64 protein-coding genes (2 of these 64 cut by a window edge) are annotated in these 115343 nt (G+C 46.2%); 34 read left to right on the top strand and 30 right to left on the bottom strand.

Annotation, left to right across the window (positions count from 1 at the left end):
* The 9 genes from NQ546_RS17135 to NQ546_RS17095 form a co-directional block, all read left to right on the top strand.
* Positions 1-4036, top strand: the 3' portion of a protein-coding gene (locus tag NQ546_RS17135) for a hybrid sensor histidine kinase/response regulator transcription factor (protein ID WP_004288506.1). 11 nt of this gene lie to the left of the window's left edge; the window shows 4036 of its 4047 coding nt (coding positions 12-4047); the start codon falls outside the window, past its left edge; it ends in the stop codon at positions 4034-4036.
* A 5-nt stretch (positions 4037-4041) separates the two neighbouring features.
* Positions 4042-5157 carry an aldose epimerase family protein gene (locus NQ546_RS17130; protein ID WP_004288507.1) on the top strand — a complete coding sequence of 372 codons (1116 nt, stop codon included), beginning with the start codon at positions 4042-4044 and terminating at the stop codon, positions 5155-5157.
* A 32-nt stretch (positions 5158-5189) separates the two neighbouring features.
* Positions 5190-5642, top strand: coding sequence for a cupin domain-containing protein (locus tag NQ546_RS17125; RefSeq protein WP_004288509.1), 453 nt, complete (start codon positions 5190-5192; stop codon positions 5640-5642).
* Between the two features lie 266 nt (positions 5643-5908).
* Positions 5909-9121 carry a SusC/RagA family TonB-linked outer membrane protein gene (locus NQ546_RS17120; protein ID WP_004288510.1) on the top strand — a complete coding sequence of 1071 codons (3213 nt, stop codon included), beginning with the start codon at positions 5909-5911 and terminating at the stop codon, positions 9119-9121.
* 24 nt (positions 9122-9145) lie between these two features.
* Complete coding sequence (locus NQ546_RS17115) at positions 9146-10816, top strand: RagB/SusD family nutrient uptake outer membrane protein (protein WP_004288512.1); 1671 nt, start codon at positions 9146-9148, stop codon at positions 10814-10816.
* A gap of 212 nt (positions 10817-11028) precedes the next feature.
* The gene (locus tag NQ546_RS17110) at positions 11029-12324 is read left to right on the top strand and encodes a DUF4995 domain-containing protein (RefSeq protein ID WP_004288513.1); all 1296 of its coding nucleotides are present in this window, start codon (positions 11029-11031) and stop codon (positions 12322-12324) included.
* A gap of 17 nt (positions 12325-12341) precedes the next feature.
* Positions 12342-14342: a heparin-sulfate lyase HepC gene (gene hepC / locus NQ546_RS17105; protein WP_004288514.1), complete on the top strand. Its 2001-nt coding sequence runs from the start codon at positions 12342-12344 to the stop codon at positions 14340-14342.
* 11 nt (positions 14343-14353) lie between these two features.
* Positions 14354-15958: a sulfatase family protein gene (locus NQ546_RS17100; RefSeq protein WP_004288515.1), complete on the top strand. Its 1605-nt coding sequence runs from the start codon at positions 14354-14356 to the stop codon at positions 15956-15958.
* A gap of 86 nt (positions 15959-16044) precedes the next feature.
* On the top strand, positions 16045-16674 hold the full coding sequence (locus NQ546_RS17095; protein ID WP_004288517.1) for a cytidylate kinase-like family protein: 630 nt from the start codon (positions 16045-16047) through the stop codon (positions 16672-16674).
* A gap of 105 nt (positions 16675-16779) precedes the next feature.
* Here NQ546_RS17095 and NQ546_RS17090 read toward each other — a convergent pair whose 3' ends face one another.
* A complete protein-coding gene (locus NQ546_RS17090) occupies positions 16780-18441 on the bottom strand; it encodes a putative transporter (protein ID WP_004288518.1) in 1662 nt (553 codons plus the stop codon).
* A gap of 270 nt (positions 18442-18711) precedes the next feature.
* Here NQ546_RS17090 and mutA point away from each other — a divergent pair, with 270 nt between their 5' ends.
* The 9 genes from mutA (at position 18712) to NQ546_RS17045 (ending at position 39040) form a co-directional block, all read left to right on the top strand.
* The gene (gene mutA, locus NQ546_RS17085; RefSeq protein WP_004288520.1) at positions 18712-20610 is read left to right on the top strand and encodes a methylmalonyl-CoA mutase small subunit; all 1899 of its coding nucleotides are present in this window, start codon (positions 18712-18714) and stop codon (positions 20608-20610) included.
* Between the two features lies 1 nt (position 20611).
* Positions 20612-22759 carry a methylmalonyl-CoA mutase gene (gene scpA / locus NQ546_RS17080; RefSeq protein WP_004288521.1) on the top strand — a complete coding sequence of 716 codons (2148 nt, stop codon included), beginning with the start codon at positions 20612-20614 and terminating at the stop codon, positions 22757-22759.
* A gap of 478 nt (positions 22760-23237) precedes the next feature.
* Positions 23238-26504, top strand: a complete 3267-nt coding sequence (locus NQ546_RS17075; RefSeq protein WP_081446742.1) for a SusC/RagA family TonB-linked outer membrane protein — start codon at positions 23238-23240, stop codon at positions 26502-26504.
* A gap of 17 nt (positions 26505-26521) precedes the next feature.
* On the top strand, positions 26522-28285 hold the full coding sequence (locus tag NQ546_RS17070; RefSeq protein WP_004288524.1) for a RagB/SusD family nutrient uptake outer membrane protein: 1764 nt from the start codon (positions 26522-26524) through the stop codon (positions 28283-28285).
* A 24-nt stretch (positions 28286-28309) separates the two neighbouring features.
* On the top strand, positions 28310-31291 hold the full coding sequence (locus tag NQ546_RS17065) for a SusC/RagA family TonB-linked outer membrane protein (protein ID WP_004288525.1): 2982 nt from the start codon (positions 28310-28312) through the stop codon (positions 31289-31291).
* Between the two features lie 13 nt (positions 31292-31304).
* Positions 31305-32987, top strand: coding sequence for a RagB/SusD family nutrient uptake outer membrane protein (locus NQ546_RS17060; RefSeq protein WP_004288526.1), 1683 nt, complete (start codon positions 31305-31307; stop codon positions 32985-32987).
* 12 nt (positions 32988-32999) lie between these two features.
* Positions 33000-35555 carry a DUF4962 domain-containing protein gene (locus tag NQ546_RS17055; RefSeq protein ID WP_004288527.1) on the top strand — a complete coding sequence of 852 codons (2556 nt, stop codon included), beginning with the start codon at positions 33000-33002 and terminating at the stop codon, positions 35553-35555.
* A 17-nt stretch (positions 35556-35572) separates the two neighbouring features.
* Positions 35573-37285 carry a DUF6562 domain-containing protein gene (locus NQ546_RS17050; protein ID WP_004288528.1) on the top strand — a complete coding sequence of 571 codons (1713 nt, stop codon included), beginning with the start codon at positions 35573-35575 and terminating at the stop codon, positions 37283-37285.
* A gap of 24 nt (positions 37286-37309) precedes the next feature.
* Entirely contained in the window at positions 37310-39040 is a 1731-nt protein-coding gene (locus NQ546_RS17045) for a DUF6562 domain-containing protein (RefSeq protein WP_147293912.1), read from the top strand.
* Between the two features lie 539 nt (positions 39041-39579).
* Here the strand turns inward: NQ546_RS17045 and NQ546_RS17040 are convergent.
* The 19 genes from NQ546_RS17040 to NQ546_RS16950 form a co-directional block, all read right to left on the bottom strand.
* Entirely contained in the window at positions 39580-40299 is a 720-nt protein-coding gene (locus NQ546_RS17040) for a DUF6250 domain-containing protein (protein ID WP_004288531.1), read from the bottom strand.
* A gap of 179 nt (positions 40300-40478) precedes the next feature.
* The gene (locus tag NQ546_RS17035; RefSeq protein ID WP_004288532.1) at positions 40479-41741 is read right to left on the bottom strand and encodes a DUF4995 domain-containing protein; all 1263 of its coding nucleotides are present in this window, start codon (positions 41739-41741) and stop codon (positions 40479-40481) included.
* Between the two features lie 156 nt (positions 41742-41897).
* Positions 41898-44117: a glycosyl hydrolase family 95 catalytic domain-containing protein gene (locus NQ546_RS17030; protein ID WP_172556407.1), complete on the bottom strand. Its 2220-nt coding sequence runs from the start codon at positions 44115-44117 to the stop codon at positions 41898-41900.
* Between the two features lie 326 nt (positions 44118-44443).
* A complete protein-coding gene (locus tag NQ546_RS17025) occupies positions 44444-45889 on the bottom strand; it encodes an alpha-L-fucosidase (protein ID WP_004288534.1) in 1446 nt (481 codons plus the stop codon).
* Between the two features lie 282 nt (positions 45890-46171).
* Entirely contained in the window at positions 46172-47836 is a 1665-nt protein-coding gene (locus NQ546_RS17020; RefSeq protein WP_004288536.1) for an alpha-L-fucosidase, read from the bottom strand.
* Between the two features lie 111 nt (positions 47837-47947).
* Positions 47948-49549 carry a SusD/RagB family nutrient-binding outer membrane lipoprotein gene (locus NQ546_RS17015; RefSeq protein ID WP_004288537.1) on the bottom strand — a complete coding sequence of 534 codons (1602 nt, stop codon included), beginning with the start codon at positions 49547-49549 and terminating at the stop codon, positions 47948-47950.
* Positions 49550-49562: 13 nt separating this feature from the next.
* Complete coding sequence (locus tag NQ546_RS17010; protein ID WP_004288538.1) at positions 49563-52682, bottom strand: SusC/RagA family TonB-linked outer membrane protein; 3120 nt, start codon at positions 52680-52682, stop codon at positions 49563-49565.
* Positions 52683-52734: 52 nt separating this feature from the next.
* A complete protein-coding gene (locus tag NQ546_RS17005; RefSeq protein ID WP_004288539.1) occupies positions 52735-55239 on the bottom strand; it encodes a DUF4962 domain-containing protein in 2505 nt (834 codons plus the stop codon).
* Positions 55240-55460: 221 nt separating this feature from the next.
* The gene (locus tag NQ546_RS17000; RefSeq protein ID WP_039952997.1) at positions 55461-59507 is read right to left on the bottom strand and encodes a hybrid sensor histidine kinase/response regulator transcription factor; all 4047 of its coding nucleotides are present in this window, start codon (positions 59505-59507) and stop codon (positions 55461-55463) included.
* Between the two features lie 37 nt (positions 59508-59544).
* Positions 59545-63588 (bottom strand): hybrid sensor histidine kinase/response regulator transcription factor, encoded by a 4044-nt coding sequence (locus NQ546_RS16995; protein ID WP_004288541.1) that lies wholly within the window; start codon positions 63586-63588, stop codon positions 59545-59547.
* Positions 63589-63684: 96 nt separating this feature from the next.
* Complete coding sequence (locus NQ546_RS16990) at positions 63685-66246, bottom strand: DUF4962 domain-containing protein (protein WP_458692660.1); 2562 nt, start codon at positions 66244-66246, stop codon at positions 63685-63687.
* Positions 66247-66539: 293 nt separating this feature from the next.
* A complete protein-coding gene (locus NQ546_RS16985; RefSeq protein WP_004288543.1) occupies positions 66540-68159 on the bottom strand; it encodes a DUF6562 domain-containing protein in 1620 nt (539 codons plus the stop codon).
* A gap of 52 nt (positions 68160-68211) precedes the next feature.
* Complete coding sequence (locus tag NQ546_RS16980; RefSeq protein ID WP_004293959.1) at positions 68212-69219, bottom strand: DUF6562 domain-containing protein; 1008 nt, start codon at positions 69217-69219, stop codon at positions 68212-68214.
* A gap of 13 nt (positions 69220-69232) precedes the next feature.
* Positions 69233-69991 carry a DUF3575 domain-containing protein gene (locus tag NQ546_RS16975; RefSeq protein ID WP_004288545.1) on the bottom strand — a complete coding sequence of 253 codons (759 nt, stop codon included), beginning with the start codon at positions 69989-69991 and terminating at the stop codon, positions 69233-69235.
* Positions 69992-70007: 16 nt separating this feature from the next.
* Positions 70008-72629 carry a DUF4962 domain-containing protein gene (locus tag NQ546_RS16970; RefSeq protein ID WP_004288546.1) on the bottom strand — a complete coding sequence of 874 codons (2622 nt, stop codon included), beginning with the start codon at positions 72627-72629 and terminating at the stop codon, positions 70008-70010.
* Positions 72630-72794: 165 nt separating this feature from the next.
* Complete coding sequence (locus tag NQ546_RS16965) at positions 72795-74480, bottom strand: RagB/SusD family nutrient uptake outer membrane protein (protein ID WP_039952998.1); 1686 nt, start codon at positions 74478-74480, stop codon at positions 72795-72797.
* A gap of 13 nt (positions 74481-74493) precedes the next feature.
* Positions 74494-77679 carry a SusC/RagA family TonB-linked outer membrane protein gene (locus tag NQ546_RS16960; RefSeq protein ID WP_004288549.1) on the bottom strand — a complete coding sequence of 1062 codons (3186 nt, stop codon included), beginning with the start codon at positions 77677-77679 and terminating at the stop codon, positions 74494-74496.
* A 248-nt stretch (positions 77680-77927) separates the two neighbouring features.
* Positions 77928-80558, bottom strand: coding sequence for a DUF4962 domain-containing protein (locus tag NQ546_RS16955; protein ID WP_004288550.1), 2631 nt, complete (start codon positions 80556-80558; stop codon positions 77928-77930).
* Positions 80559-80579: 21 nt separating this feature from the next.
* A complete protein-coding gene (locus NQ546_RS16950; protein WP_050764418.1) occupies positions 80580-81980 on the bottom strand; it encodes a sulfatase family protein in 1401 nt (466 codons plus the stop codon).
* 274 nt (positions 81981-82254) lie between these two features.
* On the opposite strand from NQ546_RS16950, the gene NQ546_RS16945 reads away from it, so the two are divergent.
* Positions 82255-84444 carry a DNA topoisomerase 3 gene (locus NQ546_RS16945; protein WP_004288554.1) on the top strand — a complete coding sequence of 730 codons (2190 nt, stop codon included), beginning with the start codon at positions 82255-82257 and terminating at the stop codon, positions 84442-84444.
* A 6-nt stretch (positions 84445-84450) separates the two neighbouring features.
* Here NQ546_RS16945 and NQ546_RS16940 read toward each other — a convergent pair whose 3' ends face one another.
* The 3 genes from NQ546_RS16940 to aroC are packed head-to-tail and all read right to left on the bottom strand — an operon-like array spanning position 84451 to position 87485.
* Positions 84451-85014: an NUDIX hydrolase gene (locus NQ546_RS16940; RefSeq protein ID WP_004288555.1), complete on the bottom strand. Its 564-nt coding sequence runs from the start codon at positions 85012-85014 to the stop codon at positions 84451-84453.
* Between the two features lie 23 nt (positions 85015-85037).
* Entirely contained in the window at positions 85038-86390 is a 1353-nt protein-coding gene (locus NQ546_RS16935) for a dipeptidase (protein ID WP_004288556.1), read from the bottom strand.
* Positions 86391-86408: 18 nt separating this feature from the next.
* Positions 86409-87485: a chorismate synthase gene (aroC, locus tag NQ546_RS16930; protein WP_004288557.1), complete on the bottom strand. Its 1077-nt coding sequence runs from the start codon at positions 87483-87485 to the stop codon at positions 86409-86411.
* A 362-nt stretch (positions 87486-87847) separates the two neighbouring features.
* On the opposite strand from aroC, the gene NQ546_RS16925 reads away from it, so the two are divergent.
* Positions 87848-89371 carry a PCMD domain-containing protein gene (locus tag NQ546_RS16925; protein ID WP_004288558.1) on the top strand — a complete coding sequence of 508 codons (1524 nt, stop codon included), beginning with the start codon at positions 87848-87850 and terminating at the stop codon, positions 89369-89371.
* A gap of 678 nt (positions 89372-90049) precedes the next feature.
* Here the strand turns inward: NQ546_RS16925 and NQ546_RS16920 are convergent.
* Together NQ546_RS16920 and NQ546_RS16915 are read right to left on the bottom strand one after the other, a co-directional pair.
* Positions 90050-90835 carry a porin family protein gene (locus tag NQ546_RS16920; RefSeq protein ID WP_004288559.1) on the bottom strand — a complete coding sequence of 262 codons (786 nt, stop codon included), beginning with the start codon at positions 90833-90835 and terminating at the stop codon, positions 90050-90052.
* 8 nt (positions 90836-90843) lie between these two features.
* Complete coding sequence (locus NQ546_RS16915; RefSeq protein ID WP_039952910.1) at positions 90844-91983, bottom strand: PCMD domain-containing protein; 1140 nt, start codon at positions 91981-91983, stop codon at positions 90844-90846.
* A 170-nt stretch (positions 91984-92153) separates the two neighbouring features.
* On the opposite strand from NQ546_RS16915, the gene NQ546_RS16910 reads away from it, so the two are divergent.
* Positions 92154-93437 carry an L-cysteine desulfidase family protein gene (locus NQ546_RS16910; RefSeq protein WP_004288561.1) on the top strand — a complete coding sequence of 428 codons (1284 nt, stop codon included), beginning with the start codon at positions 92154-92156 and terminating at the stop codon, positions 93435-93437.
* Between the two features lie 85 nt (positions 93438-93522).
* On the opposite strand, the gene NQ546_RS16905 is transcribed toward NQ546_RS16910, so the two are convergent.
* Positions 93523-94086, bottom strand: a complete 564-nt coding sequence (locus NQ546_RS16905; protein ID WP_004288562.1) for an FKBP-type peptidyl-prolyl cis-trans isomerase — start codon at positions 94084-94086, stop codon at positions 93523-93525.
* A 557-nt stretch (positions 94087-94643) separates the two neighbouring features.
* Here NQ546_RS16905 and ilvD point away from each other — a divergent pair.
* Genes ilvD through ilvC form a run of 5 tightly spaced genes read left to right on the top strand, consistent with a single transcriptional unit; the run spans position 94644 to position 100629 of the window.
* Positions 94644-96446 carry a dihydroxy-acid dehydratase gene (gene ilvD, locus NQ546_RS16900; protein WP_039952913.1) on the top strand — a complete coding sequence of 601 codons (1803 nt, stop codon included), beginning with the start codon at positions 94644-94646 and terminating at the stop codon, positions 96444-96446.
* Between the two features lie 31 nt (positions 96447-96477).
* Entirely contained in the window at positions 96478-98172 is a 1695-nt protein-coding gene (gene ilvB / locus NQ546_RS16895; protein ID WP_004288565.1) for a biosynthetic-type acetolactate synthase large subunit, read from the top strand.
* A 52-nt stretch (positions 98173-98224) separates the two neighbouring features.
* Positions 98225-98788, top strand: coding sequence for an acetolactate synthase small subunit (gene ilvN / locus NQ546_RS16890; RefSeq protein ID WP_004288566.1), 564 nt, complete (start codon positions 98225-98227; stop codon positions 98786-98788).
* Positions 98785-99534, top strand: a complete 750-nt coding sequence (locus NQ546_RS16885; RefSeq protein WP_004288567.1) for an acyl-[acyl-carrier-protein] thioesterase — start codon at positions 98785-98787, stop codon at positions 99532-99534. The genes ilvN and NQ546_RS16885 overlap by 4 nt, the downstream gene beginning before the upstream one ends.
* A gap of 51 nt (positions 99535-99585) precedes the next feature.
* A complete protein-coding gene (gene ilvC / locus NQ546_RS16880) occupies positions 99586-100629 on the top strand; it encodes a ketol-acid reductoisomerase (RefSeq protein ID WP_004288568.1) in 1044 nt (347 codons plus the stop codon).
* A 106-nt stretch (positions 100630-100735) separates the two neighbouring features.
* Here the strand turns inward: ilvC and NQ546_RS16875 are convergent, their stop codons facing one another.
* Positions 100736-102637 (bottom strand): AAA domain-containing protein, encoded by a 1902-nt coding sequence (locus NQ546_RS16875; RefSeq protein WP_039952915.1) that lies wholly within the window; start codon positions 102635-102637, stop codon positions 100736-100738.
* 186 nt (positions 102638-102823) lie between these two features.
* Between NQ546_RS16875 and NQ546_RS16870 the strand changes: the two genes are divergently transcribed.
* The 6 genes from NQ546_RS16870 to NQ546_RS16845 all read left to right on the top strand — a co-directional run bounded on the left by NQ546_RS16870 (position 102824) and on the right by NQ546_RS16845 (position 110779).
* Positions 102824-105067, top strand: a complete 2244-nt coding sequence (locus NQ546_RS16870; protein WP_004288570.1) for an aconitate hydratase — start codon at positions 102824-102826, stop codon at positions 105065-105067.
* A 3-nt stretch (positions 105068-105070) separates the two neighbouring features.
* A complete protein-coding gene (gene icd, locus NQ546_RS16865; RefSeq protein ID WP_004288571.1) occupies positions 105071-106228 on the top strand; it encodes an NADP-dependent isocitrate dehydrogenase in 1158 nt (385 codons plus the stop codon).
* Positions 106229-106259: 31 nt separating this feature from the next.
* Positions 106260-107603, top strand: a complete 1344-nt coding sequence (locus NQ546_RS16860; protein ID WP_004288572.1) for a citrate/2-methylcitrate synthase — start codon at positions 106260-106262, stop codon at positions 107601-107603.
* Positions 107604-107844: 241 nt separating this feature from the next.
* Positions 107845-108615: a DUF1295 domain-containing protein gene (locus NQ546_RS16855; RefSeq protein WP_004288573.1), complete on the top strand. Its 771-nt coding sequence runs from the start codon at positions 107845-107847 to the stop codon at positions 108613-108615.
* Between the two features lie 62 nt (positions 108616-108677).
* A complete protein-coding gene (locus NQ546_RS16850) occupies positions 108678-109901 on the top strand; it encodes an NADH:flavin oxidoreductase (RefSeq protein ID WP_004288574.1) in 1224 nt (407 codons plus the stop codon).
* Between the two features lie 38 nt (positions 109902-109939).
* On the top strand, positions 109940-110779 hold the full coding sequence (locus NQ546_RS16845; RefSeq protein WP_004288575.1) for an SDR family oxidoreductase: 840 nt from the start codon (positions 109940-109942) through the stop codon (positions 110777-110779).
* Between the two features lie 60 nt (positions 110780-110839).
* Here NQ546_RS16845 and pfkA read toward each other — a convergent pair whose 3' ends face one another.
* From pfkA to cmk, 3 genes are all read right to left on the bottom strand, one after another.
* A complete protein-coding gene (pfkA, locus tag NQ546_RS16840) occupies positions 110840-111820 on the bottom strand; it encodes a 6-phosphofructokinase (RefSeq protein WP_004288576.1) in 981 nt (326 codons plus the stop codon).
* A gap of 66 nt (positions 111821-111886) precedes the next feature.
* Positions 111887-112750, bottom strand: coding sequence for a 4-hydroxy-3-methylbut-2-enyl diphosphate reductase (locus NQ546_RS16835; protein ID WP_004288577.1), 864 nt, complete (start codon positions 112748-112750; stop codon positions 111887-111889).
* A gap of 17 nt (positions 112751-112767) precedes the next feature.
* Complete coding sequence (gene cmk / locus NQ546_RS16830) at positions 112768-113457, bottom strand: (d)CMP kinase (protein WP_004288578.1); 690 nt, start codon at positions 113455-113457, stop codon at positions 112768-112770.
* Positions 113458-113726: 269 nt separating this feature from the next.
* Here cmk and NQ546_RS16825 point away from each other — a divergent pair, with 269 nt between their 5' ends.
* Positions 113727-114416 (top strand): energy transducer TonB, encoded by a 690-nt coding sequence (locus NQ546_RS16825; protein WP_004288579.1) that lies wholly within the window; start codon positions 113727-113729, stop codon positions 114414-114416.
* Positions 114417-114493: 77 nt separating this feature from the next.
* Positions 114494-115343 carry the 5' portion of a polyprenyl synthetase family protein gene (locus NQ546_RS16820; protein WP_004288580.1) on the top strand. It continues 125 nt past the right edge of the window, so only the first 850 of its 975 coding nucleotides appear in the window; the start codon lies at positions 114494-114496; its stop codon lies beyond the right edge, outside the window.

The raw sequence follows: 115343 nt of genomic DNA, 5'->3' as shown, positions 1-115343 counted from the left end.
TCGGCCTTTGTTAACATTCTTTGGAGTATTATTTACATGTATCGGGTATGCCAATAATCTGGACGGTATACGTTTTACGCATATCGGATTGGAAGAAGGCCTGTCACATTGCACGATATTTGGTATTAATCAGGACAAAGAAGGAAATTTGTGGTTTGCGACTTACGATGGAGTCAATAAATACGATGGCTACAATTTTACAGTCTATCGTCATCAATATGCGAATCCTCAAAGCATAGCTTGCGACATTAGTCGTTGTGTAACAGTTGATGATTCCGGTAGAGTATGGATTGGTACCAGAGAGGGTTTTTCTCTTTATAATCGGGACCAAGATACTTTCTCGAATTATTTTTATAAAGAAAATGGTTATAAAGCTACTGTCACATGCATAGCACCGATGAATAAGGACTATCTGATGTTGGGTACAACCAGTGGAGTATTGCTTTTTGATATAGGGAAGGAACGTATTCTGAATGATACGTTACCTCATCCGCTACATTTGTTGAGACCTACTGCTATGGTTCGTCAAAGTGATAAGATTTACATAGGAGTGGAGAAAGGACTTTATGTCTATTCTTTGGCAAATGGAACTTTGGAAAAGTTGGTGGATATGCCGAAAGCAACCCGTATACATTCTGTCTTTTGTCAGATGTTCACCCGGATATGGATAGCGACGGAAGGTGAAGGGCTATACATGTATGATACTAAATCCAAGGAACTGAAGAATTATAGACATGAGGACGGATATTCCGGTCTGAATTCAAACTATGTGCGTTCTTTGGCCGTAGATCAGGAAAACAGATTGTGGGTTGGCACTTATGGGGGCTTGAATATTTACGAAGGAGGTAAAGATCGCTTTTTGTCGGTGAGAAATTCTGCAATACAGGAGGGGAGTCTGTCACAGAATTCTGTACGTAGTATTTTTATGGATTCGCAAGGAGGAATGTGGTTGGGCACTTATTGGGGAGGATTGAACTATTATCATCCTTTGTGCAATCGTTTTCAGCATATTAAGCATGTTCCATTTGCCAATTCCATCAGTGATAATGTAGTCAGCTGTATAGTGGAGGATAATGCAAAGAATCTGTGGATCGGCACTAATGGAGGTGGCCTGAATTTTTACGACAGCGCTTCAAAAACATACAAATACTATTTGCAGAATTCCGACTTGTCAAAAGAGGTATCTTTTAAAGATATAAAGGCGGTGTATGTTGATGAACTGCATGATAATATATATGTTGGAATTCATGCGGGTGGAATGATAGTACTGAATCGTAGGACAGGAAACCAACGTTTTTTCAATACTCAAAACAGTGATTTGCCTAGTAATAATATTTATTCTATTTTATCGGATGGGCATGGAGGGCTTTGGATTGCATCATTGGGTACTCTAATTCATTATGATATAGCTGGTAACCATTTTCAGACGGTTGATAAAGATAGCAAAGGAAAGCGTTTGCAAGAATCCAACAGTGTATTGTTCCGGGATTCTAAGAAACGTATTTGGGCAGGAGGGGAAATGGGACTTACTATTTATAATCAAACAGGCACTTCTTTGACAATTAATACGGAATATGATATCGCTCCTATATTGAAGCAATCGTTTATAAACTGTTTCTGTGAATCTACATCCGGATATATATGGGTTGGAACACGTAATGGACTTTTTGGCTTGAAGGAGAATGCTAAAGAATTATTGCAGTACACAACGGTTGATGGACTGCCCAGTAATGTTATTTATGGCATTCTGGAAGATAGTTACGGGCGTTTGTGGATAAGTACAAACCAAGGATTGAGCTGTTTGACCCCCGGAAGCAGAAAATTACGTAATTTTACTATCGTGGACGGTTTGCAGAGTAATCAGTTCAATGCCGGTTCTTATTGTCGAATTAATAATGGGAACATGCTTTTTGGAGGGATTAATGGAATTACTTCGTTTCGGCCTGAAACGCTTATTGATAATCCGTATTCTCCGAGACCATTTATAAATAAATTATATGTATCCAATAAGGAAGTATTGCCTGGTGATGAAACAAGAATTTTGAAAAAATGTATAGAAAACGAGGATCATATAACATTGACCTCCTCCCAAAACTCTTTTTCTATCTCATTCGTGGTTTCAAACTATATTGCTGGAAAGCATAACACTTTTGCGTATAAGCTGGAAGGATACAACGACTCGTGGTACAGCCAAGATAATATAAATTTAGTTTCCTACTCAAATTTACCGGCAGGAGATTATACATTTTTTTTGAAAGCTGCCAATAATGATGGAAAATGGAGTGAAGAGCCTGCAATTCTTCATATACGGGTACTTCCGGTTTGGTATTGTACTTGGTGGGCTATTTCTATTTTCATTATTTTGTGCGCGGGGCTATTGTTTGGTGTCTTGCGCTTCTTTTGGTTGCGCAAGAATATGCAGGCTGAGATTCTGATGGAGCGCTTGGATAAAGAGAAACAAGAGGAAATCAGCCAGATGAAAATCCGCTTTTACATTGACATCTCTCATGAGCTTCGTACTCCTCTTACTTTGATTGTTGCCCCATTGCAGGAACTTATTGAACGTATTAAAGGCCATTGGGAACATGAAAAATTGTCATATATTCAGCGTAATACGAACCGCCTGTTGCATTTGGTCAATCAGTTAATGGATTATCGTCGCGCTGAATTGGGTATTTTTGAATTGAGACCGGTATATGCTAATGCTTATAAGAAAGTCTTGAACTGTTTCTTGAATTATGAGAACTTGTCGAAAAGGAAGGATATAGATTATAATTTATATACGGAATTGCAAGATGAAGAGTTGCTCTTTGATGAGACCTATTTGGACTTGATTGTAAATAATTTGCTTTCAAACGCTTTTAAATATACGGAAAAAGGAGAGTGCATTACCGTACGTCTTTATAAAGAAGATAATAATCTTGTTTTGCAAGTGATTGATACGGGTGTCGGTATTCCGGCGGAAAAGCAGAAAAAAATATTTGAGCGTTTTTATCAGGCGGAAAGTGGACATGAAGGAAGCGGTATAGGCTTGTCGCTGGTTCAACGTCTGGTAGAACTGCATCATGGGCATATCACTCTGGAAAGCAAAGTGGGCGAAGGCTCTACGTTTTCCATTTATATACCGCAGGATAAGTCTATGTATACTTCTGAGGAACTGCTTGCGCAAGAAAAGGGGGCCAAAGAGCAGCGTGCATATTATACAAATGCACATGATGTTTATATTGATGATGAAGAACTGCTGGAAACAAGCGCGTTGGCAGACGGAGAAAAAGAAAAACGGGGAAAGATTTTAGTAGTGGATGATAACCAGGAACTTCGGCAATATTTGGTGAGTGGTTTGTCAAGCGACTTTAATTTATTGGAAGCAGACAATGGGCAGAAAGCCTTGGATATATTGAAAGGCCAAGAGGTTGATTTAGTCATTACTGATGTTATGATGCCCGTAATGGATGGAGTCAAATTGTGTAAAGCGATTAAGCAAAATATACGAACTTGCCATATTCCTGTATATATGCTGTCGGCAAAGGCTGATACAAAATATCAGTTGGAAGGGCTTCAAGTTGGAGCAGATGACTATATTCCTAAGCCTTTCTCTATGCCGATCTTGAAAACAAAGATTCAGAATGTGTTACGTACGCGTTATCGTGTTTTTGAACGCTATTCTAATACTACCGAAGTAGAACCGGAGAAATTGGCAAATAATACAATGGACGAGGAACTGTTGAGAAGAGCCATATCAGTGATTGAGAAAAACATGGATAATGTAGAGTTTTCAACGGAACAATTTGCCAGGGAAATGAATATGAGCCGTTCTAATCTCCATTTGAAGTTGAAAGCGATTACCGGTAAGTCGGCGATAGACTTTATTCATAAAATCAGGTTTAATCGTGCATGCCAGTTGCTGAAAGAAGGCAGATATTCTGTTTCGGAAATTAGTTTTATGGTGGGATATAATACTCCTTCTTATTTTGCCGCGCGTTTTAAGAAGTATATGGGATGCCTGCCTACGGAATATGGAAAGAATAATGCATAACTGTCATGGATAAGCGGATTGTTTTGTTTATAATGCAGGTTTGGATTTCACTCGCTTTGTGGGGACAAACAAGTATGTGCGGATTCTCCATAACAAAGGAGGATAGTTTGCGATATGAGGGTAAGCCCGTAGAACTGATTAAAATAGTGAATAAGAATGGAATGACTATTAAAGTGACAAATTATGCAGCTTCTTTAGCGTATGTTTCTGCACCGGATAGAAACGGGGTGTTTGAACCGGTCGTTTTGGGGCTCGACAGTTTGCGCTATTATTGGGGCAGGCAACCTAAACTTGGTGCTACGGTAGGACGTTTTGCCAACAGAATTAAAAATGCGGAGTTCAGGCTGGATGATAAAATTTACTATTTAGATAGAAATAATAAGGGACATTCCATTCATGGGGGTATAAAAGGATTTAATCTGCAAGTTTTTGAAACAGATACATGCTATATAGCGGAAGATACCGCGGTGGTTGTTTTTAAGTATCTCAGTCCCGATATGGAAGGCGGGTTTCCCGGCAATCTCAACTTGTCATTAGCCTATAAATTCACTAATGACAATGAGGTAATTTTGGACTATATTGCATCGACAGACAAACCTACTGTAATAAATCTGACTAATCACAGCTATTTTAATTTGACCGGATGTAAAGAGTCGGTCTTAAATCATTGTTATATGATTATGGGAGATTCTATCACACCGGTAGATTCTACGGGAGTGCCAACAGGTGAACTTATGCCGGTAGCAGGAACAGAATACGATTTTAGTACTCTGCGAACTATAAAACACCATGTTGAACAGCTAGGAAAAGGATATGACATCAATTATAAACTCAACAAAGCATTGGATACTTTAGCGCTTGCTGCCAAAGTGGTTGATCCGGTTTCTGGTCGAGTATTGAAAGCATATACCACAGAACCGGGAATGCAGTTTTATACTCCTGCTTCTGATTTGAGTTATTTGAAAGCTGCTGACAGTTTGTGTTATAGAAAATATTTTGGATTTTGTCTCGAAATGCAACATTTCCCAGATTCCCCTCATCATGCCCAATTCCCTACTACTGTGTTGCTGCCGGGAGAAACTTATCGTCAAACGACTATATATAAATTTGAAACATTATAAACTTAAATAATTATCAAACTAAAGACTTGATTATGAAAGCAAAAGATTGGAAAATGTATGTGTGTTTAATTGTTTTTTCTTTATTTATGTTCCCTGGAATATATGCTGCACAAGAAGGGAACGGCAAGACAGCCTGTGAACCGGTAAGAAAAACGCGCAGTGAAACTTTTATTAGTGGAGAAAAGGCATGGGAACCGGCAGGTACGGGTGTTACTCGTCAGATTATGGGATACGACGGACAAGTGATGTTGGTGAAAGTGAAGTTTGAAAAAGGAGCTATAGGAACTCCTCATACTCATTATCATACACAAACAACTTATGTGGCAAGTGGAAAATTCGAATTTACGGTAGGAAATGAGAAGAAGATAGTGAAAGCTGGTGACGGCATTTATATTGAGCCTGATATTTTGCATAGCTGTGTTTGTTTGGAACCTGGTGTACTTATAGATTGTTTTGCTCCTATGAGAGCTGATTTTTTGAAATAAAACAGGGGTAGGCTTAGTCGTTAAATTTGTTTTATTAACAAAAAATGGGTAACTCTGGCGCTGGTCGCTTGATATTTAGAATCGGCTTTATACATGTTCGTAGGCCGTTTTTTTATACAAAAATGTCCTTTTCTATACAAAAATAGCATTTGAAAAGTGTAAAAGTGTGATGAATAAAAACAATACTTTTACACTTTTTTTTGCATTTGCAGTATGTTTGCTGCCGAAAAAATTATTTCTAACGTAGAACCTTAGATTTATTTATTATGTACAAATTAAAAGAATTATTTTTAATGTTTATCCTCGTCTTTGTGAGTATGTCTGCATATGCACAAAGTTTGACTGTAACTGGAAAAGTCATTGATAGCGAAGGATATGAAGTAATCGGTGGTAGTGTGACTATTAAAGGTGCCGCCGGTGTAGGAACGGTTACGGATGTGAATGGTAACTATTCTTTGAAAGTAAATGATGCATCGAAAGATGTATTGGTGTTTTCGTATGTAGGTATGACTTCCCAAGAAGTAAAAGTTGATGGTAGAAGTGTAATTGATGTAACCTTGAAGGCTGATGCCGTAATGTTGGAAGAAGTGGTTGCAATTGGCTATGCTACCGTTAAACGTAAAGACTTAACGGGATCAGTAGCCTCTGTGAACAGTAAAGAACTTTCTAAAGTTCCGACAAGTGATATAACTCAAGCGTTGGCCGGACGTATGGCCGGTGTTCAGGTTATGCAGAGTGAAGGGGCGCCGGGAGCTTCTATTTCAATTCGTGTTCGTGGAGGTATTTCCATTACTCAAAGCAATGAACCTCTTTATATCATTGATGGTTTTCCGAGTGAAGACGGAATGTCCACCCTTGATCCGGCAGAAATTGAAACTATCGACATTTTGAAGGATGCTTCTGCTACGGCTATTTATGGTGCTCGTGGTGCCAATGGTGTTGTGGTTATAACAACTAAGAGTGGAGGCAAAGAAGGCAAGGCTACCGTGACTTTCGATAGTTATGTGGGCTTCAAGAAAGTGGCAAAGAAGCTGGATGTACTTTCTACAAGGGAATTTGCGTTGCTTGATTATGAACGTCGTTATTATAGCGCCTTTACGGCCAAGAACAGTACGCAAGAAGATTTGGACAAAGCTGTCGCAAACTTCGAAGCACTGTATGGTAAGTATGCCGATATTGATGCCAATTATGCCAATCGTGCAGGTATAGACTGGCAAGATCAAACTTTAGGACGTACGGCCTTGACACAGAATTATCGTGTGGGTGTCTCAGGAGGAACAGATAAATTGAACTATAATTTGGCATATTCTTATTACGATGAAGAAGGAGCTATGGTATATAGCGGTAATAAGAAGCACAATATCTCATTCAACATGAACCATAAGCTGAATGATCGTTTGAGTATTACTGCTCGTATTAGCTATGACCAGATGAAAATTTATGGAATGGGTACTTCCGAAGGTGGTGACCGTTTCAACAAGATGCAACATATCTTGCAGTATCGTCCGATGGTAGGTATCAATGGTACTGATGATTTGTTATTGGGTGATGAAGACCCGCTATTGGTAGATGATACCGGTAATGTGATGCAGAACCCTCTGCTCTCTGCTGCCGAAGAGACTAAAGATCGTGAATATCGCACATTCCAGGCTAACGGAGGCTTTACTTTGAAGTTGATTAAAGGGCTTTCATTCCGTAACACGACGGGTATGCGCTATCAGACACGCCGCAACGATACTTTCTATGGCGACAAGTCTATAACGGCTAAACGTTCAAGCATCAATGGTAGCATTCAGAATATAGAAAACAGTAGTTTCCAAACTTCAAATGTTTTGAATTATAACTGGGCCGGCAAGGGGCACGATATAACTGCCATGCTTGGTCAAGAATATGTTAACCGTTGGAATCGTAGCTTCTCGGCTGCTGCTGCCAACTTCCCGAATGATGATATCGGTTTGGGAGACCTTTCACTTGGTTTGCCGACTGCTGTTTCATCTTCCGAGAATTATGATGATAAGCTTCTCTCTTTCTTTGCACGTTTCAATTACGGTTTCAAAGACAAATACTTGTTTACAGCGTCATTCCGCGCCGATGGCTCTTCTAAGTTCGGTAAGAATAATAAGTGGGGGTACTTCCCGGCATTCTCTGCTGCATGGCGTTTGGGCGAAGAAGAGTTCATTAAGAACCTGAATATATTTTCCGACTTGAAAGTTCGTTTGGGATATGGTATGGCTGGTAATAACCGTATTGACAGCTATGTGAGTCTGCCTATGTTGACTTCTGTTACTTATCCTAATGGCGACTCTACACAACCTGGCTATGTTTCTAAGCAGATACCTAATCCCAACCTGAAATGGGAAGCTAACAAAACATTTAACTTCGGTTTGGACTTTGGTTTCTTTAACCAGCGCTTGACTATCTCTCCGGAATTTTATATAAACCGCAGTAGCAACCTGTTGCTGAATGCTAAGTTGCCCACATCCTCCGGTTATGACAGCATGGTTATTAATGCCGGTGAAACGGAAAATAAGGGTATTGACCTTACTATCAATTCTACCAACATTATGACTAAAGATTTCACTTGGAATACAGCTGTCACTTTGTCGCACAACAAAAACTCAGTGAAGAAGCTGACAGGTGAAGATGTACAACTTTGGGAAGCCAGCTTCGGCTATAATCAAAATACACACATTATCGGTGTTAATCAGCCGTTAGGACAAATGTACGGATATGTAACAGACGGGCTGTATCAGGTATCTGATTTTGATTATGATGAGGCTACAAAGACTTATACTTTGAAAGACGGCGTACCTTATTCCGGTAAAAAGACGGATGTAAAACCGGGTATGTGGAAATTCAAGAATGTAGACGGCAGCGAGGACAATAAAATTACAGAGAATGACAAAACGGTGATCGGTAATGCTTATCCGAAGTTTTACGGTGGTATTAACAATACTTTCACTTACAAAGATTTTGATTTGAGCATATTCCTGACTTACAGCTTTGGCAACGATGTGTTCAATGCTACCAAGCTGACCAATACCAAGACTGCTTTGCAGAATAAGAATGTGTTGGACATTGCCAATTCCAGCAATCGTTGGGTAGTGGTGAACAAGAAAGGCGAATTGATCACAGATCCGCAGGAAATGGCCGACATAAATAAGGGTAAGACTGTTGCCGCCGTATATGATAATGAGATCGGTGATACTTATATTCACTCATGGGCTGTGGAAGATGGTTCTTATCTGAAGCTGAGCAATATCACTTTAGGTTATACATTCCCCAGAAAGATGCTTAGCAAGATTGGTATAAGCAAATTGCGCTTGTATGCAACAGGTTCCAACCTGCTTACTTGGACTAAATATACAGGTTTCGACCCTGAAGTTTCTACAATGGGCAGTGGCTTGACGCCGGGTGTGGACTTTGGTGCTTATCCTAAGAGCCGCTCGTTCGTTTTCGGTATTAATTTAGCTTTCTAATGAACCTTAAAAAGAGAATATAATATGATGAAAAAATATAAAATGATTACTTTCTGCGCGCTGATTGCAGCAGGAGTTACCTCATGCGAATTGGACGAAAAGCCCACTTCCTACTATGAGAAGGATGCTTATTTCCAGACTTACAACCATGCAAAGATGGCGGTGGTAGGTATTTATGACTGTCTGGCGATTGATAAGCACTATGGACAGTTTGAAATGGCAACTCCGGCTTCGGATGATACCTATTATATACAGGGAACGGGGACAGACAATACGCGTCGTGATATTGCCCACTACATGGTAAAGACAACCAATACATGGATTGCAGACTTATGGAAGTACAAATATATGGGAATAGATCGTGCTAACTATGCCATTGCAAACATCAAGAACATGGAAGGCTATGAAGAAGATGTTGAATTGCAGGAGTTGGTTGCACAAGCCTGTTTCTTGCGTGCATTCCTGGCATTCGATTTGATAAAATATTGGGGAGATGTTCCATTTAAAACAGAATACACCTTTTCTTACGGCGACATTGCTAACGGTCGTGTGAGCCGTGAAGAGATTTATAAGAGTATTATCGATGACTTGAACTTTGCAAAGAATAACTTGCAACAAGGAGATGCCGAACTTTCTCCTGAAGTGCCTTCGCAGGGAGCAGCCCATGCCTTACTGATGCGTGTTTATCTGCAACGCGCCGGTTATAGCTTACAGCAAGACGGTACTTTGACCCGTCCGGCTGATGATAAGAGAAAGGAATACTTTGATGCTGTAATTACCGAGTGGACTGCTTTCCAAAATAAAGGTTATCATGGTTTTTATGATGGCGGTTATGTGGAATTGTTCAAGGGTTATTCGGGAGGTGTTTTGAACTCTAAAGAAAGTTTGTGGGAAATAGCTTTCAATCCTACGGGTAGTGGTTATAAGGATAACTCCGGTACTTGGGCTACTTACAACGGACCGTTGGTGGAAGCTCCGGGGGCAGGCGCTTCGGCAGAGGTCATGGGACGTGCAAATGCTTTCTTTCGTGTAATGCCGGCTTGGAAAGATTTCTTTGAAGCAGGCGATGAACGTCGTGATGTGATGGTTTGTGACTATCAATACAAGTGGGATGCGACTGAAAAGAAACATAAAAAGACTGTGAATAGGAAAGTGGCGGATTGGTATCCCGGAAAGTGGCGTAGAGAATGGATGCCGTTGGGCTTCCTCGATCCCAACAATACGGGTGTAAACTATTGCCCGTTACGCTATGCCGATGTTGTATTAATGGCAGCAGAAGCCTATAATGAAACGGGTAATACTCCGAAAGCCTGGGAATTATTGAACGATGTAAGAGAACGTGCCAAAGCCACCAAGGTCAATTCATTGCAGGAATATAAGAATGTACATAAGAAATTGTATGATTTGCCATTCTTCAACGGTGGTGATGCTGCCGACAATTTCCGTACTGCACTCTATTGGGAACGCGGTTTCGAACTGGCTTTTGAAGGGCAGCGTAAATACGATTTGTTACGTTGGGGCATTTTGGCTGAGACATTGCAGTTGTTCCAAAGCAAAATGGATAAATCATTGAAAGGTAAATACGTTGCCGGTGATAATTTTGTGAAGGGAAAACATGAGTTATTCCCTATACCATTGGGAGAATTGCAAGCTAATCCCGCTTTAAATAATCAGAATAATCCTGGTTATGAATAAGATATTATTGCTATAAATAGCAGGATGTCATTCTGTTTGAAATGTTGAAAGATGTTTCAGAGCTGAAAAGGTTAACTCATTCCATTTTCAGTTCTGTTAAACATCTTTCTGCTTTTCAAGGCTATTGCAGCGATGATTAATATAAATGAATTATTGATTGTTTTCAAAAAACGCATTTTGTAAGAAATTTGTTACGTAAAGTCCTATAAAAAATGAAGAAAGTATCATTGTCCTATTTCGTTATTGGTATTGCATTATACACTTTGTCGGGATGTTCCTCCAAGCACGCAGAGAAAGCGGATTATACTTGGCTGAAATATGCGATAGAAACATCTGCTGCACAATTGGAATACACAGTCTCGGAAATTGGCGACTCTGTATTATTGCCCCGTTCCATTTGGACGGGCTATGATGTGAACTCCTTGTGTCAGCAGTTGGAAAAGAAACAGTTGATAGGCAAGGATTCTGCCCGGTTGAAACCTATACATGATAATTTAGGGAGTCGTCGTTATTGTTTCTCAATCTATGATTGGACGAGTGGCTTTTTCCCCGGTAATCTGTGGTATGCCTATCAACTGACAGGCAATGAGGATTTTAAAAAGGAAGCTGTCAAGTTTACGAACTACTTATATCCGTTGCGTGAATATAAAGGTACACACGATATAGGGTTTATGATGAATTGTAGTTTTGGGAATTCTTACCGTCTATGCCCCGTTGACAGTGTTCGTCAGGCATTGATACAAACAGCCGATAACCTGTGCGGTCGTTTTAATCCGGAAATTGGCTGCATCCGTTCATGGGACTTCGGTAAATGGAATTTTCCTGTTATCATTGACAATATGATGAATTTGGATCTGCTGTTTTATGTAAGTCATCTTACCGGGGATGATAAGTATAAGGAGCTGGCTCTAAAACATGCCGAAACAACAATGAAAAACCATTTTAGAGATGATTACTCATCTTATCATGTAGTTAGTTATAATAATGACGGAACGGTAGAAAAGAAATGCACACATCAGGGGCAGAAAGATGATTCTTCGTGGGCGCGCGGACAGGCATGGGGCTTATATGGTTACACTTCTTGCTATCGTGAATCAAAAAATGCGGAATTTTTGCGACAGGCTGAGAATATAGCTGCATTGATTATGCGGCGTGTGAAAACGGAAGATGCGATACCTTTGTGGGACTATGATGCTCCTGATATGCCGCAGACCCCTCGTGATGCATCAGCTGCTTCTATAACGGCTTCTGCTTTAATAGAACTGAGCACGTTGGTTGAGGATGGACAAATTTATTTTGACTATGCCGAGAGACTGCTCAAAAACCTTTCATCGGAGGCTTATCTGGCAAAGGTCGGTACGAATCAAGGGTTTATCCTGATGCATTCTACGGGGTCATTGCCCAACGGTTCTGAAATAAATACGCCGATTAACTATGCTGACTATTATTATTTGGAAGCACTGCTTCGTTATATGAAAGTAAAGGGGCTTAACTATAAGAATATTTAATCTTATTATTATATATCATGAAAATAATGAAATTCATTTTAAGTGTTTTCTTGCTGACCATCGCCATTATTGCAGATGCACAGCAACTCCGAAAAGAGGCTTTTGACTTATTGAATCTGGATTATCCGGGTTTGGAGAAAGTAAAAACTGCATGCTCCCGGCAGCAATGGGAGGAGGCTGCACAGGAATTACTGGCCTATTATCGCAACCGTACCGACATTGCACATCCGGATATCGATTTAAAGAATCTCGCCATATCCAAAGAGGAACAGAAGTGGGCGGATGATGCCATGGATCACACCTTTTTTGTACATAAAGGTTATCAGCCTTCGTACAACTATGGTAAGGATATTAACTGGGAGTATTGGCCTGTGAAAGACAACGAACTGCGCTGGCAACTACACCGTCACAAATGGTTTACTCCTATGGGCAAAGCCTATCGTATATCCGGCGATGAAAAATATGCAAAGGAATGGGTTTTCCAGTATATAGATTGGATAAAGAAGAATCCATTGGTAAAAATGGAAAAAGAGAATTTTGAACTTGTCAGTGCCGGCGAGGTAAAAGAGGATGCTGATAATGTGCATTTTGCATGGCGTCAGTTGGAAGTCAGCAACCGCTTGCAAGATCAAACCTGCCAGTTTCTCCTGTTTTGCCCCGCGGAGGCTTTTACTCCTGAGTTCCTGACAGAGTTCTTGGTGAATTATCATCGTCATGGTGCATATCTTTTTAAGAATTATTCTGCGGAGGGTAATCACCTGTTGTTTGAAGCCCAGCGTATGGTATATGCAGGTGTTTTCTTTCCGGAGTTTAAGGATGCCGCTACTTGGAGAGAAAGTGGAATCAATATTCTGAATCGCGAAATCAAGAAGCAAGTATACGATGACGGCGGTCAATATGAGTTGGATCCCCACTATCATCTGGCTGCAATCAATATATTCTGCAAGGCTCTGCGCATGGCGGATTGCAATGGTTTCCGCAATGAGTTCCCGGCAGAATATCTGGATACCGTAAAGAAGATGATTGAGTTCTATACCAATATTTGTTTTCCCGACTATACCAATCCTTGTTTCAGTGATGCCAAGTTAGGCGATTATAAGTCTGAGCTTGCTAATTATCGTGATTGGGTTACGCTTTTCCCGGATAGTGAATGGATACGTTATTATGCCACAGAAGGTCGTGAAGGAGCTCCGTTGCCTTATCTGTCTCATGGTTCATTGGCTTCCGGTTTCTTCACTTTTAGAAGCGGTTGGAAGAAAGATGCGGCCGTAATGGTAGTCAAGGCTGGTCCTAAAGGTGAATGGCACTGCCAGCCGGATAACGGCACCTTTGAATTCTGGTTTAATGGAAAGAACCTCTTTCCGGATTCCGGTGCGTATGTTTATGCCGGGAGCGACGAAGTGATGAAGCTGCGTAACTGGTTCCGTCAGACACGCGTACACAATACATTGACGTTGGATGGCCGTAACTTCGAAACTACGCAGTCTGTAACTAAATTGTGGCAACCGGAGGGTAGGGAACAGATTCTGGTTACTGAAAATCCAAGTTACCAAGGGTTGAAACATCGCCGTACGGTGTTCTTTGTCGATCAGACTTATTATGTTATCGTAGATGAAGCGGTTGGTGATGCCAAGGGAACGGTGAATTTGAATTATCACTTTTGTGAAGGAACGGTAAATGTTGATGTAAAAAAGAATATGGCAACTACGGCTTATGCGGGTCCGAGTAACGTGAAGCTGCAATGTTTCCCGGAAAAGAAGGCGTCTTTAAAGAAAGAAGAGGGCTGGCGTTCTATCGCTTATCGCCAACGTGTTCCCCGTACTTCATTGTCTTTCGATATACATAAGGACGATGCGGAAGCCGTACGTTATATAACCGTTATCTATCCGGTGAAAGATACCGCCTCTTATCCGGTATTGAAAGCAAAATTCTTGAACAAAGATTTTGATGAAAAAGGTGTCAAAGTGGAAGTTTCCGTAAACGGTGTGGCACGTCAATTAATGTCTCAGCTTAAATAAGCTAATAATCTATGAATCGATTATCATACATATTACTGCCTCTTGCTGCTACCGGGATTTCGGCTTGCACATCCCGGAAAGCGGAAGTAAAGCGGCCTAATATCATCTTTATGATGACAGATGACCATACCACGCAGGCAATGTCGTGTTACGGAGGACGCCTTATCCAGACCCCGAACATGGATAGGATAGCCAATGAGGGGCTCCGTATGGATAATTGTTATGCGGTTAATGCGCTTTCCGGTCCTTCACGAGCTTGTATCCTGACGGGCAAATTCAGCCATCTCAATGGTTTTACCGATAATGCAAGCACTTTCGACGGCAGTCAGCAAACCTTTCCCAAGCTATTGCAAACGGCCGGCTATCAGACTTCAATAATCGGTAAGTGGCACTTGATAACCGAGCCGCAAGGCTTTGATTACTGGTGTATCTTGAGTGGTCAGCATGAGCAGGGCGATTACTATAATCCCGATTTTATTGAAAATGGTAAGCATGTGGTAGAGCAAGGCTATGTAACCGATATTGTCACAGATAAAGCGATTGAGTATTTGGAGCACCGGGACAAAAGCAGACCTTTTTGTATGATGTTCCATCAAAAAGCTCCTCATCGGAACTGGATGCCGGCTCCCCGTCATTTGGGAATGTTCAATAACACGATTTTTCCTGAACCCGGTACGCTTTTCGATACCTATGAAGGCAGAGGACGTGCGGCTAAAGAACAGGATATGTCGATTGAACATACGCTGACTGATGATTGGGACTTGAAGTTGCTGACTCGTGAGGAAATGCTGAAAGACACTGCCAATCGTCTTTATCAGGTTTATAAGCGTATGCCGGCTGTCGTACAGAACAAGTGGGATTCTGTCTATGCACAGCGTATCTCGGAGTATCGCAGTGGCAATCTGAAAGGTAATGCGTTGGTTAGTTGGAAATACCAGCAATACATGCGCGACTATCTGGCCACCGTAGTTGCTGTGGACGAGAATATCGGAAGGTTGCTCAATTATTTGGAGAAGACCGGTGAATTGGACAATACAATCATTGTCTACACCTCCGATCAGGGGTTCTTTTTGGGTGAGCATGGTTGGTTCGACAAACGTTTTATGTACGAAGAATGTCAGCGTATGCCGATGATTATCCGGTATCCCAAAGCGATCAAGGCAGGAAGCACCTCAAATGCGATAGCCATGAATATAGACTTTGCCCCCACATTCTTGGATTTTGCAGGAGTGGAAATTCCGGAAGATATTCAGGGAGTATCTTTGAAACCGGTTCTTACCAATGAAGGTAATGAGCCTTCCGATTGGCGGAAAGCTGCATATTATCATTACTATGAGTATCCTGCCGAACATTCGGTGAAACGCCATTATGGTATTCGTACGACAGATTTCAAGCTGATCCATTTTTATAATGATGTGGATGAATGGGAAATGTACGATATGCAGAATGATCCGCACGAGTTGAATAACCTGTATGGTAAACCTGAATATGCTGCCAAGCAAGCCGAGCTTATGCTGCTGTTGAAAGATGTGCAGGAGCAATATGCAGACTATGACCCTGACGAGAAGGTAAAAGAACTGTTCAAAGGTGACAGGCGGTTTATGGAGAATCGGTGAAAAGTCGAGGAATCCTTGCCCGAACTTGATATTTACCGGAAGAATACCTATATTTGCTACCAATCAATCATTCAGAGAATATATCTATGGACAATAAATTTGTAGTAAATATAGGTCGCCAGTTAGGTAGTGGCGGACGGGAGATAGGAGAGAAACTGGCCGTCAGACTGGGGATAGACTTCTATGATAAAGAGCTGATTAACCTTGCTTCCGAAGAAAGTGGATTGTGCCGGGAATTCTTTGAGAAAGCCGATGAAAAGGCTTCGCAAGGAATCATAGGCGGGTTGTTCGGTATGCGTTTCCCGTTCATTAGTGATGGAGCTATGCCTGCAACCAATTGTCTGAGCAACGATGCGCTGTTTAAGGTACAAAGCGATGTGATACGGAAACTGGCTTCCGAAAAGTCCTGTTTGTTTGTCGGGCGTTGTGCCGACTATATTTTGCGGGATAATCCACGCTGTGTCAATATCTTTATCTCCTCATCGCGTGAGGATCGTATAGCCCGTTTATGTCATCTGCATTCCATTTCGGAGGATGCGGCGGAAGAGAAGATGAATAAGGCAGATAAGCGGCGAGCGGAATATTATAACTATTACAGTTATAAGACTTGGGGCGCAGCGGCTACCTATCATCTTTGCATCGATTCATCTGTATTGGGCATTGACGAGACTGTGAGTTATATAGAAGAGTTTGTGAGGAAGAAACTGAAGTTGTAGTTTTATAATCATTAATAAATTCGGGAGGAATTTTACTATAATTTTGATAGAATTATAGTAAAATTCCTCCCGAATTTATTAATAGCTTGAAAACTCTTTTGTATTTTACATCATTGCCAGTAATATCATCTGTCCGGCCAGAATGCGCAGGAACATTGTCAACGGATAAACCGTAGAATAACCAACTGACGGCGCGTCGTTGCCTGATGCCTGATTAGAGTATGCCAATGCGGGTGGGTCGGTGTTACTACCGGCAATCAGACCCATCAGCGTGAAATAATTGACTTTGCAATAAAGTCGGGCAATTATACCGATTATCAGCAATGGAATGGTAGTAATCAGGAAACCGTAACCCACATACGACAAACCGCTTCCTTCCACTACCGTCTGTACGAAATGTTCTCCCGCTTCTATACCTACACTGGCAAGGAAGAGGACGATACCTATTTCACGCAGCATTAAGTTGGCACTCATGGTTGTGTATGTTACAAGATGTAATTTGTGCCCGAAACGCCCGATTAGAATGGCTACTACCAGCGGACCGCCTGCCAAGCCTAATTTTACCGGAGTCGGCATGCCTGGGAATGCAATGGGAAGACTTCCCAACAAGATACCCAAGAATATGCCCACGAAGATTGTAACGATATTCGGTGAGTCTAAACGCTTCAGCTGATTACCCAGTACACCGGCCACACGTTCTACCGCATCCTGCTGTCCTACCACCATGACGCGGTCACCTACCTGAAGCACCAGATTGGGATCGGCAAACAAGTCCATACCCGAACGGTTGATGCGCGTCACGTTCACACCGTACATGTTTCGGAAGTGCATGCTTCCCAGTTTCTTGCCGTTGATTTCTGATTTTGTAACCAAGATGCGGCGTGACACCATAGGTGTATCCTGCTTTTCCCAGTCCACCTGAATCTCTTTGCCGATAAAGGCAGTTACCGCTTCGGCATCTTCCTCGGAACATACGATGAACAATTGGTCGCCGATGTGGAATTGGGTATCTTGGTTAGGAATACTGACATGGCCCTCATGACGGATACGGGAGCATACGAACGGGCGTCCCAGAAAATCTTTTACCTGAATCAGTTTCTTGCCGTCAATGGCTTCGTTACGTACCTCGAGGTGCAGCATATGCGGCATGTGTTTCATATCCGCTTCCTGCGTATTGAGCTCTTCTTCTTCCTTTTTCAGGTTGATGCGGCAGATATAACGTACGGCAATGATAGAACCGATGATGCCGACTACACCAAGTGGATAGGCGCAGGCATATCCCAGTGCGATAGGGTCTCCCGTATAATTCAGCTGGTTCAATGCTTCCTGAGCGGCACCCAAACCGGGGGTATTGGTTACAGCACCGTACAGGATACCTACTATCATTGGCAAGTCTATGTTCCCGTCAATGAAGTAAATGCTCAGGGCGACAACGATATTCAGTGCCACAATGCCCACTGCAAGCATGTTCAGCGTCATTCCTCCTTTCTTGAAAGAGGAGAAGAAAGACGGTCCTACTTGTAAACCTATACAGAATACAAATAGAATCAAACCGAATTCGCGGATGAAATGTAAAATGTGTGTTTCACCTGTAAATCCAAAGTGTCCCATTAGAATACCGGTGAAGAGCACAAACGTAACTCCCAACGATACCCCGAAAATTTTAATCTTGCCCAGCAGCACCCCCACAGATATAACGAATGCATACAGGCAGACGATATGTGCGACGGATGAAGGGTCCCAAAGAAGACTTTCTAACCAGTTCATAATACCTTATTATAATGTTGCTTTTTTAAATTTTGCGCAAAATTACTTAATAAAGAGGAGCAAACAAAGGGTTTGCCTTTCTTTTTGTAATACCAACTTTGCAAAAGGCGGGTGTACATCAAGAATATGCTTTGAATAAAGATGAACATAGTGCTATTCATAGGTGCAATTTTCCCTAAAAAGCCTTTTTGTTTTAAGTATTTCCTTATATTTGCATGTCTCTTGATGACAAAATGAATACTATTCATCTATTTTAATTTTAAATAAACTATGGCAGACAGTAAAGAAAAACTCTTCTCGGACTTTTCTCCGGTTTCTACGGAACAGTGGATGGAGAAAGTTACCGCAGACTTAAAAGGTGCGGACTTTGAGAAAAAGCTCGTTTGGAGGACGAATGAAGGATTCAAAGTGAAACCTTTCTATCGCATGGAAGACCTTGAAGGCTTAAAGACTACAAACGCGCTTCCCGGTGAGTTCCCCTATCTTAGAGGTACAAAGAAAAATAATAATGAATGGTTCGTTCGCCAGGAAATAAAAGTGGAATGTCCTAAAGAAGCTAATGCCAAAGCATTGGATATCTTGAACAAGGGCATTGATTCGCTTTCTTTCCATGTGAAAGCCAAAGAACTGAGTGCGGAGTATATTGAGACTTTGCTGAAAGACATCTGTGCGGAATGTGTGGAACTGAACTTCTCCACTTGTCAGGGACACGTGGTGGAATTGGCGGAGCTTCTTGTGGCTTACTTCCAAAAGAAAGATTATGATCTCACGAAGTTGCAAGGCTCTATCAACTACGATTATTTCAATAAGATGCTGGCTAAGGGTAAGGAGAAAGGCGATATGGTAGCTACTTCCAAGGCTTTGATTGAAGCCACTTCTGCTCTTCCGAAATATCGTGTGCTGAATGTAAATGCACTGACACTGAACAATGCGGGTGCATATATCTATCAGGAGCTGGGCTATGCGTTGGCTTGGGGTAATGAATATATGAACCAACTGACCGATGCCGGACTGCCGGCAGCTTTGGTAGCCAAAAAGATTAAGTTTAACTTTGGCATCAGCTCCAACTACTTCCTTGAAATTGCCAAGTTCCGGGCAGCGCGTATGTTATGGGCCAATATCGTGGCTTCCTATAATCCGGAATGTCTGCGCGACTGCGAAAACAAGGGCGAACACAACGAATGTCGCTGTGCCGCCAAGATGAGAATACATGCAGAAACTTCTACTTTCAACCTCACCTTGTTCGATGCACACGTAAACTTGTTGCGTACGCAAACTGAGGCTATGAGCGCTGCCCTTGCGGGGGTGGATTCCATGACGGTTGTTCCGTTTGACAAGACGTATGCTGTCCCCGATGAATTCTCCGAACGTTTGGCGCGTAATCAACAGCTGCTGTTGAAAGAGGAGTCGCACTTCGACAAAGTGATCGACCCGGCTGCCGGTTCTTACTATATTGAAAATTTGACTGTGGCTATTGCCAAGCAAGCATGGGAATTGTTCCTTGCAGTAGAAGAAGACGGCGGTTTCTATGCATCCGTAAAAGCCGGTAAGGTGCAAGCTGCTGTGAACGAAAGTAATGCGGCCCGTCATTCTGCTGTTGCCAAGCGTAAGGAAGTGTTGCTGGGTACTAACCAGTTCCCCAACTTCAACGAAAAGGCGGGTGACAAGAAACCGTTGGAAGCTACTTGCTGCTGCGGTGGACACAGCACTTGCGAAAAGGATGTTCCTTCATTGAACTTCGATCGTGCAGCCAGTGAGTTTGAAGCGTTGCGTCTGGAAACGGAAGCATCCGGAAAGCGTCCTAAGGCGTTTATGCTGACTATCGGTAATCTGGCAATGCGTCAGGCACGTGCTCAATACTCTTGTAACTTCCTGGCCTGTGCCGGATATGAAGTTGTTGACAACCTCGGTTTCACCACCGTAGAGGAAGGTGTGGAAGCTGCAATGGCGGCTAAAGCCGATATTGTAGTTCTCTGTTCAAGCGATGATGAGTATGCGGAATATGCCGTTCCGGCTTTCAAAGCCTTGAATGGTCGCGCCATGTTTATCGTAGCCGGTGCTCCTGCTTGTATGGACGAGCTGAAAGCAGCTGGTATCGAGAACTTTATCCATGTCCGTGTCAACGTTCTGGAAACATTAAAGGAATTCAACGCTAAACTTTTGAAGTAAGATGAGAAAAGATTTTAAAAACTTAGATATATATGCCGCTTTCCAGCCTGCCAATGGTGCTGAGTGGCAAAAGGCTAACGGCATCAAAGCCGACTGGAAAACTCCAGAACACATTGAAGTGAAGCCTGTTTACACCAAAGAAGACCTCGAAGGTATGGAACACCTTAACTACGCGGCAGGTATTCCGCCTTATTTGCGTGGTCCGTATTCGGTAATGTACACTCTGCGTCCCTGGACCATCCGCCAGTATGCCGGATTCTCCACAGCCGAAGAATCTAATGCTTTCTATCGCCGTAACCTGGCTTCCGGACAGAAAGGTTTGTCCGTTGCATTCGACTTGGCTACCCATCGCGGTTACGACCCCGACCATGAACGTGTGGTAGGCGACGTTGGTAAAGCCGGTGTGTCTATTTGTTCATTGGAAAACATGAAAGTGCTTTTCGACGGTATTCCTTTGAATAAGATGTCAGTGTCTATGACAATGAACGGTGCGGTGCTTCCGATTATGGCATTCTATATCAATGCCGGGCTGGAACAAGGCGCTAAGTTGGAAGAAATGGCGGGTACTATCCAGAATGATATTCTGAAAGAATTCATGGTGCGTAACACTTATATCTATCCGCCTGCATTCTCTATGAAGATCATTTCCGATATTTTTGAATATACATCTCAGAAGATGCCTAAGTTCAATTCTATCTCTATCTCCGGTTATCACATGCAGGAGGCAGGTGCTACGGCGGATATCGAGTTGGCTTATACGTTGGCCGACGGTCTGGAATATCTTCGTGCAGGTGTTGCTGCCGGTATCGACATCGATGCGTTCGCACCGCGCCTGTCGTTCTTCTGGGCTATCGGAACCAATCACTTTATGGAAATAGCCAAGATGCGTGCTGCACGTATGTTATGGGCCAAGATTGTGAAACAGTTCAATCCGAAGAACCCGAAATCACTGGCATTGCGTACACACTCCCAGACTTCCGGTTGGTCACTGACCGAGCAAGATCCGTTCAACAATGTCGGTCGTACCTGCATCGAGGCTATGGCTGCCGCTTTAGGGCATACTCAGTCCTTGCATACCAATGCTTTGGATGAGGCTATTGCACTGCCCACCGATTTCTCTGCACGTATCGCGCGTAACACACAGATTTATATTCAGGAAGAAACTTACATCTGTAAGAACGTTGACCCATGGGGCGGTTCCTACTATGTGGAGTCACTGACCAATGAACTTGCGCATAAGGCTTGGGAGCTGATCCAAGAAGTGGAAAAACTGGGCGGTATGGCGAAAGCTATCGAAACCGGTATTCCGAAGATGCGTATCGAAGAAGCTGCCGCACGTACGCAGGCTCGTATCGACAGTGGTTCACAAACCATCGTAGGTGTGAACAAGTATCGTTTGGAGAAAGAAGCTCCTATTGATATTCTTGAGATTGATAATACGGCTGTTCGCCAGGAGCAGATTCAGAACCTGAAGATCTTGAAGGAAGGGCGCGATGAGGCTGCTGTTCAGAAAGCGCTCGATGCCATCACCAAATGTGTGGAAACCAAAGAGGGTAATTTGCTTGAACTGGCAGTGGAAGCAGCACGTGTTCGTGCCACATTGGGCGAAATCTCGTATGCTTGCGAAAAAGTTGTAGGACGTTATAAAGCAGTAATTAGAACTATTTCAGGCGTGTATTCATCAGAAAGTAAAAATGACAGCGACTTCCACAGAGCTTGTGAGTTGGCTGAGAAGTTTGCAAAGAAAGAGGGACGTCAGCCTCGTATCATGGTAGCCAAAATGGGACAGGACGGTCACGATCGTGGCGCCAAGGTGGTAGCAACCGGTTATGCGGACTGCGGTTTCGACGTGGATATGGGACCGTTGTTCCAGACTCCTGCCGAAGCGGCTCGTGAAGCAGTGGAAAATGACGTTCATGTAGTGGGTGTTTCTTCATTGGCTGCCGGACACAAGACATTGGTTCCGCAGATTATTGAAGAACTCAAGAAGTTAGGTCGTGAGGACATTGTGGTCATTGCAGGCGGTGTAATCCCTGCACAGGACTATGACTTCCTTTATAAAGCCGGCGTAGCTGCTATCTTCGGTCCGGGCACTCCGGTGGCGAAGGCTGCTTGCCAAATCCTTGAAATCTTGCTGGATGAGGAATAATCTGCTAAGATAAATGTTAAAAAGGGACGGAATGTGTTTGCATATCCGTCCTTTTTTCTTAATCTGTGTTATAGAACATACTTTTTTTCTTGGATAGTTTGCAAATATCCCAAGAGTCCGTATCTTTGCAATGTGTTTTTCATAGTATTAGATTTAAGGTTAACAAAGGTTGGAGTACAGCGGTACTCCTTTTTTTTGCCCTATACTTTTCTTTTGAGGGCGATAATGTATAGCTTTCGGACGGGCTTTCACGAACACTTTTGGCCCGACAATCATTGTTTTTCTGTTGGATTTATCCATTTTGAGACGATTTTAAAACCGTATTCGACAATTTTAAAACTGTTTTGCCTCATAGTGAAATTTTTCCACCATGTATTTAAAGACCTCTTCGCAGATTTTTTAATTTATTTGCAATCAGGAAACTGCTAATTAAAATTTGTTCAGTTTGCTTATTTTAAATAATTAAAAAACATAAATTATGAAAAACATTTTTGTTGATTGCCGCATGCGAAAAATACTGTTTGTTGCCGTATGCATTCGATCATCTTTAGGGGGAGATTACTGTTATTCCTCAGAGGCGAATAGTAATTGGCAAGAGCATGGAACCATGGTCAATAATGAATGGACAAGCTATGGTGCTTTGCAGGATAAGAGTATTCAGGTTACCGGAACGGTTACTGATGAGTTTGGTCCTGTTATCGGAGCTACTGTGCAGGTGAAAGGGTCTACAACCGGTGTGATAACCGACATTGACGGAAAGTACATCATTCAGGTGCCTAATGAGGATGCTGTGCTTACCGTTTCATTCATTGGCTATTTGTCTCAGGAAGTCAAGGTAGGAGGGCGGAGAACAGTCAATGTCCGTCTGAAAGAGAATGTACAGAGCTTGGAAGAAGTAACAGTAGTGGCATACGGTGTACAGAAGAAGGCAACATTGACCGGTGCCATTTCCAGTGTAGGTACGGATGCTTTGTTGAAGTCGCCGAGTGGTAGTGTTGCCAACTCTTTGGCCGGTCAGCTGCCGGGTGTATCGTCCATGCAGCCCAGTGGACAGCCGGGTGCCGATGACGCAAAGATATTTGTGCGTGGTGTGGGCTCCTTGAGTGAAGCCGGCGCTACTCCTCTTATTTTGGTAGATGGGGTGGAACGTAGCTTTTTCCAGATGGATCCCAATGAAATAGAATCTATAAACGTGCTGAAAGACGCTTCCGCTACGGCTGTATTCGGTGTGCGTGGAGCCAACGGTGTGGTTTTGGTGACGACACGTCGCGGAAAAGAGGGTAAAGCCCGGGTGTCGGTAAGCTCCAATGTCGGCGTGCAAGTGCCCACCCGCGTGTTGGAAACGGCAGATAGCTACACTACCGCCTTATGTTATACCGAAGCGCAACGCAATGACGGTATGGCGGAAGATCAAATGGCATTCAATGCCTATGACTTGGAAAGGTTCCGCTTGGGCGATTCTCCTATCATGTATCCCAATATCAATTGGTATAAGGAGCTGACAAACAAGATGGCTGTCCAGACGCAACATAACCTCAACATCTCCGGAGGTACAAAGAAGGTACGTTATTTCATCTCTTTGGGTTTCCTCTATCAGAATGGTTTGTTCAAGCAGTTGAAAGGACTCGACTATAATAACAACTATAATTATTCCCGTTATAACTATCGTGCCAACTTGGATGTAAATCTTACCCCTACCACTACCTTGAAGTTCAATATGGGCGGTATTGTGGGGAATAAGCGCGAACCGATTGAAGAGATCTGGAAGAACTTTTCTTCTACATGGCCTTTCTCTTCTCCCGGACTGGTAGACGGAAAGAAAGTGGTGCACCAGGATAGCCGCTATCCTAATCTTACGATGAAGAACCAGATATTTGATAGATACTACGGTTCCGGTTACAAACGCCAGTTGTCCAACAATATGACGTTCGACCTGAACTTAGAGCAAAAGTTGGATTTCATTACCAAAGGTCTGTCGGTCGACATCAAGGGATCCTATAATACGGATTATTCTTATGTAAGAAGAGTAGTCGGCCATGTAGAGACTTATACTCCTTTCTATAAGTCGGAGGTGGATGGTTCCGGTCTTTCTATCGACGATCCTGACTTTAACAGGGAGGTTGTTTATCGTGTGAGTGGACAGAATTCCATGAATACCTATGAAGAAAAAGAGAGTGACCGTAAGCGCGGGCGCGACTGGTATCTGGAAGGAAGTGTCCGTTACAACCGTAAATTCGGCGACCATAGTGTAGGGGCTTTGTTCCTTTACAATCAAAGCAAGAAGTATTATCCGAAGTTATATACCGATGTAGCTGCCGGTTATGTAGGTTTCGTAGGACGCTTGACTTACGATTATAAATCCAAATACATGGCTGAGTTCAATATCGGTCACAACGGTTCCGAGAATTTTGCTCCGGACAAGCGTTTCGGTACATTCCCCGCCGGTTCTGTCGGGTATATTCTGACGGAAGAGGATTTCTTTCCGAAGAATAAGTTCTTGACCTATTTGAAGCTTCGCGGTTCTATCGGTCTGGTGGGTAATGATAATATGAAAGTGAATGGGAAAGACCTCCGCTTCCTGTACTTGCCCGACTCTTATTCAGTGAACGATTCCGAGTGGCTTGAGAAGAGCTATCAGGATAAGAACGGTTATATCTTCGGTCTTACCAATACCTCTTATGAGTGGGCGGCCAGAGAGATCCTTTTGGGTAATCCGGATGTAACCTGGGAAACGGCTCTCAAGCAGAATTATGGTCTGGACGCTTATTTCTTCAACGACCGTTTGCGTTTGTCGGTTGACTATTTTATTGAAAAACGTAAGGACATTCTGATTCAGCGGAGTACGGTTCCTTCTTTGATTGCTATGGGTGGCGGTTTGTTGCCGGCTGTCAACATGGGTAAGGTGGATAATAAGGGATATGAGATTGACTTGAAGTGGAATGACAAGGTAAAGGATGTTTCTTATTTTATCAATGCCAATGTATCCTATTCTAAAAATAAGATTGTCTATCAGGATGAGGTAGAGCCTAACGAACCTTATATGTGGCATACCGGTAATGAAGTCGGTGCCCGTTATGGATATGTGGCGCAAGGATTCTACACGAAAGACGATTTTGATGCCGACGGCACTTTGCGCGATGATTTGCCGCAACCTATATCTAAGGTTCAGCCCGGAGATACGAAATATGCGGATTTGAACGGAGATGAAGTGATAGATCCGGACGACCGCACGAAAATCGGAAAGCCCAAACGTCCGGCTTACACGTTCGGTTTGAACTTCGGTGCGGAGTATAAAGGCTTTTTTGCTTCAATGAACTGGACAGGGGTTGCAGGATGTGATATTGAGATGCAGAATACTTATAGGGATCCGTTCTTCAACAAGCAGTTGGGCGGAACATTCTATCAATATCTGGTAGATGGCCGGTGGACGGAAGCAACGGCGGCTACGGCAGAGTATCCGCGCTTTACGTACAACCGTAATACCAATAATCAGGAAACATCCCGCGTATGGCTGAAAGATGCTTCTTATCTGAAGCTGAAGAACCTGACGGTAGGCTACAATATCACAAGCGAAAAAGTGCTGAAAGCAATCGGCGCTTCAAAACTTGCCGTACAGTTTACGGGATATAACCTGCTGACTTTCGATAAACTGAAAATATTTGATCCGGAAGGTGAGTTGACACGTGATGATAATACTTACCCTGTAATGAAGATTTTCAGCCTGGGAGTAAATGTAACCTTTTAATCATTAAAATTGAAGATATGAAAACTATAAGAGCAATAATTTCCTTAGGGTTACTGGTCACCATGATTGTAGGTTGCGAGGACCTGAAATTTGGAAATAGTTTCCTGGAGAAACCGCAGGGTGACGAAAAGTCCATTGACAGTGTGTTCTCACAGAAAAGATATGCAGACCAAGCTTTGAACCAATTCTATAAAAGCCTGCCGGACTACATGCCGGCTTTGGGTGGTTATCATGACGGAGCTTTTACGCTGGATTTATATTCGGATCTGGGCTATACGACACGATTGTCGTGGACGCATGGCGCTATCACTTCCGCCAGCGGAACAAGCAACTTCCCTTACCAGCTCTCCAATAAGGCGGTGACGGGAGACCCTACCTATGGAATCAGAAAGGCCTATATCTATATTGAGAATGTAGACAAAGTTCCCGATATGTCCGCCGACGAAAAGAAGGTGCGCAAGGCGGAAGCGAAAGTTGTGATTGGTTATCATTATATGGACATGATCCGCTATTATGGCGGCATGCCTTGGATTGACCATGCTTATACTGCGGATGAACTTTTCCAATTTCCCCGTTTGACGTTGGAGGAAACTGTGGAGAGAACGGTGAATCTGCTGGATGAGGCCGCAAGGGATTTGCCATGGTTCACTACGGACGCAGAGTACGGACACATGACGGCTGCCGTTGCCAAAGCGTTGAAATTCCGCTTGCTGATGTTTGTGGCAAGTCCGTTGTTCAATAATGTTACGCCTTATTATGAAGGACAGGCAGCTACCGAACATCTGACATGGTATGGCGACTATCAGGAAAGCCGTTGGGAAGCAGCTCTGGAAGCCGGAAGGGAATTCTTGAAAATGAATGAGGAGAATGGCAATTATTACCGGGTGGAAAATACCGGCAATCCACGTACAGACTATATAAACGGCTATTTCACGAAAGGCAACCGGGAAGTGGTAATGGCTTCTTTCCGCTGGCCCATTTATGTAAGTAGCTATAAAGCATTCCGTATGTTCGATCAGGGCTATGGTATGCCCCGCAGCAATCATGCCGATATGTTCTTATGGCACGACGGTTCTAAATTCGACTGGGATAATCCGGAGCACCGGGCGCATCCTTTCTTTGACGCTTCAGGTAATCCTACTCGTGATATCCGCCTGTATGAAACGTTGGTGGTGAACGGTGATAAGTATAAAGGAAGAAAGGCGGAGGTCTTTGTCGGAGGTTCTGAGGGCTTTGGACCGGGTGCGAAAGAAGGGCAGAAATTCCAGTTTGGCTATGGTTTCCGGAAGTTTATTCGTGATAAAAAGAACGAAATGGAAAAGAAACCCTATTCCTGTCCGTTGGTCCGTATGCCGGAAATCTATCTTTATATGGCCGAAGCAATGAACAAGTTGGGGCAGGCATCCGTAAAAGACGAGTTTGAAAGAGATGCATACGATTATCTCAATCTTGTGCATACGCGTGCCGGGCTTCCCGAAGTGACTGCTGCCGAGGTGCCGGACGGAGAGCCGTTGTTGAACTATCTGCTGGATGAGCGTGCGCGTGAGTTCGGTCAGGAGGATATACGCAACCACGATATGAGACGCTATCTCAAGGGTGCCGAATGGGCCACCCGTCCGTTGGAAGAGCTGGTGACAACAAAGGTTGGAGAGAACTCATTTAACTATCAGGTCAACGTGCGCGAAGAGAAATACTACTGGTACGATCACTGGTACTTGCTGCCATTTCCATTGGCGGAAATCAATAAGAAATATGGCTTGGTTCAGAATCCCGGTTGGTAATAAAACTAATGAATAAGAAAAAATATGAAGAAAATTCTATATACAGTAGGTTTGGCCTTTACACTCTCTTTGGGTGCAATGGCACAGCAGACATTGAATGGAGTTGTGAAGGACGCTTCCGGAAAACCTTTTCCGGGGGTGAAGATCTCGAAGGCCGGAGAATTCCGTATCAACAGCATTACAGATGAGTCCGGCGTTTTCTCATTGGAGCTGGAAGAAGGCGACTATATCGACCTGAACTATGCCGACGTGGTTCTGAAACGTGTGAAGGTGACGGGAGAGACTATGAATATAGTGCTTGACTCACACAAAGACGGAATGAGCGACTTGGGTTTTATGAAGCGCACCGAAGAGAACCGTACGCAATCGGTATCCACCATCTATGCCGATCAGTTGATGAAAGGAGCCACTTCAACCAACAGGGTGAACAATGCCCTCTTTGGTCTGATACCGGGGTTGCAACTCTCGCAGAACGCGGGCTGGCGTACGAATGCCGGAATGAAGATACGTGGCGTTTCCGGTTCTCCATTGGTGTTGGTCGACGGTTTCCAACGCGGGCTGACGAACATGACTTTGGAAGAGATTGAATCGGTGCAGGTGTTGAAGGACGGAGCGGCCACCGCTCTCTACGGAGCCAGAGCTGCTAATGGCGTTCTTTTGATTAATACCAAACGTGGCGTTTACAATTCATTCGATATTGACGTGAATTACCGCCATGGTTTTAATTTCCCTATCAACCAGCCGGAAATGGCGGATGCTTACACCTATGCAATGGCGCAGAACGAGGCTTTGCATTATGACGGATTGCCTCTTCAATATACGGCCAAGCAGTTGGAAAACTTTAAGCAAGGAACGAATCCCAACTTTTATCCCAATACCGATTGGGTGAAAGAAGGCATGCGCGATTTCAGCCAGAACAACCAGTTCAATATTATGGTGCGTGGCGGCGGACAACGGGTGCGCTACATGGCTTTGTTGGATTACAAGAATGAGTTCGGTTTGCTGAATGAGGATTACACCCACTATTCCGACCGTTACAACTCCCAGATCCGTAATTACGAACTGGATTTGCGTATCAATCTGGATGTGGATGTCACTCCTGCTACCAAAGTGAAATTCAGCCTTTACGGTATTATTGCAGAAGATAAACGCCCCAATACCGGTATAGACGCTATCTTCCAAAACCTGTATAACGTGCCTTCCGCAGCTTTCCCCATAAAGACTGCCAATGGGAACTGGGGCAGTAATTCTGTCTTTAAGATGAATCCTATTGCCGCGATTGCCGATGTGGGGTATGTGCAGGAAAACCGTCGTTTGCTGGAAGGGGATATGCGCCTGACGCAAGACCTCTCCATGTTTGTGAAGGGGCTGAACGCCGAGGTTGCCGTAGCCTATGACAACTCTGCCACTTATCAGGACATAGGCAGCAAGACTTATCTGTATGAAATCTTCAATCAGACCGCAGCCGGACTTCCCACTACTAAAACGGAAGGTTCCAACTCTACTTTGCAGGTTTCATCGTCCAAACTGTCCGACCAGTTCATTCGTGCCAGCGTAGAGGCAAAACTGAACTATGACCGCACATTCAATAAACATCAGGTTGCCGCGTCTGTCGTTTACCGTCAGGAGATGGAAGAACCTCTCGGTGTGAATGGCGCTTATTATCGCCAGAACGTAATGGGATTTGCAGGATATAATTATGATAACCGCTATATGCTTGACGTGGTGGCCAATTACTACGGTACCAGCGTATTGCTGGAAGGCGACAAATTCCGTTTCTATCCTGCGGTGTCGGCCGGATGGAACATAGCCAACGAGGCTTTCTTGGAGGATGTATCCCAACTTGATATGTTGAAGTTGCGTGCTTCCTGGGGGCGTTCGGCAACGGACGGGCTGGATTACGGTCTGGGAAACTATTTTTGGATCAGTGACAAAACAAGCGGTAAATATGCTTTTGGTGAATCCTTGGGTACTCCCGTTAATGGTTTGCGGGAACAGCAGTTGCCTATGTACAGACTGGAGTTGGAGACTGCCGACAAATACAATATAGGTGTCGATTTGCGGATGTGGAAGAACTTTACGGCATCTGCCGAAGTGTTCTACGACCGTCGCACCAATATTCTGGTTGACAATAACCGTACTTCGGGAATGTTGGGAGTGACGCCCGCCAAAAGCAATATCGGTGAAAATGAAACCCGCGGACTGGAACTCAGCATGGGCTGGAACCAGCAACTGAAAGATTTCAACTATTATGTCAATGCTAACTGGGGACTGAACGACAGTAAGGTGATTGAAAACGGACAGGCTTATCAGCCATACGATTATCTGTACACCAAAGGCCATAAAATCGGACAGTTGTTCGGCTTGGAAGCCATCGGATATTTCAATGATGAAGAAGATATAGCCAACAGCCCCGAACAGACTTTCTCGGTGGTGCGTCCGGGTGACGTGAAGTATAAAGATCAGAACGGTGACAAGCGTATAGACAGTGAGGATCGCGTTGCCATTGGCAAGTCCACCTCTATCCCCGACATGGTCTACGGATTGAACTTGGGTTTTGAATACAAAGGTTTCGGCATAGACATGACCTTCAACGGAGTCAGCGGGCTGACAAAGCAACTGAATGTGTCAAGTGTGCATCAACCCTTGCGCAACGGCAATACCAATATTGCCACTTGGTATCTGAAGGACAAAGTACGCTGGACGGAAAGCACCAAAGACATTGCCAACGTGCCGCGCCTGTCCACGCTCTCCAACGAGAACAACTATCAGACCAGTACGCAATGGATAGCAGACGGTTCTTTCTTCAAACTTCGCAACCTGAATGTGTATTACACTCTGCCGCAGGCATGGTCCAAGAAGATGAAGATGGACAAGTGCCAGGTCTATGCCAAAGCGCTGAACGTGTTTTCTATCGACAAAATAGACTATTTCAATTGTGAGGACATCGCTTTGGGCTATCCCGACCTGTTCTCGGTATATGTAGGCTTGAATATTAATTTTTAAACGGGACGAAATTATGCTTAACATAAAAAAATATATGGTAATGGCCTGTGCGTTGCTTTCGTTGAACGGATGTGACTATCTGGATTATAACGAGACTTCCGGCAAGACGAAAGAAGAAGCGTATGCCTATTATGATAATATGAACCAGTTGGTAGCATACGTGTACACTTTCTTGCCATCCGATTTAGGAAGCGGGTATATCATGGAAGCTGCCACCGACAACTGCATTTACACGCAGGAAAATGCGAATATCAACTATATGACCAACGGAGTGTGGAGCCCTTTGAAACGGGTGGACGACGCTTGGAATCTTTGGGACGGTATTCGTAGCGCCAACTCTTTTCTGGAGAATTACGATCCGGAAGCCTTGAAACGTTTTGAGTATAATGACGACTACAAGGAGATAATGGAGAAATCCTCGAAATTCCCATACGAAGTTCGTTTCCTGCGGGCTTTCTATCTCTTTGAACTGGCAAAGCGGTATGGTGACATCCCGTTGTTGACACGCACTTACACGCAGGAGGAGATTAACTCGGTGAAGCAGACTCCGTTTAATGAAGTGATTGATTTCATCGCAGAGGAATGTTCCGAGATAGCTCCTGAACTTCCGGTGAACCAGATGGATTTCTGGGATGAGACAGGACGTATCACCTGCGGTGCGGCGCTGGCTTTGAAGTCGAGAGCGCTTCTTTATGCGGCGAGCGAACTGCACAATCCCGACAATGACTTGAGCAAGTGGGAAAAAGCCGCCAGAGCAGCCCATGAGGTGATTGCTTTGAATGAGTACAGCTTGCCTGAGATTACTGCCGACCCTTTGTATTCCGATAAGGGAGGAAATGAAATATTCAAATCCAAACAATTGATACTTGAACGCCGCAACACTGACCTGACAAATAGTTTTGAAGCACGCAACCAGCCTATGGGATATGCCGAGACTTCCGCAAAGGGAGGAAATACCCCTACCCAGAACTTGGTGGACGCTTATGAAATGAAAGACGGTACTCCTTTTGACTGGAGCAACCCTGCACATGTATCGAATATGTATTATGATGCCGAAGGCAAACCGACCCGCGACCCGCGTTTGTATAAGAATGTGCTTACCAACGGAAGTGTTTGGCTGGAACAAAAGGTGGAAACTTTTGAAGGCGGTAAGAACAAGATTATGGAAGGCTCCACCAAGACCGGATACTATTTACGCAAATGGATGAATCCTTCCGTATCGCTGGATCCGGTGAAGCCCAACAAGATAGAACACCATTATATCTTGTTCCGCTATGCCGAAATCCTGCTGAACTATGCGGAAGCCCTGAACGAATGGAAGGGTCCTGACGTTAAGCCCGAAGGATGTACGCTCACTGCGATTGAAGCGTTGAATAAAGTGCGCGCCTCGGCTACAATGGAAGGCGTGGCTGCTGCCGGACAGGACGATTTCCGTAAGAAAGTGCGCAATGAGCGCCGCGTTGAGCTGGCTTTGGAAGGACACCGCTTCTACGACATACGCCGCTGGAAGATTGCAGGCGATGATGAGGTGCGCAATCTTTACGGGGTGAAGATTAGAAAGAGTGGAGATGATGAACTCTCGTTTGAGAAAGTGCTGATAGGGACGATGTATTGGGCGAACAAGATGTATCTCTATCCTTATCCACAGAACGAATTGTATATGAATGAGAACTTGGTACAGAACCCGGAATGGTAAAATTTGAATAGTATGAAAATGAAATTTATAAATATCTGCTTGTTCACTGCAGGCTGTCTGTTTGTGACAGGGTGTAACGATGATAACGAGATTTTCTTTGAAGATCTGACCGGCAATAAAGCATTGGAAATGGTGCATCCCAATGATCGGGACCAACCTTATCCGCGCGAAGAGCATGAGCTTTTTGTGAATCCGGCGCCGCTGATTGTACCGAAAATACTGAGAGGAGAAGATGAATTTCTGGAATTTGAGTTGTCGCAAGATAACTCATTTCCTGAGAAAGGTACGTACCGTTCCGGCAAACTGAACTGGGACCTATATAATGTTCACGAGCAACTGGCTACCGGTGACTGGTATTGGCGTTTCCGCAAAGTGGATGCCAATGACAAAGCTACCATTTGGAGCGAAGTCTATAAGTTTACGGTGACAGGCAAGGAAGAGGTATTCGTAACGCCCAAGTGGGAAGTGTTCCAACAGAACATACCTGCCACGTATCCGCGTATCAACTGTTTTCTGGAAGAGGACATAGCGAAGGTAAGCCCGATTGCCGACACTCATCCTGAATATAAGTCGATGATTAGTAGGGCAAATGGAAAGGATGGTCTTGGTGTCAAATTACCGGCCAATCCCCATGATTATGGTATGGAAGCATTGGCGAATAACACGAGGAATTATTTGAATACTGCTTGGCGTCTTACCAAAGACCGGAAGTATTATGACAAGATACTGGAAATTGGCAGAACTTTGATTAATTACGGTATTACCGATGACCAACTGAAAAAGTATGAAAATTTTGCGGCGGGAGGTATTGTTGATGTAGTGAGTCTATGCTATGACCTTTGTCAGGAGAGCCTGACCGAAGACGAGAAGACAAAGGCGGAACAACTGATCTTGAAGATTGTCAATTACTACTACCGGAGTTATACGGGAAGAATCGAAAATCACATCTTCGATAATCATACTTGGCAGATTGTATTGCGCAACATGACACAAGGTGCGTTGGTAATTTGTCAGGAATATCCCGAAGCAATGAATGCGCTGGAATACTTCTACGAACTGTGGACAGGGCGTGCGCCGGCTTCCGGTTTCAATCGTAGTGGTGCATGGCAGAACGGAATCAGCTATTTCGGAACCAACTGTTATACGCTCTACTGGATGCCGATGTTATTCTCACATCTGACGCAGACTGATTTTCTGAAACATCCCTGGTACAAAAATGCCGGTAAGGCAATTGCTTACACCTGGCTGCCGGGTTCGGGCAACTGTAGTTTTGGTGACGGAGTCGAAAAATGGATGACAGAACCGGGAAGAGTACAAGTGGGATTCATGGACTTCTTGGCTCGTGAAACGGGTGATTCTTACGCTGCTTGGTATGCCAAGGAATGTGCTGTGGTACTGAAAGACAATTTTGATATGCGTTTGTATCGTATTGCTCAGGGGGACACTGACTATACAGCTGCGGAATTGGATGATAGTGCTTTTGAGAACTTTATCTGGCATAAAGACATCGGTGAAGGTGTGGCGCACTCCGATATGCGGAATTTGAATTCCAATCTTTCGTTGGCTTTCCGTTCCAGCCCTTACGGTTCGGGCAGTCATACGCTGGCAGACCAGAATGGTTTCAAATTGTTGTATAAGGGTAGACCGGTCTATATCAGCGCGGGCTATTATCAGAATTTTGCGGACAAGCACAACCTTTTGCAATACCGCAACACCCGCGGTCACAATACAATTATGATAAATGGCATCGGCCAGCCTTTCACTACGAAGGCCTATGGAAACATATGCCGGGGATTGAATGGAGAGAACATCGCTTATTTCTTGGGCGACGCTTCGAATGCATATTGCGGTACTTCCGATTATTGGGAATCGAATTTTGTTGCCGCCGGCATCAGCCAGACGCCGGAGTTTGGATTTGGTGACAATCCTTTGAACAACTACAAACGCCATATCTTTATGCTCCGCCCGAATAAGATTGTTATTTACGATGAATTGGGTGCAGACGAAGCTGCAACCTGGCAATGGTTGCTGCATAGTCCCGTAGAAATGCATGTTGCCGGGAACAAAGTGACAACCGATTACACCTATGAAGGTAGGGGCAGTTTCACTTCCGTTGCCCAGATTTACAGTGAGCAGACTCCGGACATTACTGCAACCGATGAGTGGTTCCCCGGTGGTGAGCCTGCCGACCAAGATCCCGTAAAGTATCCCAAGCAATGGCATCTCACCGCTAACTTCGGACCGAGCCTCAATAATAAGATACTCACCGTTATTCAGGTGACGGAGAATGGCAGTGTAGATGAAATCTGGCAGGTGAATAACCGTTTCACTTTGGGCGACTGGAAAATTGAAGCGGAAATGGCTGCCGATAAACCTGCCGCTATCACCATTTCCAATAAGTTAACCGGAGCCATGTTCAGCTATGGAACTCCTGAAGTGATTGTTGGCGGCGCTCCCTACAAACGCCAACAAGAAAACTCTTCTGTCTTGTATGACAATGTACAAGGTATGATGCAAGTACAGGAAAGTACGGACAAACCGTTGCAGACAACAAGGGCTTTGAAATAACATTAAATTTTTAAGAAATGAAGAAACTATATTTTATAATAACTTTATTGTTCACCGTTCTTCTGGCTTCGTGCAGCCAGGAAGAGCCGGTGAACGGTGAGACTGACAACAGCCGGGTGAGCATTTCCGCCGAACTTCCCGGGGATATTGCAGCAACACGTGCACAGATAACTATTCCTACTACTCATAAACTGCGTTGCATCATTGAGGTGTGGACAAAGAGCGATAGTCCTTTCTTGAAATATCGTGAGGAGATTGCGGTGGCAGCGGGCACTGTCCCTACATTCGACTTTCCATTACGGCCGGGTGATTACACCTGTCTGATGTGGGCGGACTTTATAGCTGCGGATGCGGCTGTTTCCGAGGTGACCTCTGTGGATGGTGTGATTTATACCCATTTTGAGGATACCTACTACGATACTTCCAACTTGCATCAGCTCACCGTCAAAGACGAGTTTGCCTCCAATTTGTTCGATACCGACCTTTGCGACGGCTTCTATGCCAAGCTGGAAGTGAAAAAGAATGCTACTGCGGTGAATGAGTCCATGAAGCTGACGCGTCCGTTTGCTAAGTTGATTGTGCAAGAAACCGATGCGGAAAAATTTGCTACACTCACAGGATTGACCGTCAGCTTCGAAATGCCTAAAACATTCAGTGTAGCTACGGGAGAACCGGGAGCGGAAATGCTTACGGCGGTGTATGACAAGAACTTTGCTTCTGCGGAAGATGCTCCTCAAATATTATATACCGGATATGTCTTCACTCCTTCCACAGGACTTTCCTTGGGTAGCTCTATCCTTACGTTTACGACAGCTGCCGGTAAATCGACTCGTGAAATACCGGGAGAAAGCATTGAGTTGAAACGTAATCAACAAATGACTGCCGGTGGTAAGCTGATGGGTGACGGGGCATTAGATCCCGGTACAGATCCGGATCCTGAACCGAGCAAAGACCCGCAAGTAGGAGACTATTTCTTCATAGACGGTACGTGGAGCAGTGAACTGACGGAAGAGAATAAAGCGAATTGTGTCGGTATTGTATATGCGGTAGGAGCACAAGGGGGCGATGACATCAGTCTGTACGGTGATGCGTTCCAAGGCAAGAGCATTAAGGGATATGTGATGGCGTTGAAGAATGTTGTAGTGGCGAATGATGAAAGAGAAGATGGTGTACGTGATATAAGCGGACGTCCATATTTATACAGGCATAGTAGTAAAAAAATAGATCCAGGTGTCACGCTTTTTACTGGCGTAGAACCGGATAAAAAGAACTTTACGGGTTATTCAAAGACGAAGGAATTATTGGAATCCTCACAATTTACCGGACATGCTATTGACTGGAGTTATCCTGTTTTGCAAGTGTTGTCTACTTGGAAAAAGAATACGGCTAAGAAACCTCAGAACGTAAGTGAGTGGTATATTCCTTCTGTGGCTCAGTTGTATGCAGCTGCAGGCGGTTGCTATGGAGTTGAATCAAAAAGTGGATATCCGGCTGTAACGAAAGTCGATGCTTTGAATACAGCATTTGCCAATGCAATAGACATGAAAGTTGCAGAAGTATTTACCGGAAACGCTAATAAAGGATATTATGTATATACGAGTTGTTTGAATAATGATGCCGGTCCTTGTTTTGTTCAGATTAATAAATCCGGTAGTGAGATTGCTCCCAAAGAACATCCTGTAAATGGTGCTCAAGGTGTTATTCGTCCTTTCTTGACAATCATAAAATAACCCCTAATTAAAACTTATATGAATATGAAAAAGAATATATTAGGATTACTACTGATAATCTGCTGCATGGGTTTGTTCACCTCGTGCAGTGACGATGATAACAACGGCATTGATGCCGGGCAGATGCATGTATCCGCTGTTCTCCCTGCAAGCATCACTGCCGGTGGTTCAGAGGACATTGTCGGGCACAAACTGCGTTGCATCCTCGAACTTTGGACAAAAGGCGAAGTTTCACAACCGGCTTATCGTAATGAAGTAGTCGTAGAGCCTTCTGCCGAAACTGCCGCTATTTCGTTCGATTTGGCTGTGGATGCCGGTACGTACGATTGCCTGATGTGGGTGGACTACGTTGACGGAACAGTTGCCGCTACCGGCCGTTCCGAAGATGAAGCAATCCGTTATGCAGATAAGTATTACGACACTTCCGATTTGAGAAACGTTGCCATAAAAGAGATGAGTAGCTTGATTAACAACGAAGCTGCCGATGCTTTCTATTATAGCGGTGAGGTTTCAAAGAAATCAGGTGAGGCGTTGGTGTTGCAACCCCAAATGGTGCGTCCTTTTGCCAAGGTGAGTGTCTTGGAAAAGAACCTGAGAGAATTTAAACTGCTTTGGGCATTGTCCGGTTCCTATAATGCGACATCAAAGTTCAACGTCAGCACCGGCAAGGCTGTAGACGGCGAGATGGTGACTGTCGACTTCTCCATTCCGAAATTCAACTGGGAAGCTACCCCCGACGGTACTCTCTTCTCTGCCTATATCTTTGCTAATGAAGAAAGTGAAGACATGGGAGAAATCAAACTGAACTTTACCACCAAACAAGGACAGCAGAATGTAACAGTACCGGCCGACCTCGTTCCATTGCTTCGCAACCAACACGTCAAGGTGAGCGGTAATATGATGAAAGAATCTCCGATAGAAGATACTGAATTTGACATTGTATTCGACATTGACGTAGAAGATTGGGAATCGGCTAATTCGGATATCACAACCAGACCTCTCGCCGCCAAAATAGGCGACTTTATCTATAAAGACGGTACATTTGGAAACGAATATAATGAGAAAGCCATCGGTGTTATATTTGCATTGAAGGAGAACTTTACGGACAATAGTGACTACGGGACTGCCTTCGAAGGCAAGAAAATAGCAGGCTATGCCATGGCATTGGAAGGTACTGATCGTATTTACATAGGCCCCTCCAAAGATGGTGGTTTCACTGACGGGACTGATATTACAACCTTAGCGACAACAGAAACCTATAATGCCGACTACACTATTAGGACGTACAATGGATATGAGTACAGTAAGGCATTTAATGCTATTTTTGATAATACTGAGCAATCTTTGTTATTCAAACAATACAAGGGCTTGCGAGCAAAGTATAACCATACAGCTACAAATCTTAGTGACTGGTACATACCTTCCGCACACCAGATGTACGATATTTGTGCCCGGATTTATGGCATCTCTCCTGAAAAGAATGGACCACTCGATGAATCAACGAAAAATGCAACGCTAAGAGCAGCCTATGATGTTGCGGTAAGTAGTATAGGTACACCTCAGGCTAAGTTAATCGGTAATGCTACCAGATCCACTTGGATAATGACAAGTTCGTTTGATAAGACACAATCAAAACTATCTACCTTGCTTGTAGATAACAATTTTAAATTTATCAATTCGGCAACTACCGGTAGCTGGGCTCTTAATTCTCAATATGTTCTTCGTCCAGTTCTCACCATCTTTGAAGGCGAGTAAATACGCGGAATACTAACTTAACACATTTGTCTATTGACGGACGGTATGGTTCATAACACCTTGAGCTATACCGTCTGTTCTGTTTCTTGATGAAGTCAGTGTGAAATCCTTTCTGTCAGCCCGCCGAACCACTTGTTTTCGATATTTTCTCATCACTCGTCACACCGCCTGTTAACTCTCTAAGAGTAAGCCGACTATAGCGTGATGACAACCAAATAATGCGTGACGACAAAACTTTTGTCATCACGCATTATCACTTTTTGCACAGGGGCAGAACCTTGTTTTATCCAATACGTTTTCTGTTTTTAAACCATGTAAAACCTTGCTAAACTATAAGTTAAACTTCGTTTTCCAACTGCGGGCTGTACGGTTTCCGGTTGCGGGCCGAACAGCCCACAGTTGGAAACCGTACAGCCCGCAACTGAAAAACGAGGCTTAACTAAGTGTATAAAGACAAAATCTATAAGGGAATGAAAGATTTTGTTTGATGTTTCGGCTGATTTCTCTTGTTGGATTGTGGAGCTTTCCTCAGGCCTTCTTTATAATCTTCCTGCTTTTTTCCGGAAACCTCCAGTGAAAGTATGGTGAACTTGAAAGTCAGTGAATAGCACATGGTTCTGTAACAGTCTCAATCCGAAATGTCCGTCGCCTTCGTTGCGTTTGATAGAGAGGCGGAATAGTTCTTCTCCATTGATGCGGTAGGTTGTGATTCCTTTCTGCACCCGGATTTGGATGTGATACCATTGGTTGGGGAACAGCAGGTGAGCGGGATCTGTATATTCCTTGATTACAGGCCTTGCTATTGAATCGTTCAAAGAAGGGCCTCCGCCGTAGTATTGACGGAAACGGGTGGTGGAGTTATGGTTTCCTCCATATCCCACGTAAAACAGCTTTAAGGATTTGTAGTGTTGGAAGATGCCTTTTCTCCATGCTGCCTGTGCATGCAGGTTCTCAGGATGCTCCGGGTCGTTGGCACCCCAGAAACAGTTCAGGTCACTTAAGCGGTCGTACTTCCCGCCCTGCATCAGCATCTTTATGCGGTAACTGATTTCATAGTCGCCTGTCAGACGTTTGTTATACCATAGCGTAAGGCCTTTGGGAGCCGTTATGTCCAGTGTGTCACCGGATACCATTATCTGCATTTCGCCGGAATGGTCCTCGATGGCCCAGTTTTTCAAGATGACTTGGGCCTGCATGATGAAGGGGAAAAGTAGGAATAAGCTTCCTGCAAGAATTCTGTAAATGAGTTGTCGGTTCATGGAAATAGTTGTTAAACAGTTTTTCTTTTAAAGGCAAAAGTAGCCAATCGGCATGAATAAGAGAAATTGAGAAAAGAAAAAGGCTGAACTTTTGCAAATCCAGCCTTTCCCCAACCTTGTTAATCCAAATAAAACCCTTTTTTACCTTAAAATTAAATGTCTGTTTTGTTTATAAGTTATTACTGATGTCTGTCCATGTATCTTTTCATTGCTTCCAGATAGTAGTAGTCAGCATAATTCAGCGGTACATCTATCTCGGAACCATGCGGCAGTGAGCCTGTGGAGTGCATCAGCACATAACCCTGGTTGCTGCCTTTGGCAGACAGATAACCGGGACCGGAAAGACTTTTCAATATAGTCTCGGCATAGTCGGCATATTTCTTGCCGTCGGGCACGAACGTGCTGAGTTCTAAGAATGCGGATGCCGTAATGGCTGCGGCCGATGCGTCGCGTGGCGTTTTTTCGCCTGCCGGAGCGTCATAATCCCAGTAGGGGATAAGGTCGTCGGTTTTTACGCGTTCCATGATCATGTCTGCAATGTGAACGGCTTCTTGCAAGAAAACCACGTCCTGGGTTTCACGATAGCAAGAGGTGTAGCCGTACACTCCCCATGCCTGTCCGCGCGACCATGCCGACTCGGCATTTTTGCCTTGATGCGTCTGTTTGACTTCTACACTTCCGTCATTGTTGTAGCTCACCACATGATAGGAGGTGTAGTCGGGACGGAAATGGTTTTTCATGGTGGTCTGTGCATGCTTTACGGCTATGTCTTTGTATTTGTTGTCTCCTGTCAGCTTGGAAACGTTGAACAGCAGGTCCAGATTCATCATATTGTCAATGATGACCGGGAAGTTCCATTCGCCGAAATCCCATGAACGGATGCAACCTATTTCCGGATTGAAACGGGAACATAAATTATCCGCGGTTTCTATAAGTACCGCTTTTATGGTGTCGTTCGGGGCAAGGCGAAGCGCGTTGCCGTAGCTGCAATTCATCATGAAGCCTATATCGTGCGTGCCTTTCAGCTCACGTATGGGGTTCAGCAGGTTGGTGTACTCGATGGCGCGGTTCTTCAACTCCTCATCGCCGGTCATTTCGTAAGCATACCAAAGGCTGCCGGGAAAGAAACCGCTGGTCCAGTCGTAAATGCTGCAAAGATATCTTTGGCCCAGTTGCAAAGCCGGTGGATTGGGATGCAGAGAGTCTATATATGATTTGTCTTCACGTTGCAGTTGCGTGTCAAGGAAATTCACGTCATAACCGGAATATATGGAGCGTGGCAGCTTGCCTGTTCCGGAAAGTTCTTCAGCGGTCAGTTTCAATTGGTAGGAAGCGGCGTCGAGCGCGTTGCTCATCCATGCCTCTTGGGGGGCCGGGGTGTTTTTACAACCGGTCAGGCCGATGAGCAGGGCGGTTGCAAATAACAAGGAGTTTCTTTTCATATTTATTGAATATTAGTGATTATTGTTCGTATGCAAAAATACGGATATTCGGTAAATATCTTGTATAAGGTTGTTGAAAGGAACTTCGGAAGGGTCCAAAGACGTCTCACTTTTGTCGCATATAGTTTTAATTTTGTGTTTTATCGGACAGAAGTATCATGGCAACCCGAAAAAGTTCCCTCCTTTGCCTTCAACCGGGCCTATCGGGGATGCTTCGGCAGCTTGGGACGTGATGGTCACCGTTTCGCCTTTTCGTATATCCAATGCGTACACACCTTTGCCTTGGGGAACCAGCATGGCATTGCCGATTTTGACAACAGGATTTTCCATATCCGTCTGTAAGATGCAGGGCTCTCCCGCGAGGCTTTTAATCCGTATGTCTGTTGTTTTCCCTCCTTTGCGGATGGCGGAAACGAGGAAAGCGCCTTCTGCCCGCAGGTCTTGGAACCGGACGTCCTGCCATTGGGAGGGGACGGCGGGGAATACGCGTATTTTCTTTCCCCAGCTCTGCAACAGCATCTCGTGGACACATTGTGCGCCTGATAGGGGCGTTTCGATAACGGGACCGCTTTCCATATACATTGTGTTGGGACGCAGGGTGAGGGCAAACAGGCCGTTTAATTTTTCCAATGCCTTGTTTCCTTCACCGAAAGCGGCGTACAATAAGGATGCACCCGTATAGGAAAATCCGAGGATATTGTCGGGCAGGCTGTGCCAGTGTTCCACCGACTTCTCCAGCAATTCTTTGCTGCCTTCCTGCTCCGCGTTCAGGAGATGGAGCGGATAGAACATCAGCAGGTGTGAGAAGTGGCGGTGCGAACGGTTGTAGGGGACATCTTTTCCTATCATCATGCCATCCTCGTTTTGGGGATAGTCGGTCAGTTTGTCGGCGATGTGCTGCCATGTGGGGCGTAGTTCGTCGTTGATGGACAGAATGCGGCAAGCCTCAAGCAGAGTCAGGCATCCCCAGCGGAGCAGTGCAAGGTCGTAGTTGCAGTCTTTGGCGTTTCCGTATTCCGGAGAGTAGGTCTCTTTCAGGTGCAGTATGCCTTGCCCGTCTTCTTCGAGGAAAGGAAGATAGAAGTTGATGGCACGTCTTAGAGTGGGGTAGACCGTATTTCGCAGGATGCTCTCGTCCATGCTGTAACGGTATTGTAACCAGAGGTTGTGGCATAACCATGGGAGGTTGCCCACTTGGGCGAACGGTTTGCTGCCGGGCACGCGCACATCTACTCCCACCAAGTTGAAGTCGGTGGCTACGGGCAGTGCGGCGGCATCTTTCCGGTAGGCTTCTGGCACATTGTTTATTAAGTTTTCAAAGTTGTTGTTTATCGCATCCACCACCGGCATGCCCAGTTCCAGCCGGTTGGAGGCATAGACGGGCCAGTAACTTAGTTGCACGTTCAGGTTCCACCAGGTGTTGGGCCATGGCGTCAGCACTTGCCAGGGGCCGCTGTTGTCCAGCAGTCCGCCGCCGACGCGTGTTGCGGATGCCAGCTTGTACATTTGCGCCCAATAGAAGTTTTCTATCTTTTTGTCGGGCAGGCTTATGAAGCTTTGGGGGTAATAATTGTGCCACCAGTCCCGGTGTGCTTGCCGGAGGAGGGATATATCCGCCGTTTGCAGGTTTGCCAATGCGGTCTCCGCCTTTTTCAGGGCGTCGGTCTCAGGAAAGGAGTGTGCGTTGCTGATGACAAGGACGCTTTTATTGCCTTTCCTTATTTCTTTCCAGACGGTGGCGGTACCTCCACCTGCCAGCAACGGTTGCCAGCAGTAGTTCAGCCCGTTGCGTTCGTACAGTTGTGATGCGGGGTTGGATATATAGTCTTTCTTGAAGTGGTTCTTGCTTTTTTTCAGTATGGCGTTCAGCTGTCTGGGCGAATCGGTGCTTTCCGGATAGAACCGCCAGGTAAAACCTCTCTCGCCTTCCGTCGCTTCCGTTTCGACAATGATGTAGGGGCTTTCGGAGGTGACGCAGGCCCTTAGCTTTATTTCCCCCGATGTGGTGCGGATGCATCCCCGGGTTTCGGCATCCCATAGGTCGAGCCGCATGGTTCCGGAAGTGATTTCACCTACGGGGTGGAGGAGGAAGTAGCCTATGAGCAGGCGGCTTCTTCCATAGATGCCTTTGTCGTCTTCGCGGTGATCGTGTACCATACTGTTGTTTACGTCCACCCGTATTGCGTTCTTTTCCGGTTCTTTGCAGATGTATGTTCCCATACTTCCGTTTCCCATAAAGGGGGCTTCGTACCATGTCTGAGGCAGACGGTTCCATATCATGTCCTGTCCGGACATAAACGTTTTCCAATCGATTTGGCAATAGCAACAAACAGCTGTACACCATATCACAATAGAGAATAATAGGGCTCTTTTCATGTATTAATTAAGTTTTGTAATTTGTTGTATGTTTCTTTATAGTCTATATTTATCTCTTCTGACAAAGGTAATCAAACTATTTATAAAGACGGGATTGATACTGTTGAAAGGATTTGTATCATTAACTTTGTGTTGTTTTAAGAGGGTATGTCAAAACCCTGACAATCATATCATTAGCTTCGCTCAAAATATCTTTTATTTCTTATAGTCTGTCATGCAGAACGTAGTGAAGCATCTCTTCTCCTACTCACACAGAGAGTAGATTCTTCGCTTCGCTCTGAATGACAGAGTAAAATGATAGTTAATGTTAGTTTTGACACGCCATCTTAATGAGTGTCATTATTTCCGTCTATGATGTCATAATTGTTCTTGTTCATAGGCTTGATTGGATAACGTGGCAGTATACAGTCAAATGTCAATTCAATTACTGATGCGATATTATCAGGAGCTTTTGAAGGCACATTGATATAAATTCCATCATGTGTATTTTCAAAATTCAGAATCTGCCCATTGTGTAGCAAGCGTGCGGAAGAAGCAGTTTGATACAAACGAAACAGTAATTCCCCGTCTTCAGGCCATTCGATAACATGAAGATAAACGTGAGTCTTATTTGCAATGACTTTTTGTGTACAATACCCGAAATCGGGCTTCTTTACCTTGCAACGTTCTGTTCCGTAAATAGAGTTTCCGTATTTTTTCATCCATTTTCCTATTGTATCCAGGCGTTGAATGTTCCCTTCCGGAATGGAACCATCAGGAGCGGGACCTATATTCAACAGGAAGTTACCTCCTTTGGATACAATATCAATTAGATTGGTTATTAAAGTCTGAGGAGATTTCCATACAACTCCCCTGCATTGGTATCCCCAACTGTTGTTCAACGTCATGCAAGTTTCCCAATCCGTACCGTCCAATTGTTTTTCTGTCGGTATTGCCTGTTCCGGAGTTTTATAATCTCCCGTAATGTCTTCTTCATTTCTCACCAGTCTGTCATTGGTTATGATATGAGGATACTTCTTTATCACCTCATTTATTTTTCTTGCGAGAGTGGGTGGACCACTAGGAGTGTCCCACCAAATAACAGCGACATCACCGTAATTCTTGAGTAACTCTTTTATTTGGGGGATAGCTACACTATCTGTATATTCTTCCATTGTACGTGCTTGTTGTACCGGGTCCCAACTGCCGTTATGAGCCGCAGTATAAGCATCAATCTTTTCCGCATCAGGGTTTGGCCAGCCTTGTTCCATAGGTCTTCTGTGTGTAGCCCCCCCGGGATTATTCCAGTCTTGCGCCTGCGAGTAATAAAAACCTAATTTCATTTTATGTTTCCGGCAGGCTTTTGCCAATCCGTCCAATACATCTTTACCATAGGGAGTGAAATCTACTATGTTATAATTGCTTGCATTACTTTTAAACATAGCAAATCCGTCATGGTGTTTTGCAGTTATGATTATGTATTTCATTCCCGCATTTTTTGCTAATAGTACCCATTCTTCCGGATTGTATTTGATGGGATTGAAGGTTTTGGTCATTTCCTGATATTCTTTTACGGGAATTTTGCAACGGTTCATCATCCATGCCGGTCCACCTACTCGTGACAAATATCCATGATAGTCACCTCCCCACACAGCGTAAGGCCCCCAGTGTATGAACATACCGAAGCGTGCTTCACGCCACCATGCCATCTTTTTGTCTTGTTCACTTTGTTGTGCAAATGAATTAAAACTAAAAAGAAGGAATAAAAAAATAATTTTCAATTTACTTTTCATATCATATTATCTAGTGATTAGAACTGTTTTACCATTTCCCCATTGTCTGTACTCTTTGGTCACTCATTTCTTGGGTTTCCCATTTTCCATTGACACTGTCGAACAGGACAGAAGCGCCTTTTTCTTTACATGAATAAGTCTTTCCATATATGCCGGGTGAACCGACTGCCGGAGTGACGACCAAATATCGGTCGTCACTGTCACAACGCTTCTCATAACTTATTAACTTTCACATTTATAGTAGGTTGACTATAAAAGTGATGAGTGATGAGAAAAAACTCATTATTGCATAGTGACTTTAAAGGCATAAGCATATTCTCCTACCGGGGCAGCCGGTGTAGTGATATACAATCCGCTTTCATCCTGTGTCCATTTAACTTTCTCTCCGGATGCAAGGAACGAAATGGATTGGATGTTTTTTAGCTCTTGATTGTTCAGCTTTTGTACTTTGAGGGTTTCACCGTTTCCCGGCCAGTCCAAAGTGAAGATGTATATTACATTCTTTTTGGTGGTGAAACGTATGTCCTTTGCAGTGAATTTGTACAGGTAGTCCGCATACTGCTTCTTGCCGCTTGCGACATTCATATTGAATGTGCCTTCGCCATATACTTTGAAGGGACGGGTATCGTAAATAGCTTCACCGTTTAATTTCAACCAGTTGCCTATTTTCACCAGTTCATCCCGAAATGTTTCGGGCAGGCTGCCGTCAGCGCGGAGACCTACATTGAGCATCATATTGCCGTTTTTGCTGACAATATCCACAAGGTTGTCCACAATCTGTCCTGCCGTCATGCGCAGTTGGTCTTTTGTCTTTCCCTGTATGACAGAACCCATACCGGCATCTCCACCCTCTTTATTGATGTTCAGCGAGTTTCCCATGTAGAACCAGCCGGGATTGACGGTAGTATCCACTAAAAACGGATTTTTCTGCAAATCGTCTTCGCCGGAACATTCGCGGTCGAGCGTATATCCTTTCCTTATTCTTTTGATGGTGAGTACGCCATTCTGCACTCCTTTGCGTGAGAGATTCTTATTGTAGAAATGCGCTGCCAGTTGCTGACCGTAGATGCCGTTGGGCAACGGACCGTCAAAATAGAGTAGTTCGGGTTCATATTTATCTATCAACTCTTTGGTTCTGAGATACCATGACTGGGCGAATTCGGGTTCCAGCCGCATGATGCGGTCGGGGGTGCGTTTGCCGTATAGACCTTCGTAGGCCGGGTCCATGTAGTCATAAGGTATGCCGGCATAGGGGCCTTCGGGATCGGCATTGGTGCCTTGATAGAACATATGCTCATGGCAGTAGTTGCTAAGGTGAGAGGAAATGGCAAAATGGACTCCTACTTTTTTGCATGCTTTCTGCCATGCGCCCACGATGTCTAGTTTAGGACCCATGTTTACGGAGTTCCAGGGTTGGTGGCTTGAGTCGTACAAGTCGAAATTATCATGGTGAACGGCCATAACCCCGATAAACTTTGCGCCTATTTCCTTATAGAAGGCAGCCAATGAGTCGGCATTGAACTTATCGGCTTTCCACATCGGTATGAAGTCTTTATAACCGAATTTGGACGGGTGTCCGTAGGTTTTCAGATGATGCTGGTACACTTTAGGCGCATGCGCCCTGTAACCTAATATCGGATATTTGCGCAGGCAGGAATCCGGTTCCTGATACCAGTACATCCACCTGCCGTAATGACCGTCGTGCCCCGGGACGGAGTTGACTCCCCAATGCATGTAGATGCCGAATTTGGCATTACGAAACCATTCGGGGCATTGGTAATGTGCCGCTATGGATTCATCGGTAGGTTCGATTGGGCCTGATGCGATGTCAAAGTTGAAAGTTGCTGCGCTTGGATTTATCAGGGCGTCCTGGCCGAAGTCCTCCTGCTGGGCTTGTACGGTAAGAGTGGTACATGAGAAGATGAATAGTAGTGCTTTGATGTTCATGATAGATATTTTGCTTTACAAGTGGAACAGTACTGAAAGAGGATAGGTTATTATACTATCTTTATTTGATTGCATAATAAGATATCCTCTTTTAGGTTGGATTATTTAGAATTATTTATACCGGGCAGTATCCCACCATACGCGAACTGACAATCCGTCTCCCTGGCCGCCGTTCAGGGTTGGATCTGTTGCGTACTCTTTGTTATTGCTCAATTCATTGTCCACGTAACGCAGTTTTTTGATAAACTCACCGTTTTTCGGATTAATTGTGGGCTCAAGGCTTTGCTTCACCGGGTTCAGCTTCGGATAACCGGTGCGGCGGAACTCTGCCCACGCTTCTTCCGAATTGGGATAGATTCCTATCCATTTTTGGGTGATGATTTTTTCCAGTTTGGCTTCGAAGCTGTCAGCATTGTTCCAGGCTACATTGCCTTCACTTATGTATTTGTCATCATTACTTTTGGAGTAGGAATCCTTAGGAGCGTTGGCTCTCATTTCCTCGAATGAGGCGCGAATACCGTTTTCATAGTTCGTTTTGGCATCGCCTGCTCCTTGCCAGCCGCGCAAAGCAGCTTCGGCTTTCAGGAAGCACACTTCCGAGTAATTCATCAGTCCCAGCGGAGTGAAGTCTGCGTCGGTTTTGGGCTTTGAGATGTTATCGCCTTTTTCGGCAGAGTTCCAGTCATATCCCCACATATATCCCCAAATACAGGAGTTGTGGTTGTTATCATATTCGGGCAGTGAAAGTTCGGTAACGGGCAGCCCGTTAGGAACTCCTTTCCACTCTTCAGCGCCGTCTTTCCCTTGTACCCATGCTTGGCTTTTCGACAGGATTAAAGTGAGGCGCGGGTCAGGTACTGAACCATAGCCTTGTAATATATCTACCATTGTTTTGCTGGCTCTGGCTTCATCTACCACCAAGCTGCGGAGCAATGGGTTTGCCCAAACATTGGGTTGGGGAGGCGTTACTCCTGCGTTATCGGCATTGGATGCCAAAAGCATTTCTTTCAAGGCAAGTTCTCCTTCTGCTTTTGCCTTTTCCGGATCGATAAAAGAAAGACGTATAGCAGCACGCAGGCGCAATGAATTAGCAAGCTTTATCCACTTGTCTACGTCACCTTGATAGATCAAATCTTCGGTGGAATATTTCAATTGATTGCTCTTTTGCTGTTTTAGTTCGTCAACCGCTTCAGTCAGTTCCTTGAACACGTCGTAATAGATGTCTTTCTGGCTGTCGTATGGAATCAGTGTTTCACCTCTTCCTGCTTTGAAATAAGGAATATCGCCGAATGTGTCGGTCATACGTATGGTGCTGATAGCTAAATTTATGCGCATAATCTGATACATGTCGTCGTATTCCGGATGATTTTCCAGAGTAGGTTCTATTTCCCGGATTCTCTTTACCATTTGTCGATAGTAGGGAGTCCATAGTCCACGTTCTGCCCATGAGGTATTATAGACATAATTGCCTGATGTAAAAGAAGAACTTGTATTGGACATGTATTGGCAATACAGGAATGAATAGAGCAAGGCTGCTCTTTGATAGTCTCCGTATACTATGTGGAAACCATGATATTGCATATTGGGCAATGATAAATCGGGAGATATTTCATTAACGGCCAATGGATCCCTGTTCATATCTTCGAATCCATTTGTACAACTGCTGATGACGGCTGCAGAAAATAGTGCGATTAGAATTTTATGTAATTTCATAATGATGTCTTTTTTAGAATTTTACATTAAGCGAGAAACCGATAGTTCTTGTTGACGGAAGAGCTGCAAGCTCGAATGCTTGGAATACATCTTGGCTGTTTTGTGCAAACTCTGCATTTACGGGAGCAGCTTTATAGATGTTGAACAGGTCGCGTCCTACAACAGATACTTTAACATTGGTTATCGGAGTGTTCCTGAACCAGACTTGTGGCAGGGTATAGCCGATAGAAAGTTCACGTAGTTTCACATAAGTGGCATCGTGCAGGAATTCTTCTCCTACCGGATAAGTACCGGCTATGGTGGCGTAATATTCTTGAGCGGTTATTTGTTTGGTATTTTCTTGTCCGGTTGATTCTACGATACCGTTTACTACCATACCGTCGCGTCCATTCAGTGTCCGTTTGGAGTTTCCAGCTCCGGTGGCGTAGGCATCGGTCATGGAAAGGAATTGTCCACCATATCTGACATCAATCAAGGCATTAAGCACAATGTTTTTCCAGCTGAGGGTAGTTCCGAAAGAACCTGTCCACTCGGGCATCATATTGCCGATGACCTTTTCTGATTTTGTGTCGATAAGAGGGAGACCGTCATCGCTTACCAGAATCCGTCCTTCTTTGTTTCTCTTATAGGCAGTGGATACAATGTCACCGAATTTGCCGCCTTCGTCAATGACTACTTTCCCTACTCGTACATTGGTCGTGAGTGGAAATACATAGCGTTTGTTCTTTTCATCCAGTTCCACATTGCGCGTGGTATTCTTACCCCAGTTCAGAGTTACGTCCAAACGCCAATCTTTAGTCTGGATGGGAGTACCGGTAATCATCAATTCAACACCCTTGCTTTCCATCTTTCCGGCATTGATTTTTTTGCTGGCATATCCGGAAGAACCGGGAACTGTCATGGATAGAATCTGATCGGTAGTTATAGACTTATAGTAGGTGAAATCAATACCTAAACGATTGCTGAACATGCGGTAGTCCACACCCAGCTCCCATGATACAGTCTTTTCCGGCTTGAGGTCGGCAAGCGGGTAGGTGTTGGAACTGCTCCCTACCGTATGGTTGCCTAAGGCATCCAACGTATACACATTGTACAGTGAATAAGGGGATGTATCGTTACCTACCTGTGCGATAGAACCGCGTACTTTCAGGAAATATTCTTTAGGTAATTCGAATATATCTGATAAGATTCCGCTTAAACTGGCAGAGGGATAGAAATAAGACCAATTCGAAGAGGGTAAGGTAGATGACCAGTCGTTTCGCGCCGTAACATCAAGGAAGGCATATCCTTTGTACCCCAATGTAGCATTACCCAAGACTGAATTGATACGTTTTGAGGAGAAATCTTGTGTTGCTAACTTGCTTTCACCATTGCTCAATGCTACAAAGTTAGGGATAATGGCTTTGCCGCTTTCACCTGCCAGAGATTTGAACTTATTATAGTTTGTGGCGACACCGATATTGGCTGTTACGGAAAAATCCTTGAATCGCTTGTCGAAGTTCAGCATCAGGTCTGCATTGAACTCTTCTCTGGTGGTATTTGTGATTGTCATCAAGTCTTTAGGACTTTCGGCCTTTGAATGATAAGGCATGTAAGTTTCAACATTGTCTGACATCCGGTCCATGCCCACTCTTCCGGTTATTTTCAGGTAATCGGTGATGTTGCCCACTACGGTGACCTGCCCTTGGAAACGGTCTCTGTTCAATTCGTTCCCATTGCCTTTTTCTATGAATCCGTAAGGATTTCTATACTCGGTATCTTCGCCATGCCAGTTTACGACATAACCGTCAATGCCTACGGGATTCTGCAAATCTTGTAAACGGATGCTTCTCGGAATCCGGATAAGGTGTGACCATGTACTGGTATAGAATGTCTCGGGACGGTTCTTTACTTTCTCACGAAAATAGGCTACTTTACCGCCGATAGTCAAATACTTGTTTTTGATTTCCACATTCAGGTTATAATTCTGCTTGTTCATAGATTCATTGGGCAGAATACCTTGGTTACGCGTGTCGGTGAAAGAAAAACGGGCGTTCATCTTATCATTTCCACCGGTAGCGCTGACGGAGTTTGTATAGTTCAGGGCTGTACGGAAGAAATCATCGATTATATTTTTCTGGGGTAGCATGGCGTACTCTTTATAAGACTCATCCCCGTAGAATTCATTACGCCAATTGGGAATGATTTGTCCAGTCATTTTAGGTCCCCATGAACCGGTAGCTTCAAGCGCATATTGTCCATTGGTTCCTTGTCCGTATACATCTTGAAATTCATAAGAGTCATAGGCTTTGGTCATGGACACATAACCGTTGTATTCCAATTGCAGTTTTCCTTCCTTGCCCTTTTTCGTTGTAATAACGATTGCACCGCTTTGTGCTCTCGAACCGTATAGGGCTGCCGCGTTAGCTCCTTTCAAAACTGAAATACTTTCAATATCGTCAGGATTGATATCAGCAGCTCCCGAAGAATATGAAAACTGTGTATTGCTGTTCGAACTATCCAATACGGGAAGTCCGTCGACTACCCAAAGTGGAGAGTTATTACCGCTTAAAGAGTTAAGACCGCGGAGGACCACGCGGGTAGGACCACCTACACCGCTACCGGATTGTGAAATCTGAACACCTGCCACTTTACCCTGCAATAGGTTGGACACGCTGCTGGAACGGTTTTCAGAGAACACATCCGTTTTTACTTCTTGCATGGCATAGCCCAATGCTTTCTTTTCTCTCTTAATACCCAGTGCAGTTACTACTACTTCATCCAGCATTTCTGTGTCTTCTTTCAGATTGATGGTGAAAGAACTTTTTCCTTTTATCGATATCTCTTGTGTGACGTATCCTACGAAGGAAATGACCAGTGTTCCATCTTCCGGCGCATCAAAACTGAACTTTCCGTCCATATCGGTAATGGCGCCTATGGAAGTTCCTTTTATAGATACATTTGCACCGATGACCGGACCGAAATTGTCATTTACCACACCTGAGATTCTTTTGTTCTGTAAGATGCTTTCAACGGATTCCGTTTCTTTCATTAAAACAGGCTCATTTGCCGTTGCATAACTGTGGAAACAGCAAGCACCGGTCAATAACGAAAGCATTAGCATTCGTTTCATGTGTGTTTTCTTGTTCTTCATAATACTTTGGATTAATTAATAAATTACTTTTATTATATATACAATAAGTATACTACTTTATCTTGCCGGTAGCTTGCGCAGGCCTGTCTTTCATCTCCTGCACTTCCCATTTACCGTCAAAGCTGTCATATAAGATAGAGGAATTTTTGTCCTTACTTTCGTACACTTGGCCGTTCATGACCGGTTTCTCTTTTCCGTAACTGAATGTGGCTTGCGTTTTACTGTTCCGGATGTATAGGCTTGCCGGGCGCTTGGTGTTCAGCTCCGCTTCAATCTTCCAGTCGCCGCATTGAAAACTGTTGCTGTCGGCATGCTTGATGTCTACAATCCGGTTCCCGTCCGCTTCCACTTGGATGATGGTAAGGATGCGGTTGGTCTTACTGGGCGCATAGCTGGCTGTCAGCGACCAAGGGGAGGTAAAATCTTCACCGCGCACGCCTGCCTTCGTATTCGGTTCGGCAGCAAACTTGTCTGTTTGGCTGATGGTGCACTTCTGCTCACTGAACAGGCGGGCAACAGAGGTGTATCTGCTCTTTTTGTTGCGGGTTGTCAGTGTGGATGTCGCTTCGTCTATTTGGAATTTCACCGGACTGTGCAGCAGCCAGTCCCAGCGGACAGCCTTGCCGGCTTCCAGCTCATCGTAGATCACTACGACATTGGGATGCAGCAGGAATATGTGACGGCGGTATTTCTTTAGCGGAGTCTCTCCAAAACCGTTTTCACGCGACTGTTCGAGGTTGTGGTTGGCAAAGTTCTTCTGCCACATGGGGTATTCGCTGATGCCGCAATAGGCATTGGACGCGTCACCCAGAGCGTAGGAAATGTGCTCACCGTTGAACATACGGACGATGTCTCCGTAGGCGCGTGTGGTGAACGGCTGACCGATGCCGTCTACCAGCAAGGTGTTGTGGGCGCGTGTATTGCGGTAGGACAACAGATTGTGCGGATCGGAAAAGTTCATATAATGACCTACTGCATGATAGATGGCTTTGCCGCCGTAGTGCAGGTTGAAGGCGTTTTGATTGGAATGTGTGTGGCTGCCGGAACCGAACGCGCCGGAACGGAAGCTGAGGCTGATATTATGCTTATAGTTTTTCAGGTCGTTGTTGGCTATCATTTCGCCAGTGTCTTTGAACCATACGGCTTTGGGGGCATCCGATGGTAACTCGGCTTTCGGGGGGCGTTGCTTGCCGCATGCCATGCGGTAGAGGCGTGTTTCGGATTCCGTCTTATAACGGTTGTTGATGGACGAATACCATGCGGCATAAGGGTCTCCGGTGGTACGTGCCATGAAGTCGGCAAAGGCGCTTCGGATACGCAGGGGTTTGCCGTTGTTCTTCTCATGCCCGTCACCGAAACCGGCGCTCAATGACCGGGGTTGCCAGCTATACAATAGGGCAAGACCGGCGTTCTTATACCAGGGGTGTTGCATGAAGTCCGTTTTCGTCAGGTAGCTGAATAAAGAGGGAACGTAAGCCAGAGTGACGGCATTGGCGCTGAAATAGCTTGTTCCGTTGTGCCATGAGCCGTCGCGGTTGAAACCGGATGCCGGAGCACGCGCCGTCCATAGCTCGTAGCTATATTCCAGATATTCTTTGGCAAGCGGGTATTTGTCGTACATCACCAGTGCCGCTTGCATGAAGTGACGGAAAGCGAATTGCCAGAAGTGATTGTCGAAGATATGGGTTTCTTCTTTCTCTATCATGTGTTTTTTATAATAGAGTGACAATACGTCCATAATGATGCCTTCCATTTGCTTGCGCTCTTGCGGAGTGAAGCGGTCGTAACAATTTTCGTAGGTGCACGCCAGAGTGTAAATCAGTTCTCCGGCATTGAAGTCATTGTTGATGACTTTCTTGTCGGGTTCCACTGCCAGCAGGCAACGTACGTTCTGCACCATCTTATCGGCATACACGTCCAGTTGCAGCATTTGATAAGCGGTATTCAGGTTGTCACATTCGGCAGCCATGCGGGTGATCTGCCTGTATGGCTTGGTGTCGTTGGTGTAATTGGAGCCGAGTGCATTACGCGAATCGTTGATCATATTCTCGAATTCCGGATTGGAGCGCACTTTCTTGCGCGCCTTTTCCAGATTGCCGTTCAGGAAGCAATAGATGCGGGGGTATGCCTGAGGAATGTTGTTCAGGAAAACATTTGCTTCGGGGGTGACGAATTGAGGTATGTCATCGGTTACAGTGAAGCTGTAAGTTTTGCTCCAAGGGAGTTCTTTGCCTTCTTTGCTCACCGAACGTACGCGCCAGTACCATGTGCCGCTTTCCAGCACCTTGTGCGGGTTGAACATGCACCAGGGTTTGGGCTGTGACAGGAGGGTACTTGCGTCCGAAAAGTCTTTGCTTCGCGACAGGTTGAATTGCAGGTAGTCCGACTGCTTGGTGCTTTGGGGCACTAACAACGGGGCAGGGTTTATATATAAGGTATGTCCTTGCTGTGGATACGGAGTCTCGCGTACATTCTCGTGTATGCAAATTATGTTTCCGGCCTGTGCGGCAATCAGTGTCAGGCAGAATGTCAAGAGAATAAAAAGCTGTTTTTTCATGTTATATTGTTCTTGAAATAATTCTAAGTCAACGATAGCAAAGGTATGGGGTTGGCATGAAAACAGCTTGCAGTAATGTCAAATGAATTATTATCAGGATGTAAAGTACTTACACTCCTGTATAAAGTACTTTCAAATTTGTGTAATTCATAAAAAGGTGAGACAAATGGCAATTCAGTCTCACCTTTTTGTGAATTAGTATTTTAATAACTTTCGAATGACTATTTTCCGTACTCTGACGGCAGGCAACCGAAGTATTTTTTAAAGCTGGTGGCGAAGTAGGATGGGGTGTTGAAACCCACCATTCCACTGATTTCCGAAACTGTGTATTTCCCTTCTTTCAGCAGCTTGCATGCCTGGTTGAAACGCATCTTGCGAATGAAGTCATTGGCAGATTCTCCCGTCAGTGCTTTCATCTTGATGTGCAGGTTAGAACGGCTCATGCACATTTCGCGGGCGAATATCTCGGTGGAAAACTCTACATTGTCCATGTGCTTCTCCACAATGGCTATTGCTTTCTTCAGCAGCTCTTCGTCCAACGGATTAAGCGCTACTTTTTCGGGCTCTACTTTCAAGGAATTGGAATAGTGTTCGATAGCCCGGTAGCGGGTGCGGAACAGGTTCTTGATCTTGGTAGCGATCATTATCATTGAGAAAGGTTTGGGAATATAGTCGTCCGCACCTACTTGCAGTCCTTCCAATTGTTCTTTCAGGTCGGTTTTGGCAGACAATATGATGACAGGTATATGGCAGGTGCGCAGGTTCTGTTTTATCTGTTTGCATAGTTGCAGACCGTCCATAACGGGCATCATGACATCCGTCAGTATGAGGCCCACCTCTTGCTCCTTCACAATGGACAACGCTTCCTCTCCGTTTTCTGCTTTCAGTATATGGTAGGTTTTGCCCAACTCCTCACATAGGTATTGGCGGATGTCCGGATTGTCTTCCACAATCAGGATGCTTTCTTTGTTTTGTCCGTCTTTAGCTGCCGTCTCGTCCGGGGTTGTTTCGCCTTCCGAAATCTCTTCGTCTTCCGTATCGATGACATACATGTCCCGGTTGTTGGTGGTGTAGACTCTCTGTTCCTCGATGGATTCGGACTCAACCTGTTTCTCTTCCGGAAGGTATGCCGACTCCTCGGTGGGCAGATAGATGGAGAAAGTGCTCCCTACACCTTCTTCGCTCTCCAGCTCGATACGCCCATGATGCAGCTCCACGAGGCGTTGCACCAGTGATAGCCCGATGCCGCTGCCCAAGTGCTCGTTGTCTGCTTGATAGAAGCGTTCGAAGATTTTGCCTTGCTTGTCAACGGGGATGCCGCTTCCCGTATCCTTTACCTGAAGGAGCAACTCGTGATTCTCTTCCTTCAAGGTCACTGTGATGTTCTTGCCTTCACCTGTGTATTTGAAGGCATTGGAAAGCAGATTGTTTACAATCAGTTCCATATAATCCGGATCACAGAATATCTCACGTCCTTCTGCATTGGAACTGAGGTTATAGGCTATCCGTTTGCGTTGAGCCAGACGTTCATAGAACAGGAAATTCTTTTCGACCACATTGTGTATCAGATTGAGCCTTACTTTCAAATTGAACACACCTAATTCGGCACGCCGGTAGTCCATTAGTTGGTTCACTAGATGCAATAGTCGGTTGGTATTCTTCTGTACATGTTCCAGTTGCCTGTGCAGCCACCGGTCGCTTACTTTGTCCAGCATTTCCTGTACCGGGGCGAGAATCAGGGTGAGCGGGGTGCGTAATTCATGGGAGATGTTGATAAAGAAACGCAGTTTCATTTCGCTCACTTCTTTCTGTCGCTCTTTGTCCACGCGTTCCATTTGCAGTTTCGCTTCCATGCTTTTGCGCAACCAGAAATAACGGAATATAAAAATGGTGATGGAGATAAAAGCGATGACGAACAGCAGGATAGCCCACCACGTTTTGTACCAGACAGGAAGCACCACGATTTCCAGTTCTGTGGGCGTTTCATTCCATTTCCCGTCGCTGTTGGCGGCTTTTACAAGGAAATGATAGGTGCCCGCCGGCAGGTTGGAGTAGGACACTGTGCGCAGGCTGTTGGAGTAGTACCATTCTTTGTCGAAGCCTTGCAACATATAGGCGAATGTGTTGTGATTGCCTGATATGTAGTTGGATACGACGAAATCCAGTGAAAACATGGACTGTTTGCTCGACAGTGTGATGCTTTTTGTCCCGCTGATATCTGTCTTCAATATGCCGGTGTCGTCATTGGGAAAGACCCTTCGGTTGAACAGGTGCAGTTGGGTGATAACAACCAGTGGAGTGTATGGATTGTCCACTATCTGTTCCGGATGGAACAGAGTGATGCCGTTGATGCCGCCGAAATACATTTGTCCGTCTGCTGTCCGGCAATGGGCGTTGTTGGTGAACTGGTTGCTTTGAAGCCCGTCGCTGTCTGCATAATTGCGGAATTTTTCCGTATTCGGTTGGAAACAACTCAGCCCTTGATTGGTGCTTAACCATAAATTGCCGGATGAGTCTTCCAGAATTCCATGTACGACATTATTAGGCAATCCATGTGCTGTGGTATATTGTCTGGTTTCTTTTTTACTTTCGTCAAAGCGGTAGATTCCGTTTCGTGTTCCAATCCAGAAGATCCCGTTACGAGCTTCATGTATACAGTTTATGGACTTATAGTTAAGAGGTGAGCTTTCCGGTATTATCATCGTGTTTAGCAAACCGTTGTCTTTTTCCGTATATACCGACAGTCCTTTTTCTCCGCCAATCCAAAGGCGTCTTTTGCTGTCTCGAAGAAAATAAGTGAACTGATCCTCTGCCAATGGCTGTCCGTCTATTTGTGAGTTTATGGATTGGAATGTTTTGTTCCGGGGATTAAAACGGACAAGCATGGACATGCCGGTCATCCATAACTCTCCGTTTGCGGCAGGTTCTATGTCATATATGTTTTTTACTTCTTCATTATGGAATATTTCTATTTGTCCGGATTTACGGTGCAGAATACCGAGTCCGCCCGTATGTGTGCCTATATAGACCAAATCATTGGCTTCATCTATATATATGTCTTTTATGTCATTTGACATGAGGCCTTCTTCTCTCATGTAATGCGTAAATTGCTGTGTATGGGGGTTGTAATGATTCAAACCGCCGTTATTTGTTCCTATCCAGATTCCTTTTTGAGCATCTTCTTTGATACATCCTATTGTATTGCAGTTCAACGAGTTCTTCTTTGCTGTAAATTGTATGTTATGGAAACGGTTTTTAAGTGGATGATAATAATTCAGCCCTCCATAATAGGTTCCTAACCACATGCCGCCATGGGCATCCATGAAAATGTCGCGAATGGATGTTTGCGATAAACTTCCGCTGATTTCTATGTTGCTGGTATGGTTATTAAATGAATCATGCTTTTCATCATATATACTTAGTGAATTGAGGGTACCTATCCATAACCTGTTTTGCGGATCAAGTGTGAGTGAGCGTATATAATTGGAACTTATGCTGTTTGGGTTCTTCGGATTATTGACATAATTGGTGATTTCCTGAGTCTGTAAATTAACTTTGTATAATCCATGTCCCTCTGTCCCTATCCATAGAAGAATAGGCGATTGCTGTAAAATGGAGAGAATTTGTTTGCCTTTTAGTTTATCGGGCATGATGCTTTTTAAAGTCTTGTCGGAGATAGAGTAGGAAAACACGCCTTTATAGCTCCCGATATAAATATGATTGTCCTGCTTTGCAATAGCAGTCGGCAGGATATTCAGTAGTGAAGGGTGCAGAGGATTGTCTGAAAAACAGTGTGTTTCAGTATCGAATGTCAGCAGGTTTTCATTTTGGTTTGTGTAGAGAAGCAACTGCTTTTCATTTATTTCGATGATGCCGTTGATGGCGAGCGTCTTTTTATTTTTGGAATATCTGAAATTCTGAAATCTGTCTTGTTCGGTATCGTAAAGCGATAATCCTTCCTCTGTGCCGGCCCATATTCTTCCTTGGGTGTCTGTAATGCATGCTCTGACGATCACGCTGCCGATGCTATGCGGGTCCGACTCATTATGCCGGTAGATAGTAAAATCGTAACCGTCATATTTGTTCAGTCCGTCATAAGTGGCAAACCACATATTGCCTTGTTTGTCTTGGGTAATATCGAATACTGTGTTTTGCGACAGCCCCTCGTTGACTCCGATATGAATAAAGTTAATTGACTCTATGGCCCGCACACGAAGCGGGTATATAAATATCCAAAGTAAAATGGATAAGAAGACAGATTTTGTCATGGTTTGTTGATTTATATCATTAATCATCCATTGGCCCTCATTTGTTCTTGATATATTCCGAGGGTAAACAACCGAAATACTTCTTGAAACTGGTGGCAAAGTAAGACGGGGTACTGAATCCTACCATTACACTGATTTCCGCTACTGTGTATCTTCCCTCTTTCAAAAGTTTGCATGCTCTGTTAAAACGTATCTTGCGGATGAAGTCATTGGTTGACTCACCTGTCAGAGCTTTCATTTTCAGGTGCAGGCTGGAACGGCTCATACACATTTCACGTGCAAACTCCTCGGTAGAGAACTCCACATCGTCAAGGTGCTGTTCCATAATTTCCATAGCCTTTTTCAACACTTCTTCATCCAGAGGACTGAGGGTCAGTTTCTCCGGTTCTATCTCCAGCGAATTTGAATAGTATTGGATAGCTCGATAGCGTGTGCGGAACAGGTTTCTTATTTTCGTTGTCACCAGTGTCAGGGAGAAAGGTTTGGGAATATAATCGTCCGCACCCATATGCAACCCTTCTAATTGTTCTTCTAAATCGGCTTTGGCCGATAAGATTATGACTGGAATATGACAAGTGTTTAGGTTCTGTTTGATTTGCTTGCATAGCTGCAGGCCGTCCATTACGGGCATCATGACATCCGTCAATATAAGATTTATTTCCTGCTCTTTCATTATTTCCAATGCGTCTTTGCCATTTTTCGCTTCCAGAACATTGTACAATTTGCCCAGTTCTTCACAGAGGTACTGGCGGATGTCCGAATTGTCTTCTACAATCAGGATGCTTTCTTTCTGCCGAGGTTTTGTTGGTTTTTCCGGTTCTTCTTCCGTTTCTTCTTCGGAGGCTTCTTCGGCGTCTGCAACATACATTTCCTGTAGATTGACAGAGTAGCTTTGTTCTATTTCTGCTATGGTGCTTTCCTGCTGAAATTCTTCCGGACGATAAAACTTCTTGTCAATAGGCAGGAAAATGGAAAAGGTGCTTCCAACGCCTTCTGCACTGTCCAGTTCGATATGTCCATGATGAAGTTCCACCAGGCGTTGCACTAACGAAAGTCCGATACCGCTGCCGGTATGACTGCTTTTGACTTGATAGAACCGTTCGAATATCTTTTTCTGTTCTTCCAAGGGTATTCCGTTGCCGGTATCTTTGACTTGTAAAAGAAGGTTGTTTCCGGTATCTTTCAATGATACAGTGATACTCTGCCCTTCTTCTGTGTGCTTAAAAGCATTGGATAACAAATTATTCACAATCAGCTCCAGATAATTGGGATCACAGAGTATTTCTTTATCTTCCACTTCCGAGCAGAAGTCATATTGTATTCCCTTTCGTTGTGCCAACGCTTCATAGAACCGAAAGTTCTTTTCAATAATCCGGTGTACTTGGGATGGTTTTACTTTCAGACCGAAGACTCCCAGTTCGGCTTTCCTGTAATCCAACAGTTGATTAACTAGATGCAACAACCGGGTAGCATTTTGTTTCATCAGTTCCAGTTGCTTGTGTTGCCACCGGTCATTCACTTTGTTGAGCATTTCATGGAGCGGAGCCAGTATCAAGGTGAGTGGGGTGCGCAGTTCGTGGGAGATGTTGATGAAGAAACGTAGCTTCATTTCGTTTACTTCTTTTTGTCGTTCCTTGTCTATCTGTGCCATTTGTATCTCAGCTTTCATGCTTTTCCGAATCCAAAAATAGCGGAAGACGAAAACTGTGGCGGCTATGAAAGCTGCTGCAAACAAGAGGGATGCCCACCAGGTTTTGTACCAGGCAGGCAGAATGATAATCTCCAGCTCGGTGGGTGTTTCATTCCATTTGCCGTCATTGTTGGCTGCTTTTACGAGAAAACGGTAAGTGCCTTGCGGCAGATTTGAATACGAGACCACGCGTTGCGAGTTTGTATAATACCATTCCTTGTCGTATCCGTCAAGTTTGTAGGCAAAGGTATTATGAGTGCCTGAGGCGTAATTGGATACCACAAACTCCAACGAGAACATGGATTGTTGGGCGGTGAATGTAATGCTACGTGTTTCATTGATGTTTCTCTCCAGTATTCCTGTTTCATCATCCGGAAAAACGATCTTGTTGAAAAGCCGTAACTGAGTGATGACAACCGGTGGTATATATGGATTATCTACCACTTCTTCCGGGCGGAATGTCGTAATGCCGTTAATTCCGCCGAAATACATTTGTCCGTCAGCGGTTCGTTGGCAGGCAGCCGTAAACTGATTGCTTTGTAGCCCGTCATTGTTAGTGAAGTTACGGAACTTTCCGGTAGAGGGGTGCAGACAACTGATACCTTTGTCGGTACTAATCCAAAGTTTTCCATAAGAATCCTCCAATATCCCATGTACTACATTATTGGGCAGTCCATGCGCTGTTGTGTATAGAGTGACTTCCTGGCTTTTTTCATTCAGGCGGCAGATGCCGCTTCGAGTACCTATCCAGAATGTTCCATCGTGTGCTTCATACAGACAATTGATGAATTTACGGCTGATGGAGTCTAATGCAGGTATTGGGTAGTTGTGTAATTTTCCGTTTTGCTCGGTATAGGCAAACAGTCCTTTTTCGCTGATGAGCCATAAGCGATGTTTGCTGTCGCGAAAAAAGTTCGAAACGCGTTCCCGGAGAAACGGCCGCCCGTCTGATTGGGTGGTTATGCTGGAAAAAGATAACTGCGAGGGGTTGAACCTGAGAATGGAACTCATGCCGCTCATCCAGAAATCTCCTGTTTCTGTCGGCTCGATGGCATAGATATTTTTTTCCCTGCTGTTTCGGTTGTAGGTCTCTATCTGTCCTGACCGGCGATGAAGAATGCTGAGACCTCCGGTATGTGTACCGATGTAAACCTGTTTGTTCGCTTCATCTATGTAGATGGCTTTCACATCATTCGATCCAAGCCCTTCCTTTTGGGTGTAGTGGGTGAATTTCCCGGTTTGGGGGTTATAGTAATTTACTCCGCCTCCATTAGTTCCTATCCAAAGGCCTTTCTGTGCATCTTCCCGGATGCAATTGATGATGTTGCTGTTCAGCGAATTGGGTTTGGCGGTGAATTGCAGATTCCGGAAGCGGTTTTTCAGCGGATGATAATAATTGATTCCTCCGAAATAAGTGCCCAGCCACATTCCACCCTGTGTGTCCATGAAGATGTTACGTACGGACATTTGCGAAAGACTTCCGTTTTCCAGCGGGTCGCTGGTGTAAATGTTGAAGTTGTCTTCTTGCTCGTTGTAAATATTCAGGGAGTTGATGGTGCCTATCCACAGCCGGTGCTGGGAGTCGAGTGCAAGTGAACGTACATAATCGGAGCTGATGCAATTAGCCGTTTTGGGCGTATGACTGTAATTTTTGATTGTCCCTGTTTGCGGATTGTATAGAAAAAGTCCGCCTCCTTCGGTGCCTATCCAAATCCGGGTGGGTGATTGCTGCAGAATGGCTGTGATATTTTTATCTTTCAGATTGTCACTTAATACGAAGCTGCTCAGTGTGTTTGCTGCGAGGGAATAAGTATAAACTTTGTTGTTGCTGCCGATATAGATGTAATCTCCTTGCCGGGCCACAACCGTAGGCGAAAGGGATTCTAAGGAAGATTCCGGCATTTTACAGGAGAACTGCGAGGTTTCGGTGTTGAACAGTAACAGTTTTTTTTTGTTGGAAAACAGCAGTAATTCGTGATCGTTGAACTCCACGATGCCATTGATGGGTACTTGCTCCCCTCTGTCTTCAGAAGAGAAGTTTTCAAATCGGTCTTTGTCGGCATTGTAGAATGAAAGTCCGCTATCGGTTCCTATCCATATCTTGCCCAGCCTGTCGGCGGTACAGCTGCGGATTATATCGTTGCTAATGCTGTGTGGGTTGTGTTCATCGTGTTGATAAACGGTAAAGTCGTAGCCGTTGTATTTATTCAGCCCGTTATAGGTGGCGAACCACATGTTTCCCTGTTTATCCTGTGTGATGCCGAATATGGTACTTTGCGAAAGCCCTTCATTCAGACCGATGTGGACGAACTTGATCGGTTCTACGTTTTGTGAACGAAGGGGCGCGAACAATATGCAGCACCCGATGAAAAATAATATATATTTTGTCATGTCCGATGAAGAATAAGGTTATTGGGCAAAGATATGGAATTATTTTTCAATATGATAGCTTTGCGGCATATTTGTTCGTGCCCGTTACCTACGGATTTAACGGCTTGAGGCGCGGGTTGAAAGCGGCCGATGGTCTGCCTGTTCCATGACGAGGTATTCTCCATTTATCTTATCATAGAGTATAGACGAACTACGGTCGGCAGGCACATAGGATTGTCCGCCCAGCACAAGGGAGGCGTTGCCATAGTGAAAGGACGACTTCTTCATGCTGTGCGTTACGTTCAGCATGGCAGGTGAAGAAGCATCCAGCCCGGCCTCTATCGTCCAGTAACCGCAGGTCAGGATATTTCCGTTACGTTGTATCTTGACGGGAGTATCGTTGTCGGGTTTTATCTGGATGACGGCAAGTATGCGTGTCTTTGCTTTTCCGTCGATGCAAGCCGTCAGGTGCCACTGGTTGGGATAGGTAGTATCGGATGCTCCGGGAGGCGGTACGGTGAAACGGTCGGTTTGCGACAGGGTTATCTGTTCGTTGCTGAACAGGCTGGTAGTGGCGGTGAAAGCTTTTTCCGTATTGCAAGTGGTTACCGTTTGCCGGTTGCTGTCGATGCTGAACTCGGTGGGGCTGTGTAGCAGCCAGTCCCACCGTACGGCTTCTTTGGCCTCCAGCTCATCGTAAATGACGACGATGTCGGGGTGCAGCATCAGTACGTGGCGGCGGTATAGAGTGAGCGGTGTGGAACCGAACCCGTTCTCTGGAGTTTGTGTGATGCCGGCTGCTTCGAAAGCTTCCACCCACATGGGATCTGTGCTGATGCCGGAGTATGCTTTGGAAGCGTCGCCCAAACAGTAGGAGAGGTTGTCACCTCCCATGGCGCGCATCACGTTGCCATAGCCTTGCATGGAGTAAGGCTGTCCGATGCCGTTGACCAGTATCGTGTTGTGGGCGCGGGTGTGGCGATAAGACATCAGGTTGTGGGCATCGGAGAAGCTGGTGTAGTAGCCACTGCTGCGATATATGTTTGCGCCGCGGTAGAGCAGGTTGAACGCATTTTGGTTGGAGACCGTATGGCTTCCCGAACCGAATGTGCTGGAACGGAAGGCCAGCGCCAAGTCGTTCCGGGGATTCGTCAGGTCACTGTGTATCGCTACTTCACCCGCATCTTTGTACCAGATGAGTTTCGGGCAGTCTGCCGGAAGTTCCGTTACATAGGAGAGCGTATTGCTTGCCATACGGTAGAGACGCATGTCGTTGTCGCGGACTAAAGTCTTTGCCGCTTGCCGGGCATACCAGCCTGCATATCCGTCTTCCGTTTCTCGTGCCAGAAAATCGGCGAAAGCCGCATATTGGTAGGTTGACGTGGTATATTTTTCACTATTATCACCGAAACCGATATTCCTGGATTCCGGCGGACAGGTGAAAGTGAGCGCCTGTCCGGCATTTCGATACCAGGGATGCAGCAGGAAGTCTTTGCGTGTGATGTGCGAGAGGAGCATCGGCATATAAAACAGTGTATACACATTGTTGTTAAAATAGCCTGTTCCGTTGGCCCACATTCCGTCCCGGTTGAAGCCGGAAGCCGGTGCGCGGGCTGTCCACAGTTCATAGTAATATTCCATTATGGGCAACACCTCATCTTGCAGGGCTTCGTTATCGTAAAGCAGGAAAGTGGTTTGAAAGAGTACACGCAGGTTTTGTTGCCAGAAATGATTATCGAAGATGCGGTTTTCCTGCGTACCCTGTTGTTGCGGATAATAAAAGCGCAGTACACGCATCAACAAGTTTTCTACACTTTGGCGTTCTTCGCTGCTCAGTCGTTTGTAGAGCAAATCGTAGGGCTTGAGGAAGCAGTAAGCGATGTTGGTGCTTCCGAAGTTGTCGGCAAACAGGACGGCATCGCTCACAGGGGTGTTGAGCAATAGTTGCAGCAGTTCGTGCAGGCGTTTGGCATAGGTCTCCTGCTGTGTCAGATAGTAGGCTTGATAAAGGCTTTGTACGTATCTTTTGATGACATTGATTTGGCTGTATGGGTTGCCGATGGCAGTCAGGTCTGCTTTGAGGGCATCGGCAGCGTTTTGGATCAGTCGCTGGTATTCGGAATGTGAGCTTGCTTCTTGTCGTGCTTCCTGAATTCGGTCGTCCAGAAAGCAGTAGAGGCGAGGGTAAGTGTGGGGTGCATATTGTCGGAATGTTTCGAACGGCGGGGTAACGAAAACGGGAGTCGTTTCTTTTACTTCGAATGGATGGATCTCGCTCCATGCTTCTTCGGTTCCGTCGGCGGAGATGTTGCGAAAACGCCAGTACCATGTGCCGTTTTCCAGCTTTTTATGGGGGTTGAACATACACCACGCTACGGCTTGTGAGGTGACGGTTTCGGGTGTATCGAAGTTTTTGCTGCGTGAAAGGGAGAATTGCAGCTTGGCGCCGGTCTTCATGGTTTGTGGAACGATGAGGGGCGAGGGGTTCAGATAAAGTTCATTGTCTGCTTTGGGATAAGGTTTCTCTCGTATCTTGTCATGATAGGCATCAAGTGCTTCGGGGGGTTCGGTGTCGGTGGAAGCCGGTTGTTCGGGCATTGCATCGTCATGGCAGGCGCAGAACAACAGTAGGACAGCAAAGAGATATGGCAATAACCGTAGGCAGGAACTTTGTTTCATAATGGTATATTCTATATAGTTGCTAATGCTTTGAAAATAACAGCTTGCGATTCTTAGGCGTTTTCATGTAAGGAAGCCGTCGTTTTTGTTAGAAGGCTTTTTCTCTTTTTTAATTTAGGGGAATGTTAATATTTAGCTTTGTCATTCAGAACGAAATGGAAGAATTACTTGTTTTTATGAATAGTGAGAGAGGAGATTCTTCGCTGCGCTCTGAATGACAAAACTTAATGAAGAAAGGCAAGGATGAAAGGGGCTTGCCTTTCTTGGAATTGATATAAGGCCGTTAATGGGAGTTAGAAAGTCAGGACGGCACGAACATAATATCCGCCATTCGCTCTTTGGGTTCTAGCAATCCCGTAAGAATTTGCCTGCTCAGCTTTGTCTGCTTCTTTGAGATTGATCCCTAAAGGAGCATAGCTAAGCTCTTTGGTCTTGTATAGAGTACTACTTAGATATACTCCTGTATTAACAGCTTTACCGCTTGCTGCTATTAATTTATCGGTAATAGTTGTCTCGGCTTGATATATTCTTTGAAGTTGGGCTATTGAGGGAAAATACCAACCGCTTGTTGTATTGCTGGTTATTTTTGGGGACCAATTGCTACATTCTGTATTAGCAGGGAACTTTTCTGAATCAGTTGTTACAGCTGTGATAGCTTTTGAATTTTTATATCCTAATAATTCTTTGGCTATCTGCTCTGGACCTGTACTTGTTGGGACTGCTACGCCTTCAATCGTATTTGTTAAATTATTACCGGTGAGATTAGATGATCCGTCATACCATTTAGCGGAAATATCGTTCAATGCCACTACCCATCCTCTTACTTTGTCTTGCAGGTTGCTTCCTTCGTAGTTTTCTAAAACGTCATCCGCTGCCAAGTCAAAAATAACACCGGCTACGGTTTTTTCACCATTTAGCTCTGTGGACCAAGTGCCGTCAGTGTAGAAGTAATCTCCTACTTTCGGTGCATTTGGATCTTCAGGCTTACCGTCAACGGTTACATCCACAGTAATATCTTGTTCTTTAGAGAGGTTGGCTTCGCCATTAATTTCATTATTCGGTTTAATATTAAATCCTCCTTTGATAGTTCTTGTTACAGTTTCGGAAGGTTCGGAGCCCGGTTTGACAAAACTTATTTTGATATCATCATTGAACTTTGCTGTTTCGGGATCTTCAATGAACAAGAATGTTGAGAAATAAGCGTTTTCAGCTTTGGATACTCCGGTTGCTTTCACGGGCGTCTTGGAACCGGCAGCTTTACCTGTCAACATGTTGAACTCTCCCGGCATATTAAATTCTATATCCATTGTTGTGATTTGGTTTGCCCATCCATCGTTACTCTCAGGTTTCAGGTTCAGTTTGGCAAACGGACGCTTCAAAGTAATGCTTGGTGTTTGAGAATCGTCAATGTAGGCTTTAGGAAGTACACCATAGAAGGCATCGGCAGCGGCATTGTTGAACAATTTGGCGTTGTTGGCCGGCGTGTCGGCATCTACCTTTACACTGATACCTTGCAGATTGGTTGTGTTGTAGTACTTATCGGCATATCTTTCACCGGATTTACTTACATTATTATCTACATAATCTGCCCAGAACAAGCAATTGTAATCTACGTCACTGCCTACTGTAAAAGTGAATGATATTTTGGTATCATCTGCACCTACCAGTTTTTCTATACGGGCTAGCTCTGAATTGTTTGCACTGTTCACGACGGAGAGGATACAACGCAGTTGGTTGTCACCAATTACATTGTCTACTCCTACGCTGCGTGTAGCCGGATTCGTAGGAACTTGTGCCATGACGGTTACTTCCTTGGGAGTTCCGTCCTGGGTGGCGATAATTTCTTCTTCACTGCAAGCTGCAAAACAGCTGATAAATGCAGCCATTGTGATGTTTAGTAAACTTCTTTTCATAATCTTAGAAATATTAAAGTGTTATATAATTATTATTGATTCTCATTGATTCTTATTCTACGGTCAGATCCTCATCTATCGTTCCGTCGTAGCCGGGATCTACACCGATACCTCCGGACGGGTCGGCGGTAAGGAAATTGGAACGCTTCACGATGCGATCGCCTGTCTTGCATTGCAGGGTCAGGTAGGTGCGTGCCAGCAGTGCGTTTTTATCATTACTCAACTCTACGGCAATGGGCACTTCACCATTTTCGGGTACGAAGATGTGGTCGAAAGCAATGCTCATCTCTTGCGTTCCTTCTTGGGGAACGGTAATCGTGCGTTTGTATGTGACGTACTGCAAACCATGTTTGCTGATGCCATCCAACGTGTGGAAGCCTGTGTCGTAGAAACCCAGATAGCGTACGGTCATGGTATATTTGCTGCCCGCTTTCGCACCGTTTGTCATAAACGTCTCTATGTCGTTGGCTATGAGTTCATAACGTGCGGTGGGACGTTTCATTTCGGGATTCAATGCTACTTGGGCATTCCATTGGTTGCGATATTTACTTAAGTTCAGCTCCTGACAACTATAAAGCACATCTTTATACTCCGAGTTTCCAAGATAGGTTTCGGGCGAGATGACAGGGGCGAGCGTAGTGGTGTTGTAGAAAAGATCATCATCACTGTCTTCACTGACGTAGTCTGCCCATATCACCAGTTGATAGTCGCGTGCATGGAGTTTCAGATTGAGTTCCATATCCAGCTTTGCCGCTTCGGTCAGTTCTTTGTAGACAACCTGTCGTTTGGAAAGGATGCGGTTCAGATAAGCGTCCACAATAATGCGGTGGCGGTATCCGGTTTCGGCGTCGGCGCGGGAAGCAACCTCGTCATTGGCCGCCTCGTCTGTTTTCAGTTGCAGAGACAGGTTGATGTTGACGTTTACTGCCGTAGGGTCTATTCCTATTTCTCCGTTTTCGGTCATTTCGGGATGTTCGTAAAGGCTGCAGGCAGTCATTGTCAGGGACAACAGCAGGCAACAAATACTTTTGAAAAGCGGTGTGTATGAGTTCTTCTTCATAATCTTGCAGGTATTAGAAACGGTAAACCAAGGATGCGCCTACGCGGGTGATACCCCAATAGTTACGTTTACGGGTATCCAGCTTTGCGCCGTTCTCTATGTTGTAATATGTATTGTATTTCATGTTGGCATATCCCGCACCAAGCGTAAATTCGGCTCCCCAGTGTTCGGAAAAAGGCAACTTATAACCATAACTGATGCCGGCGCCCAACAAAGGATATTGCTCGCTTTGATAACGCGTATCTTCCCATTTCAGGTTGAACCAGGCGGCATGGGCGTGCAGACCGAAGAAGTGTCCTTCGCCTGCAGACTTCAACCACCAGCGCCCTTCGGGTTGGAAAGCGATGGTATGCAGTCCATGCTCACGCTCGATATCTCCGATGCTCCACATCACAGGGAAGTCAATGGAGATATGTTTGTGTAGTTTTATTTCTATTGCCAGATTTTGTATGCCTACTGCCAGAAAAGGCACGTTAGTCTTCAGGGCGATGTAGGACTTTGTGGGAGTTGCCGTTTTTTTCTCCTTGGGCGCTTTGTTAACCGTTTTATTCTTGGCAGCATTGCTTTTGCCGGTCTGTGCAGGAGCTTTGGCAGGTGTACTCTTTGTTTTCAGTTCGGCTTGCATATCTTCCCAAGATTTATATATCGTTTCTTTTGGGGAAGCGGAAGTCTGCATACGCGGCTTCTTGGGAGTTTGCGCTCCCACCAATAACGATACCATCAGGCAGAGTGTCAGGGTAAAGCCCCGTTGCATGAATCTATTCGATTTCATATGTTTTTCGGTATTATTAGATTTCCAGTTCGGGTAATTTGTCTCTTAAAGTTGTTTCGTAACCGTCTTCGCGTACTACGGTCACGTCACCGTCGTAGGTCACTGCCGCATCGTACTGGGGTCTTGGGAAACGTACATCGAACGAAGGTTTGCCCTCGGAAGATACGTTGGCCTTGATGATCCAGCTTCCCATCTTGATGCTGCCGTCTTTCAGACGTTGCGGTATGGAGAACGGTTTGTCGGGAGTGGTTTTGTTGATATGGGTATGAATAATAGTGACAAAACGATACACTTTGTGCTTGCCTGAAGTGGCGGTGAAATGCCAATGGTTCGGATACTTCTTGAAGTTTCCTTTGTCGTCGGCGCGCAGCCAATTGGTGGCAGGAGTGAAAAAATGGCTGGTAGTGTCTGTCTTCAATTCATCACTGCCCAGTAGGTAGGCGTCGGAAATGCCGTTCTTACTGGTAGCCTGAACGTGCACAAACTCGTTTACCATATTGACATTCATCGGATTGGTGACCGTATGTAGCAGATAGCTCCAAGTGACAGGTTCTTCGGCTTCCAGTTCGTCATAGATGAATGTGAATCCGGTTTTTCCCAGTTCTACGATGTGACGGCGGAAGGTTTTTAGCTTCACGTCGTCCCAACCGGCTTCGGGGCTGAACGATACTTCTTCCTTTTTGGCTCTTGCCAGCCAGCTTTTAGAAATAACCTTTCCGTAGGCATTGGATGCATCACCCAGTACGTAGCCTATCTTTTCGCCCACATAGTAGCGTGGAATCCAGCCGTAACCTTCGGTGCCGATGCGTTGTCCGATGCCGTTTACAAGAATGGTATTATGGGCGCGGGTGGCGCGATGACAATACATGCTGTGCTTGTCGATGAAGCTGATGTGGTGTCCGCTACTGTAAAATAGCGGTTGTCCCGACCAAAATGTATTGAACGCATTCTGGTTTGCCAGCGCATGGGAGGTGCTGCCGTAAGGACTGCTACGGAAACTGAACATGGCACTGCGGCCCACACGTTCAAGGTTGGTGGAGAATGAAGCAAGTCCGGTTTCGGGGAATACATATCCAAATGGCAGGTCTTTCAGTCCGGCGCCGGTAGGCAACGGTTTGTTGCATTGCAGGCGGAACCAACCAAGTCCGGCTTCTTTGCCAACATTGTCTTCTTCCAGTATATTGGCACGACTGGCTTGTATAATACGCACATAATCGGCAGCATACGTATTTCCCGTCATGCGTGCCAGTGCATCGGCGTATCCCACTCTGGAACCTCTTGGCCGCGTTACGTTCAGGTGTGCGCTACCGTTTCCGGCGGATTTGGAAAAAGGAGGCTGGTGATAAATGATGTATAAGGCATTACCCTGGTACCAAGGGTCGTTGAAGTAGTTGTAGCCGGTGATGCGACTATAAAAATAGGGAACTTCGACCAGGGTACGGACGTTTACGATGAAGTAGGAGTCACCGTTGTGCCATCCGCCGTCTTTGTTCAGACCGGGGAAGCGTGCCAGCCAGAGATTGTAGCAATAATCCACCCAAGTGTCGGCTTCGGGCAATTCACCGTAAACGGTAAAGGCAGCCATTGTGAAGATACGGAAGTTCATTTGCCATACATGGTTGTCGGCAATGAAGTTCTCCAAACGGTTGTTATACATCTTAAACAGGTTGTTTCCGTATTTTTTTATATGCTCCAGAAACAGTTGGCGAGTGGCGTCATCCAGTAAATCATACAGTGTGTCGTAAATGGTGGAGCAGAGGGACAGCATTGTGGCCTCGTTGAAATTGCCGACTATGTTTTTGTTTCCTCCCCATGTGATGATTTCTTTGACACGCTTCAAGGCTTCGTCGGCGTAGCGACGGTCTTTAGTCAATAGGTAGGCACGTGCCAGTACATCGATATTACCTTCTTCCGCATCAATAACACGACGGCTTTCGCGGGTCATCATTGCTTCTCGCTGGGCTGCATTAGTCAGCTTTTCCGCCAATTTGGTATTGATGTCATTGACAGATTTCATAGGTGTGGCAAGTGCTTTGTCTGCGCGAGTGATATAGGTCTTGCGGTCGGCACTTCCTTGGCTGCGTTTGATGAGATTATCCCAGTCGCTTTTATCCATATAGACGCGCGGATGAACTTTCGGTAGTTTGGTCAGTACCGTTTTCAATGCCGGCGGACAGAACATTGCCGGGTTTTTATTTACGGTAAATTGTTGGACAGGCGCCCATTTGGTTGCGCCATTTAGCACGTAGCCGAATTGCCAATGCCATGTGCCCGGTGCCAGAGCTTGTTCCGGATTGAAAAAAGGCCAGCGGGTTTCGGCTTGCATGGTTCCTTTTTTGAAGGTTGCATCTTGTGACCAGCGTACTTTATAGCGAAGTTTAGTTTTATCTGCTTTTTTCAAGGCGGCCTGGGCGGCAAGTGCCTTTAGCTCGCTGTCTTGCGTTTTGAGGTCGGCAAGGAGCGGCCATTGGAACGATACATTCCGGTCGCTGATGATAGCTTTGTCTTCCGGTATGCCCGTTTCCCTCATCTCATGCATCAGAGTGACGTCGGTCAGCCTGATAGTGGCCGGTGCTTGTGCCTTTACCATTGCTATGGTTAAGGTGAGTGATAGTGCTATTAGTAAGGTCTTTCTCATGATATGTTGTTTTATTGTTTTTCTCTCTTTGCAAAATTATAGTTTTTATGATGACGGGAATTTTCTGTCTGTTTTTCCATTATTCGATATTGGTGATTTTCCTTTCAATTTCGTTTGAGTTTCTTGCAAATTTGTTTAATAACTTTTGTAAAGGTCTATGTCCCATTAATATCCGGGGTTATTCACTCCTTCCAGTTTGCTGTTTATTTGCAATTCATCTTCGGGAATCGGGAAAAGTTCGTGCTTGCCTTTTTTGAAATTCCGATAGGCAGGGTAGGCGATATTGGTGGAAGTGTTGACTGCCGTATTTTCTCCAAACAGAGTTAATGCTTCTTTCAGTATGCCCCAACGTATAAGGTCGAATTTACGCTGTCCTTCGAAAGCCAGTTCGAAGCCGCGTTCCCAATAGAGGGCAGTACGGAATTTGCCGGTATCGTCGCTATCATCGATGAAATCGAGTTTTTTCATAAGCTCATTGGTCTTGAGCAGACTTTTATAGTTACGGGTTGTAATTTCTGTGGCTCCGGAACGCTTGCGCACACTATTCAGAAGTTCCCAGGCTTTGGGCGTATTGCCGGTTTCGTTGTAGGCTTCGGCGGCCATCAGCACAACATCCGCGTAGCGCAACATACAGTAGTTGACATCTGTATAGTTAGGCTCCTTATAGCCGGCCGGCATCCATTCGCGTCTCCACTTGGCAGGGGTCCAGTTGCCTTTTTTCTTTGACAAGTCTGTCTTTTCGTGCACACCGGTTGTCTTATTCCATGTCCAGCTGTGCCTTCCGATAGCCACATCGCGGCGCACATCCTGTGCTTCATAGAGATCATACCATTCGGGTACGGCACGATAGGAGACTGCTGCACGACCCATAACTTTGTTGGCGTCTGCCGAATTGGCCGGTGCATCTACAATTATGCCGATATATGTTCCCCAATATCCTTTAGTGCCGGGGTAATAGAAAGAAACTTCAAACAAGCTCTCCCGGTTGTTCAGGACTCCGGCCGAGAAGCCTTTGAACAACTCCTCGTAACCTCCTTCGTAAAAACCATGATACTGTCCTTCTTCTGATTGGAAAGCTTCCCACTCTTTGATAACCGCATTAAAATATCGGGTACGTAATGCTTCATTCGGGCGGGTTGTCTTTCCGTCCAATTGCAGACTGTATCCTGCTCGTGTCAGCAGTACACGCATCAGCAATGCACGTGCGCTTCCTTGAGTGGCACGTTCGGGCGAAGAATTATCATTGGCCCATGCCAAATGTTCTTTGGCAAAATCCAGGTCTTTAATGATTTGTTCGTATATCTCTTCACGTTCTGTACGTGGTTTGTAAGAAGTTTCATAGTCGGTCGTGTAATCTATGCTGAAAGGAACATCTCCCCAATAGCGTACTAAGTCGAAAGCTGCTTGTGCACGTAAAAATTTCGCTTCGGCTGCGAAAGCCTGCAGAACTTTGCTGTCGCTGTATCCGTCCATATTTTCAATTCCCGTAATGGCATAGTTAGCGCGATTGATTTGCTGGTATTTCCCTACCCACACTGCGTCTACCCATGTGTTAGCAGGGCGGATGGTGTAATGGCAGATATCACGACGGGTATTGTCGCTGTTGGTCCCGCTGGCATAGTAGGTGTCATCGGAGCAGGGAAAAGCCATGCCGTCTTTGTCTCCGTAAATGCCGGGCAATATACTGTATACTCCCAATACGGCCATATCGGCCTGTTTGTCGGTAAGGAAGAAGTCTTTCCGTTCATATGAAGAGTTGGGAGACTCGCTTAAAATGTCTTCACAGGAGGTATTGATACACATTCCTGCCAATAAGAAACAGATAGTATATAGGGGATTATTTCTTTTCATGGTTGTATCTTGTTTAGAAAGTGATGTTAAGTCCGAATACATAAGAACGGTTGCGGGGGTAGGCGCCGTAATCCACACCCGGTGTTAGGTTATTCCCTTTAGTGGATACTTCCGGATCGAAGCCGCTATAAGGTGTCCATACGAAGAGATTGCTGCCTGTGAAATAGAGGCGCAGGCTCTGGATGTTGAAATTGCGTAATTTTTTGCGGTCAAAAGTGTATCCCAGGTTCACGTTGCTCAGACGCAGGTACGAGGCATCCTCCACTGCCCATGAATGGATGTATTTGTCGCCTGCTTCCATATCATATATGCATGCAACGGTTCTTCCGGCATTGATGGCCGCCATTTCTTCCGGATCGGTTATAAGTTGTCCCTCACTGTTGACGGTCATCCATCGGTTGCTGCTGTTGGCAATGTTCAGCACACTGTAATTGGTGGTAGCTGTTTTGGTGTTGGTCAGCTTGGTTGCATTCAGCACTTCACCGCCATAGCTGAAGGTGAAAAAGAAGTTGAAATCCCACCCTTTGTATTTGAACTGGTTGTTCAGACCGCCGTAGAAGTCGGGATTGGCATTGCCGATGACACTCATGTCCGAGTCATCAATGACTTTGTCTCCGTTCCGATCATCGAATTTCCACATACCGGGACGTATGTCGCTACGGTTGAATGTGCCGCTCATATAAGGGATTCCTTCTTTCAGGGTGTAGGTCTGGTCTTTGGCATTGTAGTCAAAGTCCTCTACCTGATATAATCCTAATGTCTTATACCCATAGAATTGTCCTATCGGTTTGCCAACTTCGATTTTGTGTGTTTTCTGGTCGTAGCCGAAGCGGGCTTCTTCAAGGAAATACTGTTCTCCTGATAGAGCCTCAATCTTGTTACGGTTGTGCGAGACATTGAAATTTGTGGTCCACGTAAAATTTTTCTTCTGTATGTTGACGGAAGTAATGCTGAGGTCGAAACCGATGTTGCTGGTTTTTCCGATGTTCCGCATCATGGTTTTGTGTCCGGAAGATGTCGGCACGCGTGAATTCAGCAACAGGTTGGAACTTTTGTTGAGGTAGAATTCCGGAGAAACAATGATCCGTTGTTCCAGAAATCCCATATCTATGCCGACATTCAATGTCTTGTTTGATTCCCATTTAAGATCGGCACTCGGAATCCCGGATGTGGCATATCCCGGTGAGAGCGCTTCACCGATGGGGTAGCGGGTGGACGTTAGTAAATCAAGCGATGTATAGCTTGCTACTCGGTTGTTACCTGCCAAACCATAACCCACCCGGAGTTTAAGGTCGGAGAACAAGTTTAATTTTTTGATAAACTCTTCTTCGCTTAGGCGCCATGCTGCGGAGACGGATGGGAAAAAGCCCCATTTGTTGTGGGCAGCGAATTTGGAAGACCCGTCGGCACGCACTGTGGCGGTCAACAAGTATTTCTCCCGGAAATTATAGTTGGCACGTGCGAAGAATGAAAGCAGGCGGTCGTCGTCGTTGACACTGGAACGTATTTCACTCGGAGTTCCCAACCCCATGTCGTCCAATCCGATGTCGTTGTTCGGGAAGTTGGTGGCATAGGCTCCCAAGTATTTGGACCAGCGCGAAATCCATTCTTGACCGGCCATTACATTCAGTTTATGAGTCTTACCTCTATAATCGTAAGTGAATACATTGGAGGTCTGGAAACTGCCATTTTCGTTGTAAGCTATGTTGCCGTTGATGCTGGAACGTTTGCCGGCAACGGATTTTTCGCCATAGAAGATGTCTTGGCGTGAAGTCTGATAGCGCATACCGGTACTGTTGCGGAAGCTGAACCGTTTGGTGAAGTTGAAGGTGAAGCCGCCGTTAGCCTGCATGCTACGCACTTTGCGGATTTTTGTTTCTTCTTGTGCAGAGAGAATGGGGCTTTGCATCGGATTGGACTCATCGTCAATCAGGTCATCATCTCCGGTGATCAAATCACGATCGTTGCCTGTCAGTGAATTGACAGGGCGGTATTGCAAGATATGTTCCATTTTGTTGAAACGGTTGTTTCCTTCCGAAGTTCCCATACCGTATGTTTTCGATTCGTCATAGCTGAGGCGGGCGTTGGCTTGAAAACGGCTGGATGCTTTATGCGAGATGTTGAAAGATACGTTGTGGCGGTCCATTCCGCTTTTTATCATGGCTCCCAGATCTTTTACATAATTATAGGAAAGACTGTATTTCAGTTCTTTATTTCCACCGGAAATGTTCACACGATAATTCTGTGAGGTGGTGACCCGGCCGAAGGCTTCTTCTTGCCAGTCTACGCCTTTTCTGTTTCCGTAATTTTCTTCTATTTCTTGGAAAGAGCCGTAGGCATTCTGGAACCGTCGTATGCCGCTTTCTCCATATAAAGCTAAATTGCGTTCATAGTCCAGCAGCACATATTCTTTAGACGAAAGTACATCAAGCTTTTTATTAACTTTCCGTATTCCTATATAACTATTGAAGCTGACGTTCATTTTTGAAGCGTCCTTCGTGCCTTTTTTCGTAGTAATCACTACTACGCCATTGGCTCCGCGAGCTCCGTAAATGGCTGTTGAAGAAGCATCTTTTAGAATATCGATAGTCTCAATTTCACCGGGATCCAGGCTGCTCATGCCGTCTTCGCTGGGAAAACCGTCAATGATATAAAGCGGTTCGTTGCTTTGGGTAATGGAGATACCGCCACGCACACGAATAGAGACAGATGCTCCCGGTTCGCCTTCGCTTTGCATGATTTGCACGCCTGCCACGCGCCCTGCCAAAGCCTGAGCCACATCCGAGGTGGGCGTTTGCATCAGGTCTTCGTTTTTTACAGATACGACAGAACCGGTCAAATCGCCTCGTTTGGCTGTTCCGTAACCAATGACAACCACCTCATCCAGCACCTTACTGTCTTCTTGCAAAGTCACATTGATTTGTTTTTGGCCTTTTACCGCTATTTCCTGTGTTTTCATTCCTATATAAGAAATGACAAGCACATCTTTAGCGGGGTTGTTTACATTAAGGGTATATTGTCCGTCAATATTGGTAATTGTTCCAACGCCTGCACTCCCTTTGATAGAAATATTGGCACCGATTACTTCCAGTCCGGTATTGTCTATAACCTTTCCGGTGACGGTAAAGCTTTGCGCATGAATACTCAATGTGGAGAGTAAACAGACTGCTAATAGAAAAAATCTCTGCATGCTTTTCATATGGGGTTTAATAGTATGATTACGTTTTGTTTTCTGTTTGCTAAATTAGGGATTCTTTAGTTCCATTGCTTTTTAGTGTGTTTTGTAATTTTGTAGGAACGTTGATTTGTCTTTTAGTTCTGTGTAGTTTTCTTATATTTCTGTGTAAAATGGCATTCAGACAATGAGAATGACATAAAAAAATAAGTCCAAGACCACGTGATGTTCGTGGTTTTGGACTTGTTTTTATGGATAATTAGGAGAGATTGTCAGATTTCCAGTTCGGGAACTTCGTCTTTCAATTCTGTCTTTTTATTGCCGTCGTGTATCACTGTTGGGCCATAATCCTTATAGCTTACGCTTGCATCGTAGCCTTTGCGCGTATTCCGTACTTCGAACGAGGGCTTTCCATCGGTGGAAATATTCGCTTTGATATTCCAGTCGCCCACCTGTATGCTGCCGTCTTTCTGTCTTTGGGGCGCAGCCTGTACGGTGTTTGCATCAGTGCCTTTAGCGTGCGTATGCACAATTGTGGCAAAGCGATAGACTTTCTGCTTGCCGGATGTGGCAGTGAAATGCCAGTGGTTGGGGTATGGCTTGAAATGTCCGTTCTCGTCTGCACGCAGCCAATTAACGGCGGGTACAAAGAACCTGCCGGTTGTGTCCGTTTTCAATGTTCCGGCAGAGAAGAGGTAGGCATCGGATACACCGTCCTTGCTTGTGGCTTGTATGTGTACGTATTCCTTGGTTTTGTCTACATTCATCGGGTTGGTGACTGTATGTAGCAGGTAGCTCCAAGTTACGGGCTTGTCAGCTTCCAGTTCATCGTATATGAAAGAGTAGCCGCTTTTGCCCAGCGTTACGATGTGGCGGCGGAATATTTTCAGTCCGGTATCGTCCCAGCCATTTTCGGGGGAGTATTCCAGATTACTCTGTTTGCCGCGCAGCAACCAAAGCGGGGAGATTACTTTGCCGTAAGCCTTGGATGCGTCGCCTGCAACGTAACTTATCCGGTCGCTGACATAGTGGCGTGGAATCCATCCGTAGCCTTCCGTACCTATGCGTTGCCCCATGCCGTTTACCAGAATTGTGTTGTGGGCGCGTGTGGCCCGGTGGCAGTAAACGCTGTGCTTGTCGGTGAAGCTGATGTGGTGTCCGCTGCTGTAAAAGAGCGACTGCCCGTTCCAGAAGGTATTGAAAGCGTTCTGGTTGGCTATGGCGTGCGAGGTGCTGCCGTAAGGACTGCTGCGGAAGCTGAGCATGGCGCTCTTGCGGGTATCGTCCAAGTCGGTGGAAAACGAAGCCAGTCCGCTTTGCGGGAATACGTGCCCCATAGGGAGGTCTTTCAATCCCGGTCCGTTGGGGAGTGGTTTGTCGCATTGCAGGCGGAACCATGCCAGACCTCCGGCTTTGGAGGTGCTTCCTTGTTCGAGTATATCGGGTTGGCGCTCACTGATGTGGCGTACATAGTCTGCGGCATAGGTGTTTCCTGTCATGCGTGCCAAAGCATCGGCATATCCTACGCGTGTGCCGTTGGGAGTAAGTATATTCTGATGCGAGCTGCCGTTACCGCCCGATTTGGAGAAAGGCGGTTGCTGGTAGATGACATACAGCGCGTTTCCCTGATACCAGGGGTCGGAGAAGTAGTTGTATCCGGTGAGGCGCGTATAGAAATAGGGAACTTCCACAAGTGTGCGGAGGTTGACGTGGAAGTAGGAATCGCCGTTGTGCCATCCGCCGTCTTTGTTCAGGCCGGGGAAGCGGACGAGCCACAGGTTATAGCAATAGTCCGTCCACGCATCGGCTTCGGGCAGTTCGCCGTAGACAGTGAAAGCTGCCATGGTAAGGATGCGGAATGTCATCTGCCATACGTGATTGTCGGCGATGTGGTTTTCCAAGCGGTTGATGTCGTGTTTGTACATGCTGCTGCCGAATTCTTTTATCTCGTTCAGCAGGAATTTGCGCGTGGCGTTGTCCAGAACGTCGTACAGCGCATCGTATGCCATGGAACAGAGTGAAAGCAGGGTAGCTTCGTTGAAGTCGCCCACTACGTTTTTGTTGTCTCCCCAAGTGGCCATTTCCTTGACACGCTTAACGGCTTCATCGGCATAGCGGCGGTCTTTGGTGAGCAGGTATGCGCGAATCAGCACATCCGTATTGGCTTCTTCGCTGTCGATGATGCGTCGGCTTTCGCGGGTGAGCATTGCGCTTTGCTGTACTTTGTTGGTCAGCCCCTTTGCCAAGTCTGAGTTGATGTCGTTTACGGATTTCATCGGGGTGGCGAGTACTTTATTGGCGCGTTTGAGATAAGTTCGGCGTTCGGGTTTTCCTTGGCTGTTCTCTATGAAACTGTCCCATTCGTCCTTGTCGAGCCATACGCGGGGATGATGGGCGGGCAGCTTTTCGAGTACGGTTTTCAGAGCGGGCGGGCAAAACTTCATGGGATTGGGTTCTACCGTAAATCGCTGTGTGTCGCTCCATTCGGTTTTGCCGCCTGTGACATAGCCATATTGCCAGTACCATGTGCCCGGTGCCAGGTCTTGTTCCGGATTGAAGAAAGGCCAGCGGGTTTCTATTTGCATGGTATTTCCCGGTCCGAATGTCGGGCTTTGCGAATAACGCAGGAAATAGCGCAGCTTGCTTTTGTCCACTTCTTTTTTGGGGGTGCTCTCTTCTGTTCCGTCCAAGCCGCTTCGCAGGATGTTGAGCTCTGCCGGTAGCGGCCATTGGAAAGATACGGCACGATCGCTTATGGTGGCGCCGTCCGACGGAGAGGGAGTTGCACGCATTTCGTGCATCAGAGTGGTGTCGGTGAGCCTGACGGTAACCTTTCCCGCTGTCTGCGCTTGTGCACAGACGGCAGGAAGGAAGAGGAGGACGGTTGATAAAATCTTATTCATGTAATTAATATTGTTATAAGGTTAGTTGGATGAGTGGGAGTTTGCCTTTTTAGGAAGCGCTTTTCCCGGCACATCGTGCAGCTTGGGGCGTGTAGGCTTGATTTTGTAAGTATTCATATAGTTTTCAAGAATGTCTCGATGTTGCTGCGCTACTTTCGCGTAAGCGTTTTCCATCATCAGGTTTCTTGTCTCGCCTCTGTCGTTTTGCATGTCGAACAGTTGTTCGCGGTGTCTTCCTTTGTCGTACAGCACGTATTTGTAACGTTCGGTACGTACCATCCAGCCACGTGTTTTGCTGCCGTCGAAACGTGTTTCGGTGATGACATAGTCTTGGTGGGGAGCTTGCGGATTACCCTCTTCTGCTATTTTGCGGAATGATTTTCCTGTTGTACTTTCGGGCTTTTCGGCTCCGGTCCAGTCGCAGATTGTGGCAAAGAAGTCCACCCCGTTGCTGATGAGTTGCGGCAGTTTTTCGCCTGCATGCTTCTTGCCGGGCAGGGTTACGATAAGGGGGATATTTACCACCTCTTCGTATAAGGCCGATTTTTGGTTCCAGTGGTGGGCGCCTATTCCGTCTCCATGATCGCTGGAGAAGATAACAACGGTGTTCTTCCACAGGTTGTTTTTGTCGATGGCGTCGATGATCTTACCGATTTCGCGGTCTACCTTCTCTACCAGACGGTAGTAAGTATAGCGGTACATGCGCCAGTCCTCAGGGGTGAACGTTGCAGTGGGGTAGACGTTGAAGTTATTGTCTCTTTCCTCCTCGATGACATCGGCATCGTAAGGATTCTTGGCAAAGTTAGGGGGAAGTCCCGGACAGTTGCGTATTTCGGGTATTTCCATGTTGCCGTAGGGAAGATTCTGGCTGCGTGCATATTCGCAAATGTTATGCGGATTGTCATAAGAGGCCACGAGGAAGAAAGGCTTGTCGTGCTTGCGTGAAAGGAATTGTACGCAAGCCTCTGCCAATCCGTCGTCGCTGTGTCGGTGTATCTGGTCGAACCCGCGTACTTCGTCGGGAATGTCAAGTTCGGGTACATGCCATTTGCCGCCGTATGCACATTCATATCCGGCATTCTTGACCAGCGTGCCCAGTGTTTGTGTTTGGAGCGCTTCCGGTAACGGTGCGCCATTGGTCAGCAATTCCACCGAACCGGGATAGTGTCCTGTGAACATGGCGCCGCGCGAGGGACCGCTGAGTGGAGCCGTACAATAAGCGTTTTGGAACATAATGCCGGCTGCGGCCAGTCTGTCCAGATTGGGGGTATGCACATCCGGGTTTCCGGCGCAGCTCATGGCATTTGCCGTATGCTGGTCGGTAAAGATGTAGATAATGTTGGGACGTTCGGCAGCGTATGCCATTGATGAGCTAAGCAGTGATAGGCAGGCTATGTGCTTCATTGGAATTTGTTTTACCATATTATTAGTTTTATATATTGAGATTTTAGAGGCTATTTCTCCGATTGCTAAATTACGTCTTTTTCCATGTATGGGAGAACGCTAATGTTTTTTTTATGGTGCCGAATGTTTATTCGACTGTCAATTTTGTATAGTAGACTTTTAAATTTGTGCTAAACGTCTCGGTGGCTGCTTGGCCTTGTCTTGCGGAATGATTTTTTTCGTCCTGCAGAACGGTTTTATTTGTCTCGTGGGATGATTTCGTTTATCTTTGCCGCACCTAAAGAGAAAATGAATGATAGTTTGTATTGCCGAAAAGCCTTCTGTGGCGCGTGACATAGCCGATGTACTCGGAGCGAGAGATAAGAGAGACGGATACATCGAAGGAAACGGATACCAGGTGACGTGGACATTCGGTCATCTTTGTACCCTGAAAGAACCGCATGAATATACGCCCAACTGGAAATCGTGGAGCTTGGGCAGCCTGCCTATGGTTCCGCCCCGTTTCGGAATCAAACTTATCAGTAATCCCACCTACGAACGCCAGTTTCACGTGATTGAGAACCTCATGCAGCATGCCGACATGATTATAAACTGCGGTGATGCCGGTCAGGAGGGAGAGCTGATTCAACGCTGGGTGATGCAGAAAGCCGGTGCGCGTTGTCCGGTGAAACGCTTGTGGATTTCGTCGCTGACGGAAGAGGCCATTCGTGAAGGATTTGCAAAGTTGCGGGATGCTTCCGATTTTCAGCCGTTGTACGAAGCTGGGCTTTCGCGTGCTATCGGTGACTGGCTGCTGGGCATGAATGCTACCCGCCTGTATACGATGAAGTACGGTCAGAACCGGCAAGTGCTTTCTATCGGACGTGTGCAGACGCCTACGCTTGCATTGATTGTAAACCGCCAGCTTGAGATACAGAATTTCGTTCCCAAACAATATTGGGAGCTGAAAACGGTATATCGCGACACCACTTTCTCCGCCATTCTCCGCAAAAGCGATGAAGAACTGGTGCTGGAAGCGGAGAAACAGAAAGAAGGAGCTGCAGCCAAAGCTGCAAAACCGGAAGAAAACCGAGGTATAGAACCTATCACAGATCGGGAACGCGGAACGGCTCTGCTGGAACAGATCAGGAATGCTCCTTTCACGATAACGAATGTCACCCGCAAGAACGGCAAAGAGGCTCCCCTCCGTTTGTTCGACCTGACTTCCTTACAGGTGGAATGCAACAAGAAGTTCGCTTTCTCTGCCGATGAAACGCTGAAAACCATCCAGTCGTTGTACGAGAAGAAAGTAACGACCTATCCGCGTGTCGATACCACTTTTCTGAGTGATGACATCTATCCCAAGTGCCCCGGCATATTGAAAGGTTTGCGCGATTATCAGGCGTTGACAGCTCCGTTGGAGGGGACTACGTTGCTGAAATCAAAGAAGGTGTTCGACAATTCGAAAGTGACGGATCACCATGCCATTATCCCTACCGGGCAGCCACCGCAGAATCTGACGGATATGGAGCGCCGCGTGTTCGACCTGATTGCACGCCGTTTCATTGCTGTCTTCTATCCGGACTGCCTGTTTGCAACGACCACCGTCATAGGTGAGGTGGAGCAGATTGAGTTTAAGGTTTCGGGAAAGCAGATATTGGAGCCCGGCTGGCGTGTGGTCTTTGGTACTCCCTCGGCTCAGTCTCAAGAAGAAAAAGATGAGAAGGGTGGGGAAGAGGAGAATGTACTCCCTGCGTTTGTGGTAGGAGAGAGCGGTCCGCATCTGCCGGATTTGTATGAGAAGTGGACGCAACCGCCACGTCCTTACACCGAGGCCACCCTGCTGCGTGCTATGGAAACTGCCGGTAAACTGGTGGATAACGATGAATTGCGCGATGCTTTGAAAGAGAACGGAATCGGCCGTCCTTCCACCCGGGCCGCCATTATCGAAACACTTTTCAAGCGTAACTATATCCGTAAGGAGAAAAAGAACCTGATAGCTACTCCTACCGGTGTGGAGCTCATCCAGATTATCCATGAGGAACTGTTGAAGTCTGCCGAACTGACGGGTATATGGGAAAAGAAGCTGCGTGAAATAGAAAAGCGTACGTACAATGCGGGACAGTTCTTGGAAGAATTGAAGCAAATGGTGTCGGAGATTGTTATGAGTGTTCTTTCCGATAACAGTAACCGCCATATCACCATACAGGCCCCTGCACCGGAGAAAGGTGGAAAGAATTCTGCTTCATCGGCTTCCGCTTCCGATAAACCGAAAAAAGAACCTAAGAAAAGGGCGCCGCGAAAGTCTGCCGCAAAGAAAACGGAGACGGCAACAACTGACAGTCTGCCGGCGGCAGCAGAGCAGCCGGCATCTGTTGTACAGGCCGATGAGTTGGTAGGACAACCTTGCCCCCTTTGCGGAAAGGGAACGGTGATTAAAGGAAAAACGGCTTACGGCTGTTCCGAATGGAAGAGTGGTTGTACGTTCCGCAAGCCGTTTTAGTAAAATCTATAATCCTTTTTCGGCTATATATTTCCACAATGGGGCAGCCATTAGTGCTTGTTTTATTTCTCCTTTCTCCAACAGCTCTTTTACTTCCGTTAGTGTAAGCAGATGTACGCTGAGGCTTTCCGTATCTTCCAGATGTTGTTCGGAAATCTTTTCTACATCGGTGGCAAGAAAGCAATACGTAATGTTAGTGTGAGTGCCTGGGTTGGGAGAAATCTGCATGAATTCCCGCCATGTACCATTTCCGTAGCCGGTTTCTTCCAAGAGCTCCCGTTGAGCGGAAACCAACGGTGACGCGTCTTCCTTCTCGCATACGCCGGCACAAAGTTCATAGGACGTCTTTCGCAAACCATGCCGGTACTGACGGATAAATACGAACTGTCCGTCGCGTGTAATGGCAATTGTATTTACCCAGTTGGGATATTCCAGTATATAATAAGAGGGAATGTGGTTACCGTTTGGCAACACTACATGGTCTTTGCGTACGGTAAGCCACAGGTTCTTATGCAAGTATTCGCTGGAAATTACTTCCCAAGGTTTTTCTGAATCGTTGTTGGGCTTCATTACTTTTATATTTTGAATAACCTTTAGTAGTTCAGGTGGAACTCAACCACCGCTTCAATACCTTTCCGCAGGATGTCCAACGGGATGTTTTCGTTGGGAGAATGGATGGCGTTGGACTCCAAGCCGAATCCCATCAGTATGGTTTTTATTCCCAATACTTGTTCAAAGGTAGAGATGATAGGAATACTGCCGCCGCGGCGCACTGCCAGCGGTTTCTTTCCGAATGCTTTGGTGAAGCCTCTCTCCGCCGCCTGATATGCAGGGAGGGTGATGGGGCATACGTATCCTTGTCCGCCATGCATGGGAGTGACCTTTACCTGTACGGTGTCGGGGGCTATGCTCATGATGTAATCGGCAAACAGTTGCGAGATCTTATGGTGGTCCTGATGCGGAACCAGCCGGCACGATACTTTGGCGTATGCTTTGGAAGGTAGTACGGTTTTGGAGCCTTCGCCCGTATAGCCGCCCCAAATGCCGCATACGTCGAAAGACGGGCGGCAGCTGTTGCGTTCCAGTGTGCTGTATCCTTTTTCTCCGAAAAGGGCTTTCACGCCGATAGCCTTTTTGTATTTCTCTTCGTCGAACGGAATGTGTGCTATCATTTCGCGTTCGGCTTGCGGCACCTCCTCCACATCGTCGTAGAAGCCGGGAACGGCGATACGTCCGTCTGCGTCCGTCACTTTGCTTATCATCCCGCAGAGCACATTGATGGGGTTGGCCACTGCACCGCCGAAGTGTCCGGAATGCAGGTCGCGGTTCGGACCGGTCACCTCTATCTCCCAATAGGCAAGTCCGCGCAGGCCGGTGGTCAGTGAGGGGAGGTCGGCGCCCAGCATGCTGGTATCGGAAACGAGGATGATGTCGGCTTTCAGCAGTTCTTTATGCTCTTGGCAGAATCCCTCAAGGCTGGGGGAGCCAATCTCTTCTTCTCCTTCAAAGATGAATTTCACATTGTGGGTCAGTAAGTTGTTCTTTACCAAATATTCAAATGCTTTTACCTGAATGAAAGACTGTCCTTTATCGTCGTCTGCGCCGCGCGCCCAGATGTGCCCGTCGCGTATCTCCGGTTCAAAAGGGCTGCTTTTCCAAAGCTCCAGCGGTTCGGCGGGCATCACATCGTAGTGTGCGTATATAAGTACGGTTTTGGCTTTCGGGTCTATCATTTTCTGTCCGAACACAATGGGATTTCCTGCCGAAGGCATCACCAGCGCTTCATCCGCGCCGGCTTCCAGTAGCAGTTGCGCCCAACGTTCTGCGCAAGCAAGCATGTCGTCGTGGTGCTCGGGCTTGGCGCTGATACTGGGGATACGGATAAGGCTGAACAGGTCTTCCAGCATCTTTGGTTCGTTCTCTGCGATATATTTCTTTATTTCCATTACTTTATCGTTCGTTTGTTATAATTGTGTAGTACGGTCTATCAGGTAGAAGTCGAGCAAGGTCATGGCCGTCATGGCTTCTACGATGGGCACTGCGCGGGGCAACACGCAAGGGTCGTGGCGTCCGCGGGCTTTGAGGGTGGTGTCCGTACCATCCAGATTTACGGTGTGCTGTTCCATGAGTACGGTTGCCACCGGTTTGAAGGCCACGCGGAAGTAGATGTCCTGTCCGTTGCTGATGCCGCCCTGAATACCGCCGGAATGGTTGGTGTGCGTTTCGATGCGCCCGTTGTTGTTGAAGAATACGTCGTTCTGTTCCGAGCCTTTCATTTTCAGTCCTTTGAATCCTTCGCCGTATTCAAATGCTTTGGCAGCATTGATGCTGAGCATACCTGCGGCGAGGGCGGATTGGAGCTTCCCGTAAATGGGCTGTCCCAGCCCTATGGGGCAACCTTTGACAACGCAAGTCACCACACCGCCGATGGTGTCGCCTTCGCCTTTTATCTTGAAGATAAGCTCTTCCATTTCTTTTGCTTTCTCCGGGTCGGGGCAACGTACGGGATTGGTTTCAATCAGGTCGAGGTCGTAAGCGGTATAGTTGTCTTCCAGCTTGATAGGTCCCACCTGTGAGGTGTAGGCTGTGATGCGGATGCCAAGCTGCCTTAATGCTAATTTGGCTAATGCCCCGGCCACCACGCGTGAGATGGTTTCGCGTGCCGATGAACGTCCGCCTCCGCGGTGGTCGCGTATTCCGTATTTCACATTATATGTATAGTCGGCGTGTGAGGGACGGTACACTTCTTTCAGATTGTTATAATCGTTGGAGTGCTGATTCTCGTTCCATACGATAAATCCGATAGGGCAGCCGGTGGATTTACCTTCGAAAATGCCGGAAAGGAATTCCACTTTATCAGATTCCTTGCGTGAGGTGGTGATACGTGATTGTCCCGGGCGGCGGCGGTCGAGTTCCGATTGAACGAAGTCCATATCGATAGTGATTCCTGCGGGAAATCCGTCTATTACGCCGCCTATGCCTTTGCCATGTGACTCTCCGAAACTGGTCAGTCGAAGAATATTTCCAAATGAGTTGAACATATCAAATGCTTTAAAGGTTTATAATGAGGTTAATGCGTCAGTTTGTCTTGCCATAAGGGGCTTTGACTTTTTAAAGGTAACAATTATTTTTGTAAAACGTTTCAAAAATGACAATAAATCTTTTATTTCCCGACTTTGAGGTATGTGGACAACCATCCCAATCTGTCTTTTGGATATATAGAAGTATTTAAGAATGTGAAGAATCTTTATAATTAACCCTTTCTGAAAAAAGGAACATCTATTTTTTAGAAAAGACCTTGTTTAAAGGTTCTAAAAACTGTTATTTTGCACTTCAAATATAAAAGAGAATATTAACTGCCCCTTAACTATGTAGGGATTTTATTAACTAAACAAGTATTTATATGAAGAAAAATTTGTTTTATTTATTTGCATTGATCTGTTCAATGAGTTTATTTACAGCTTGTAGCGACGACGATCCTGACTACTCAAAAGTCATTGAAGAAGAAATTGCAGGTAACTATAAAGGAACATTAACAGTGACGGTAGAAGGAACTACTATGCCTTCCGAACCTCAGAAAATTAAGATTGAAAAAGCCAGTCCTTCAGCTATAAATCTTTCTTTAGCTAATTTTAGTTTTATGGGAATTGCTATTGGAGATGTTGAATTAAAGAATTGTGTGCTATCTCAAAATGGTGATACTTATGCATTTACCGGCACTCAGAAATTAGAAGTTGAGGCTTTGTCTTGTACAATTAATGCCAAAGGCACTATTAAAAACGGTGCTGTAAAGGTTGATATGGATATTGACGCTGTTGCAGGCGGCGTAAAGCAGAGTGTAAAGGTTGTATACGAAGGAACTCGTTTGACGGGGACTGAAAGTAGTGAAGCTAAGATTACGGCTTTTTCTTTCGATAGCAAGTTAGTGACAGAGCAACCTGTTATTAATGAAGAAAATGGTACTATTACTTTCAAAGTTAGTGATACGGCTGTTGACGATGACTTGAAAGCATTGGTTCCGACTATTACTTTCTCGGAAAAAGCAACTGTAACTCCAGCAAGTGGAGTAGCACAGGATTTCTCTAAGGGTAAGAATGTTGTTTATACGGTTGTTGCAGAAGATGGTACTATTAAAACATATGCGGTTTCGATTTCAGGAAGAGCCGCATTATATTCTTTTGAGAAAGATGAATGGAATTTTGAACTAATGGTGGAAGCAGATGAAAAAAATCCTCTGAATTATTGGGATTTTTCATCGAATGGTTGGTGCACTAGCAATGGAGCTCTTTATCTATTGAAAGTTCTTCTAAATGCCGTGCCTGCGGATGCACCATATGCTGTGACTCCGACAGAAGCTGGATATAAAGGTGGAGCTGCAGAAGTTAGAAGTACTGATTCAAAGGGGATGTGGATGCTAACAACTGTGCCTAAAGTCACTGCAGGTACGTTATTTTTAGGTAAATTTGAAACTGATTTAGAAAATACTTTAAAGAGTACAAGATTTGGTATAAAGTATGATGAACAGCCAGTTTCTTTGAAAGGATATTATAAATATCAGGCAGGGGAAACATATTATAAGACGATTGTAAATCCGGATAATCCAATGGATGTTTCTAGTGAAATAGTTCAAGGCAAGACAGATAAGGGGTTGATTTCCGCTGTCTTATATGAAGTGACAGGTGATGAATCTTTAGATGGTACTAACATTTACGATGAGACTAAACTAACTGCCATAGCCAAGCAGGTATGTGAAAATACAGCTGAGTTTAAATCTTTTGAAGTAGAATTACAATACTTGAAAGAGTATGATGCAAATAAAAAATATAAGTTTGCTATTATATGTTCTTCTAGTGCTGAGGGTGATAAATTTGAAGGAGCACCAGGCAGTGTACTAACAGTTGATGAATTGACCGTTTCAGTAAAATAAATTAGTTTGTGACCAGTCTTAAATAGCTATAATGACGCTACATAGGGACTGGTTACAAGTTTTTGAGACTGAGAAATAAAATAAAGTGTTGGAAAGATTTATATTTTTCTCATCACTCGTCACTTTTTGCCTCAATGTATTAAGGATAAGGGAATTATCGAGTGACGACAAGGTATATATGCAGTGACGACCAAATATTGGTCGTCACTTTTTATTTGGGAGCCATAAAGGTGTACTTTAGAACTGTAAAGGTCAACTTTAGGTGGGGAAAGGATAACGTGAAATGCAAGGTAGAGGAAACTATTTATAACAGGTTGTAAAACAATATACTGCAAGTACCATTTGAATACCACCCTTTGGTATATTGAGTACCAATGATTGGTATTTTAAGTACCACTCTTTGGTATTTCGAGTACCAACGGTTGGTATTTCAAGTACCAAACATTGGTATTTTGAATTTCCAACTTTGGTATTTTAAATAGCCGGCATGGAGATTGTCTTTGGGCAGGTTGCTGATGACGGATAGTCAGCCGGATTAATTTAGGGACAAAACAGACAGTGACGACCAGCATTTGGTCGTCACTGCATATATACCTTGTCGTCACTCGATAATTCCCTTATCCTTAATACATTGAAGCAAAAGGTGACGAGTGACGACAAAAAATGAAAAAATCTTGTTTAGAAAGCATATCCGAATCCCAAGTTCAGATAGATAGGATACATATTGAATGTAATCGTATCAAAGTCTTTTTGGAAGATATTATTCAGCCCCCATGTCACGTCGGCGTGTACGGTGAGGTGTTTGAATGCTTTCCATTCACCGCCGAATTGCACACCCCACTGGAATTTCCTTAAATCACTGGAGAAGTCATAAGTGGCGATGCTTTCACCGGTGAACTCCACTTTGGAACCGGTCTGGTCGGGGGTACGCAGGTGTCCTTCATAAACATGTCCGGAGAAATTGCCCTCCAGCAGATAGGAGAAATAAGGACCGGCAGACAATATCCAACGCTTGCTGATGTGGTAATTAGCCAAAATGGGAATTGTCAGATAGGAGTTCTTTACCTTTGTCTTGACCCCGCCTGTCCAAAGACCTGCCAGCTCTCCGCCATTGGTATTGATGATTTTCATACCATAGTTCTTGACAGTGGCTTCGGTGGTCATGTTCTTATTCTCTAACCGCAGGCCTAACGTAAGTCCCCACTTTTTCTTTTCGTCAAACCATTTGGTGGCATTTCCTTCAATGGCAATGGCTATGCCCGGCGCATAACTGTCTATCTTGCGTATCTCTTTGGGCAGGGGGATAGGCGAGGTTCCGCCGATGTTGAACCCGGCTTTTATGCCGTATTCCCAACCATGCAGATAGGAATTGATAAGACTTTTGTTTCTTTCTTCTTGTGCCTGTACGTTGGTAACCATTGCCAACAGTGCGGCTATTATGCAAATAAAATGATACTTTTTCATACGCTATATTAGTTGTCTTCGCTTATAAGTTCTAATTCGTCTACATATAATGTGCTGCCAACAGCTCCCTTGAAATAAGCGCCGTCTACACTGGAAGAGAGTACGATGCTTAGTTTGTACTTGCCTTCCTGCAGTTTGACAGGGTCTATGCTCTTGCCGTTCACCGCTTTGAAAGGAAGTTCAAAGGGTGTCCATGAATCGGTCTCCTTAGCGTCCTCTTCACTGATACGGGCGATGGATACGAGCTTGTCGGAAGTCAAATCCAAACTGTTGCTGCCATCCAGCATGAAAGAGTTCTCGTTGGCTTCGTACATAATGGCATAAATGTCGAAACGGTCTTTTTTGTCTTTCTGCACTGCGCCTTCATCGGTGTAGACATCTCCTGCCTTAAACTTGAAGTAGCCTTTCAACGATACGGGGCGTTTATAATACTGTATGCCGAACTTTGTGGCACGCAAGGGATCTTTAAGTGCATTTGCCAAGTCGAATGAACCGATGAAGAGGTTTCCGGCGGCAATATACATTTTCACCATAGCTCCAAAGCTGCCTGTATCACAGGTTGTCAGTTTCAAGCCCTTGCCACGAAAACCTTCGGCAATCTGCTGTGTGGGGTAGCCGGTGCGATTGTCCGTCATGCTGGTAAGTTTGTAACCGGGATTGCCGCTTGACCATTGCAGCACGCTGGAAACATTGGTTGAGGTGCCGGGCTGGAACTCGTAGAGAATGTCATATTCGGTACCGGCAGCGGGAAGCAGGTCTTCAAAATGGAAGATTCCCGGAACTTCTGCCGGTATGATTTTTACGGTATAGGTGGCAGTCCACTCCCCGTCTTCGGATGTTACGGTGAATGTGCGTGAATGTGAATCGTTGCTGAAATCGTAATTGTTCAGTATGTCGTTCGGGTAATGTTTGTCCGCACTAAGGGTCGCTCCGACAGGCAGAGTAAACAGTAATTGTTGTTTTGACAGGTCTGCTCCTTTATGCACATATATGTTTATTTCTTTCGAGTCGCTGTTGATGTGAGCCAATTGTACATCCGCACCGGTGCAGGCGTCAATCGCCGCTTCGGAATTAAGTGCTTCGTCCTGTATACACGACGTGACAGTCAGAATAAGCATGAGGGCAGTAGTCCACTTCTTAAAATTCATATACTTCTTTTTTTGAGAGTTGATAAATTGATATAGTTTAGCAATTTGCAAAAATACGCTATTATTTTGTAATAACAGATGCAATGACAAAAAAGTGCGATAAACTCTGTTATTTATTTGTTATTCCGCCTATCTTTGCATGAAGATTGAATAAAATATATATCTGTGATATGACTGAAGCCGAAAGAAAACAAATAATAGACTTGGTGCAGCGTGAAGTGGTGCCCGCCATCGGATGTACGGAACCTATCGCCGTTGCTTTGTGTGTGGCGAAAGCGACCGAAACCTTAGGAACAAGACCGGAGAAGATAAATGTCTTGCTAAGCGCCAATATCCTGAAAAACGCAATGGGGGTGGGGATTCCCGGTACAGGTATGATTGGACTGCCCATTGCCATAGCGTTGGGGGCACTGGTGGGCAAGTCGGAATATCAGTTGGAAGTGCTGAAAGACAGCAATCCTGCCGCTGTGGATGAAGGTAAACGCTTTATCGCTGAGAAGCGCATCAACATATCGCTGAAAGAGAATATTTCGGAGAAACTCTATATAGAAGTATGTTGTGAGTCCGGAGAAAACAAGGCTACCGCCATTATAGCAGGCGGGCATACCACCTTTATATATATAGCCCGGAATGGTGGCATCCTTTTCAGCAGGCAAAATGCAAGCAGTGAAGAGACGAAAGAGCAGACTGTGGATTTGACGTTGCGCAAAGTGTATGACTTTGCCATGGACGCTCCGTTGGATGAAATCCGTTTCATCCTTGAGACTGCCCGCCTGAACAAAGCGGCGGCTGAAAGTTCTTTCGATAAGAACTACGGTCATGGTCTGGGCAGGATGTTGCGCGGCACTTATGAACATAAGATATTGGGGGATAGTGTGTTCTCACATATCCTTTCTTATACGTCCGGTGCATGCGACGCCCGTATGGCAGGGGCCATGATACCGGTGATGAGTAATTCGGGAAGTGGAAATCAGGGTATTTCCGCTACGTTGCCCGTACTGGTTTATGCCGAGGAGAACGGCAAATCGGAAGAAGAGCTGATACGTGCGCTCATGCTCAGTCATCTGACTGTGATTTATATCAAACAAAGTTTGGGCCGTTTGTCCGCTTTATGCGGCTGTGTGGTAGCTGCTACGGGTTCCAGTTGCGGCATCACATGGCTGATGGGAGGCACCTACGAGCAGGTGGCTTTTGCCGTTCAGAACATGATTGCCAACCTCACCGGAATGATTTGCGACGGAGCCAAGCCCAGTTGTGCTTTGAAGGTGACTACGGGCGTTTCTACGGCCGTCCTTTCGGCTATTATGGCAATGGAAAATCGTTGCGTTACTTCTGTTGAAGGGATTATCGATGAAGACGTGGACCAAAGCATCCGTAATCTGACGAAGATAGGTTCCAAAGGAATGGACGAAACGGACAAACTGGTACTGGAAATAATGACGGGAAAGCAGTGATTAAGTGATTAACGATCAGGGATTAATCGCAACATTATAATATGTGCCATTGATAAACTAATCCCTAATCGCTAATCCCTAATTCTTATTTACAGCATCCGTCGCCGCAGTCTCCACAATCGCATCCGCCATTGCATCCACCGCCGCATCCGCCACCACTCATCATGCGTGCCATTTCTGCCAGCTCATCGTTGGTGGCCGGGCGGTTTTCCGTAACTTCACCCACGAAGTTCAGGTCGCAGCCTGCCAAGGGGTGATTCATGTCCATTACCACTACATCGTCTTTTACTTCGACTACGCTTCCGTTGATGCGTTGGCCTTCCGAAGTCATCAAAGGAATTACGGCGCCTTCCACTACGCGTTCGCTATCGAATTTGCCTTCTATCTCGAAGATGTTTTTGGGCAGGTCGATGACGTGTTCTTCGTCATATTCACCGTAAGCCTCTTCTGCTTTGATTGTAAAGTCGAATTTATCGCCTTTTTTCAAGTCTTTCACTTGGCTTTCAAAAGCTTCCAAAGTCAGGCCCAATCCGGAGATGAACTGGAAGGGGTGTTCTGCAGGAGCTTCTTCTGTGAATTCTTTTTCTCCGTTTTCGATTGAGTACAGCTTATATGCTAAGGTGATGTACTTGTTTTCTACTGTTTCCATTAATTTGTTATTGTTTAGTAAATACTGTTGTTCTGTCTCTAAAGTGGCAAAGGCAATGCGAATATCCGCATAACTTCAGAGGCGCACCCCGCCTTTGCCCGGTGCGCAAAGATACGAATATTTTGTTTCGTGGGAGGAAGCGCTCCGGTAAATTTCAGATTATTAAGTGCGTTGTGACTCTTGGGCATACTCTTCAAAACTATCCGAATCTTTTTATTTGAGCCTTATAAGTGATAAAATAAGATTTTAAAGCATGATTTTCTTACGATTATTCATGTTTATATCTTTTTTTTCTTCAATTTGTTTGGAGTTTATAAAAAAGCACTTACCTTTGCAGCATAATTATACGAGACAATAAATAAAAGAACAATAAAGACAATTTGGTTATGAATCTACATACATCTATTAACCTGGCAGTCCTGCATATTATTCGCGTCGTGGTGGTGGCATCAAGAGCGTGAGAAAGGTTATGTATGTATTCGTACGGTAAAGATATTTATAATAAGCCTTTCTCATTCCGGTGAGAAAGGCTTTTTTCATAAAAGGAGACAGATAAGATGAAACATCAGTTACGCAGTTCGTTCAGCACGCAAGGCCGCCGCATGGCAGGCGCTCGTGCATTGTGGACGGCCAATGGCATGAAGAAAGAACAAATGGGAAAGCCCATCATTGCAATAGTCAATTCTTTTACTCAGTTTGTTCCGGGGCATGTGCATCTGCATGAAATAGGTCAGTTCGTAAAGAAAGAGATAGAAAAGCAAGGCTGCTTCGCCGCCGAATTCAATACGATTGCCATCGACGACGGCATTGCAATGGGGCATGACGGTATGTTGTATTCCTTGCCGTCGCGCGACATCATTGCCGACAGTGTGGAGTACATGGTGAATGCCCATAAGGCGGATGCCATGGTCTGCATCAGCAATTGCGATAAGATCACTCCGGGTATGCTCATGGCGGCGATGAGGCTGAACATCCCTACGGTGTTCGTTTCCGGTGGCCCTATGGAAGCCGGAGAATGGAACGGGCAGCACCTCGACCTGATTGATGCCATGATTAAGTCGGCTGACGAAAGCGTGAGCGATCAGGAAGTTGCCAAGATCGAACAACACGCATGTCCAACTTGCGGATGTTGTTCGGGCATGTTCACCGCCAACTCCATGAACTGCCTGAATGAAGCAATCGGACTGGCGCTTCCGGGTAACGGCACGATTGTGGCTACGCATGAGAACCGGAAGAAACTGTTTGAGGATGCAGCCAGACTGATTGTTGAAAATGCGTATAAATACTATGAGGAGGGAGACGAAACGGTGCTTCCCCGCAGCATTGCCACCCGCGAGGCGTTTCTGAATGCGATGACGCTGGACATTGCAATGGGCGGATCTACGAATACGGTGCTTCACTTGTTGGCAGTGGCGCATGAAGCCGGGGCGGATTTCACAATGGATGATATTGATATGCTGTCCCGCAAAACTCCCTGCCTGTGTAAAGTGGCTCCCAATACTCAGAAATATCATGTACAGGATGTTAATCGTGCCGGCGGCATCGTGGCTATTATGGGCGAACTTGCAAAAGGAGGACTGGTGGATACGAACGTGCATCGTGTGGACGGAATGACATTGGCGGAGGAGATAGACCGGTACTGCATCACCAGTCCTAATGTTTGCAAGGAAGCGATCGGGAAATATACCAGTGCCGCTGCCGGAAAATTCAATCTGGAACTCGGTTCGCAGGGGGCTTATTATAAGGAATTGGATACGGATCGTGCCGAGGGATGTATTCGTGACTTGCAGCATGCTTATAGCAAGGACGGCGGTTTGGCTGTGCTGAAAGGAAATATTGCACAGGATGGTTGTGTGGTCAAGACAGCCGGAGTGGACGAAAGCATCTGGAAGTTTACCGGCCCTGCCAAAGTTTTCGATTCACAGGAAGCTGCGTGCGACGGTATCTTGGGCGGAAAGGTGGTCAGCGGCGATGTTGTCGTCATTACCCATGAAGGCCCGAAAGGTGGGCCGGGCATGCAGGAGATGCTGTATCCTACTTCCTATATCAAGTCCCGCCATTTAGGCAAGGAATGTGCGTTGATCACCGACGGACGCTTTAGCGGCGGCACTTCCGGACTGAGCATCGGACACATCTCTCCCGAAGCTGCGGCGGGCGGCAATATCGGTAAGATTCAGGACGGCGACATCATCGAGATAGATATACCGAACCGTTCTATCAATGTGAAGCTGACGGATGAGGAACTGGCTGCACGTCCTATGACGCCGGTGACGCGTGACCGTCGGGTGTCCAAAGCGTTGAAAGCGTATGCCAGCATGGTGAGTTCGGCAGACAAAGGGGCTGTAAGGCTGATAGATTAAAGAAAGTTTTAATAGAAATATACTTGACTTGATGGAAAACTTAATAACAGGCGCGGAAGCATTGATGCGTTCTTTGGAACATCAGGGGGTAAAGACCATTTTCGGTTATCCGGGTGGCAGTATCATGCCCGTATTCGATGCTCTATACGACCATAGAAAGAATCTGAATCATGTTCTGGTGCGCCATGAACAGGGAGCTGCACATGCGGCACAAGGCTATGCGCGTGTGTCGGGTAAGGTGGGCGTATGCCTGGTTACCAGCGGTCCGGGCGCAACGAACACCATTACAGGTATTGCGGATGCCATGATAGACAGCACGCCGGTTGTTGTCATTGCCGGACAGGTTGCTACGGGATTCCTTGGAACTGATGCCTTTCAGGAGGTGGATCTGGTGGGCATTACGCAGCCCATCACGAAGTGGAGCTATCAGATCCGTCGTGCGGAAGATGTGGCATGGGCAGTGGCCCGCGCTTTCTATATAGCGCAGAGCGGACGTCCCGGTCCGGTTGTGCTGGACTTTGCCAAGAACGCTCAAGTGGATAAGACGGAATATGTGCCTACCAAAGTGGATTACGTGCGCAGCTATCTGCCTGTACCCGAAATGGAACCGGAAGCCATACAACAGGCTGCCGATTTGATAAATGCGGCGGAACGTCCGTTGGTGCTGGTGGGGCAGGGCGTGGAGCTTGGCAATGCGCAGAACGAATTGCGTGCTTTCATCGAAAAGGCGGATATGCCTGCCGGTTGCACCTTGTTGGGGCTTTCCGCATTGCCAACAGAGCATCCTTTGAACAAGGGGATGCTGGGCATGCATGGCAATCTGGGGCCGAATATCAATACCAATAAGTGCGATGTGCTGATTGCGGTAGGCATGCGTTTTGACGATCGTGTGACGGGCAAGTTGTCCACGTATGCGTCGCAGGCAAAAATAATCCATTTCGATATTGATCCGGCAGAGATAGACAAGAATGTGAAAACGGATGTTGCCGTATTGGGCAACTGTAAAGATACCCTGGCTGCAGTGACCGAATTGCTGAAACCTGCCGGACACAAGGAATGGCTCGACAGCTTCTTGCCTTATGAACAGATGGAGGAAGAAAAGGTGATCCGTCCGGAGTTGCATCCGGCAGGCGACACACTGAGCATGGGTGAGGTGGTGCGTGCCGTCAGTGAGGCTACAAACAACGAAGCCGTTTTGGTGACGGATGTGGGACAGAACCAAATGATGTCTGCCCGCTACTTTAAATATAGCAAGGAACGCAGCATTGTCACTTCCGGCGGTTTGGGTACAATGGGCTTCGGCCTTCCTGCCGCTATCGGCGCCACTTTCGGACGTCCCGACCGTACCGTTTGCGTCTTTATGGGCGACGGCGGTTTGCAGATGAATTTGCAGGAACTGGGTACGGTGATGGAGCAGAAAGCTCCCGTTAAGATGATTTTGCTGAACAATAACTTCTTGGGTAACGTTCGTCAATGGCAGGCTATGTTCTTCAACCGCCGTTACTCGTTCACTCCGATGATGAACCCGGACTATCTGAAGATTGCTTCCGCCTACGGTATTCCGGCGCGTCGGGCGCTTACCCGTAAGGAACTGGCGGAAGCCATTGAAGAGATGATTTCGACAGACGGCCCGTTCCTGCTGGAAGCCTGCGTAGAGGAGGAAGGAAATGTTATGCCGATGACGCCTCCGGGTGGCTCTGTGAACCAGATGTTGCTGGAATGCTGATATAAATGAAGAATTATGAATTCTTCACTTATCATTCTTAATTAAAAAAAGTATGGACAAGACATTATATACAATTATCGTTCATTCGGAGAACTTTGCAGGTTTGCTGAATCAGGTAACGGCTGTTTTCACCCGCCGGCAAATCAATATCGAGAGCCTGAATGTTTCGGCATCCTCTATCAAGGGGGTACATAAATATACCATTACTGCCTGGACAGATAAAGACACTATCGAGAAGGTGACGAAACAAATCACCAAAAAGATAGATGTGTTGCAGGCGCACTATTTCACAGATGATGAAATCTACCAGCACGAGATTGCGCTCTACAAGCTGACGACTCCCACGCTGGAAGAAAAACCGGAAGTGTCTAAGGTGATCCGCAAATATAATGCGCGTATCGTAGAGGTTAACTCCGTATTCTCCATTGTGGAGAAAAACGGTATGAGTGAGGAAATAACCAATCTCTACGAAGAGCTGAGCGCTTTGGGGTGTGTGCTCCAGTTTGTGCGTTCCGGACGTGTTGCCATCACTACGAGCTGCTTTGAACGTGTCAACGAGTATCTGGCAGATCGTGAAACAAAATATCGTCAGAGTAAAGAACAACAAGGACAATGAGTGAAAATAACAAGATAGGTACTTATAAGTTTGTGGCCGAACCGTTTCATGTGGACTTCACCGGCCGCCTCACAATGGGGGTGCTTGGCAACCATCTGCTGAACTGTGCAGGATTTCATGCGACGGAACGCGGTTTCGGCATTGCAACCTTGAATGAGGATAATTATACATGGGTGCTTTCCCGGCTGGCTGTCGAACTGGACGAGATGCCGTACCAATACGAGGATTTTTCCATCCGGACATGGGTGGAGAATGTCTACCGCCTCTTCACCGACCGTAATTTTGCCATTATCGACAAGGACGGAAAGAAGATAGGATATGCCCGTTCCGTATGGGCGATGATCAGTCTCAATACCCGCAAACCCGCCGACCTGCTGACTTTGCATGGAGGCAGCATCGTGGATTATGTGTGCGACGAGCCTTGCCCCATTGAAAAGCCTTCGCGCATAAAGGTAGCTTCTGCGGAGCCGGCTTCTTCTCTCAATGCCAAGTATAGCGATATTGACATCAACGGACACGTAAACAGTATCCGCTATATCGAGCATATCCTCGATTTGTTCCCGATAGAACTGTATAAGGAGAGCCGCATCCGTCGTTTTGAAATGGCCTACGTAGCCGAGAGCTATTACGGTGACGAGCTCACTTTCTATAAGGACTATGCAGGCGACGGCGCGTATGATGTAGAAGTGAAAAAGAACGGCAGCGAAGTGGTTTGCCGTTCCAAAGTAATATTTGTAAAGAAATAATTTATTAACCAATCAGTTGGCATAAGCCACAAATAAAAATTAAAACAAAAAATGGCACAATTGAATTTTGGCGGTGTTATTGAGAATGTAATGACCCGCGAAGAATTTCCTTTGGAAAAAGCACGTGAGATTTTAAAGGATGAAACAATCGCAGTTATCGGTTATGGTGTACAAGGTCCCGGTCAGGCTTGCAACCTGCGCGACAATGGTTTCAACGTAATCGTAGGCCAGCGTCAGGGTAAGACTTACGAGAAGGCAGTGGCAGACGGATGGGTTCCGGGTGAAACTCTGTTCAGCATTGAGGATGCTTGCCAAAAGGGTACTGTCATCATGTGCCTGTTGTCCGATGCGGCCGTTATGTCTGTATGGCCCACGATGAAACCGTACCTGACGGCCGGAAAGGCACTTTACTTCTCTCATGGTTTCGCTATCACATGGAGTGACCGTACGGGTGTGGTTCCTCCCAAGGATATTGACGTTATCATGGTTGCTCCTAAGGGATCGGGTACATCACTCCGTACAATGTTCCTCGAAGGCCGCGGCTTGAACTCTTCTTATGCTATCTATCAGGATGCTACCGGAAAGGCTTTGGACAGAACCCTTGCACTGGGCATCGGTATCGGTTCGGGTTATTTGTTCGAGACTACTTTCATTCGTGAAGCTACTTCCGACCTGACCGGTGAACGCGGTTCTTTGATGGGAGCTATCCAGGGATTGTTGTTGGCTCAGTACGAGGTTCTGCGTGAAAACGGCCACACTCCGTCGGAAGCGTTCAACGAAACAGTTGAGGAACTGACGCAGTCATTGATGCCGTTGTTTGCAAAGAACGGTATGGACTGGATGTATGCCAACTGCTCTACTACTGCCCAACGCGGTGCTCTCGACTGGATGGGACCGTTCCACGATGCTATCAAGCCGGTGGTGCAGAAGTTGTATCAGAGCGTTAAGTCGGGTAACGAAGCCCAGATTTCTATCGACAGCAACTCTAAGCCCGACTATCGTGAGAAACTGAATGCAGAGCTGAAAGCGTTGCGTGAGAGCGAGATGTGGCAGACTGCCGTAACGGTTCGCAAGCTCCGTCCGGAAAACAACTGATCTCCGGTGCGGACTTCTGAATAATAGAAGAGGTTGTCTCAGGTTTGAAGATTGCTCTGGATAATACAGGGTGGTCGGTTAATTCAAATTTGGGGCAATCTCTTTTTCATTGCCTGCCGTTCACCTTCTTCACGTATTCGAGCAGTTGCTTGTAGAAAGCATGGTGTCCCAGAGTAGCTGCTTCTCCCAATATGACGAGTTTCATGCGTGCCCTTGTTATTGCCACGTTCATCCTGCGCAAATCATTCAGAAATCCTATTTGGCCTTCTTCATTGGCACGTACCAGACTGATGAAAATCACGTCACGCTCCTGTCCCTGAAATCCGTCGACGGTGTTGACCGTTATCAGGCTGCGGTAAGGACGCAGGGTGGCGCTGCCTTTTATCTTTCCCCGCAGGTATTGCACTTGCGCCTTGTAGGGCGAGATCAGCCCGAAGTCGATACGTTCCTCAAGAATACGGCTTCCGCCTATCCGCAGGATGTATGCTTCCAGTTCTTTCAGCAGTAAATGGGCCTCCTCCTTGTTGATGCGTCCGAATGTTTCCCCGACAAACTCTTCCTTGAAGTCCATGTCGGAAGTGTCGATCCATGTGACGGGAGTGTCCCAGTCCAATATTCCCCGGTGGCGTATTTCGGGAGCCGCCTCCAGTTCCCCGTCATAAAACCAATTCGAGGAGAAGCGCATAATGTCCTCGTGCATACGGTACTGCACTTTCAGTAGGGATACGGCAGACGGCTTGTTGGCGGCGACTTTCTCCATCAACGTACGTTCCAGTCCGCCACGTGCGGCTTCATAACATTTAATGGTGGGCGGCAACTGGCAATGGTCCCCTGCCAGCACCACCCGGTCTGCCTTGCGGATGGCTATCCAGCAGGCGGCTTCCAGGGCTTGGGCGGCTTCGTCGATGAACAGTGTGCCGAAGCGGCGGCCGTTTAAAAGACGGTGATTGCTGCTCACCAGCGTGGAGGCAATGACGTGGGCGCTGTCAAACAGTTCGGTGTTGATCTGTACTTCCAGCGCTGTGGCGCGGTCGCGCAAGCGGCTCATGCGGCTGCGTATTCCCTCGCGTTCATCATAACTGCCGCGGCGGGCTCTGCCACCCAGTTGCCTCAGTTCCTTACGGATGCTCCATAATTCGGGATAAAGCGGATGATTCTCGAAGCGGCGTTCGTAAGTGAAAGAGAGCATCTTGTCATTGACGCGTGTGGGATTGCCGATTCGTAAAACATTCACGCCTCTGTCCACCAGCTTTTCAGAAATCCAATCCACTGCCATATTGCTTTGTGCGCAGACCAGCACTTGGGGTTCGCGGTGCAATGTTTCGTAGATAGCCTCTACGAGCGTAGTGGTTTTGCCCGTTCCCGGAGGTCCATGCACGATGGCTACGTCGCGGGCGCATAGCACCTTGTTGACGGCTGTCTCTTGGGTAGAGTTCAACCAGGGGAAGCGCACCGGATAGAGTTCGCGGAACCCGACTTTCATCGTACCCAGCAGTGTGTCCCGCAGTTCGGCGAGCCGGTTGCCTTTGGCACGAAGAACATCTTCCAGCGTCTCGAACATCGTGCGGTAGGAGGTTTCGTCGAAGTAGAGCTGAACGCCGAGGTTGTCGGCAGACTGTATATCCATAACAGCTCCTGCGCCGGGCATAACCACTACCATACGCACATCGTCCGCATAACTGACGGTGGCCGTAAAATTAAAATAAGTGATCTTTCCGTCGGCCGATTGGCGGAAAAAGCAGACAGGACGTCCGAATTCGAAATTATGTTCTATATCGGTGTTTTCGGTATGCGTAACCTCTATTACTAATTGGTTCAGGGAGTTATAGTAACTTCGCCCCGGTGAGGCAGGATACCAGCAGAGTCCCCGTTTGACTTTCCGGGCGACACCCATATTTTCTGTTTGCCGCTTGAACTCTTCTTTCTCGTATTCGTACTCCATGCGTAACAGGAGTTGCTGCCGTTGAATATGTATAATAGGAGATTGTATGTCGCTCTTTTCGTTCATTCTTATCATTGTAAAGCTCTGTGAGACCTGTCTCCTCTGTGGAGATTATTCTTTTGCAAAGGTAATAAATCCCCGCCGTTGGGGGAAGAAATGCTTTCTTTTGTTAAACTTTTCCTTGTTCTATTTTGTTTATTATATTAATTTGTAATCTTTACAATATTGAAAAACTAAAAAATAAGAGTGGTTATGGTTTATGATTTGACAATGCTTAAAGCGTTTTATTCGCTTTATGAGGGGAAGATAGGGCGCATCCGGACTGTGTTGCAACGTCCGCTGACTTTAGCAGAAAAAATTTTGTATGCTCATTTGTATGATGAGAGAAACGTGAAAAACTACAAACGCGGCGAGGACTACGTAAATTTCCGTCCCGATCGTGTTGCCATGCAGGACGCAACTGCACAGATGGCATTATTGCAGTTTATGAATTCGGGACGCAATGAAGCGGCTGTTCCTTCAACCGTACATTGCGACCATCTGATTCAGGCATATAAAGGAGCCAAAGAAGACATTGCCACCGCTACCAAAACCAACGAGGAAGTCTATCGTTTTCTCCGGGATGTCTCTTCCCGTTACGGCATCGGCTTTTGGCAGCCCGGAGCAGGCATCATTCATCAGGTCGTATTGGAAAACTACGCTTTTCCGGGCGGCATGATGATAGGCACCGACTCCCATACTCCGAACGCCGGTGGTTTGGGCATGGTGGCTATCGGCGTTGGCGGTGCCGATGCGGTGGATGTGATGACCGGCATGGAGTGGGAACTGAAGATGCCCCGCCTGATCGGTGTGCGTCTCACCGGAGCGCTGAGTGGGTGGGCAGCCCCCAAGGACGTTATTTTGAAGCTGGCGGGAATCCTGACTGTGAAGGGCGGGACAAATGCTGTCATCGAATACTTCGGTCCGGGCACTGCTTCGCTTTCGGCCACCGGAAAAGCCACGATTTGCAACATGGGCGCGGAGGTAGGAGCCACCACCTCGCTTTTCCCTTACGACGAACGCATGGCAACCTATCTGAAAGCCACCGGACGCGAAGAAGTGGCGGACATGGCTACTGCCGTTGCCGCAGAGCTTCGTGCAGATGACGAGGTGATGGCCAATCCGCAGAAGTACTATGACCGTATTATTGACATAGACCTTTCTGCATTGGAGCCTTACATCAACGGACCGTTTACGCCGGATGCGGCTACGCCCATTTCCGAGTTTTCCGAGAAGGTTTTGAAGAACGGTTATCCCCGTAAAATGGAAGTGGGGCTCATCGGCTCCTGCACCAATTCGTCCTATCAGGATTTGAGCCGCGCCGTCTCTTTGGCGCGTCAGGTTACGGAGAAAAACCTGCATATGGCTGCTCCCTTGATTGTCAATCCGGGTTCGGAGCGCATACGCGCCACAGCGGAACGCGACGGCATGATCGGCGTCTTTGAAGAGGTAGGAGCTACGATCATGGCAAATGCCTGCGGCCCTTGTATCGGGCAATGGAAGCGTGTGACGGACGATCCCGTCCGCAAGAATTCCATCGTGACTTCCTTCAACCGTAACTTTGCCAAGCGCGCGGACGGCAATCCGAATACGTATGCGTTTGTGGCTTCTCCCGAACTGACCATGGCGCTGACCATTGCCGGAGATTTATGTTTCAATCCGCTGAAGGACACGCTGATTAGTGCCGACGGCAAAAAGGTGAAGCTCTCCGAACCGGTGGGGGAGGAGTTGCCGCCGAAGGGATTTATGGCAGGCAGCGAGGGATATACCGCGCCTTCCGGTGTAAAGGCGGACATTGTGGTGGATCCCCGGTCGCAACGCTTGCAACTGCTCACCCCGTTTCCTGCTTGGAATGGGGAGGATTTGCTCAATATGCCTTTGCTGATTAAGACGCAGGGCAAATGCACCACCGACCACATCTCAATGGCGGGTCCATGGCTTCGTTTCCGGGGGCATCTGGAGAATATCTCGGATAATATGCTGATGGGGGCCGTCAATGCTTTCAACGGTGAGACGAACAAGGTGTGGAACCGTTCTACAAATACGTACGAAACGGTTTCCGGTACGGCGAAGCTGTATAAGTCCGAGGGTATTCCTTCCATTGTCGTAGCCGAAGAGAATTACGGCGAAGGCTCCAGCAGGGAACACGCTGCTATGGAACCGCGTTTCCTGAATGTGCGTGTCATACTGGCAAAAAGCTTCGCGCGTATTCACGAGACGAACCTGAAGAAACAGGGCATGCTGGCGCTGACCTTTGCCGACAAGGCGGACTATGACAAGGTGCAGGAACACGACTTGCTTTCCGTTGTCGGTTTGAGGAACTTTGCTCCGGGACGCAACCTGGAGGTGGTGCTTCACCATGAGGACGGCAGCAAGGAGAGCTTCGAAGTACAACATACTTATAATGAACAGCAGATAGGCTGGTTTCGTGCCGGCTCTGCATTAAATGCACGATAGAATATGGAAAAAATTACTGTACCTTTTATTACGGGTGACGGAGTTGGGGCAGAGGTGACCCCGTCCATGCGGACCGTTGTGGACGCAGCCCTGAAAAAAGCCTATGGGGGCAGCCGGAGCATAGAGTGGAAAGAGGTTCTGGCGGGCGAACGGGCGTTTCATGAAACCGGCTCTTGGCTGCCGGAAGGGACAATGGAGGCGTTCCGGAAGCATAAGATAGGCATTAAGGGACCGCTGACTACGCCGGTGGGCGGCGGCATCCGTTCGTTGAACGTGGCGTTGCGTCAAGCGCTCGACTTGTATGTGTGCCTGCGCCCTGTGCGCTGGTATAAAGGCGTAGTCTCTCCGGTGAAAGAGCCGCAGAAGGTAAACATGTGTGTGTTTCGCGAAAATACCGAGGACATCTATGCCGGCATCGAATGGGAAGCCGGAACGCCGGAGGCGGAAAAGTTCTACCGTTTCCTGCATGAGGAGATGGGGGTGGCTAAGGTGCGTTTTCCCGAAACCTCTTCCTTTGGCGTGAAGCCTGTCTCCAAAGAAGGGACGGAACGGCTGGTACGTGCGGCATGCCTCTATGCGCTCCAAAACCACCTTCCCTCCGTTACGCTGGTACACAAGGGGAACATCATGAAGTTCACCGAAGGCGGTTTCAAGAAATGGGGATATGAATTGGCGGAGCGCGAGTTCGGCAGGGAGATAGCGGACGGACGTCTTGTCGTTAAGGACTGCATCGCTGACGCTTTCTTGCAGAACACGCTGCTTGTTCCCGAAAACTATTCGGTCATTGCCACTCTGAACCTGAACGGCGATTACGTTTCCGACCAACTGGCTGCCATGGTGGGCGGCATCGGCATCGCTCCCGGAGCCAATATCAATTACGCGACAGGACATGCCATTTTTGAGGCGACCCATGGTACGGCTCCCGACATTGCGGGAAAGGATATTGTGAATCCCTGTTCCATCATTCTTTCGGCTGTGATGATGCTTGGGCATTTGGGCTGGAAAGAGGCGGCTTCGCTGATAGAGGACGCTCTGGAGAGCAGCTTTGCGGAAGGGCGTGCCACTGCCGACCTGGCCCGTTTCATGCCGGGTGGCGTCTCGTTGTCCACATCTGCTTTTACACAGGAAATTGTGGAAAGAATAGAACGCTGCGGGAGATAAATACCATTTACTTAACAAAAACATACATATCATGAAGAAGGAGTATCTGATTTATAAACTGTCCGAAGATTTGAAAGAAGCGACCCGGATCGAGAATGAACTGTTCAAGAAGTTTGATGTAAAGCGCGGCTTGCGCAACGAGGACGGAACGGGAGTGCTGGTGGGACTGACCAAGATAGGCAATGTGGTGGGCTACGAGCGTATTCCGGGGGGCGGACTGAAACCTATTCCGGGGAAACTGTTCTATCGCGGTTACGACCTTGAGGACTTGGCGCATGCCATTCTCAAGGAAAAACGCTTCGGCTTTGAGGAAGTGGCCTATCTGCTGCTTTCCGGTCGTCTGCCCGACAAGGAAGAGCTGGCTTCCTTTCGCGAGCTGATCAATGATAATATGCCGTTGGAACAGAAGACGAAGATGAATATCATCGAGCTTGAAGGAAACAACATTATGAATATCCTGGCACGCAGCGTACTGGAGATGTACCGTTTCGATCCGGATGCGGACGACACCTCGCGCGATAACCTGATGCGCCAAAGCATCGAGCTGATTTCGAAATTCCCCACTATCATAGCCTATGCCTTTAATATGCTTCGCCATGCCACTCATGGCCGTTCATTGCATATCCGTCATCCGCAGGAGAATCTTTCGCTTGCAGAGAATTTCCTCTATATGCTGAAGAAGGACTATACGGAACTGGATGCCCGCACCCTCGACCTGCTGCTGGTGTTGCAGGCGGAACATGGCGGCGGTAACAACTCTACGTTTACGGTACGTGTCACTTCCTCCACCGGTACGGATACTTACTCTTCCATAGCTGCGGGCATCGGCTCGCTGAAAGGCCCGCTTCATGGCGGAGCCAATATCCAGGTCACCGACATGTTCCACCACTTGCAGGAGAACATCAGCGACTGGACCAGTGTGGACGAGATAGACACCTATTTTACCCGTATGCTGAACAAAGAAGTGTACAACAAGACGGGACTGATATATGGCATCGGCCATGCCGTCTACACCATCTCCGACCCCCGCGCCCTGCTGTTGAAGGAGCTCGCCCGCGACCTTGCGCGTGAAAAAGGCAAGGAACGGGAGTTTGCCTTCCTTGAACTGCTGGAGGAACGTGCCATTGAGGTCTTTGGCCGCGTGAAGAACAATGGGAAAACCGTTTCGAGCAATGTAGACTTCTATTCCGGCTTTGTATACGAAATGATTGGTTTGCCGCAGGAAATCTTCACTCCGCTGTTTGCCATGGCGCGTATCGTGGGCTGGTGCGCACACCGCAATGAGGAACTGAACTTCGAGGGGAAACGCATCATCCGGCCTGCATATAAGAATGTGCTGGAGGAAGTGGCGTATATCCCTATCAGGAAGCGGTAGGATTTACCTGAGAAACACAAGCGTCGGATCACCTTATTCTTTCCTATATGGGGTATCTTTCTTTCCACCATGGTGGAAAGAAACTTTCTCCATGAGGGAACAAAACTTTCTTCGTGGAGGAAAGAATAAATATTGGCACTTCCGACGGTAAGCATTTCTGCTCCTTTTTTATAATTCTCGCAAGAAAACGATTTGGAAGTCGCAAGTTTTCTTTATATTTGCCACATCTAAATGAAAGGATATGAGCGAGGAGGGGTTTCATCTGTTTTTGGGAGCGATGTGTGCCACTGCACTTTTTGTATTCATCGCCCTTTATTTCATCAAAGCCGGATATGGAATGTTCCGTACGGCATCATGGGGATATTCCATTAACAACAAGTTGGCATGGGTGCTGATGGAAGCGCCGGTTTTCATTGTCATGTTTTGGCTGTGGGGCAGGAGCGGGGTTGGCTTTTCTGTGCCGGTGTATCTTTTCTTCCTGTTGTTTCAGTTGCATTACTTTCAGAGGTCGTTTGTCTTTCCTTTTCTGCTGAAAGGGAAGAGCCGGATGCCGGTAGCCATTATGGCTATGGGCATTGTGTTCAACGTCCTGAACGGAATGATGCAGGCAGGCGGTTTGTTCTATTTTGCTCCTGAAGGGCTGTATGCCGGTGGTTGGGCCTATTTGCTGAAACCTCACGCCTTGCTGGGAGTGCTGCTGTTCTTTGCAGGCATGTTCATAAATCTTCATTCCGATCACGTGATACGCCATCTGCGCAAGCCGGGCGACACGAGGCATTATCTTCCGGCAAAAGGTCTCTACCGCTATGTCACTTCGGCCAACTATTTCGGTGAATTGGTGGAGTGGACAGGCTTTGCCATACTCACCGCTTCACCCGCTGCATGGGTGTTTGTCTGGTGGACTTTTGCCAATCTCGTTCCCCGTTCCGACGCCATTTACCGCCATTACCGGGCAGAATTCGGGGATGAGGCTGTGGGAAAACGCAAACGCATCATACCTTATATCTATTGAATAACCGAAACTTCATAATTCACAATTCACGATTCATAATTCACAATTCATAAAGTCGTCACATGGAATCAAAATTATTCACACCGGTCACTTTCGGACCGTTGACTTTGCGCAACCGTACCATCCGTTCGGCTGCTTTCGAGAGTATGTGTCCGGGCAACGCTCCTTCGGATATGTTGCTCAATTATCACCGTTCGGTTGCGGCAGGAGGTATCGGGATGACCACTGTGGCCTATGCCGCCGTTACCCGGAGCGGCCTTTCTTTCGACCGTCAGTTGTGGATGCGTCCCGAAATAATTCCGGGGCTTCGTAGGCTGACCGATGCGGTGCATGCAGAAGGCGCTGCTGCCGGAATTCAGTTGGGACACTGCGGAAACATGTCCCACAAGAGCATTTGCGGGTGTACGCCCGTCGGTGCAAGTGGCAGCTTTAACCTCTATTCGCCCACCTTTGTGCGCGGGCTGCGTGCCGATGAACTGCCGGAACTGGCGCGTGCCTACGGGCGTTCGGTGAATTTAGCGCGTGAGGCGGGGTTCGACGCTGTGGAAATCCATGCGGGACATGGTTATCTCATAAGCCAGTTTCTGTCGCCTGCCACCAATCATCGTAAGGATGAATTCGGCGGGTCTTTGCAGAACCGTATGCGTTTTATGGATATGGTGTTGGAGGAAGTGATGAAGGCTGCCGGCAACGATATGGCTGTACTTGTGAAGATGAACATGCGCGACGGTTTCCGGGGAGGCATGGAGATGGATGAAACGATGCAGGTGGCGAGGCGTCTCGAACAGTCGGGTGTGCATGGACTGGTGCTGAGTGGCGGTTTTGTGAGTAAAGCGCCCATGTATGTGATGCGCGGGGAAATGCCGATTCGCAGCATGACGCACTACATGACGTGCTGGTGGCTGAAGTATGGAGTGCGTATGGTGGGCAAATGGATGATACCGGCGGTTCCTTTCAAAGAGGCTTATTTCCTGGAGGATGCCTTGAAGTTTCGTGCAGAGCTGAAAATGCCGTTGATATATGTAGGCGGACTGGTTTCGCGTTCCAAAATAGACGAGGTGCTGAACGAGGGCTTCGATGCCGTACAGATGGCACGTGCATTGCTCAACGAACCGGGTTTCGTAAACCGGATGCGCGAAGAGGAGGATGCCCGCTGCAATTGTAAGCACAGCAATTATTGCATAGCCCGGATGTACTCCATTGAAATGGCTTGTCACCGGCATCTGGGCGAGGAGCTTCCCGCTTGTCTGAAAAAGGAAATAGAGAAAATTGAAGCCAAAGGGTGATTGGAATTTTTATAACCGGTAATTAATAATTGATAATCGTGAAACTTGCTGTCATAACCGGCGCCGACGGTGGCATGGGAACGGAGATAACGCGTGCTGCGGCTAAGGCCGGATATAGGATTGTTATGGCTTGTTACCGCCCTGAAAAGGCGGAAAAGGTAAAGGATATGCTGGTGCGTGATACCGGCAATCCGCATATTGAGGTGTTGGGCGTCGACTTGTCCTCACTTGCATCTGTGGCGGCGTTTGCCGAAATTCTTTTGAAACGCGGCGATGCCGTCGGTCTGCTGATGAACAATGCGGGGACAATGGAGACGGAGCGCCGCATCACAGAGGATGGCTTGGAGCGTACGGTAAGCGTCAACTATGTGGCCCCTTATTTGCTGACGCGCAAACTTCTTCCTCTGATGGGAGAAGGAAGCCGTATCGTGAATATGGTGTCTTGTACTTATGCTATCGGACATCTCGATTTTCCGGACTTCTTCCTCCGCGGCAGGAGAGGGGGCTTCTGGCGTATTCCTATTTATAGCAATACGAAATTGGCTCTGACCTTGTTTACGATTAATCTGGCTGCCCGCATCAGGGAAAAGGGCATTGTGGTGAATGCTGCTGATCCGGGAGTGGTTTCCACCAATATCATAACAATGCACATGTGGTTCGACCCGCTGACGGACATTTTCTTCCGTCCTTTCATCCGTACGCCGAAGCAGGGAGCGGCTACGGCCATTCACCTACTGCTGGATGAGGATGCCGGAAAGCGTACGGGTACGTTGAATGTGAACTGCCATCCCAAGCGGCTTTCAGGGAAATATACCGGTCATGTGCAGATGCAGGAGCTGTGGAACAGGACGGAAAAGATTGTGGAGAAATGGTTGTGACAAAAAAAGAGCGGGTCTTAGCACCCGCTCTTTTTTGTCTTTATGCTTTGCTGACTTTTGTCAGATGGAAAGCTCTCTTAATACGTTTACCAGATCTTTCTTGATAGGCTTGTCATTCTTGATGGCTTTCGTGAAAGGTACATAAACCACTTCATCATGCTCTATGCCGATCATGACATTGCGCTGGCCTTCCATAATGGCGTCGATTGCTGCGGCGCCTAAACGGCTGGCAAGGATACGGTCGTGCGCCGTCGGGCTGCCGCCACGTTGCAAATGGCCGAGGATCGTTACACGCACGTCATACTGGGGATACTCGTTTTTCACGCGTTCGGCATAGTGCATCGCACCGCCGGTTAATTCGCTTTCGGCTACAAGCACGATACTGCTGTTCTTTGATTTGCGGAAACCGTTCTTGATGAATTCTTCCAGTTGGTCCACTTCCGTACTGAACTCCGGAATAATGGCCGCCTCGGCTCCGGAGGCGATAGCGCCGTTCAGAGCAAGGAAACCTGCATCGCGTCCCATTACCTCAACGAAGAAAAGGCGCTCGTGGGAAGTCGCTGTGTCGCGAATCTTGTCTACGGCATCCAAAATCGTATTCAAGGCGGTGTCATAGCCGATTGTCGTGTCTGTTCCGTAAAGGTCGTTGTCGATAGTTCCCGGCAGACCGATACAGGGAACGTCGAATTCTTGCGCGAAAATGCGCGCACCTGTCAGAGAACCGTCGCCGCCGATAACCACCAAAGCGTCAATGCCTTCTTTTTTCATGTTGTCATACGCAACCTGACGGCCTTCGGGAGTGGTGAACTCTTTGCAACGGGCTGTTTTCAGAATAGTACCGCCCAGTTGGATGATGTTGCTCACATTCTGGCTTTTGAATTCTTTAATCTCGCCGGTTACCAAACCTTTGTAACCTCTATATATGCCTTTCACTTGAAGTCCGTTGTAAATAGCCGCGCGTGTCACTGCGCGAATAGCTGCGTTCATTCCCGGAGCGTCACCGCCCGATGTTAAGATACCGATACACTTAATTGTTCCCATAACAATCTCCTTATTTAGTGTTAATAATTACCTTAAAAATTTGCTGGCAAAGATAACAAAAGCTTTTTAAATTCGTGATTTTATTGCCTCGGATATTTCTTCCATTAACCATTTGGGCGTGGAGGTGGCTCCGCATATGCCAATGGACTCTGCACCGAGGAGCAGTTCGTTATCTATTTCTTCCGCACTGTCAATCAGGTGCGAGTTCGGATTTACTTTTTTACATTCGCTGAACAGGATTTTTCCGTTGGAGCTTTTCTTGCCGCTGACAAAAAATACCAGGTCGTGCGAGGCGGCGAATTTCTTGATGTTGGGGATGCGGTTGGCTACTTGCCGGCATATGGTATCGTAATACTCGAAAGTGACATCCGGGGATATATGCTCTTTTATATATTCCACTATCTTCTGAAATTCGTCGAGTGATTTGGTGGTTTGCGAATAGAGGCGTATGCTCTTGCTGAAATCCAGCATTCCGGCTTCTTCCAGCTTTTCAATGACGATTGCCTGCCCTGTGGTCTGTCCCACTAAGCCCAGCACCTCGGCATGCCCGTTTTTGCCATATATGACGATCTGCTTCTCTTCATCATCCTCCTGAATGTACTCCTGCTTGATTTTCTTTTGCAGGCGTAGCACCACCGGACAGGTGGCGTCGATGATCTCTATGTTGTTGCGCCGGGCGATTGTATAGGTCTCAGGCGGTTCGCCATGTGCCCGTAACAAAACTTTGACGTCATGCAAACGGTTGAACTCCTCATGGTTGATGGTGATGAGGCCCATGGCTTTCAGCCGCTCCACTTCACGACTGTTGTGTACAATGTCGCCCAAACAGTATAAGGTTCCGCCTTTGGTCAGTTCTTCTTCAGCTTTATTGATTGCGGTCACTACTCCGAAGCAGAAACCGGATCCTTCATCTATTTCCACTTTTGCCATATCGCAGATTTTTTGGATTATGCTTTACAAACCTTTTCAAACTGTGCTGCCAGCCATTCCTTTTGTTGTGAGATCGTCATGTGGCTATTGTCCAGCAGCAATGCGTCGTCGGCTTTGCGGAGAGGGCTTACCTCTCTGTTTTGGTCTATATAATCCCGTTGTTTCACATTCTCTAAAATCTCGTCGAAACCGGCTTCCTCCCCTTTGGCTTTCAACTCGTCATATCTGCGCTGTGCGCGGATTTCGGGAGAGGCCGTTACGAAGATTTTCAGTTCGGCATCCGGAAAGACGGTAGTGCCGATGTCGCGGCCGTCCATTACAATGCCTTTGGATTTTCCCATTTCCTGCTGTTGGGCTACCATTGCTTCGCGTACAAAGTCGAGTGCGGCAATGGGACTGACGCGGGAAGATACCTCCATTGTACGAATCTTTTTTTCCACGTTGACACCATTCAGAAATGTGTCGGGACGTCCTGTATCCGGATTCAGTTGAAAAGAAATATGAATGTCTTTAATCTGCTCTTTCAGCTTCTCCGTATCAATGTCATTGCCGGTGAACAGACCGTTTTCCATACTATATAAAGTGACGGCGCGGTACATGGCTCCGCTGTCAATGTAGATATAACCTATTTCGCGGGCCAGATCCTTGGCCATTGTACTTTTCCCGCATGAAGAAAAACCGTCGATTGCGATTGTAATCTTTTTCATATGAAATGATTTTATACTATAATTTATATGGAAATATTCTTTTCGATAGAAAAAAATGAATATTTCAATTAAAATTCCTGCCAAAGATACGGTATTTTTAAAATATCTCGTTACATTTGTGGCACAAAAGCAGAGGAAGGCTTTTGAAGAATTAAAAAAATGAAAATGCACTGCTTATTGTGTGAAAAAACACAGCTAAGCAAAAACAATAGTGGGAAAAGTACTATATTTGCCACAGATGGGAAACACTAATAATTATAGTATAAATTATGGAAATTAAAAAGACACCTAAGGCAGACTTGGAGAACAAAAAGTCAACTTGGCTGCTCGTCGGTTACGTGATTGTGCTCGCGTTTATGTTCATCGCATTTGAGTGGACAAAACGTGATATCAAGATTGATACGAGCCAAGCCATTACCGACCTTGTATTTGAAGAGGAAATAATTCCTATTACGGAACAACCTGAGCAGGCGGCTCCACCACCTCCTCCTGCCGCTCCTCCGATTGCAGAAACCTTGACAATCGTGGAAGATGATGCCGATGTGGAAGAAACTACTATTGCTACATCTGAGGAAACAAATCAAGCTGTAGAAATTAAATATGTTCCAGTAGCCGTTGAGGAAGAAGAACCGGAAGAACAGACTATTTTTGAGGTAGTAGAACAAATGCCGGAATTCCCGAATGGCGGTATGGCCGGCTTGATGCAGTATCTGAGCAAGAACATCAAATATCCTACTATCGCTCAGGAAAACGGTACCCAAGGTCGTGTAACTGTACAGTTCGTTGTTAACAGAGACGGTAGTATCGTAGATGCTAAAGTTCTTAGAGGTGTGGACCCGTATTTGGATAAAGAAGCTATCCGCGTGATCAGTTCCATGCCGAAATGGAAACCGGGTATGCAACGTGGTAAGGCAGTGCGTGTAAAATATACGGTGCCTGTAATGTTCCGATTGCAGTAATAAAATATTTATAACGTGAGGAGGCTGCCTAAAAGCAGCCTCTTTTCATTCTCTGCTATTCTTAAATTGAAATACTTATGTTTACAGCTTCCGAGCTTCTCGAAAAAATAAATTCTCATATTGCAGACCTGCAGTTTGTCCGTACTCCCAAAGGTTTATACGATCCTGTCACCTATGTCTTGTCAATGGGTGGAAAAAGAATCCGTCCCGTATTGATGCTTATGGCTTACAACCTCTACAAGGAGGATGTTGAGTCTGTCTTTTCACCGGCAACGGGTATCGAAGTATATCATAATTATACATTGCTGCATGATGACCTGATGGATCGTGCAGACAAACGTCGTGGAAAAGACACTGTACATAAAGTCTGGAATGACAATGCCGCCATCCTTTCGGGTGATGCGATGCTGGTGCTGGCTTATCAGTTTATGGCGCAATGTCCGGTGGGGCATCTGAAAGAGGTAATGGACTTGTTCAGCCTAACGGCGCTTGAGATTTGTGAAGGTCAACAGATGGATATGGAGTTTGAACGGCGAAATGATGTGAAAGAGGAGGAATATTTGGAAATGATTCGTCTGAAGACATCTGTTCTGTTGGCTGCGAGCTTGAAAATAGGAGCACTATTAGGGGGCGCTTCTGCAGAAGATGCGGAGCGTTTGTATGACTTTGGTGTGAACATGGGAGTAGCCTTTCAATTGAAAGATGATTTGCTGGATGTATATGGTGACGCCGCTGTCTTTGGAAAGAATATAGGTGGGGACATCTTGTGCAATAAGAAGACTTATATGCTGATCAAGGCTTTAGACCATGCGGATAAGGAGCAACTGAGTCAATTGGAGCATTGGATCACCATTGCTGACTTTAATCCGGTTGAGAAGATTGCAGCCGTAACCGATTTGTATAATCAGATAGGGGTTAAAGGTCTTT

It is taken from the genome of Bacteroides eggerthii (genome assembly GCF_025146565.1).
GTDB lineage: Bacteria > Bacteroidota > Bacteroidia > Bacteroidales > Bacteroidaceae > Bacteroides > Bacteroides eggerthii.
The sequence above is the reverse complement of the archived record's forward strand: the minus strand, read 5'-3'. Positions and strand labels throughout refer to the sequence as shown.

Coding starts and splice junctions, on each gene's coding strand:
- NQ546_RS16995 (WP_004288541.1), bottom strand. CDS start 63,588: ATGACAAAATATATATTATTTTTCATCGGGTGCTGCATATTGTTCGCG.
- NQ546_RS17050 (WP_004288528.1), top strand. CDS start 35,573: ATGAAGAAACTATATTTTATAATAACTTTATTGTTCACCGTTCTTCTG.
- NQ546_RS17100 (WP_004288515.1), top strand. CDS start 14,354: ATGAATCGATTATCATACATATTACTGCCTCTTGCTGCTACCGGGATT.
- icd (WP_004288571.1), top strand. CDS start 105,071: ATGGAAAAAATTACTGTACCTTTTATTACGGGTGACGGAGTTGGGGCA.
- NQ546_RS17045 (WP_147293912.1), top strand. CDS start 37,310: ATGAAAAAGAATATATTAGGATTACTACTGATAATCTGCTGCATGGGT.
- NQ546_RS16920 (WP_004288559.1), bottom strand. CDS start 90,835: ATGAAAAAGTATCATTTTATTTGCATAATAGCCGCACTGTTGGCAATG.
- NQ546_RS16870 (WP_004288570.1), top strand. CDS start 102,824: ATGGTTTATGATTTGACAATGCTTAAAGCGTTTTATTCGCTTTATGAG.
- ilvD (WP_039952913.1), top strand. CDS start 94,644: ATGAAACATCAGTTACGCAGTTCGTTCAGCACGCAAGGCCGCCGCATG.
- NQ546_RS16985 (WP_004288543.1), bottom strand. CDS start 68,159: ATGAAAAGAAGTTTACTAAACATCACAATGGCTGCATTTATCAGCTGT.
- NQ546_RS16860 (WP_004288572.1), top strand. CDS start 106,260: ATGAAGAAGGAGTATCTGATTTATAAACTGTCCGAAGATTTGAAAGAA.
- aroC (WP_004288557.1), bottom strand. CDS start 87,485: ATGTTCAACTCATTTGGAAATATTCTTCGACTGACCAGTTTCGGAGAG.
- mutA (WP_004288520.1), top strand. CDS start 18,712: ATGGCAGACAGTAAAGAAAAACTCTTCTCGGACTTTTCTCCGGTTTCT.
- NQ546_RS16905 (WP_004288562.1), bottom strand. CDS start 94,086: ATGGAAACAGTAGAAAACAAGTACATCACCTTAGCATATAAGCTGTAC.
- NQ546_RS16990 (WP_458692660.1), bottom strand. CDS start 66,246: ATGAAACAAAGTTCCTGCCTACGGTTATTGCCATATCTCTTTGCTGTC.
- NQ546_RS17005 (WP_004288539.1), bottom strand. CDS start 55,239: ATGAAAAAACAGCTTTTTATTCTCTTGACATTCTGCCTGACACTGATT.
- NQ546_RS17035 (WP_004288532.1), bottom strand. CDS start 41,741: ATGAAAAGAAACTCCTTGTTATTTGCAACCGCCCTGCTCATCGGCCTG.
- NQ546_RS16850 (WP_004288574.1), top strand. CDS start 108,678: ATGGAATCAAAATTATTCACACCGGTCACTTTCGGACCGTTGACTTTG.
- NQ546_RS17040 (WP_004288531.1), bottom strand. CDS start 40,299: ATGAACCGACAACTCATTTACAGAATTCTTGCAGGAAGCTTATTCCTA.
- NQ546_RS16955 (WP_004288550.1), bottom strand. CDS start 80,558: ATGAATAAGATTTTATCAACCGTCCTCCTCTTCCTTCCTGCCGTCTGT.
- NQ546_RS16970 (WP_004288546.1), bottom strand. CDS start 72,629: ATGAGAAAGACCTTACTAATAGCACTATCACTCACCTTAACCATAGCA.
- NQ546_RS16925 (WP_004288558.1), top strand. CDS start 87,848: ATGAAGAAAAATTTGTTTTATTTATTTGCATTGATCTGTTCAATGAGT.
- NQ546_RS17115 (WP_004288512.1), top strand. CDS start 9,146: ATGATGAAAAAATATAAAATGATTACTTTCTGCGCGCTGATTGCAGCA.
- NQ546_RS16910 (WP_004288561.1), top strand. CDS start 92,154: ATGACTGAAGCCGAAAGAAAACAAATAATAGACTTGGTGCAGCGTGAA.
- NQ546_RS17000 (WP_039952997.1), bottom strand. CDS start 59,507: ATGACAAAATCTGTCTTCTTATCCATTTTACTTTGGATATTTATATAC.
- cmk (WP_004288578.1), bottom strand. CDS start 113,457: ATGAAAAAGATTACAATCGCAATCGACGGTTTTTCTTCATGCGGGAAA.
- NQ546_RS17090 (WP_004288518.1), bottom strand. CDS start 18,441: ATGAACTGGTTAGAAAGTCTTCTTTGGGACCCTTCATCCGTCGCACAT.
- NQ546_RS16855 (WP_004288573.1), top strand. CDS start 107,845: ATGAGCGAGGAGGGGTTTCATCTGTTTTTGGGAGCGATGTGTGCCACT.
- NQ546_RS16945 (WP_004288554.1), top strand. CDS start 82,255: ATGATAGTTTGTATTGCCGAAAAGCCTTCTGTGGCGCGTGACATAGCC.
- NQ546_RS16975 (WP_004288545.1), bottom strand. CDS start 69,991: ATGAAATCGAATAGATTCATGCAACGGGGCTTTACCCTGACACTCTGC.
- NQ546_RS16940 (WP_004288555.1), bottom strand. CDS start 85,014: ATGAAGCCCAACAACGATTCAGAAAAACCTTGGGAAGTAATTTCCAGC.
- NQ546_RS17010 (WP_004288538.1), bottom strand. CDS start 52,682: ATGAAGAACAAGAAAACACACATGAAACGAATGCTAATGCTTTCGTTA.
- ilvC (WP_004288568.1), top strand. CDS start 99,586: ATGGCACAATTGAATTTTGGCGGTGTTATTGAGAATGTAATGACCCGC.
- NQ546_RS16950 (WP_050764418.1), bottom strand. CDS start 81,980: ATGGTAAAACAAATTCCAATGAAGCACATAGCCTGCCTATCACTGCTT.
- ilvN (WP_004288566.1), top strand. CDS start 98,225: ATGGACAAGACATTATATACAATTATCGTTCATTCGGAGAACTTTGCA.
- scpA (WP_004288521.1), top strand. CDS start 20,612: ATGAGAAAAGATTTTAAAAACTTAGATATATATGCCGCTTTCCAGCCT.
- NQ546_RS17125 (WP_004288509.1), top strand. CDS start 5,190: ATGAAAGCAAAAGATTGGAAAATGTATGTGTGTTTAATTGTTTTTTCT.
- NQ546_RS16885 (WP_004288567.1), top strand. CDS start 98,785: ATGAGTGAAAATAACAAGATAGGTACTTATAAGTTTGTGGCCGAACCG.
- NQ546_RS17025 (WP_004288534.1), bottom strand. CDS start 45,889: ATGAAAAGTAAATTGAAAATTATTTTTTTATTCCTTCTTTTTAGTTTT.
- NQ546_RS17130 (WP_004288507.1), top strand. CDS start 4,042: ATGGATAAGCGGATTGTTTTGTTTATAATGCAGGTTTGGATTTCACTC.
- NQ546_RS16875 (WP_039952915.1), bottom strand. CDS start 102,637: ATGAACGAAAAGAGCGACATACAATCTCCTATTATACATATTCAACGG.
- NQ546_RS17120 (WP_004288510.1), top strand. CDS start 5,909: ATGTACAAATTAAAAGAATTATTTTTAATGTTTATCCTCGTCTTTGTG.
- NQ546_RS17110 (WP_004288513.1), top strand. CDS start 11,029: ATGAAGAAAGTATCATTGTCCTATTTCGTTATTGGTATTGCATTATAC.
- NQ546_RS17015 (WP_004288537.1), bottom strand. CDS start 49,549: ATGAAATTACATAAAATTCTAATCGCACTATTTTCTGCAGCCGTCATC.
- NQ546_RS17075 (WP_081446742.1), top strand. CDS start 23,238: ATGAAAAACATTTTTGTTGATTGCCGCATGCGAAAAATACTGTTTGTT.
- NQ546_RS17070 (WP_004288524.1), top strand. CDS start 26,522: ATGAAAACTATAAGAGCAATAATTTCCTTAGGGTTACTGGTCACCATG.
- NQ546_RS16965 (WP_039952998.1), bottom strand. CDS start 74,480: ATGAAAAGAAATAATCCCCTATATACTATCTGTTTCTTATTGGCAGGA.
- NQ546_RS16915 (WP_039952910.1), bottom strand. CDS start 91,983: ATGAATTTTAAGAAGTGGACTACTGCCCTCATGCTTATTCTGACTGTC.
- NQ546_RS17095 (WP_004288517.1), top strand. CDS start 16,045: ATGGACAATAAATTTGTAGTAAATATAGGTCGCCAGTTAGGTAGTGGC.
- NQ546_RS17060 (WP_004288526.1), top strand. CDS start 31,305: ATGCTTAACATAAAAAAATATATGGTAATGGCCTGTGCGTTGCTTTCG.
- NQ546_RS17055 (WP_004288527.1), top strand. CDS start 33,000: ATGAAAATGAAATTTATAAATATCTGCTTGTTCACTGCAGGCTGTCTG.
- NQ546_RS16825 (WP_004288579.1), top strand. CDS start 113,727: ATGGAAATTAAAAAGACACCTAAGGCAGACTTGGAGAACAAAAAGTCA.
- NQ546_RS16960 (WP_004288549.1), bottom strand. CDS start 77,679: ATGAAAAGCATGCAGAGATTTTTTCTATTAGCAGTCTGTTTACTCTCC.
- NQ546_RS17030 (WP_172556407.1), bottom strand. CDS start 44,117: ATGAAAAGAGCCCTATTATTCTCTATTGTGATATGGTGTACAGCTGTT.
- hepC (WP_004288514.1), top strand. CDS start 12,342: ATGAAAATAATGAAATTCATTTTAAGTGTTTTCTTGCTGACCATCGCC.
- NQ546_RS16835 (WP_004288577.1), bottom strand. CDS start 112,750: ATGGCAAAAGTGGAAATAGATGAAGGATCCGGTTTCTGCTTCGGAGTA.
- NQ546_RS17020 (WP_004288536.1), bottom strand. CDS start 47,836: ATGAACATCAAAGCACTACTATTCATCTTCTCATGTACCACTCTTACC.
- ilvB (WP_004288565.1), top strand. CDS start 96,478: ATGGAAAACTTAATAACAGGCGCGGAAGCATTGATGCGTTCTTTGGAA.
- NQ546_RS17065 (WP_004288525.1), top strand. CDS start 28,310: ATGAAGAAAATTCTATATACAGTAGGTTTGGCCTTTACACTCTCTTTG.
- NQ546_RS16980 (WP_004293959.1), bottom strand. CDS start 69,219: ATGAAGAAGAACTCATACACACCGCTTTTCAAAAGTATTTGTTGCCTG.
- pfkA (WP_004288576.1), bottom strand. CDS start 111,820: ATGGGAACAATTAAGTGTATCGGTATCTTAACATCGGGCGGTGACGCT.
- NQ546_RS16935 (WP_004288556.1), bottom strand. CDS start 86,390: ATGGAAATAAAGAAATATATCGCAGAGAACGAACCAAAGATGCTGGAA.